Raw genomic sequence first — 110,311 nt, forward strand, 5'->3', positions numbered from 1 at the left:
GAGATGCCCCTCCAATCACGCGTGATGCCTCTCCAGACACACGAGATGCCTCTTTCCGCACAGAGTTATCCACAGGTATAGCGAGTTGTCCACAGATCGCGAAATCGGCCCTTCCCTTCGTCGAGGGAAGGGCCGATCCTCGATTACGTGATCGATTGGGGAGGGCGACATGGGGCGGTTTCGCGGGCCGAGGCTGATCGGATCTTGGGACGCCGGGCGGTGCTCGAAGGGCTGGCGACGGGCATCCTCGCGCAGCCCTGGCGCGGGGTGCTCATCCACGCCGCTGATTCGCTGAACCTGTTGACGCTGGCCCAGGCGGCGTTGATCCACGTCGGCCGGCCTGCGGCCTTGTCTGGCGCGACTTCTCTTGCGCTGCATGGGATTTCGGCTGTCGCGGACACGGTGGTCCACCTGTCCGTACCCCCGTCGAAGCGGGCCCGTTCGAAGCCCGGCCTGGTCGTGCACCGGGCCGAATACGAGCCGTCCGACGTGATCGAACTGGAGGGTCTTCCGGTCTTCTCCCTCGATCTCGCCCTGGCCGACTATCTCTGCGACGGCGACGAGCGGACCGCCTTCGCGGCGGTCGACCAGGCCATGGCGGGGCTTCCACCGGCCCACTGCCGGACCCTGCGGGAGAACGTCCGAGACCGCCTTGTCGACCGCCGGAACCGGCGAGGTATCCACAGGGGGCAGATGCTGCTGGCCTTGGCGACCGGGAAGGCCGAATCGCCCCCGGAGAGCATCCTCAGGCTGCTCGTGGTCGAGGCCGGCTTCCCGGTTCCAGAGGTGCAGTTCGAGATCACCGGCGTCGACGGTCGCCGGCTCTACGTCCTCGACATCGCCTGGCCCGGGCTGCGGATCGCGCTCGAGTACGACGGCTTCGCCGCGCACGAGGAGCGGCACGAGCGTGACGCGGAGCGGGATGCCCGGATGGCGGGGCGAGGGTGGGTCACCATCCGCGCGACGGCGGCCGACCTTCGCGACCCCGGCCGCGTCCTCGCCGAGCTGCGGGATGCCTTCAGGTTACGTTCGAGGCATCTCGCGTGACTGGAAGGGCATCTCGCGTGATCAGAAGGGCATCTCGCGTGATTGGAGGGGCATTAGCCGGTTATGCCGGAGCAGGGGCGGGTTCGGAGGTCGCCGACGTAGTCGGCTGGGGCGCCGGCCGCCTCGGCGGCGTCGGCCAGGACGCCCAGGTAGCGGGCGGACGGGAGGCCGCCTTCGTAGGCGTCCAGGACGTACAGCCAGGCCAGGACCGAGCCGTCCATCGTCTGGACGCGGAGGCGGATCTTCGAGTGGATCCCGAGCTCGCCGCCTTCCCAGCGGTCCAGCCCGGTCTCGTCCAGCGGGGTCACGTCGTAGAGGACGACGAACACCCGTGACCCCGGGTCCTCGACGATCGTGGCCAGGGCACCTTCCCAGCCGAGGTCCTCGCCGCCGAAGGTCAGGCGCCACCCCTCCAGCCAGCCGGTGCCGGCCATCGGAGAGTGCGGCGCGCGCTCCAGCATCTGGGCGGGCTCCATGTTCGATCCGTACGCGGCATACAACGGCACGCCGACAGCGTAGCGACACCTCCCTGACCCGAGTGGACGCACTCGCCGTGTTCGCCCACTTCAGTGTCCGGTCACCTTCGCCGCGTACGGTGAGAGCACCGCACGGACTGCCTTAGGAGGACCCAGGTGACCAGGATCGTGATCATGGGCGGTGGCCCGGCCGGCTACGAAGCCGCGCTGGTCGCAGCCCAGCACGGGGCCGACGTCACGATCGTCGAGCGGGACGGCCTGGGTGGCGCCTGCGTCCTCTACGACTGCGTCCCTTCGAAGACGTTCATCGCGAGCTCCGGCGCCCTGGCGAAGATGCACGACCTCGGCGAGCTCGGCATCAACACCGACATGGCCGACACGAGGATCGATCTCCCGACGGTCCACGGCCGGGTGAAGGGTCTCGCGCTCGCCCAGTCCGCCGACATCCGCGCCCGCGTCCAGCGCGAAGGCGTCCGCGTCATCGCCGGCGAGGCCCGGTTCTGCGACGAAGAGCCCGGCCTGGCGACGCACAAGGTCGCCGTCACGACGAAGGACGGCACCGAGAAACTGCCCGCCGACGTCGTCCTCATCGCCACCGGCGCCACCCCGCGCGTCCTGCCCGGCGCCGTGCCGGACGGCGAGCGCATCCTCGACTGGCGCCAGCTCTACGAGCTCCAGGAGCTGCCGGAGCACCTCGCCGTGATCGGCTCGGGCGTCACCGGCGCCGAGTTCGCCTCCGCCTACACCGAGATGGGCGTCAAGGTCACCGTCGTCTCCAGCCGCGACCGCGTCCTCCCGCACGAAGACGCCGACGCCGCCGCGGTGCTCGAGGAGGTCTTCTCGCAGCGCGGCACGACCGTCGCGAAGCAGGCGCGCGCCGACCGCGTCGAGCGCACCGAAAAGGGTGTCGAGATCCACCTCGCCGACGGCCGCGTGATCGAAGCCAGCCACGCGCTGATGACCGTCGGTTCGGTCCCCAACACCAAGGACATCGGCCTCGACAAGGTCGGCATCTCGCCCGGCCCCGGCGGGTTCATCACCGTCGACCGCGTTTCGCGCACCTCCGTTCCCGGGATCTACGCCGCCGGCGACTGCACCGGCGTGCTCATGCTCGCCTCGGTGGCGAGCATGCAGGGCCGCATCGCGATGTGGCACGCGCTGGGCGAAGGCGTCGCGCCGATCAAGCTCAAGACCGTCGCCGCCAACGTGTTCACCCACCCGGAGATCGCCACCGTCGGCATCAGCCAGCAGGCGATCGACTCCGGCGAGGTGCCCGCGCGCACCATCATGCTGCCCCTGGCCACCAACGCGCGCGCGAAGATGGAGGGCCTCCGCCGAGGCTTCGTGAAGCTGTTCTGCCGCCCCGCCACCGGCGTGGTCGTCGGTGGTGTCGTCGTGGCGCCGCAGGCGAGCGAGCTCATCCTTCCCATCGCGCTCGCCGTCCAGAACCAGCTCACAGTGGACCACCTGGCACTGACATTTTCGGTGTACCCGTCGCTCTCGGGCTCGATCACCGAGGCCGGCCGCCAGCTCATGCGCCACGACGATCTCGACTGATCCGGCACGCAACCCGGGCGCACCCATCGCGTCTTGTCGGTTGTAAGACTGAAGGACGCGAAGGGTGCGAACGTGCGCAAGACGGTGGTTTTCGTTGCGGCAGCGGTGATCGGGGCGACGACGCTGACGGGGTCGGCGATGGCGCAGAGCACCGGCGCGGCGCCGAGCACGAGCCCGGCGCCGAAGACCGCCGCGGGCATGGTGCAGCTCAACGTGAACACCGCGATCAACCAGTCGCTGGTGGACAAGTACGTCCGCGACGCGCCGAACGTCGCGCTGGCGAAGTGCGAAGGCCCTTCTCCGGCGTTCTCCTCGCCGGCGCTGACCTTCACCAACTACACCCCCGGCCCGTTCATGGGCGCCGACGCGAACATCAGCGCCGACGCCGAGCTCAAGCCCGGCACCCCGGCGGGGACGTACCCGCTGACCGTGACCTGCGGCGGCCAGACCTACACCACGCAGTTCACGGTGCCGGCCTCGCAGGTCGCGAAGGTGCCGTCCGGCGCCGCGAAGGCGGGCGACGGCAGCATGGCCGGCTGATTTCCCGAAACCGCCCACGACCACCCCGGAGCCGCGCTCCGGGGTGGTTTTTTCTGGGCCCGAGGCAACCTCTCCGCAGGTAGAGCGTCTTTCGAAACAGAACTTCCGGGGGAGGGAAAAGGGATGGAAACGAAAAAGGTACTGGCTGTCGCCGCCGTTTCCGGTGGATTGCTGCTCGCGGCCCCGGCGACTTTCGCCGCGACGCCGGCCGAACACGCGGGGAACCCGAAGGCCTACTTCCGCGTCATGCCGACCGCGGCCCGCGCGGGCGCGAAGGTGGAGATCCGGCTCGGGTGCGAAGCCGCGAGCACCCGCGACCTCGCGTCCCCGGTCCTGCAGATCGGTGCGCTCCGGCGCGTCGGCCCGCAGAACGATCCGGCCAAGGCGCCCGCCGCGGCCGCGTCGGCGACCGTCCAGCCCGCGAAGCCCGGCGTGTACCAGGTGTCGTTCTCCTGCGGAGGCGCCCAGCTGACCACGAAGTTCACCGTCCTGGGTGACCGCCGTCAGGTGGCGAAGGTACCGTCGGGAGCGCCGCAGACCGGGGGCGGACCGGCCGATCACGGACCGCTCGCCGCCGCGGGCGCCATGGGCGTGCTGGCCGTCGGCGGTGGCGGGCTCGTGCTGGCCCGGCGGTTCTGGCGGCGCTGACCGCGGGCCCGGCTCGACCGCGCGGGGCCACCCGGACGTGTGACCGGCGAGCGAAGGGGGGAGAGAGCATGAGCACGAAGACCACGGGCCACCGGCGGGGCTTCCTGATCGCCCTCGTCGTGGTCTTGGCGGCCACGGTGGCCGTGCTGGCGGTGACGCTCGGCGGTGGCCCCGGTCCGGACACCGCGCAGCCGCCGCCCGCCCAGCCGGTCGCGGTCGTCCCGGCGCCCCAGGTGCGCAGCGAGGACGCCGCCGCGACGCTGCCCCGGTCCGAGCCCGTCTCGCTCGACATCCCGAAGATCGGGGCGCACTCGTCGCTGGTCCCGCTCGGCCTCAACCCCGACAACACCGTCGAGGTGCCGCCGGTGACCACGCCGCTGCAGGCCGGCTGGTACACCTACGCGCCGACGCCGGGCGAGACCGGCCCGGCCGTCGTCCTCGGGCACGTCGACGGCAACCACCAGAAGGGCATCTTCTTCCGGCTCAAGGAGCTGGCTCCCGGCGACCGGGTCTCGATCGCCCGCAAGGACGGCACCACGGTGGTGTTCGAGGTGACGAAGGTGCACCAGGTACCGAAGAAGGACTTCGAGGGCGAAGGCGTCTACGACGACACGGCCGGTCCCGAGCTGCGGCTGATCACCTGCGGGGGCGTCTTCGACCGGAACGCGCACAACTACGTCGACAACATCGTCGTCTACGCCCGCCTGGTCCAGGCCTGATTTTCGGTTTTTGTCGGTGCCCGGTGCCAGACTGTCCCGGTCGTCACCAGCGGCGGCACAGACGAGGGTTGGGAGTCGGCATGGTGTTCCGGGACGAAAGATGGCCCGACGGTACGCCCGGCTGGGTGGACCTGATGGTGCCCGATCAGGCGAAGGCGATCGCCTTCTACAGCAGCCTGTTCGGCTGGGACGTGCATCGGGGTGGTGAGGAGACCGGTTTCTACGGCATGGCGGAGCTGCGGGGACGCCCGGTCGCCGGCATCGGCCAGACCCCGCCGGGCCAGGACATCCCCGCGGCCTGGACGACCTACCTCGCGGTGTCCGATGTGGACCGGACGGCCGCGGCCATCACCGAGGCGGGCGGGCAGATCGTCGTGCCAGTGATGGAGGTGACGAAGGAGGGCCGGATGGCCGTCGCGGCCGATCCGGCGGGCGCGGTCTTCGGCCTCTGGGAGGCCGGAAACCACATCGGCACGCAGGTCACGTCGGCCCCGGGCACCCTGGCCTGGAACGACTGCATGAGCCGGGACTACCCGGCGGCGAAGCCGTTCTACGAAGAGATCTTCGGCTTCGGCTTCCAGGACATCTCGGGCGACGACTTCACGTACGCGGTGGTGCTCATCGACGGGCGCCCGGTCGGCGGCCTCGGCGCGATGCCCGCCTCGGTGCCCCCGGAGGTGCCGTCGTACTGGGCGGCGTACTTCTGGGTGGCGGACGCCGACGCGAGCGCGGCCAAGGTGGCCGAGCTCGGCGGCACGGTCGACGGTAAACCGTGGGACTCGCCGTACGGGCGGCAGGTGCGGGTCACCGACGACCAGGGCGTGCCGTTCATCGTGATCGCCCCGAACGAGCAGTCCGGCGAGCCGGAAGGCTGGGAGGTGTGAAGGGGCGGGCCGGGAGCGCCGTGAGGCGGCACCCCCGGCCCTCGCCGGTCAGTCCTCTTCGGAGACCCAGTCGAAGGTCTTGGTGACGGCCTTCTTCCAGTTGCGGTACTCGCGCTCGCGGCGGGCGTCGTCCATGCCCGGGTCCCACTGCTTGTCCTGGGCCCAGTTGGTGCGGATGTCGTCTTCGGACTTCCAGAACCCGACGGCGAGGCCGGCGGCGTACGCGGCACCCAGCGCGGTGGTCTCGTTGACCACCGGGCGGATCACCGGCACGCCGAGGATGTCGGCCTGGAACTGCATGAGCAGCTCGTTGACGACCATGCCGCCGTCGACCTTGAGCGACTTCAGCGGGACTCCGGAGTCGGCGTTCATCGCGTCGATGACCTCGCGCGACTGGAAGGCGGTCGCCTCCAGCACCGCGCGGGCGAGGTGTCCCTTGTTGACGAACCGGGTGAGCCCGACGATCGCGCCGCGAGCGTCGGATCGCCAGTAAGGAGCGAACAGACCCGAGAACGCCGGGACGAAGTACGCGCCGCCGTTGTCCTCGACGCTGCGCGCGTGCTCCTCGATCTCGGCCGCGGTCGCGATCATGCCGAGGTTGTCGCGCAGCCACTGCACCAGCGAGCCGGTGACGGCGATGGAGCCTTCCAGCGCGTAGATCGTGTCGTTCGAGCCGATCTTGTAGCAGACCGTGGTGAGCAGCCCGTTCTCCGACATCACCTTCTCGGTGCCGGTGTTGAGCAGCATGAAGTTGCCGGTGCCGTAGGTGTTCTTGGCCTCGCCGGGCGAGAGGCAGGCCTGGCCGAACGTCGCGGCCTGCTGGTCGCCCAGGATGCCCGCGATCGGGACGCCGGCCAGCGCGCCCTTCTCGCGGACCTTGCCGTACTCCTCGGACGAGGAGCGGATCTCCGGCAGCATCGAAAGGGGGATGCCCATCTCGCCGGCGATCTCGGCGTCCCACTGCAGTGTGTCGAGGTCCATCAGCATGGTGCGGGAGGCGTTGGTCGGGTCGGTGACGTGCACGCCGCCGTCGGTCCCGCCGGTCATGTTCCACAGCACCCAGGTGTCCATGTTGCCGAAGATCAGGTCACCGGCCTCGGCCTTCTCGCGCGCGCCCTCGACGTTGTCCAGGATCCACTTGACCTTGGGGCCGGAGAAGTAGGTCGCGAGCGGGAGGCCGACCTTGTCGCGGTAGCGCTCCTGGCCGCCGCCGAGGTTGCCGAGCTCGGTGACGATCTTGTCGGTGCGGGTGTCCTGCCAGACGATCGCGTTGTACACCGGCCGGCCGGTGGTCTTGTCCCAGACGAGCGCGGTTTCGCGCTGGTTGGTGATGCCGACGGCGGCGATGTCCTTGGCGGTGAGGTCGGCCTTGGCCAGCGCGCCCGCGGCGACGCGGCGGGTGTTCTCCCAGATCTCTTCCGCGTTGTGCTCGACCCAGCCGGCGCGGGGGAAGATCTGCTCGTGCTCGCGCTGGTCGACCGAGACGACCCGGCCCTCGTGGTTGAAGATCATGCACCGGGTGGAGGTGGTGCCCTGGTCGATCGCGGCTACGTACGAAGTCATTTGTGCTCCCGGAAATCGGCGTCGGAGGAGGCGATCAGGTCAGGTTGTGGACGACGAGGTAGAGCAGGGCGGCGAGGGCGCCGCCGACCAGGGGGCCGACGACGGGGATCCACGAGTAGCCCCAGTTGGCGTTCGCCTTGTTCCGGATCGGCATCAGGAACGCGTATGCGATCCGGGGGCCGAGGTCACGCGCCGGGTTGATGGCGTACCCCGTCGGGCCACCGAGGGAGGTACCGATGACGAGGACGACGAACGAGACACCCGCGTAGCCCAGCGCGGAGTTGCCGAAGTTCGGCGTCCCGCTGTCGCCGGCGGCGTAGGTCGGGCTGAGCAGGATCCACGCGACCAGCACGAAGGTGCCGATGACCTCGGTGACGAGGTTCCACACGGTGTTCGGGATCTGCGGGCCGGTGGAGAAGATGCCGAGGGTGTTCTCCGGCTCGGGGTGGTCGTCGAACTGCAGCTTGTAGGTGGCCCAGCAGAGCATGGCGCCGATGATGGCGCCGGCGAACTGGCCGATGAAGTAGAAGGGGACGTCGGCCCACGGGGTCTTGTCGGCGATGGCGAGGCCCAGCGTCACCGCCGGGTTGAGGTGCGCGCCACTGGGCGCGGCGATGCTGGCGCCCGTGAAGACGGCGAAGGCCCAGCCGAAGTTGATGAACAGCATGCCGCCGTTGTTGCCGTTGGTCTTACGGAGGACGTGGTTCGCGACCACACCGTTGCCGAGCAGGATCAGGGCCGCTGTTCCCAGCAGCTCCCAGACGATTATCGCTCCAGCACTCACCGCTGCACCTCCACACTGGACACTCTGCGCAGGGTCGATCACGGCGTGCCACGGCACCGTTGCCGACCCACGTCCGCGCGACGCTACCGGGGCGTAGAAGCTTCTTCCAAGCACCGGGCAGCAGAATTCTTTCAAGATCGCGGTCAAGATCGCGGAGGGTTACGCCACAAGTGTCATCCGTGGACGGGCGGATGATCACCGGGTCGTGCGATGCTGGAAGCCTCGCCGGCACGAGGAGGAATGTCACGTGGCGCAGCACGCAGCGGAGACGAACCCGGCTCGACTGGGCCCGGTCAAGCGGGAAGCGACTTGGCAGCGGCTCGGCAAGGAGACGTTCGACGTCGTCGTGATCGGCGGCGGCGTGGTCGGGGCGGGCACGGCGCTGGACGCCGCGACGCGCGGCCTGCGGGTCGCCCTCGTCGAGGCCCGCGACCTCGCGTCCGGGACGTCGAGCCGGTCGAGCAAGCTCTTCCACGGCGGCCTGCGGTACCTCGAGCAGCTCGAATTCGGGCTGGTCCGGGAGGCGCTGCGCGAGCGCGAGCTGATGCTGACGACCATCGCGCCCCACCTGGTGAAGCCGGTCAGCTTCCTGTACCCGCTGACGCACCGCGTCTGGGAGCGGCCGTACACCGCGGCGGGCCTGCTGATGTACGACACGATGGGCGGCGCCCGCAGCGTCCCGGGCCAGAAGCACCTGACCCGCGCGGGCGCGCTGCGGATGGTGCCGGCGCTCAAGCGGTCGGCCCTGATCGGCGGGATCCGCTACTACGACGCGCAGTCCGACGACGCCCGCCACACGATGACCGTGGCGCGGACGGCGGCGCACTACGGCGCGGTCGTGCGGACGTCGACCCAGGTCGTCGGCTTCCTGCGCGAAGCCGACCGCGTGTCGGGCGTGCGCGTGCGCGACGTCGAGGACGGCCGCGAGACGGAGATTTCGGCGGCCGCGGTGATCAACTGCACCGGCGTCTGGACCGACGAGCTGCAGCGCCTGTCGGGCGGCCGCGGCCGGTTCCGGGTGCGCGCGAGCAAGGGCGTGCACATCGTCGTCCCGCGCGACCGGATCGTCTCGGAGTCGGGGATGATCCTGCGCACCGAGAAGTCGGTGCTGTTCGTCATCCCGTGGCGCAACCACTGGATCGTCGGGACGACGGACACCGACTGGGAGCTCGACCTGGCCCACCCGGCGGCGACGAAGCACGACATCGACTACATCCTCGAGCACGTCAACACGGTCCTGGCGACACCGCTGACCCACGACGACATCGAAGGCGTGTACGCGGGCCTTCGCCCGCTGCTGGCGGGGGAGAGCGAAGAGACCTCGAAGCTTTCGCGTGAGCACGCGGTGGCGAGGGTGGCCCCGGGCCTGGTGGCGATCGCGGGCGGCAAGTACACGACGTACCGCGTGATGGCGGCGGACGCGGTCGACGCGGCGGCGGTGGACCTGCCGGGCCGGTCCCAGCCCTCGATCACGGACAAGGTCCCCCTCATCGGTGCGGACGGCTACCACGCGCTGGTCAACCAGGCCGATCACCTGGCGGCGGAGCACGGCCTGCACCCCTACCGGGTGAGGCACCTCCTGGACCGCTACGGCTCGCTGGTCCACGAGGTCCTGGCCTCGGCGGAGGGCCGCCCGGAGCTGCTGAAGCCGATCGAGCACGCCCCGGACTACCTGGGCGTCGAAGTGGTGTACGCGGCTTCGCACGAGGGGGCGTTGCACCTGGAGGACGTCCTGGCCCGCCGGACGCGCATCTCGATCGAGTACGCGCACCGGGGAGTGGACTGCGCCGAGCAGGTGGCCGCCCTGGTGGGTGAGGTCCTGGGCTGGTCGCCCGAAACGGTGAAGCACGAAATCGAGGTCTACCGGGCCCGGGTGGAGGCGGAGCGCAAGTCCCAGTCCCAGCCGAGCGACGAAGCGGCGGACGCGTTGCGGTCAGCGGCCCCGGAGGCCCGGGCGGGCATCGTGGAGCCGGTGAGCTGAGGTCCGGCGCGGGGTCGCCCTCCGGGCGACCGGGGTGATCCCGCGAGAGAACCCCGTCATCGCGCGATCTTCGCCGACGCCGTCGCGGTCAAGCTCAGCAGTTCGCGCAGCACCTCCGCGGCGATGTCGGCGAGTGACCGCTGCTCGTCCTCGCGGATCCACTGCGTGAACGCGATCGCGAACACGGTGGCGCCCGACTCGGCGGCCAGGGTCGCGGCCACCTCGTCGACGCCTCGGCGGCGCAGGGCGCCGGCGACCGTGGTGGCGATGCTGGCGAGCTTGTGCCGCTCGCGTTCCTGCAGCGCCGGGTTCTGGTCGATGATCGATTGCCGGAGCCGGGAGTGGGCGCGACGCTCGGCCGGGAAGAAGGACGTCGCGGACCGCAGCGCGGAGGCGACGACCTCGATCGGGGACGCCTCCGGTGGCGCCGCGTCGACACCGGCGAGGAACGCTTCCGCCAGCAGCTGCTGCCCGTGGAAGAGCACCTCGCGCTTGTCGCTGAAGTGGCGGAAGAAGGTGCGCTCGGTCAAGCCGACGGACTCGGCGATCTCCGTGGCGGTCGTCTGCTCGAACCCGCGCGTGGCGAACAACTCGAGAGCGGCTTTCTGAAGCCGCTCGGCAGCTCCCGGTTCCCAGCGCACCATGCGGTCGAGTGTAGTGATGACAGCGGCTGACTTGAAGGGTACGGTGATGTCTGTGGCTGACGTCAGTCGCAGACATCACTCGCTTCGCCCCTCGCGGAGCCGTCGGAGGAGAGCACTCATGCACGTTTTCGTCACCGGAGCATCCGGCTGGATCGGCTCGGCCGTCGTCACCGACCTGCTCGGCGCCGGCCACGAAGTCACCGGGCTGGCCAGGTCCGACGCGTCCGCCGCCGCGGTGGCGGCGAAGGGCGCCCACGTTCGCCGCGGTGACCTGGACGACCTGGACGGCCTCCGCGCCGGCGCCAAGGACGCCGACGCCGTCATCCACCTCGCGAACAAGCACGACTTCCTCAACCCGGCCGTCTCGAACGCGGCCGAGCGCGCCGCCGTCCAGACCATCGGCGACACGCTCGCGGGCACCGGCCGCCCGTTCCTGCTCGCCTCCGGCATCGCCGTCCTCACCCAGGGCCGGCCCGCCACCGAGGACGACGCCTCCCCGTTCCACGGCGCCGACTCGCCGCGAGGCGGGAGCGAGAACCTTGCGCTCGAGTTCGTCGACCACGGGGTGCGCAGCGTGAGCCTGCGCTTCGCGCCGAGCGTCCACGGCACCGGCGACCACGGGTTCATCGCCATCCTCGCCGCGATCGCCCGCGAGAAGGGTGTCTCCGGCTACCCCGGCGACGGCACCCACCGCTGGGCCGCCGTGCACCGCACCGACGCCGCCCGGATGGTCACCCTCGGCCTCGAGAACGCACCGGCCGGCACCCGCCTGCACGCCGTCGCCGAAGAAGGCGTGCCGACCCGCGAAATCGCCGAGGCGATCGGCCGCGCGTTCGACCTGCCCGTCGCCTCGATCCCCGACGGCGACGTCCCGGCCCACTTCGGCTGGATCGGCGCCTTCTTCGCCATGGACCTGGCCGCGACCAGCACGGCCACGCAGAAGCTGCTCGGCTGGACGCCCAGCGGGCCGGCTCTCGTCGACGACCTGGCCGCGGGGGCGTACTCGGTATAGGCGCCGGTCAGGACGTCCGGTGCCAGCGGATCAGGCGCTCGCCCGTCGGCGCTCGCTCCGCCTCCGGGCCGACCAGCGTGAACCCGCAGCGTTCCGCCACGATCGCCGAGGGCGCGTTGCTCTCCTCGTACCGGTAACTCACCTCGGTCAGCCCCAACCCGCCGAAGCCGAACCGCAGCGCCGCGTTCAACGCCGTCGTCGCGATTCCCTTGCCCCGCTCCGCCGGGTGGACCCAGACCGTCGCCTCCGCGTAGGAGGCGTCCAGGTTCAGCTCGCGCAACCCCACTTCGCCCAGGAGCCGGCCCGAGGTCGGCTCCGCGATCGCCCAGGAACAGCGCTCGTCGCCGGCCCACTGGGCCGCGCGCAGGGCCACGTACTCCGTGGCCTCGTCCAGCGTGCGCAGCCGGTAGTTCAGCACGTACTTGCGGTGCGTCGGATCGGCGAACGCCTCCATCAACGACGGGCGGTCGTCGATGTGGCGATCGGCGCGCAGCTGACGCAGGTAGTACGTGCCCGCGTTGATCTCCACCGGTTCCACTCCACCCAGCCTAGCCAGGCCGGGAGCACACCGCCCCCGGCCTGGCGATCAAGGCGGGGTCACGGGGTGAAGCGCCAGATCACCGGCACTCCGCCCTCGTCGAGCGGGCCGTTCGACGCCCACCCCGCGAACACTCCGTCGTCGGTGACGTGGCCTGCTGCGTAGCCCGTGTACGTGCCCGGCTGCTTCAGCTCGCCGGCCGGGGTCGTTCCGCGCCACGCCGTCGGCTTGCCGCGGAACGAACCCGGGATCGGGGCTTCGCCGACCGTCAGGCCGCGCGCGTTCAGGTCGCCCGCGTAGTCGCCGCCGGTCAGCGCGACCGGTGTCTCCGGCGTCGTCCAGCGGATCGCCTGCGACGCGTTGCCGTTCGACGCGAACCCGACCACGACGCCGTTGCGGATCGCCGATCCGTGCGGGTTCGAGAAGCCGGCGATGTCGGCCAGCGGCCTGCTCACCCCGTCCTTCAAGACGATGTCACGGTCGAACCCGCTGAACAGGATCGCGCCGTCGTCGTCGATGTCGGTCACGGAGTCCGCGCCTGCCGGGTAGGCCAGGACCGTGGGGGCAGCCGCCCCAGCGGGCCAGACGGCCGGCACGTACGTCGCCGGGGTACCGGTGGGCAGGGTGCCCAGTGCGTCGCCGTGCCGGTTGACCGCGCAGATCCCGAAGTCGCCATAGCCCGGCGGGGGCGCCCACAGGTGGAAGCCGGTGGCGTCGAGGGTGAAGGTCCGGTTGACGTCGGTGTCGTAGTCGAGCGCCTCGCCGTAGATCCGCCCCGCTCTGTCCTCCCCGACGACCCTCGCCCACTCGAAGCCCGCCGGCGTCCCGCGCAGCACCGGCTTGCCGCCGCGCCAGCTCACCACCTGCAGCTTGTCGCCTACGATGAACGACCCCGCGTACTCGCCGCGGCCGTCCGAAGCGTTCAGAAATCCGCGCCCCGCCGGGTCGGCTCCAGCGGGCAACGGCAGCAGCGTCGCCTGCCAGCCCAGTCGGCCCGTCGCGGCCTGCGCCGGGCCCGCCGCCAAAGCCGCGACGGCGATCGCCACGGTGGCGAGCACCCCCGATCGCGCCCACATCTTGTTCATGGATCCTCCCTTGTCCCCCGACCTGCGTGATCACCACGTCGGAACGCGGGAGCAGGTTGCCCGGCAAAGGGAGCAATCAGGAACGGCGGCGGCGCGCCCCGGCGATCATCGCGACGACCAGCGGCAGCGCCACCGAAATGATCAGCAGCCGCCCGCGGGAAAGGATCAGCACCGCGATCGCCAGGACGATCGCGATCGGCACCGCGCCCGCCGTCAGGAACCGCGCCAGGGCGCTGTCCTCCGACGACGCGACCGGAACTCCGGGCGCGGAAACCCCGTTCAGCAACGCGCTCGGGCGCGGCGACGGGAGGTCGTCGAAGAGCGGCACGAGCTCGCTGACCCGCCTTGCCGCCGTGACCTTCGCGGACCTGGTCCCGTACTCGTCGATGTCGAGCCGGCCGGTGCGGACGTGTTCTTCGAGGACGTCCAGGGCGTCCTGGCGTTCCTCGTCGCTCAACCGCATGTCGCCCACGGCGGGATCAGCGGCCCATCTCGCGCCGGCGATCACGGTAGGAGTCGCGCAGTTCGCGGCGGCGCTCCCGGTCGCGCAGGTGCCGGTCCCGGCGGTCGTGGTGGTCGTGCCCGTGGCCCCACATCGCCCGCCCGAAGACGCTCAGCCCGATCGGGATGAGGATGAGCGTGCCGTGCACGACGCCGGTGGCGATCAGCGCGATCGTCGCGATCCAGACCAGCGGGAGGAACGCGGCGACGAACCGCTGCCCGCCGTTCCAGCCGTCGGGCGAACGCGGTGGCGCCGGCACGGGTTCCTTGGGCGGTTCGGGTGCGGCGACGGCCGGTGGGGCGTCGTCGTAGCGCGGATGCGGTGCGGGCAGGTCGGTGAAGATCTCGACGAGTTCGCCGCGCGTCTTGGCCGCGGTGATCCGGGCCGAGCGTTCGCCGTACTCGTCGATGTCGATCCGGCCCGCGCTCATGTGCTCCCCGAGCGCGGACAGCGCGGACTCACGGTTCTGGTCGCTGATCCGCAGCTGCGGAGACGGGACTTCGGTCACGTAGTCGATGGTAGGCCGCCCCGGGGGCGGCCCACCACGACATCTGTAACGAACCGCGCTACTTGAGCTCGAGAAGCTGCGTGCCCTGCGTCACGGCGGCGCCGACCTCGACCGAAAGCCCGGTGACGGTGCCCGCTTTGTGTGCGGTGACCGGGTTCTCCATCTTCATCGCCTCGAGGACGACGATCAGCTCACCGGCTTCGACCGTCTGGCCCTCTTCGACGGCCACCTTCACGATCGTGCCCTGCATCGGTGCGGTGACGGCGTCGCCGCTCACCGCGGCCTTGCCGCCGCCGGCACGCTTGCGCGGCTTCGCCTTGACACCGGTGCCGCCCCCGCCGCCGCCTTCGAGCGCGAACCCGCCCGGCAGCGACACTTCGAGCCGCCGCCCGCCGACCTCGACCACGACGTTCTGCCGCGGCTCCTCTTCGGCGGCTTCGACGTCCGGCGCCACGAACGGCTCGATCTGGTTGTCGAACTCCGTCTCGATCCAGCGCGTGTGCACGCTGAAGCCGTTCTCGTCGCCGATGAACGCCGGGTCGTTCACGATCACGCGGTCGAAGGGCAGGACCGTCGCCATGCCTTCGACGACCATCTCGTCGAGCGCGCGGCGGCTGCGCTCCAGGGCGTTGTTCCGGTCCGAGCCGGTGACGATCAGCTTGGCCAGCATCGAGTCGAACTGCCCGCCGACGACGCTGCCGGCTTCGACGCCGGAGTCGACGCGCACGCCCGGGCCGCTCGGCGCGACGAACTTCGTCACCGTGCCCGGCGCGGGCAGGAAGCCGCGGCCGGCGTCCTCGCCGTTGATGCGGAACTCGATCGAGTGGCCGCGCGGCTCGGGGTCCTCGGTGATCCGCAGCTTCTCGCCGCGCGCGATCCGGAACATCTCGCGCACCAGGTCGAGCCCGGTCGTCTCCTCCGACACCGGGTGCTCGACCTGCAGCCGGGTGTTGACCTCGAGGAAGGAGATCGTGCCGTCGACGGCGACGAGGTACTCGACCGTGCCGGCGCCGTAGTACCCGGCTTCCTTGCAGATCGCCTTCGCGGATTCGTGGATGCGCTTGCGCTGCTCGTCGCTCAGGTACGGCGCGGGCGCCTCCTCGACGAGCTTCTGGTGCCGGCGCTGCAGCGAGCAGTCGCGGGTGCCGACGACGATCGCGTTGCCGTGCATGTCGGCCAGCACCTGCGCCTCGACGTGCCGCGGCTTGTCCAGGTACCGCTCGACGAAGCACTCGCCGCGGCCGAACGCGGCGACCGCCTCACGCGTGGCCGACTCGAACAGCTCGGGGATCTCTTCGCGGGTGCGCGCGACCTTCAGGCCGCGGCCGCCACCGCCGAACGCGGCCTTGATGGCCACCGGCAGGCCGTGTTCGTCGGCGAACGCGACGATCTCGGCGGCGTCCTTGGCCGGCTCCTTCGTGCCCGGCACCAGCGGCGCGCCCGCGCGCGTGGCGATGTGGCGGGCGGTGACCTTGTCGCCGAGGTCGCGGATGGCCTGCGGGCTCGGCCCGATCCAGGTCAGCCCGGCGTCGAGGACGGCCTGGGCGAAGTCCGCGTTTTCGGAGAGGAAGCCGTAACCCGGGTGCACCGAATCGGCGCCCGAACGCTTGGCGGCGTCCAGGAGCTTGTCGAAGTTGAGGTAGCTCTCGGCCGCCGTGGTGCCGCCGAGCGCGAAGGCTTCGTCGGCCAGCCGGACGTGTGGCGCGTCGCGGTCCGGATCGGCGTACACCGCGACACTGGCCAGGCCAGCGTCCTTCGCGGCTCTGATGACGCGTACCGCGATTTCGCCACGGTTGGCGACCAGGATCTTGGTCACCGGACCACCCGTGGATTCGCCGACCTGCTCGGCCACCCCGCACCTCCTGCGTCCGACAGCTGCATTGCTGACCGCCCACGCGGCATCAGGGAAGTCTACGGATATGCGGTCGGGAGTCTCTTGAGTGAGAGGTGAACCACGCTCAGACGTGGTGGCGGAGCTCCTGCGGCAGCGGCGAGTCGAGCACGATCACGTCGTACGGGTTCGCGGCGTGCACCTTCGCCAGGTGCTCGGTGTTCACCAGCGCCCACGGCTGGTGCTCGCCGCAGCAGTCGATCAGCCGGTCCAGCGCGGTGAAGGCGACCAGCGCGGTGCGGCCGTCCGGCGTGCGGCGCAGCTCGATCGACGCGCCTTCGGTCTCGGCGCTGGCCGGGCCGGTCGGGAGGTACAAGGCGGGAGGCAGGTTCGGGTTCGTCACCCGGACAACATAGACGGACACGTTCCGCTACTCGTGACCCCGTCGGGTTGAACCCACCACATCGCGCCGGGGCGCTTCCGACGCACAGTCGCGAAGCGGCTTACGCTCTGTCTTATGCGGACTACGGCAGCGCGGACGCCCCGGTCGGCGCTGCTCACCGCGGTGCTGGCCGCGGTGGTCACGGTCGGCGCGATCGGCGCCGTGTTCCTGCTGCGGCCGCGGCCCGAGGCGGCCCCCGGACTGGCCGAACCCGCCGCCGCACCGGTGAAGCCCCTGGTGACCTGCGGCGGCGGTCCGTGCCGCCAGCTCGCGGCGGTGACGGTCGGGGGCACCCCGGTGGTGCTGCTGACCGACACCACGGGCGGTTCGGCCCGCCTGCGCGTCGGACCCGAGCCGGGCACGGTGTTCGAGCTGTCGATCGCGCAGCTGGGCGTGCGGCTGGACCAGAACTCGCTGCGCTGCATCGACGGCCCGGCCCCGGCGTGCCTGGTCCGCGGCGACGTCGGCGACGACGGGACGGCCGCGTACGGCGAGCTGCTCGTCGGCAGCGGGGGAGTGTGGCGCGACCCGGGCAAGCCGTTCTACGCGGACGCCGGGACGCTGTCGCTCTACGACGTCACGGCCGACGCCAGCCCGGACGTGATCGTGGTCCGCCACGACTGCCCGGACTCCGCGGCCGGCACCCCGAAGTGCACGGCGGCGCCGGTGCTGGGCGAGGTGTACGACCTGGCGGGCCGGTCGGTGGGCTGCACGCGGCGGGTGACGTCGCCGTCGGACCTGCGCGGCTGGCCGGATATCCGCCTGACCCACGCCGACCTCCGCACCTGCCCGTCCTGAACGCCGTGGAGGCCGCCTCGAACACTCGAGACGGCCTTCGCGGACTCCTGCGTCAGGCGGGGGCGGGTTCCGTGTGGCGGGCCGTCGAGCCGTCGTCGGTGTGCAGCGGGTTGTCCGTCGGGGCGTTGAGGACCTCGTCGTCGAGGAGGCCTTCGCTGCGCGCCACGATCGTCGGGACGACGATCTGGCCGGCCACGTTCGTCGCCGTGCGCATCATGTCCATGATCGGGTTGACGGAGTAGATCAGCGCCAGGCCCAGCGCCACCTGCTTGGCGTCCAAGCCGATGAAGGACGTCGTCAGGGTGAAGGCCGTCAGCCAGCCCGTGGTCCCGGCGGTCGCCAGTGCGCCGACCACGGCGACCACGACGATGCCCACGTACTGCCAGAAGTTCAGCGACACCCCGGCCAGGTTGGCGACGAAGATCGCCGCGATCGCCGGGAACACGGCCGCGCAGCCGTCCATCTTGGTCGCGCTGCCCAGCGGGGTCGCGAAGGCCGCGTACGCCGGCTGGACGCCGAGGTTCACCGCGGACTGGCGGGTCAGCGGCAGCGTCGCGGCCGAAGACTGCGAGGCGAACGCGAACTGGATCGCCGTGCCCGCCTTCGCGAAGAACTTCAGCGGGCTGACCTTCGCCACGAACTGCAGCAGGATCGGGTAGACGACGAACAGCACGAGCAGGCAGCCGACGTACACCGCGAGCGTGGTGGAGAACAGCGGCCGGAACAGCGCGTCGCCGTAGTTCGACACCGCCGCGCCGATCAGGCCGATGATGCCGATCGGGGCGAGCCGGACGATCCAGCCCAGGTAGCGCTGGATGATCTCGAACACGCTCGTCGTGAAGTCCACGAACGGCTTCGCCTTCTCACCCAGGCTGTAGGCCGCGGCACCGATGATCAACGCCAGGAACAGCACCTGCAGCGTCTCGCCGTCGGAGAACGCTTTCACGAAGTTCTCCGGCAGCAGCCCGTTGACGAAGGCGTCCCACGAGCCCCAGTGGTCGACGCTCTTGGCCGCCTTGTCGGCGTTCTTGGCGGTCGCTTCGACGCCGCCGAGCCCGCCGGCGCCCGGGTTGAAGATCCGGCCGACCGCGATGCCGATCAGCGACGCGATGAACGACGTGATGGCGAACCACAGCACGGTCTTGCCGCCGAGGCGCGCGGCGGTGCGGCCGCCGCCGAGGCCCCGGAGGCTGTTGATGCCGACCACGATCGCCGTGAAGACCAGCGGGATCACCGCGATCTGCAGCAGCGTCGTGAAGATGGTGCCGATCTGGTCGAGGAGATCGGTCAGCCAGCCGGCCTCGGTCTGCCGCGCGACGACGCCGAGGAGGGCGCCGACGACGAGCGAGCCGAGAACCGCGGCCGCGAACACCCGCGGCTTGGTGTATGTCCGTACGAAAGACACGGGGCGACTCCGGTGCTCGAAAGTTTCCTGTCTTGCCTCGTGAAGAGAACGTTAGGCAAGAGAGGACTCTTCCGGATCACCCGTTGGTGTGGCGCCCTTCTCAGGATGCGGGAGGCCGCCAGAGATCCACGACACTGACGCCGACCTCGGCCAGCAGCCGGCGCGTCAGCGGCAGGCTGATGCCGATGACGCTCGTGTGGCCGCCGTCGAGCCCTTCGACGAACCAGCCGCCCAGGCCGTCGATCGTGAAGCCGCCGGCGACGTTGAGCGGCTCGCCGCTGGCGACGTAGGCGTCGATCTCGTGCTCGCTCGGCGTGCTGAACCGGACGGTGGTCGATTCCCAGCCCGCGGTCTCCTTCGCGCGCCTCCCGCCGTCGAGCCGGACGACCGCATGACCGGTGAGGAGTTCGCCGGATGTTCCCGCCATCGCGGCCCAGCGGCTGCGGGCAACGTCCGGTGAGCCCGGCTTGCCGACCATCTGCCCGTGGATCGAAAGCATCGAATCGCAGGCGACGACGACGGCGTCCGGATGGGCCGCGGCGACCTGGTCGATGACCGCTTCGGCCTTGGCCGCGGCGAGGGCCATGACCAGCTCGGAAGGGGACGGATCGGGCAGGGAAGCGGCGACCGCGTCCTCGTCGACGCCGGAGACGAACACGGCGGGATCGAGGCCCGCGGAACGCAGGAGGGCGAGCCGGGCGGGGGACTGGGAGGCGAGGACGAACTGCACGACTGAAACTTACTTGACCAGGCGGCCGTGACCGAATTGTGACCGGCGTCACTCTCGGGGAGAGCTATTTTGTTGTGGCTCGCAACTTATAGATCGACGGATCGTCACGGAGAGACCACATGCCGCTCCTCCGCACCAGAAGATCGCTGCGAACCACTGTTCTCGCCGGTCTGCTCCTCGCGGGCACGGCTCTCGTCCCGATGGCGTCCGCCTCCGCGACGCCGCTCTACAAGAACCCGCGTGCCTCGGTGGCCGACCGCGTCACGGACCTGATGGCCCGGATGACGCTCGACGACAAGGTCGGGCAGATGACCGAGGGCGAGCGCGGCGCCGCGACCCCCGCCCAGTCCGCCGCCGCCCGGCTCGGCTCCATCCTCTCCGGCGGCGGTTCGACGCCGGCCCCGAACACCCCGCAAGCGTGGGCGGACATGATCGACGCCTACCAGAAGGCGGCGACGTCGACCGGCCTCGGCATCCCGATCATCTACGGCTCTGACACCGTGCACGGCCACAACAACGTCTACGGCGCCACGGTTTTCCCGCACAACATCGGCCTGGGGGCCGCGAACGACCCGCAGCTGGTCGAGAACATCGGCGCGATCACCGCGGACGAAGCCGCCGCCACCGGCGTCAAGTGGGGCTTCGCGCCCTGCCTGTGCGTCGCCCGCGACGACCGCTGGGGCCGCACCTACGAGTCCTTCGGCGAGGTCCCCGACAACGCCGTCGCGAACTCCGTCATCGTCGAAGGCCTGCAGGGCCGCTCGCTCGGCGACCCGGCGTCGATCCTGGCCACGGCCAAGCACTTCATCGGCGACGGCGGCACCACCGGCGGCGTCGACCAGGGCAACACCCAGATCAGCCTCGACGAGCTGCGGAAGATCCACTTGCCGCCGTTCCAGGCCGCGGTGAACCACGGCGTCGGCTCGGTGATGATCAGCTTCAACAGCTGGAACGGCGTGAAGGACCACGGCAACAAGTTCCTGATCACCGACCTGCTCAAGGGCGAGCTGGGCTTCTCCGGGTACGTGATCTCCGACTGGAACGGCATCGACCAGATCGACGGCCAGACCGGCTTCACCGCGGCCGAGGTCAAGCAGGCCGTCAACGCCGGGATCGACATGGTCATGGTCCCCAACGACTACCTGAAGTTCGTCAGCACGCTCAAGGCCGAAGTCCTCAACGGACACATCCCGATGGCCCGCATCGACGACGCCAACCGGCGGATCCTCACGAAGAAGTTCGAACTGGGCCTGTTCGAGCACCCCTACACCGACCGCTCGCTGCAGAAGGACTTCGGCAGCGCGGCACACCACGCCGTGGCGCGGCAGGCGGTGCGCGAGTCGCAGGTGCTGCTGAAGAACGACGGCGTGCTGCCACTGGCGAAGCAGAACAACAAGATCTTCGTGGCCGGGAAGAACGCCGACGACATGGGCAACCAGGCGGGCGGCTGGACGCTGACCTGGCAGGGCCAGAGCGGCGCGCGGGTCATCCCGGGCACGACGATCCTCGACGGCATCAAGGCCGGTGCCGGGAAGGGCACGGGGGTGACCTATGACCGTGCGGGTAACGGAATCGACGCCGGCTACCAGGTCGCCGTCGCCGTGGTGGGCGAAACGCCGTACGCCGAAGGGCAGGGAGACCGGCCGGGCGGACTCGCCCTCGACGCCGAAGACCTCGCCCTCATCGGCAAGCTGAAGGCCTCGGGCGTGCCCCTGGTCGTGGTGACCGTCTCGGGGCGGCCGCTGGACATCGCGGCGCAGCTGCCGTCGGTCAAGGGACTGGTGGCGGCCTGGCTGCCGGGCTCGGAAGGCGCCGGCGTCGCGGACGTGCTCTACGGCGACTACAACCCGACCGGCAAGCTGAGCTTCACCTGGCCGACGAGCTCTTCCCAGGAACCGATCAACGCCGGTGACGGCAAGCAGGGCCTGTTCCCGTACGGGTACGGCCTGTCCTACCGCCGCCACCGCTAGACCACCGCTCCCGCGGTCCGTGCAGGCCCCCGATCCGGTCCCGACACCCGGATTCGGGGGCCTGCCCGGTTCAGGCCGTGGCCGCTTCGGGCACCGGCGCCGGGGATTCCCAGCGCGGCTTGACCCGCTGCATCACCGCCGCCGAGATCACGCCGAGCAGGAGCACGCCCATCGGCAGCAGCATCGTCACCCGGGCGGCGTCGGTCAGTCCACTGTGGACTGCCTCGGTCGCCAGCTTCCCCGCCTGCGCGGCGATCTCGGCGGGCAGGCCCGGCATCGGGGCCGGGCCGCCGGCCGAGCCGAACTCCCCGGTGCTCGCCGCCGCGTGCGCGATCCCCTCGGTGAACGGCGCCCGGTACTGCTCCGGCAGCTGCGAAGCCGCCTTCGTGGCCTCGTCCGCGATGGACGCGCTGATCCGCGCCTGCAGCAGCACGCCGATCGCCGCACTGCCGAGCACGCCACCCACCTGGCGCGCGGTGTTGAAGATGCCGGACGCGGTCCCGGCGAGCCGCGGCTCGACCGAGCCCATCGTCAGGTTGCTCATCGGCGAGAAGATGCAGCCGATGCCGAGCCCGCACACCAGCAGCGCCGGGACGAACGTCCACGGGTTGCTGTCCGGCGTCGCCTGCAGCGCGATGATCCCGAGCCCGGCCGCGAGTGCCGCCAGGCCGAACATCACCAGGTACTTGCCGTTGACCTTGTCCGACGCTCGCCCGACGAACGGTGCGATGATCCCGGACAGCAGCGACATCGGCGCGGTGAGCAGCCCGCCCATGGTCGGGCTCAGCCCGAGCACCGACTGGATGTAGATGACCAGCGGCAGGAACATGCCGGTCATCGCGAAGCCGACGGTCGACGCGGTCAGCGTCCCGGCCGAGAAGTTCCGGTTCGAGAACACCTGCAGCGGCAGCAGCGGCTCCCGTTTGTTGAAGCGCTGCCACACCACGAACGCGATCAGCAGCAGCACGCCGGCGGCGATGATCTCGAAGACGGTGATCCCGCCGAAGACCGTGCCCCAGTCGTACTGCTGGCCGTTCTGGACGCCGAACACGATGCAGAGCAGCGCGGCACTCGAGAGCACGATCCCCAGCAGGTCGAACGAGTGCGAGTGCTTCGGCTGCCAGTCCGGCACCAGGAAGAGGGTCAGCACGACGGCGATCACGCCGATCGGCACGTTGACGAAGAAGATCCACTCCCAGCCGAAGTGGTCGACGAGCACGCCGCCGAGCAGCGGGCCCGCGATCGTCGCCAGCCCGGCGACGCCACCCCACATGCCCATCGCCGGGCCGCGCTTGGCCGGCGGGAACAGGTGCGTGATGAACGCCAGCGTCTGCGGCGTCATCAGCGCGGCGCCGAGCCCCTGCACGGCCCGCGCGGCGATGAGCATCTCGACGTTGCCGGACAGGCCGCACCACAGCGAGGCGCCGGTGAACACGAGCAGGCCGGCGAGGAACACGCGCTTCGGGCCGAAGCGGTCACCGAGCCGGCTGGTGAAGAGCATCGGCACGGCGTAGGTGAGCAGGTAGACGCTGATCACCCAGACGATCGAGTTCAGCCCGGCGCCCAGCTCGCGCAGCATGGTCGGGATCGCGATCGACACGATCGTCGTGTCGAGCAGGATCATGAAGAAGCCGAGGCACAGCGCGCCCAGCGCAGCCCACGGATTAGCTTGTCTTGCGTTCATCGTCGTCTTCCTTGGTGATGAGCGTGAGCTTGGGTTGTCCCTCGTCCTGGAACGGGATCCGCCCGGACCGCAGGTCGTCGTGGAGCCGCTCGGTCCACCCGAGCTCGAACTTCCGGTGGTCGCACTGGTAGCGCCAGTCCAGCCAGTAGACCGGCGGCGTCCCGTCTTCGGCCAGCCGCTGCAGCACCGCCTCGTCGGCGGCCACCGCGGCGCGCAACCGCGTGATCCGGTGTTCGAGCTCGATCAACGAGCTTTCCTTCCCCAGTTCGTCGATCACGGCGAGCCCGGACAGGAAGGCGGGGAACTCCTCGGCGAGGTCACCGAGCAGTTCGCGGCCGCGCTGGTTGAACTCGTCCAGTCCGGTCTGCGTCATGCCGTAGACGGTCCGTTCGGGCCGCCGGCCGTCCCGCTGCGTGTCGACGATCTCGATGAAACCGCTGCGGTGCAGGCGTTCCACGGTGTGGTAGAGCGAGCCGGCCTTCACGTTGACCCGCGTGCTGACGTACCGCTCGCGCATCACCTGCGTCATCTCGTACGGGTGCATGGGCTTCTCGTGGAGCAGCTCCAGCACGGCGATGCCGAGTGGCGTCAGCTTGGCCGCGGCCATCAAGTGATCCCTCCAGGTCGGTTATTCCACGTGGACTATACGACGTGGGCTAGGGGGTGGTCCACGGTCATTCCTGTGACGGTCCGTACACAGCGTGAAGGCCCCCATGCTCTCGTCACGGGGGCCTTCACGGCGTCTCTCAGAACGGCCAGTCTGCGCGCTGACCCCGCTCGAGCAGCGGGATCATCCGGAAACCCTGGTCGGTCAGGCCGCCGAAGGTGTGCCGGTGCCCGCCGCCGGACGGCGCGTGCCCGGCCCGGTAGCCGGCGAGGTTCCAGGTGTACAGCGGCACGCGTGCGGGCAGGGCCTGCCCGACGTCGCCGTACGAGGCCTGCTCGTCGGTGAGGATCACGACGCGGTCGTGGTTCGCGAAGTGCTTCTTTACCGCGCCCGCCGTGTCGGTGCCGCCGCCGATGAAGTACCCGCCGGACTTCCAGCGCTCGACGTCGCTCAGCAGCGAGCCGCCCCGGCGGACCTTGAACACCTTGGTGCCCCGGCCCCAGCAGCCGTCCGAGAACGACACGACGTCGGCCTTCGCGCAGCGCCGTCCGAGCGCGAGGCCGAACACCGCGGCCGCGTCCCACCGCATCAGGCTGCCGTCCTTGCCGAAGCGGTCGTTCATCGACGCCGACGTGTCGACGAGGATCAGCGTCCGCCCGGCCAGCGACGGCACGTTGGCCAGCGCGTGCGCGATCGCCTGCTCCAGCGCCCACGCCCACCGCAGCGACGGCGCCGCGCGGTAGGCCGACAGGAACCGCATGGGCAGCTGCCGCGACTTCGCGACCTGCGCCGGATCGGCGAGCCGCTCGGCGACCTGCCGCGCGACGGTGTCCGAGACGCCGGCCTCGTCGAAGTTGCGGAGGTTCCGCAACAGGGCCATGTAACCCATCGACGGGATCAGCGCCTCCCAGACGCGCGCGTCCAGGGGACCCTGCAGCCACCCGGCGACGGACTCCCACGTCATGCCCGCCGCCCGCAGCACGTCCGCGGCGTCCGGCCGGTCGAAGAGCTTCCGGCGGTCGCCGACGTCCCGGCTCATGAGCTCCGCGCGGGCGCGCAGGGTGCTGAGGGCGTCCGGGATCGCGTTGCCGCGGTCGTGCCGCTCGTCGAGGATGTGCTTGAACAGCTCGCCCCCGCCGGCCGGGTGGGTCAGCTCGAGCACGTCGGCGAACCGGAAGGCGTGCGCGGCGGAGTCCCACTTGACGAAGGACCGCTCGTCGTACAGCCGCACCGCCGCATCGGCGATCCCGCGCTTGACGGGCTTCGGCACGGCCCGGCCGTGCACGGAAGTCCAGTAGGCGAGCAGCTCACCGGGCTCGTCGGCCCGCTGCAGCACGTCGGCGACGACCTGACGGCTCAGCCCGTCGAGACCGGCGTCCCGCCGCGCCTTGGCGAACTCGGCGGCACCGACCAGTGACGCCGTCCGCAGGTTCGCGCCGGAGCGCAGCCAGCGCAGGAATCGTACGGTCCACTGTGGATCGTCCAAGGTGGACTTCCGGACGAGCTCGGCGTAGCGCGTGTCGCGCGTGTCCGCGGACTCGTAGAAGGCGTGCTCGCCGACCATGTTGGTGACGGCGAGCAAGAAGAGCTCGGACTTGGTGTCGCGCGCGTAACCGGCGCCACCCTCGTGCGTGACGGTGGACGGCGTGGCCTCGCCGCGGACCGGAGAGGTCGCGGCGGGTGCTCGTGCGGTGTTGAACTTGCTCACTTTCTTCCCCCTCTTGCGGAGGGAGCCACGGCCACAGCGATGCCCGAGATCGAAGTCGGTGAAGGTACACAGCTGCTCTGCCACTGAGCTACCGGACCGTGTGGTCCGGGAGGGATTCGAACCCCCGACCTGCCCACTGAGAGGAAGTAACCCTCGCCTGCGCACCGGGCATCGGTGTGGCCGTGGCTCCCGAGATCGGTGACGCACCGGGAGTGCGGATGAAGTTGGGTGCCCGAGGTCTCGGTCGGCGAAGGTGTGTTGACCGGTCACCGTGAGGTGGCCGGGTTTGGATTCGAACCAATGATCACCGAAGTAACCTTCCCCGTCGCACCGGGCGAAACCAAGGTAGCAAGCGATCGCCGGCGGCTCGACTCATTTTCCGGCCGGGCCGCGCGAGGTCTCACCGCCCCGAAAGACAAGTAGTTCGCATCAAGAACTACCTATGCTATGTTCGTAGTACGAACTAACTGGGAGGAATCATGACGCACTTCGGCATCGGCGTGTCCACCTCGGTCACCGCTGTCCCCGACACCCTGAAGCTGGCCGTCCAGGCCGACCGTGGCGGGCTCGACCTCGTCACCGTGTCCGATCATCCCTATTTCGCCGACCGGCTCGACGCGTACGCCGAACTCGGTGTCCTGCTGGGCAAGACCGAACGGGTCTCCGGCCTGGTCAGCGTCACCAACCTGCCGACGCGGCCCGCGGCGATGCTCGCCCGCACGATCACCTCCCTGTCCGCGCTGACCGGGGGCCGGATCGTGCTCGGCATGGGCGTCGGCGGACTGTGGGACGACATCGCGCGGCTCGGCTTCACCAAGCTGACGCCGGGGCAGGCCGTCCGCGCGTTCGAGGAGGGGATCCGGCTGGTGAAGCTGCTGGGCGGGGGCGGCGAGCCGGTCACCTTCGACGGCGAGTTCTACCAGGTCACCGCCCTGGAGCCGGCCGCGGAAGCGATGCCGCCGGTGTGGACCGGGTCGGTCGGGCCGAAGTCCCTCGCCGTCACCGGGCGGGTGGCCGACGGGTGGATGCCCGGGCGCGCCGCCGACTGGCTCAGCGAGCGCTACCGCACTTCGCGCCCGCTGATCGACGAGGCGGCGGTGGACGCCGGGCGCGACCCCGGTGACATCGCCACCGTCTACAACTTCCCCGGACGCATCACCGCGGAGCCGCTCGCGAAGACCCGCGCCGAGGACGGACGCTGGATCGGCGGCTCGCCCGCGCAGTGGATCGAGGAGCTGACCGGCGCGGTGCTGGAGCACGGCGCGGCCGGATTCGTGCTCTTCGGGGCCGACCGCACCACACCCGACGAGGTCGCCGTCGCGCGGTGGGCCGAGGAGATCGTGCCCGCCGTGCGCGAGGCCGTCGCGAAGTAGGCTGAGCGGATGGGGAAGAGCGGGACGGACATCGGTGTGGTGGCCGGGCTCGTGCGGGCATCGTTCCTGGTGAACGCCGTCTACGCCGAGTCCGCCCGCGAGTACGGGCTCACCGTGCAGCAGGGGCAGCTGCTGTGCGTGCTGATGGGCCGGCCGTACGGGATGGGCGACCTGGGCGCCACGCTCGGCCTCGAAAAATCCAGCCTCACCGGTCTGGTCGACCGGGCGGTCAAGCGCGGGCTCGTCCGCCGCGAACCCGACCCGGACGACCGCCGCGCCGTGCACGTCGTCCTGACCGGGGAAGGCCACGAGCTCGCGGAGGACTTCTACGCGGCGACGTGCCGCCGCGTCGACGAGCTGGCCGCGAGCCTGGGCACCCCGGACCGCGACCGGCTCGCGGGGCTGCTGGGCACGATCGTCCGGGAAAACCAAGCCCCGACGGTGTTCCTCGACGCCCTTCAGCCCTGAGGCAGACCCGAAGCGCGCCAAGCCCCTTCGCCCGGGCGAAGCGGCCGACGCAGCGAAGCGGCGTGATCGCCCCACCACGACGAACGCGGCTTCGGCTTCTCCGGCGCCTTCGCGGCCGACGCCGCGGCGACGACCGCCGTCAGCGCCGCCAGCTCGGCGTCGCTCGGGTTTCCGTGGACCACCCGCAGCAGGGGCTTCTTTTCCTCGCTCACAGCGGGATGTTCCCGTGCTTCTTGGGCGGCAGCGACTCCCGCTTGTTCCGCAGCAGCGACAGTGCCCGCGCGACGTGGCCGCGGGTGTGCGCCGGCACGATCACCGAGTCGACGTACCCCCGCTCCGCCGCCGCGTACGGGTTCAGCAGCGTGTCCTCGTACTCCTGGATCAGCTCCGCGCGGAGCTGATCCACGTCGCGGCCCTCGTTGGCCGCGTTGGCCAGGGTCTTGCGGTGCACGATGTTCGCCGCGCCCTGGGCACCCATCACCGCGACCTGCGCGGTCGGCCAGGCCAGGTTGATGTCCGCGCCGAGGTGCTTCGACCCCATGACGTCGTACGCGCCGCCGTAGGCCTTGCGCGTGATGATCGTGACCAGCGGGACGGTGGCCTCCGCGTAGGCGTAGATCAGCTTCGCGCCGCGGCGGATGATGCCGTTCCACTCCTGCTCGGTGCCCGGGAGGAAGCCCGGGACGTCGACGAAGGTGAGCACCGGGATGTTGAACGCGTCGCAGGTGCGGACGAACCGCGCGGCCTTCTCGGACGCGTCGATGTCGAGGCAGCCGGCGAACTGCGTCGGCTGGTTCGCCACCACGCCGACGCTCTGGCCGTCGACGCGGCCGAAACCGACGATGATGTTCGGTGCGAACAGCTCGTGGACCTCGAGGAAGTCGCCGTCGTCGACGACCCGGGTGATCACCTCGTGCATGTCGTACGGGGTGTTCGGCGAGTCCGGGATGATCGTGTCGAGCTCGCGGTCGGCGTCGGTGACGTCGTCGAAGAACCCGGCCGGGCTGTCCGGCGATTCGAACACCGGCGCGTCCGACAGGTTGTTCTGCGGCAGGTAGGAAAGCAGTTCCTTGACGTAGGCGATGGCGTCCTCGTCGTCGGAACCGAGGTAGTGCGCGACGCCGGACTTCGTGTTGTGGGTGCGGCCGCCGCCGAGCTCCTCGAAGGTGACGTCCTCGCCGGTGACCGTCTTGACGACGTCCGGGCCGGTGATGAACATCTGCGAGGTCTCGTCGACCATCACGACGAAGTCGGTCAGCGCGGGGGAGTAGACGTGCCCGCCCGCGTTCGCGCCCATGATCAGCGAAATCTGCGGGATGACGCCGGAGGCCTGCACGTTGCGGCGGAAGATCTCGCCGTAGAGGCCGAGCGAGACGACGCCCTCCTGGATGCGTGCGCCGCCGCCCTCGTTGATGCCGACGATCGGGCGCCCGGTCTTGATCGCCAGGTCCATCACCTTGACGATCTTCTCGCCGTACACCTCGCCGAGGCTGCCGCCGAAGACGGTGACGTCCTGGCTGAACACGCACACCGGACGGCCGTCGACGGTGCCGTAGCCGGTGACGACGCCGTCGCCGTAGGGCCGGTTCTTCTCCTGGCCGAAGTTGGTCGAGCGGTGCCGGGCCAGCTCGTCGAGCTCGACGAACGAGTTCTCGTCGAGCAGCAGCTCGATCCGCTCGCGCGCGGTCTTCTTGCCCTTGGCGTGCTGCTTCTCCACCGCACGGGCCGAACCGGCGTGCACCGCCTCGTCGTACCGGCGGTAGAGGTCGGCCAGCTTGCCGGCCGTGGTGTGGATGTCCGGTTCATCCTCGGGCGGCGTCCCGAGCGGCTCCGTCGCACTGCTCATGCCACGGGAGCTTAACTACTTGTCGGTCACTTGGCGTGTGGCGTAGGCAACGTCCATGGAGATCCGGACCCTCGCCGCCGCCGACCTGCCCGCCTGCTCCGACCTGGCCGAGTCCCGCTCGTGGCCGCGGGAACCACCGAAGTGGCAGCTGCTGCACGAGGTCGGCCGGGTGTTCGGAGTGGCCGCGCCGGACGGCGACGGCCTGGCGGCGGCCGCCGTCCTGGTGCCGTTCGGCTCGGTGGCGTCGATCTCGATGGTCCTGGTCGCACCTCGCTACGAGCGGCAGGGCCTGGGCCGCGCGATCACCGCGCACGCCGTCGCGGCGGCGGGGGACCGGGTCGTCTGGCTGCACGCGTCGAAGTTCGGGCGGCCGTTGTACGAATCGATGGGGTTCGTCCCCGATGGCGGTTGCCAGGGCCACACCGGGACGTTCGCCGATGACGGCGGCCCGGGAGCTTCGCCCGGCTCGCTGTCCGACGTCTTCGCGCTGGACCTCGCGGCCCAGGGCGTCGACCGGCGGCCGCTGCTGGAACGGCTGGGGGAGCCCTACGTGGTCGACGGCGGCTTCGCGTTCGGGACGGACATCGGCCACGTGACGGTGATCGGCCCGGTCGTCGCGGCGACCGAGGAGCAGGCGCGGCGGCTGATCCGCGGGGTGGCGCGGTCGGTGCCGGGCGAGGTGCGGGTGGATCCGGACCACCGGTTCCCCGGCCTGACGACGTGGATCCGCGAACGGGGGCTGGTCCCGGGCGCCCCGGCACCGCGGCTGGTCCTGGACGGCCGTCCGCTGCCCGGAGATCCGTCGATGCGGTTCGCCCCGTTCACCCGGGCGGTGGGGTGAGGGGTTCGCCGGTGACCGCGTCCAGGTACGTCACGCGCAGGTAGGCGATCTTCGAGCCCGGGATGACCACTCGCCGCCAGTCCTCGCCGATGACCTTCGTTCCCGCGTCGTTCTCGCAGGTCAACGCCGCACCCTCCAGGACCAGCTCACGGTCGGCGAGCGGACCCGACGGTGTGTACGAGCGGACGTACCCGTAGAACGACGTGCCGTTCTCCAGCTGGGCGTGCGCCCACGCGCGGCTGCCGATGGGCCGGTCCGTGCGCAACGCCTGGGCCCACGCCGAGCGCTGCTGGACCGTGGCCGCTTCGCCGCGTCGGCGGGCCAAGAACGCTTCGAACCCCGTCGCGAGCGCGCACGCCACGGCCAGCTCGACGGCGACGCTGACGACGATCAGCGTCAGGTGCTCGCGCGCGTAGGCCTCACCGCGGGTCAGCCAGCCCACCGGGCTGACGAACAACCGGGCGCCGGCCGCCTGCACCGCCGTCATGAGCAGCACGGAGACCAGCGTGAAGACGAGACTGCCGAGGGCGACGCGGGAAGCCTCGCGGAACGCCGTCTCCTGGTGGCGGCCGCGGCGGCGTTCGCGGCGCAGCTCGAACACGATGCCCGGCGCGACGAGCGCCAGGAACCCGGCGAGCGCGCCCAGGGTCTGGGGGATCACGACGGCTCAGCCGGTCGGGCCGCCGCGGCGGGGCGGGGGTCCGTCCTCCGAGTCGAGTTCGCGCATCGGCTGGTGCGGGCCGTGGCCGGGCACCCCGCCCTGGTTGCCCCAATCGGGACGCGACTCCGGCTCCCAGTCCTCGTCCGGCGGCACGAGCGGCGGCGGGAGGAGCTCGTCCTCGCCCGGCTCGCGACGTTCGGTGCTCATCGGATCCCCCCTCGTGATCGGCCGTTCCACCCTACTCAGGACGCCGTCGGCCGGACCAGCCCGGATTCGTACGCCGCGATCACCAGCTGCGCCCGGTCGCGGGCCGCGAGCTTGTGCAGCAGCCGGCCGATGTGCGTCTTCACCGTCGCGATGCCCAGGTGCAGGCGCGCCGCGATCTCGTCGTTCGACAGGCCGCGGGCGATCAGCGACAGCACCTCCTGTTCGCGGGCCGTCACGCCGTCCAGCCGGGTCACCGGGCCCGACGGCAGCCGGGCGAACTCCGCCACCAGGCGCCGCGTCACCGACGGCGCCAGCAGCGCGTTGCCGGACGCCACGACGTCGATCGCCGCCAGGAGGTCCGCCGGGCGGGTGTCCTTCAGGAGGAACCCGCTCGCGCCCGCGCGCAGCGCCGAATAGACGTACTCGTCGAGGTCGAACGTCGTCAGCATCAGTACCCGGACGTCGGATTCCGCGCAGATCCGGCGGGTCGCCTCGATGCCGTCCATCTCCGGCATCCGGACGTCCATGAGCACGACGTCCGGCCGCTCGACGCGGGTCAGGGCCACCGCCTCGGCGCCGTCGGACGCCTCGCCGACGACTTCGAGGCCCGGCGCGCTGTCGACCAGCACCCGGAAGCTTCCGCGCAGCAACGCCTGGTCGTCGGCGATCAGGACGCGGGTCATCGGGCCGTCACCGGTGCTTCGTAGGGCAGCCGCGCGAAGACGCGGAAGCCGGTTTCGCCGGGCGCCGCGGAGAATTCCCCCGCGTAGACCGCGACGCGTTCGCGCATCCCGATCAGCCCGTGGCCGGGGACGGCCTCGCCGCCGCGGCCGTCGTCGAGCACTTCGATCGCCACCTCGCCGTCGCCGCCGGTGACGTGGATCCGGCACGTCGCCGCGCCCGCGTGCTTGACCACATTGGTCAGTGCCTCCTGCACGATCCGGTACACCGACTGGCCGACCCCGCCCGGCAGCTCGGTGAGGCCGTCGACGACCAGGTCGACGGCGGGACCCGCCTGCTGCGCGCGTTCGGCGAGCGCCCGCAGGTCGTCGAGCGACGGCGCGGGCGCCAGCGCCGGGACGCCGGTGCCGTCGCGCAGCACGCCGAGCACGCGCCGCAGCTCGGCCAGGGTCTCGCGGCTGGTCTCTTCGATGACGCGCAGGGCGTCGCGGGCCTGGTCGGGCTGTTCGAGGGCGACGTGGTTGCCGACCGCCGCCTTCACCGCGATCAGGCTCATGCTGTGCGCGACGACGTCGTGCATCTCCCGCGCGATCCGCAGCCGTTCCGCCGAAACCGCTTGCTGGGCATGGGTTTCCCGCTCGATCGCGGCGTGCTCGCGGCGGCCGTGGACGGCGATGCCGAGTGCGAACCCCACGATCAGCGCCGACGCGCCGAAGTTCACCGTCGTCGCCGAGCTCGGGTTCGGCACCGCGATGCCGACCACGCCGACGCCGACCAGCCCGGCCACGAACCCGACCCGGGTCGCCCGGCTGCCGTGGGCCACCACGAAGGTGTACAGCGCACAGCCCGCCGCCACGACGGCGATCGCCAGCACCGGCCCGCCGATCGGCACCGCCGCCGCGGTCATCACCAGCGAAAGGATGTAGGCGGGCCGCGGCCACCAGCGCCGCAGCAGGATCGGCACGACGCTCCCCACGAGGATGGTCCAGCCGAGCCAGGCGGGCAGCCACAGCGGCAGCGTCCACGCGCCGGCGGCGAGGTTGCCGCCGGCCCCCAGGGTCAGCACCAGGACGGCCAGCACGTCCAGAACGACGCGAATGCGCATGAACCGACCGTAATGCGGACCTCCGGCCCGCGCGTCAACCTTGGGTCGGATGCTCCGCGTAATGCTTCTTCACGGCTTCGACGCGCTCGGGCGGCCAGTCCGGCAAGGTGACGCCGTGGGTCGCGGCGAACAGCTTGTCCAGTTGCTCGTGGCGCCGGGCCAGCTGCGCCGGGACGTCGTCGCCGGCCGCTTCGGTGAACTCGACCCGGGTGCCTTCGAGGGGGTCCTGGAGCACGTGCCAGCCGGGTTCGTCCGGCAGCAGGGCCCGGACCTCGTCCACCGGCTTCCAGACGAGGTCGCGGCGGAAGCGGATCGTGCCGTCGCCGAGGACTTCGCCGTCGTCGAGGCCGAATTCCTCCACATAGGACGCCATCCGCCCGTGCCACTCCCGCGGTTGCGCGAAGTCCCGCCCGGCCAGGCGGGCGGCGAGCGCGTCGAGGCAGGTGTCCCAGCCCGCGGCGGTGCGGCCCGCCGCGAGCTTCGCGATCGCCGGGTCGCCGCGGCCGAAGGTGTGGGTGAACTCCAGCAGGCTGCCGTCGCCGTCGGGGGAGATCAGCCAGCGCAGCGTGTCGTCGTTCCAGACGAAGGTGAATTCGCGCGGCGGGTCGGCGGTGACGACCTGCCCGGTCGTCGTGTCGTCCTGGCCGGGGAAGGTGAACCGGATCGCGCCGCCCGCGCGCAGTTCTACGTCGACCTTCGCGGGGAACCAGTGCTCGAGCTCCGCCGGGTCGGTGATGGCGTGCCAGACCTTTTCGGGCGGGTGCTTCAGGCGGCGCTCCAGCCGGAGCGCCGGACGTTCGCCGTCGGTCTGCAGCTTCGCTCGTCCGGACACGCGTCCTCCCGTGGGTTGCCTGTCCCGGTATATAACCACTGAGGAATATTCGGGTCAAGCGCCGCGGACGGCGGCGACGGCGGCGGCGAGTTCCGGGTCGCTCGCGGCCTTGTCGAGCGCGGTCCGCAGCACCGCGCAGTACGTCGGTTCGGTTTCGCTGTAGCGCTTGCGGCCGGTGTCGGTGATCACCGAGTAGACGCCGCGGCGGTCGTCTTCGCACAGGTCGCGGATGGTCAGGCCGGCTTCTTCGAGGCGGGCGCACATCCGGCTGACCGAGCTCTGGTTGAGGCCGATCGCGTCGGCGAGCTCCTGCATTCGTAAGCCACCGCGGGGACCCGCGACCAGTCTGCCGAGGGCGCGGTACTCGGACAGCCCGAGCCCGTGGCGCCGCTGCAGCGCTTTGGCGAGTTCCTGCTCGATCCGGGCGTGCAGCACGAGCACGCGGCCCCAGGCCAGTTCGTCGACGGTCATTTCCGGCCTCCTCTTGACGCCAGGATAGTCCAGGGACAGTATTTATATGTACATGCAAGTACATCGAGAGGGTGGACATGAGCGACCGCAGCTTCCTGTTCCTGGTCGGCGCCGCGCGGGCCGGGGGCAACACCGAAATGCTGGCCAGGCTGGCGGCCAAAGAACTGCCCAAGGACGTCGAGCAGCGGTGGATCCGGCTGCCCGAGGTGCCGCTGCCGCCGTTCGAGGACCGCCGCCACGGCGCCGGTGCGCACCCGGAGCCCGGCGAGAACGAGCAGCTGCTGATGGACGCGACCTTCGCGGCGACCGACATCGTGATCGTGTCGCCGGTGTACTGGTACTCGGTGGCGGCGAGCGTGAAGCTCTACCTCGACTACTGGTCGGGCTGGATGCGGCTGCCGGTGGAGTTCAAGCCGCGGATGCGCGGCAAGGCGCTGTGGGGCGTCAGCGTCTTGAGCGAGACGGCGCGCGAGGCCCAGCCGCTGATCGGCACGCTGGAACTGTGCGCCGAGTACCTGAGCATGAACTGGGGCGGCGTCCTGCTCGGCAACGGCAGCCGCCCCGGCGACGTGCTCCTGGACGCCGACGCGACGGCAGCCGCGCGAACGTTCTTCGCCGGGGCGGACCTGGTCGCCGTCTAGGTCAGGACGTCCTTCGCGATCAGGCGCAGGCCGCACGCCAGGTCGGCGCCCGATGGCGCGTGGTCCGGGTCGATCAGCCACTGGAGCATCACGCCCGACAGCAGGGCCTGGTGCACCGTGCCGGCGGCCCGGGCCTCGGCGCTCCCGTCGTCGAGGCCCTGGAAGAGGTTCGCCAGGCCGTGCCGGGCCAGTTCGACGGCGTTCGCCAGCTGGGCGCGGACCTGCTCGTCGAGGTCCGGCTGGGAACAGGCCTCGAAGCTCACCGCCCACATCCGGCGGTGCTCGCCGAACGACTCGATCACGCGCTGCCAGATCAGCTCGAAGCGCTCGGCCGGTGGCGTGTCCGGCGGCGTCTCCACCTGCAGCGTCTTCGCCAGCGTTTCGCTCCACTCCTCGTTCGCCTCGATCAGCGCGGCGTTGAGCAGCGCCTCGCGCGAACCGAAGTGGTAGCCGATGGCCGCCATGCTCACGTTCGCCGCCGAAGCCAGGTCTCGCACCGTCGTGCGGGCGTAGCCCTTCTCGTACAGGCAGCGCTTGGCGCCCGCCAGCAGTGACTCCTTGTTGCCCATGGACGGAGCCTAGCACGAACGTCTTAGGCGAACGCCTTGCGCGATCGCCCAAATCGGGGTTACCGTGCTTGGCATGCAGAACAGACGAGTCCTCATCTCCGGCGCGAGCGTCGCCGGCCCCGCGCTGGCCTTCTGGCTCCGCCGTCACGGCTTCACGCCGACGGTCGTCGAACGCGCTCCCGAACTGCGCGACGGCGGCTACGCGGTCGACTTCCGCGGCGCGTCGATGCGGGTCCTCGACCGCATGGGCCTGCTGGGCGCGGTCGAAGCGGCGGCGACCCGGATGGGCGAAGTGACCTATGTGGACAGAGCGGACCGGCCGCTGGTGGTCACACCGCCGACCTACCAGAGCGGCGAACTCGAGATCCTGCGTGGCGACCTCGCGCGCATCCTGTACGACGCGACGCGGGACGGCGTCGAGTACGTCTTCGGCGATTCCGTCACCGGCATCGCCGAGCACGGCGACGGCGTCACGGTCACCTTCGCCCACGGCGAACCGCGCGAGTTCGGCCTGGTCATCGGGGCCGACGGGCTGCACTCGAACGTGCGGTCGCTGGCTTTCGGCGAGGAGTCCCGGTTCCGGCGCGACCTCGGCTACTACGTCTCGATCTTCACCGTGCCCAACCACCTCGGCCTCGACCGCGCCGGCCGGTTCTACAACGAGCCGAACCGGACCGTCGGCGTCTACAGCGCGCGGGACAACACCGAGGCCAAGGCGCTGTTCTGGTTCGGCGCCGACCGGCTCGACCACGACCCCCGGGATGCCGCGCAGCAGCGCCGGATCGTCGAGGAGAAGTTCCGCGACGTCGGCTGGGAGACGCCGGCGCTGCTGGCGGCCATGCGGGAAGCGCCGGACTTCTACTTCGACTCGGCGAGCCAGATCAAGCTGGACTCGTACGCACGCGGGCGCGTCGCGCTGGTCGGCGACGCCGCGTACTGCGCCGCACCGCTCTCGGGAATGGGAACGAGCCTGGCGATCGTCGGTGCGTACGTGCTCGCGGGCGAGCTCGCGGCCGCCGGCGGCGACCACGCGACGGCGTTCGGCGCCTACACCCGCGAGATGCGCGGGTTCGTCGACGCCTGCCAGAAACTGGCCGAGGGCAACGGGAAGTGGTTCGTCCCGCCGACGCGGGGGTGGCTGAAGTTCCGCAACCTGAACTACCGGCTGCTGCCGTACCTGCCGTGGCGCAAGCTGATCGAAGAGCTGCCGCTCAAGGCGGGCAACGCGATCACGCTGAAGCCGTATGCGGTGGCGCCGGCGTGACGCCCCGGCGCTCCGCGATGCCGGCCATGTTCTCCTCGCCCCAGTCACCCAGCGGCAGCAACGCCGTGTTCAGCCGCTGACCCAGCCCGGTCAGCGAGTACTCGACCTTCGGCGGGATCTCGTGGAACACCTCGCGGTGCACGATCTCGTCCGCCTCCAGTTCCCGCAGGGCCTGGATCAGCATCTTTTCGCTGATCCCCGCCACCTTGCGCTTCAGCTCGCCGAACCGCAGCGGCTCGGCGTGCAGCGCCCAGAGGATCAGGGCCTTCCACCGGCCGCCGATCACGTCGACGGCCGCGTCCAACCCGCAGCGGTACGTTCGAGGCTGCATCCAGGATCCTTACGTTTTGGTGGGTACCTGACTTATTAGTCGGTACTTGTCCAGTGTAAAGCGCGCCAGCAGCATGGAATCCATGGGAGAAAGCCAGAAACACGTGGGCGTGCTCGGCCTGGGGCGGATGGGCGCCGCCCTCGCCGGGGCGCTCTTGGGGGCGGGACACGACGTCTCGGTGTGGAACCGGTCGCCGCTCAAGGCGGGGCCGCTGCTCGACCGCGGCGCCCGGCTCGCGGCGACACCGGCGGAAGCGGCTTCGGCCGACGTCGTCCTCAGTTGCCTGTCCACCTACGACACCCAGCGGCCCGTGCTCGAAGCCGCTACGCCGAAAGTGCTCGTCAACCTCACGTCCGGGACGCCGGAGCAGGCGCGGGGCGCCGCGAAGTGGGCGGCTTCCGAGGGCATCGACTACGTGGACGGCGTGATCATGGCCGTACCGCAGGGCATCGGCACACCGGCGGCGCAGATCCTCTACGGGGGCTCGGAACCGGCGTTCGCGGCGCAGCGCGACGTGCTGGAAGTGCTGGGCGCACCGGTGTTCCTCGGCGAGGACGCCGGCCTGCCGGCGCTGTACGACCTGGCGCTGCTCGGCATGATGTGGTCGACGATGGCCGGCTACCTGCACGCGCTGGCGCTGGTCGGGACCGAGGGCGTCACGCCTGAGCAGTTCGCGCCGATGGCATCGGCGTGGCAGTCGGCCGTCGGCGGGTTCCTGCCGGGCATCGGCGAGCAGGTCGCGAGCGGCGACTACACCACCGATGTGTCCGCTTTGGACATCAACGCGGCGGGACTCGGCTTGCTGGTCGAGACGAGCCGCGCGCAGGGGATCAGCACAGCGGTGCCCGCGGTGCTGCGGGAGTTGTTCGACCGAGCGGTCGCGGCGGGCCACGGTGCGCACGCGATCGCCAGCGTCATCGAGGAGATCCGGTGAAGTACCAGGAAAAGAAGGCCGTCGTCGCCGGCGGCACGCACGGGATGGGGCTGGCGGTGGTGCGCGCCCTGCTCGACGGCGGCGCGGAGGTGCTGCTCACCGGCCGGGACGTGACCCCGCTGGCGGGAACGCTGCCGGGCAAGGCGCACCTGCTTTCCTCGGACGCGGCGCGCTTGGCCGACGTCGCCGAGCTGGGTGAGGTGGCCGCGCGCACGCTCGGTGAGCTGGACCTGGTGTTCCTCAACGTCGGGTTCTCGACGCTGACGCCGCACGAGGACGCGACGCCCGAGCTCTACGACCGGACGTTCGACGTCAACACCAAGGGCGCGTACTTCACGGCCCGGCGGCTCGCGCCGCTGGTCCGGCCGGGTGGCTCCTTCGTCTTCACGACGTCGGTCGCGGCCGAGGCGGGGATCGCCGGGATGGGCCTGTATTCGGCGGCGAAGGCGGCGGTGCGCTCGTTCGCCCGCACGTACGCGGCCGAGCTGGCGCCGCGCGGGATCCGGGTGAACGTGGTCAGCCCCGGGTACACGGACACGCCGACGATGGGGGTGACCGGTGTGCCGGAGTCCGTCCTGGCGGAGTTCAAGGCGATCGGCGACGAGATCACGCCGTTGAAGCGCCACGCCACCGCGGAGGAGGTCGCGGCGGCGGTGCTGTTCCTGGCGTTCGAAGCGACGTTCACGACGGGCGCCGACCTCCCCGTGGACGGCGGTCTCGGCCAGCGGCTCACCCTGCCCGCGTGAGGTGGGCGCCCAGGCCGGTGACTCCCGGCGCGCGGTCGGGGCGCAGGACGAGTTCGTCGTCGTAGTCGCCGCCGTTCTGCGTGCGGAACGGGATGGGCTCCTCGGTTTCGAGCGTCCGCAGGCGTTCGCGAAGCAGGTCCCGCGCCTCGGCGAACTCGTCGTCCGGCACGCGGTCGGCGCCGTAGACCGCCACCGGCGGTAACACCGGCATCCCCGCGTAGAAGAGGGTCCCGTGGTGCAGCGGGAACAGGATGTCGTCCAGTGCGCCGTTAACCCCGCGCGGCCCCATGGACGGCTCGCGGGCACCCGCGGTGAGCACCACCATCGCGCGCTTGCCCGCGAGCCGGCCCTCGCCGTAGCGCAGGGTCCGGCCGTCCTCGGCGCGGACGCCGTACCCGAAGCCCTTCACGAAGACGCGGTCGAACCAGCCCTTGAGGATCGCCGGCAGGCCGTACCACCACAACGGGAACTGCACGACGACCGCGTCCGCCCAAGCCAATTTTTCCTGCTCGGCCACGATGTCCGCGCTCAGCTCGCCGCGCGCGTGCGCCCGGGCCGACGTCGCCCCGATGACCAGCCGGCCGTCGTCGGCTTCGGCTCCGAAGTCGGCGGCGTCGACCACCGGGTTCCACTTCATGGCGTACAGGTCCGACTCCCGGACGTCGTGGCCGAGCTCCCGGAGCGTCCGGAGCCCGTCGTCACGGAGGGCCCCGCTCAGGGAGCGCGGCTCGGGATGCGCGAAAACCCACAAGACGTTCATGACTTCGATGGTCATCCGGCCGCCCGGTTTGATCGAGTGGCCGGAAAGCCAACATGTGCAAGAATCGAGCCATGGCCGAATTCGTGCACCCGAACCGCCACCACGTCGCCGTCCTCGTTCGCCACGGCATGCTGGTGATGGAGCTGGGCATCGTCCACCGCCTGTTCGGCCAGGCCCGCTCGGCGTCGGGGGAGCCGCTGTACGAGGTCGTGACCTGCACGCTCGAGCCCGGCTTGGTGCGCACCGACTCCGACGTCGCCATCCCGGTCGACCGCGGCCCCGAGGTGCTGGCCGAGGCCGACACGGTGATCGTCCCGGCGTCCCTGGTGGAGTACGAGCCGCTGGCGCGCGTGCTGACCCCGCCGCTCGAGGTCGCCCTCGGCCGCATTCCGCCGGCCGCGCGCATCGCGTCCATCTGCACCGGCGCGTTCGTGCTCGCCGCGGCCGGCCTGCTCGACGGCCGCCGCGCCACCACCCACTGGCGTTCCGCCGAGGAACTGCAGGAGCGGTTCCCCGAGGTCGACGTCGACCCGTGCGTGCTCTACACCGACGACGGCGACGTGCTGACCTCGGCGGGCGTCGCCGCCGGAATAGACCTGGTGCTGCACATGATCCGCCGCGACCACGGCACGGCGGTGGCCAACGAGGTCGCCCGCGGCACGGTCGTGTCCCCGCACCGCGAAGGCGGCCAGGCCCAGTTCGTCCGGCGGCCGGTCCCCGAGCCCCGGACGTCGTCGACGAAGGCGGCACGAGCCTGGGCGCTGGAGAACCTGCACCGGCCGCTGACCCTGCGCGAGCTCGCCGCCCGCGAGGCGATGAGCACGCGCACGTTCACCCGCCGCTTCCGCGAGGAGGTCGGCATCTCGGCCCTGCAGTGGCTGACCCAGCAACGGGTCGAGCGCGCCCGCCAGCTCCTCGAGGAGACGGACCTGCCGGTCGACCGCGTCGCCACGGAAGCCGGCTTCGGCGCGGCGGCCTCGCTGCGCCAGCACTTCCAGGCGGCGCTCGGGGTGTCGCCGAGCGCGTACCGGTCGACCTTCCGCGGAGAACTGGCTGTTCAAGCGGGCTGAAATTTCGCTAGCGTCGGGCCCATGGACGACTTCTACGTCAGCCACAGCCGGTTCAGCGACCCGGGCCCGCACGCGGACTGGCTCGACGCCACCCCGGCCGACCTCGCCGTCCTGCGGGAAGCGGCGTCCCAGCTGGTGTTCCACTACTGGGGTGCGGGCGCGATCACCGAGCACGGGTTTCCGGCCGCCCGCAACGACGAGATCACCCTGCGGTACGCCGCGGCCATGTGGGCGCGCCTGCGCGAGCTCGACCCGGCCCCACCTGGCGAGCCGCGGCCGCCGCTGCACCGGATCGTCGGCTGCTGCCGCGACTTCACGCTGCTGTTCGTCTCGATGGCCCGCCACCACGGCATCCCGGCCCGCGCCCGCGTCGGCTTCGCGAGCTACCTGATGCCCGGCTGGTACCTCGACCACGTCGTCGCCGAGGTCCGCACCGCCGACGGCTGGCACCTGGTCGAGCCCCAGCTCTCACCCGGCTTCCGCGACCCGGTGGACGACGTGGCTTTCGACCTCCTCGACGTGCCCCGCGACCGGTTCCTGACCGGCCCCGACGCGTGGACCGCCGTGCGCGCCGGCGAGCTCGACCCGGACCTGCTGGTCGTTTCGCCGGACCTGGACGTGCCGTTCCTGCGCGGGATCCCGTACGTGTGGCACAACCTCGTGCTGGACCTCGCCGCGCTCAACAAGCACGAGATGCTCCAGTGGGACGTCTGGGGCGCACTCGACGACTCCGCCACGCTCGCCCCGGCCACCGTCGCCCGTGCCGACGAGCTGGCCGAGCTGCTGGCCGACGCGGACGTCGAGCAGCTGCGGGTGGCCTTCGAGGCCGACGACGTCCGGGTGCCGCCGGTGATCCACACGGTCACCCCGCCGGGACAGCTCCCGGTCGAGGTAGTGCTTCGCTGACTTCGGTGGCGGTCCGCACGAACCGCGCGATCCGCGGGTCCCGCGCCCCGGCCGGCCAGGCGAGGGCCAGCGAGTACGGCGTCGCGTCGACAACCGGCCGGTAGACGACGTCGTCCCGCGAGCGCAGCTCGGCGACCGACGCGGGCAGCAACGCGACCGCCTGCCCGAGCGCGACTGCCTCCAGCAGCTGGGCGCTGTCGTGCACGATCGGTCCGGGGGTCACCGGTCCGCCGGTCACGTCCTGCCCGGACCAGTACGCCCGGTCCGCGGCCGAGGAGAGCGGCCAGCACGGCGTCGGCTGCCCGGCGAAGTCGGCGCAGGTCAGCACGGACCGGCCGGCGAGCTCGTGGCCCGGCGGCAGTGCGGCCACCCGCGGTTCGCTGAACAGCACCTCGACGTCCAGGCCGTGGTGGGTGCCGCCGTGGCAGCCGAGCACGGCCACGTCGGTCCGGCCGTCCCGCAGCATCTCCGTCTGTTCGCCGAACCCGCTGACCCGGAGGTCGACCGGATCCGGGTGCGCGTCGGCGATCCGCCGCAGCAGATCGGTCGCGACCCCCGGCTTCGCGGTGACGACCAGCGCCGGCGTCCGCTGCGCTGCCCGCCGCGTGCGCCGGACGGCCGCGGTGACGGCCTCCAGTGCCTTCGCCGACTCGACGAGGAGGACGGCGCCGGCCGGCGTCAGCGAGACGTGCCGGCTGGTGCGTTCGAAGAGCTGCACCCCGAGCCGCCGCTCCAGTAGCCGGATCGCCCGCGACAACGGTGGCTGCGCCATCCCGAGCCGCTCGGCGGCGCGCGAGAAGTTCAGCTCTTCGGCGACCGCGCGGAAATACCGCAGCTCACGGACCTCGACATCGTCCATACCGGGAGAGTATCGCGGCAGAGTCCACAGGTCTTTCCTTTTCTCTTTCGCGCATGGTGGGCTTGGTGTCGATAACTCCACAAAGGACGGACGCCGATGACGGAATCGCACGCGACAAGGAAGCGGTCCTGGGCTTCCTCCGGCCGGCCTGCACCGAGAAGCGCCCGGCCGACGCCTTCGCCGAGTACGTCGGCGATGGCTACGTCCAGCACAACCCCGACGCCCCGGCGAGCGCGGAGTGCAGGAGGTGCCGGAGACGACGGTGAGCGGCAACCCGATGATCTGGGTGGGTGGTCCTGGAAGGGGTGAAGGGGCTGTGCCGCTAGGCGGGCAAGCGCCGGTCCGGTCCGGGCCGGACCCGGCCGCGGTCGAGCGGCGGGTGGGGCTTCCACCTCTCAGGACAGCACGCCTCGGCGATCGCGCCCGGCTTAACTGGGCCGGCGGAAAGGCGCTGCGCAACCCGGGACACCAGCCGGCTGCGCCCAGCCAGCCGGGTGGGAGACGTCCTACCGTCCGGAACACCACCGCTCGGCAGCTGCGCCTACCGGCTGGGCGGCTGGCGGCCTTCTGGGGAAGTCACGCTGCGGCGACTGCGCCTGGCTTGGCTGGGGCGGGAGGCCGTGGCTGGCTTGGTTAGGGCGGGATGCCGTGGGCGGCTTGGTTAGGGCGGAAGGCCGTGGCTGGCTTGGCTGGGGCGGGAGGTCATGCCCCGGCGACCGCGCCCGGCCGGTTGGGCGCGCCCTCCTTCGGGAGTCACACCTCGGCGATAGCGCCCGGCTTCGTCGGCCGGGACGTCACGCCTCGGCGACCGTGCCCGGGTCGTCGTCCGCCGGTTCGGTCTCCCTCGGCGCGATGCCGTGGAGCGCCGCGCTCACCACCGAGTTCACCGGTGGCGGGTCGAGGGGTGCCGTGTGCGGGAAGACCGTCGTGAGCACCGAGGCGTGGCAATAGCCGACCAGCATGGCCGCCGTTGCGTCCACTTCGGACTCCGGCCGCAGGCGGCCCAGTGCGCGTTCCGCTTCGAGGTAGGCCACCAGCCGATCGCGCCAGTGGCCGGACCACTCGCTGATCTCCGCGAACCGCTCCAGCACCCTGGGCTGCGAGACCAGGCCGCTGAACGCCGGCACGAGCGCCTTGTGCAGCGCCAAGCCGAACTCCACGTGGCGGCGGAGGTTCCCGAAGAGGACGCCTTCACCGGGCACCGGCAACTCGCCCAGCTCCGCCTCCGTCGTGCGCACGTGCTCCAGCAGGGCCCGGGCCACCAGTTCCTCCTTGTCGGAGAAGTGGTTGTAGAGCACGCCGTCGGCGACGCCCGCCATGCGCGCGATCTCCCGCACGGTCATGCCGGTCGTGCCGTGCGTGGCGATCATCTTCTGCGCGGTCTCGAGCAGCAGGTCGTGCAGTGACTGCCCGTCCTGCTGGGCGGCGGCTTTCCTCGGTGACATCACCGCCATCGTACGGGCGCCCCCGCTACGGCCTCCTTCCCGTGACCAGCCACGCCGTGCCGCGCAGCCGGACCGCGTCCTGACCCGCGAACGGCTCGAGCGCCTCCGCGAGGGCTTCGGCCGCCTTGGCCGCCGTCGCGCTGTCGAGCCGGTCCAGGTGGTGGCGGACCGGGCCCCAGTCCGCCATGAACCGGGCCGCGTCGGGGACGTCACGGCCCCAGACCTGGCCGGCCTCGACGCGGGTGCACACCACGTCTTCGAAGCCGGCTTCGGTCAGCACCGCCCTGGTCCGGTCCGGGTCCGCGAACGACGTCGGCCCGCTGCCGTCCGGCCCGGTCGGCTGCGGCAGGTAGGCCGCCATCGCGCCGAACACCCGGCCGAGGTCGGTGCCGGCCAGCGCCGTCATGCAGAGGAACGCGAGCCGGCCGCCGGAAGACAGCGCACGCCGGACGTTGCCGAACGCCGCCACCGGATCGGCGAAGAACATCACCCCGAACCGGCTGATCGCCAGGTCGAACCCGTCTTCGGCGAACGGGTGGACCTGGACGTCACCCTGCTCGAACGTCACGTTCGGCACCTCGGCCGCCCGCCTCCGCGCGGTCGCGAGCATCGGCCCGGACAGGTCGACGCCGATCGCGGACCGGGCCCGCGCCGCGGCGAGCCGTGTCAGCTGGCCGTTGCCGCAGCCGATGTCGAGCACGCGGTCGCCGGAATCCACCAGTTCGAGCAGGAAACCGTTGAACCCGCTGTTCACGGCGTCGTAGCGGTCGGCGTGCGTCGCCCAGTGCTCCCCTTCGTAGCCGTTCCACGCCTCGGCCTGTGCGGTGTTGACGATCCCGGTCATCCCCAGTCCCTCCGTTATGAACACACGTTCATGAACATGTGTTCATGCTGCCGTCGCGGCCACCGGCTGTCAAGGCATCGGCCACCCGCCGCCGGATGTCGGCCAGGTGGCAGATCTTCCCGGCGGGCGAACGCGGAAGACTTCTCCTCATCAGGGCAAAACGCCTCTGACCAGCCAAAAGGAGATCGAAATGGCCGACGTCATCGCCAACATGTCCATGTCCCTCGACGGCTTCGTGGCCGACCCGGAAGACCGCATCGATCACCTGTTCGAGTGGTTCGGCAACGGCGACGTCGAGGTCCCCACCGCCGTCGACTGGGCCACCTTCAAGACCTCCGAAGCCAGCGCGAAGATGCTGCGCGCGGCGATGGAGAACGTCGGCGCGCTGATCACCGGCCGCCGCCTGTTCACCCTCACCCAGGGCTGGGGCGGTGCGCACCCGATGGGCGTCCCGGTCTTCGTCGTCACCCACGAGGAGCCCGCGGACTGGCCGCACCCGGACGCGCCGTTCACCTTCGTCACCGACGGCCTCGAAAGCGCCGTCGAGCAGGCCAAGAAGACCGCCGGCGACAAGACCGTCGCGGTCGCCAGCACGACGATCGCCCAGCAGTGCCTCAACCTCGGCCTGCTCGACGGCGTCCAGGTCGACCTGATCCCGGTCCTGCTCGGCTCCGGCGTCCGCTTCTTCGACCACCTCGACGCCACCACGAAGCTGACCGACCCGGAGGTCACCGAGGGCACCGGCGTGACGCACCTGTCCTACCGGATCAAGCGCTGAGGAGCGTGACGTGCAGCGCGGCGAGGCGGGCGGGGTCGGCGATCACCTCATACGCCGCCACCCGCTCGCCGTCGACTGCCACGGCCAAGGCGAGCACCAGCCGGCCGCGGGGCGCGACGACGACGCCGACCGCGCCGTCGACCAGGGCCGTTTCGGCGAACCGGGCCCGGTTCCCGAACACCTGCGTCTCCTCGGCCACCGCGCGGGCCCCCCGCGTCTCGAGGGCCGCGCCCGCCGGCAGCGCGGCCGCGTCGGCGCGGCGCACGACGTCCGGGGCCAGCACGTCGAGCAGGGCGGCGAGGTCGCCGCCGCGGGCGGCGGCCAGGAACGCGTCGACCACCCGGCGGTGCCGGGCCAGGTCGGCCGGGGGCAGCGGGGAGGTGCCCCGGACCCGGTGCCGCGCGCGGCTCGCCAGCTTCTTCGCCGCCACCGGCGTGCGGTCCAGCACCGGGGCGATCCGGTCGAACGGCACGGCGAACAGGTCGTGCAGCACGAACGCGATCCGCTCGGCCGGCCCGAGTGCGGCCAGCACGACGAGCAGCGCGCGGCCCACCGCGTCGGCGAGCGCGGCTTCGTCCGCCGGATCGGCGTCGTCCACCGGCTCCGGGAACACCTCGAACGGCTCCTCGCGGCGGGTTTTCCGCGAACGCAGGACGTCGAGGCAGACGCGGGACACGACCGTGGTCAGCCAGGCCGCCAGGTTGTCGACCGGGTCGGCCCGGTTCAGCCGCAGCCACGCTTCCTGCACGGCGTCGTCCGCTTCGGCCGCCGAGCCGAGCATCCGGTAGGCCAGCCCGCGCAGCCGGCCGCGTTCGGCCTCGAAGTCCGCCGCCAGGTCCTCCATCGGTCACCTTTCGCTCGCGTCCACCGTCGCCTCCTCGACGTATCCCCGCGACCGGAGGTGACCGATGAGCTTGCTGACCCCTGCCGACCTGGACGGCCGGCGCCTGCCGAACCGCGTCGTCGTGGCACCGACGACCCGGGCGCGCGTCCCCGGTGGCGTGCCCGGCGACCTCCAGGCCGCCTACTACGCGCAGCGCGCCGGCGCCGGGCTCATCGTCGCCGAAGGCACTTGGGTGAGCGAACGGGCCATCGGCTTCTCGGACGTCCCGGGGATCTACACCGAAGCACAGGTTGCCGGCTGGCGGCGGGTCACGGACGTCGTGCACGCGCTCGGCGGCCGGATCGTGCTGCAGCTGTGGCACGCCGGAGCCGTTTCGCACCCGGACTTCCTCGGCGGGCTGCCCGCGGGGCCCTCGGCCGTGAACCCCGACGAGCCGGTGTACCCGGCGTCCGGACGGCGCCGCACCGGCACCCCGCGCGAGCTGAGCGTGGCCGAGATCCGGGCCACGGTCGCGGATTACGGCGCGGCGGCCGAGAAGGCGCACCGCGCCGGGTTCGACGGCGTCGAGATCGCCGCCAACGGCGTGTACCTGCTCGCGCAGTTCCTGCACCCGCGGCTCAACCACCGCACCGACGCCTACGGCGGCTCACCGGCCGCGCGCCGCAGGTTGCTCGCCGAGGTCGTCGACGCGGCCGCCGCACACGGCCGGGTCGGTGTCCGGCTTTCGCCGTGGTGGACCGGCGGACTGTTCACTGTGGACGAAGCACTCCGCGCCGAGTACGACGAACTGGTCGCCGGCCTCGCCGCGGACTACCTGCACCTCCGGGGTCCCGACGCCGGGCCGGACTTCGCGGCCTTCGCCCGCTACCGGGAGCTGTTCGGCGGCCCGTTGATCGTCAACAACGGCTTCGACCGCGAGACGGGCGACGCGGTGATCGAGGCCGGCATCGCCGACGCGGTTTCGTACGCCCGGCACTTCATCGCGAACCCGGACCTGGTGACGCGGTTCGCGCTCGGCCTGCCGACCGCGCCGGCCGACCCCGCGACGTACTACGGCGGCGGGGCCGCCGGTTACGTCGAGCAGGCGGCCGCGATGGCGGCACTGTCCCAGTAGAACGGGCGGACTTCGGTGATGCGGCCACCGGCCACGGTGATCGTCTGGAGGATCGGGAACTCGAGCTCGCGACCGGTGGCGCGGGCCCGGGCGCGCACGTTCGTCAGCACGACGAGCGGGGATGTCGTGGCGAGGAACGCCTGGTCCACGAAGTCGAAGGCCTCCCACGTGCGGCTCATCGCCGCGAAGAACCGCCGCAGGCCGTCGTGGCCGCGCCAGGCTCCGCCGTACGGCAGGCCTTCGGCCTGGTGCAGCACGAAGTCCGCGGCGAAGAACCGCCGCAGCGGGGCGAAGTCGCCGGTGGCGAAGTACTCGGCTTCGGCGGCGTACATGCCTTCGAGAACGGAGACGCTCATGATGATCACCATGGCGCACCGGTGAGCGGGCCACCGGCGGAAACCGGACGTCGCGTCAGGCGTCCGGGCACCACACCGCCAGCTCGCTCCCGCCGGGCTCGCGGAAGTGGAAGCGGCGTCCGCCCGGGAAGGCGAACGGTTCCTTCGTCACCACGCCGCCCGCTGCCGCCACCGCCTCGCGGGCCGCCGTCAGGTCGTCCGTGCGGATCGTGAGCAGCGGCGCGCTGGTCTGTTCGTCCGCGGCCGATTGGAACCCCAAGGTGAGGCCGGCGCCCCGGACGTCGGTGTAGTCCGGGCCGTACGGTGTCACCGCCCAGCCGAACGCGCGCTCGAAGAACTTCCCGGACGCCGCGGCGGACGTGGACGGGAACTCGGCGAAGTCGATTTCGTACATGCCCCCGACGCTAGCGGCGACCACCGACAAAACCGCGCGAGCGGGCCATCGACAGCCCGCCGAGGACGAGGGCGACCGCGCCGATCACCAGGTCCACGTAGCCCCCGACGATCCCGTAGCCGGTGCCGGGCCCGCCTTTCGCGGCGGCCACCACCCAGCCGCCGATCACGACGGAAGCCAGGCCACCGGCCAGGGCCACGACGGCTCCGCGGCCGCGGGCCAGTGCCCGCCCGCCCGCGACGACCCCCGCGACCCCGAGCACGACGGCGATCAGGGACCAGAGCCGTCCCGGGGTGAGGTCGTAGGAACCGGCCGCGGCGAGGACGTTCATGAGGTGCTCCTTCGGTTCGGATCGGACGCCGGAAGCATGTCCGCCGGACCCGCCGTCCGTCGTGGTGCGCGAGCAGACACTTCGCGCTGCCGCGGACGCCGCAGGAGCCGGCCGGGCTACCGCAGCTGCGGTAGCCCGGAACTGCTCTTCGTGCGGGACTTCGCCGGGCGGTCACCCGGTTAGGGTTCAGGGGTGAGCCGCGCGCAAGTCCTCGACGGGGTGATCGCCGCCGGCGTCGCGGTGGCCCTGGTGGTCGCCGGGGTGTCCGGCGCGCACCGCATCCCGGAGCTCGACGTCCTGGGGTACGCGGCGCTGGCCGCCGGTGGGCTGGCGCTGGCCGCGCGCCGCCGGGCGCCGATCGCCGTGCTGGCCGCGACCGCGGTCTGCGCGCTCGCGTACCAGCTCGCCGGCTTCGAAGTGCCCGTCGTCGCCTACCTCTTCGCCGTGTACGCCGCCGTCCGCGCGGGACACCGGATCGCCGCGGTGGCCGCTTCGGTGCTGATGCTGGCCGCGATCCCGCTCGCGCTCCTGGCTTCGGGCGTGGCCGACACGGGCGCGGCGTTCACGCAGTCGCGGGACGTCCTCCAGCTGGCGTGGCTGATCGCCGCCGGGGCGGCGGGGGAGGCGTTGCGCCAGGCCGAGCGCCGCGCCGACGAAGCCGAACGCACCCGCGAGGAAACCGCGCGGCGGCGCGCGGACGAGGAACGGCTGCACATCGCGCGGGAGCTGCACGATTCGCTCACCCACCAGATCTCCGTCATCAAGGTGCAGGCCGAAGTCGCCGTCCACCTGGCCCGCAAGCGCGGCGAAGACGTGCCCGACGCGCTGCTGGCGATCCGCGACGCCGGCCGCGAGGCGGCGCGGGAACTGCGGGCGACCCTGGAGGCGTTGCGCGACGACGACAAGGATCCGCCGCGCGGGCTCGACGACGTGCCGGACCTCGTGCGCCGCGCCCGGACCACCGGTCTCGACGCGCGGCTGACGGTCGAGGGCCGGTGCGACGGCGTGCCGGCCGCGGTCGGCCGGACCGCCTACCGGATCGTCCAGGAGTCGCTCACCAACGTCGCCCGGCACGCCGCCGCGGCCACCGCGTCGGTCCGGATCGACCACCGGCCCGGCACGCTGGTCATCCGGGTGGACGACGACGGCCAGGCCACCGTGGACAGTGCCCCGGGCGTCGGCCTGACCGGGATGCGCGAGCGCGTCACGGCGCTGGGCGGCCGGCTCCAGGCCGGGCCTCGCCGTGAAGGCGGCTTCAGCGTCCAGGCCGAACTGCCGGTGGACCCCGCGTGATCCGCGTCCTGCTGGCCGACGACCAGCCGCTCATCCGCAGCGGGTTCCGCGCGCTGCTCGACGTCGAGGCCGACATCGAGGTGGTCGCCGAAGCGGGCGATGGCGGCGAGGCGGTGCGGCTCGCGCTGGCGCACCTGCCGGACATCGCGCTCCTCGACGTCCAGATGCCCGGCGTCGACGGCATCGAGGCGACCCGGCGCATCGCCGCGCACCCGGCGCTGGCCGCGGTGCACGTCGTCATCCTGACCAACTACGGCCTGGACGAGTACGTCTTCGAGGCGCTGCGCGCGGGCGCGGCCGGGTTCCTGGTCAAGGACATCCAGCCGGAGGACTTCCTGCACGCGGTGCGCGTCGCGGCCCGCGGGGACGCCCTGCTGGCGCCGTCGATCACCCGCAAGCTGATCGACCGGTACGTGACCCAGCCGCTCGTCCCCGGCGCGGGGCTGGCGGAGCTGACGAACCGGGAACGCGAAGCCGTTGCGCTCGTCGCGAGGGGGCTGTCGAACGAGGAGATCGCCGGGCGGATGGTGATCAGCCCGCTCACCGCGAAGACGCACGTCAACCGGGCCATGATGAAGCTGCACGCGCGCGACCGGGCGCAGCTGGTGGTGTTCGCCTACGAATCGGGGCTGGTGGTGCCGCGGTGAGTGGAGTCACCGAGGTCATGGCCGAGCTGGCCGCGCTCGCCGACCCCAGGATCCGCGCGGTGAACGAGAACCACGGCGACGACCACGGGGTGAACCTCGGCAAGCTGCGCGCGCTGGCGAAGCAGCTGAAGACGCAGCAGGAGCTCGCCCGCGAGCTCTGGGCCTCGGGCGACTCCGCCGCGCGCCTGCTGGCGATCCTGATCTGCCGCCCGAAGGCGTTCGAGCGCGACGAGCTGGACGCCATGGTGGGCGAGGCGCGCACGCCCAAGGTGCTCGACTGGCTCGTGAACTATGTGGTGAAGAAGAGCCCGCACGCCGAGCAGCTGCGCGTGGCCTGGTCCGCCGACCCGGACCCGGTGGTCGCGAGCGCCGGCTGGGCGCTGACCACCGAACGCGTGGTCAAGCGGCCCGAGGGGCTCGACCTCGCGGGGCTGCTCGACGTCATCGAAGCCGAGCTGAAAACCGCTCCCGACCGCCTGCAGTGGGCGATGAACAGCTGCCTGGCGCAGATCGGGATCGAGCACGCCGGGCTCCGCGCCCGGGCCGTCGCCATCGGGGAGCGCCTGGCGGTGCTGAAGGACTACCCGACGCCGCCGGGCTGCACGTCTCCGTTCGCGCCCGTCTGGATCGCCGAGGTGGTGCGTCGTCAGGCCGGGCGGCCCGCGCCCGCGTAGTCGTCGCCCTTCGAGTGGTACGTGTGGATCTGGATCGCCTGGCCCTCGGTCGGTGCGTTGATCATCAGGCCGTTGCCGAGGTACAGGCCGACGTGGTGGATGCGGGTGGCCGGGCTGCCGTAGAACACCAGGTCGCCCAGGCGGGGCTCCTGGGCGGCCGGCACCGGCGGAAGGGCGCGGAACTGGCTGTCCGCCGTCCGGGGGAGGGCGACGCCCGCGCTGTCGTACGACGCCTTCGTCAGGCCGGAGCAGTCGAAGCCCGCCGCGCCCGCGTCCGGGCCGTTGCCGCCCCAGACGTACGGGAGGCCGAGCTGGCCCAGCGCGAAGCGGGTCGCCCGGACGCGCGGCGAGCTCGCCGACGCCGGGTCGAGGGACAGCGTGGCGTACAGCTGGGCCATGCCGAGCACGCGCTGGCGGAACAGCTCGGTGTCACTGCCCGGGTGGTAGGCCGCGACGGCCTTCCACCAGCCGGGGCCGGCGCCGAGGTCGGTGCCGCCCGCGCACAGCGCCCGGCCGGCCGCCGCCGGTGCGTCGGAGCCGTACTTCCTGGTCTGCGCCGCCGTCAGGCCCAGCAGGTTGCCGCCACCCCGGCCGTGATCGGACGCCGCCGCGCCGACGCCCGCGAGCGTGACCCACGAGAGGTGGCACGACGGGTCTTCGCCGCGCAGCGCCAGCTCGCCGTTCGCGTAGCCGATCAGCGCGTCCGCGGGGATGTCGAGGGGACCGGCCAGCTGCTCGGCCCACTGCTGCAGCGGGCTCTTGCCGCCCTGGCCGGACGCGCCCTGGCCCGGCTCCTGCGCCTTCACCGGCGCGCTGACTTCGAGGACCGACGGGCCCGACGCCGCGTCGCGGACGACCGGCGGGGGAACCGGGGCGGCCGCGGGTTCCGGCGACCGGTCGGCCAGCAGCCAGCCCGCCGTGACGAGCCCGGCGACGAGCGGCAGCGCGACCAGGCCGCGCAGCGCAGCGCCGCGGGCCCACGAAGCCTGCTTGGTCGTCACGGGTTCCAACTTAGAAGAGCGCACCTCTTAGTGAACGAGCGAGTAGCTTGCACGTTAGGGGGACTCTCATATTGTGGGCACATGCCTGAGATCGACGCTGCCCGGCTCGCTGCGGCGCTCCAAGATCGTTACGCGAAGATCGACGTCGTCGAGCGCACCGGCTCCACCAACGCTGACCTGCGAAAAGCCCTCGAAAACGGCGCCGCCGACCGGACCGTTCTGCTCGCCGAAGAGCAGACCGCGGGCGTCGGCCGGCGGGCTCGTTCGTGGAGCTCGCCGAAGGGGGCCGGGCTGTACCTGAGCGTCGCGCTCCGGCCGGGTGTCCCCTTCTCGGTGCTCGGCTCACTGTCCGTCGTCGCCGGGCTCGCCGTTCGCGCGGCCGCTGCGTCCGTCGGGGTGGACGCCGTGCTCAAGTGGCCCAACGACGTCCTGGTCGACGGCGCGAAGTGCGCCGGCATCCTCGCCGAGGCCGTCGCCGGGGCCGACCCGTCGATCGTGCTCGGCATCGGCCTCAACGTCCTGCCCCTCGGCGACGTCCAGCCGGGGCCCGGCGGGCTGCCCGCGACGTCGCTGGCCGAGCGGGGTGCCACGAACACCGACCGCACCGACGTCGCGGTCGCGTTGCTCACCGGGTTCGACGACCTCGAGCGGCGCTGGCGCCTGGCCGGCGGCGACCTCACCGAGGCCGGCCTGCTCGGCGACTACCGCGCCCACTGCGCGACCCTCGGCCAGGACGTCGAGGTGCAGCTGCCGGACGGGTCGGCGCTCGTCGGGCGGGCCGCCGACATCGACGCCGCCGGGCAGCTGCAGGTCGACGTGGCGGGCGGCCAGCGGCACACCGTCTTCGCGGGTGACGTGGTCCACGTGCGTCCGGCCTGATTCTTCGGGGCGTTGCCCCCCACCGCCTCCTCGCTCGCCGGTACGGTGAGACGACACCGCCGCACCGACCTTGGGAGCGTCCGCCGTGGCTTATCCGGACGATTTGCTCAGCGAGCAAGAGCACGTCGTGGTGCACAGTCACCCCCACTTCAAGATGCTGATCTTCCCGACGCTCGCGCTGCTGGTCGCCCTGGGCGCGGGCACCTGGGGCGTGGTCATGACCAAGGACGCCGCGGCGCCGTGGAACTCGATCGGCCTGATCGCCATCGGGGTCGTCGTGCTGGTGCTGGTGGTGTGGCTGTTCCTGGCGCCGTTCGTCCGCTGGCGCACCACCCACTTCATCGTGACGACCGACCGGCTGATCGCCCGCGAGGGCGTCCTCAAGCGCACCGGCATCGACATCCCGATGGGCCGGATCAACAGCGTCCAGTTCGAGCACGGCCTGCTGGACCGGGTCTTCGGCTGCGGCACGCTCATCATCGAGTCGGCCTCCGACGAGCCGCTGCGCTTCGAGGACATCCCGCACGTCGAAAAGGTGCACACGGTCATCTACCGCGAGGTCAACGACAACCCGTACGACGACTACCGGCCGGGTGCCCCGCAGCAGCAGCCCCAGCAGACCACGCCCCTGCCGCCCCAGGGCGGCGGCCGGCCGCCGCGTGGCGAGAGACGCCGCTGATGGGCACGCGCGAGCTGGGCCTGCCCGAGCGGGTCCCCTCGGCGGGGGAGCTGCCGGACTCCGTCACGATCTGGGAGGTCGGCCCGCGCGACGGGCTGCAGAACGAGAAGACGATCGTCCCGGTCGAGGTCAAGCTGGAGTTCCTCGACCGGCTCGCGGGCGCCGGGCTCACCACGCTGGAGGCGACCAGCTTCGTCCACCCGAAGTGGGTGCCGCAGCTCGCCGACGCCGAGCAGCTGCTGGCCCGGCTCGACCGCCGCGCAGGCGTCCGGTACCCGGTGCTGGTCCCGAACGAGAAGGGCCTGAACCGGGCCCTCGAAGCCGGCGTCGAGCACATCGCGATCTTCGCCAGCGCGACGGAGACGTTCGCGCGCAAGAACCTCAACTCCTCGCTCGACGAACAGTTCGCGATGTTCGAGCCGGTCGTCACGCGAGCCCGGGAAGCGGGCTTGGCCGTCCGCGGCTACCTCTCGATGTGTTTCGGCGACCCCTGGGAAGGCGTCGTGCCGGCGAAGCAGGTCGCCGCCGCCGGCCGCCGCCTGCTGGACATGGGGTGCTCGCAGCTTTCACTGGGCGACACCATCGGCGTCGCGACGGCCGGACAGGTCGAAACGCTCATCGGGCTGTTCGACGACGTCGGTACTTTGGCCGTGCACTTCCACGACACCTACGGTCAAGCTCTCGCCAACACGCTCGCGGCGCTCCGATGTGGAGTGTCAACTGTGGACTCTTCGGCGGGCGGGCTCGGCGGCTGCCCGTACGCCGAATCGGCCACCGGGAACCTGGCGACCGAGGACCTGGTGTGGATGCTGGAGGGCCTCGGGGTGGCCACCGGTGTCGACTTGGACGCGCTGGTGGCGGCCAGCGTGTGGATGGCGGGACAGCTCGGCCGCCCGAGCCCGTCCCGCGTGGTCGCCGCATTGGGCTGACCTCGTCGCGCCCCCGGGGAAGGGGTGCGGTATCAAGGGGGACCGGCAGCGCCGCGGCCGCGTCGAACAGCGTGTGCCCCCCGGGCACCGACCGAGCCGGAGGATGGGTGTGACCGAGCCTTCCGAGGCGGGCTCCGAACCGGTCGAGGCCGACCTCGACACCGGGCCGGTGCAGCTGCCCGGGTACGGCCTGGCGGATTCGGGCGCCTTCGAAGAGGCCCCGACCCCGCCCTCGGGCAACCCCGCGGCCTGGCCGCACGCGGTGTCGCCGCTGCTGCCGCCGTTCCCGCTGCCCCCGGCCCCACCGGCCCCACCGACGCCGCCTCCGGCCCCCCTACCGCCGCCGGTGGCCGGGCCACCGCCGGTCGCGGGCCCGCCACCGAACCCGGGGTCACCCGTGCCGCTGCCGCCGCTCGGCTCGCCGCGCACGGAACGGGAAAGCATCGTCGCGCTGTTCCTGGTGCACATGTTCCCGATCGGGCACCTGCCGGTGGCGATGGACAAGCCGGCGCTTCAGCTGCCACTGCCCGAGGACCCCGACGGCTTCGCGCCGAACGACCACCCGGACGCCCGGCTGATCTTCGACGACCAGGCCCTGACCAACGTCACCGCGGGCTTCCGCCGCTCGCCGACCGCGCCGTCGCGGCCGGTGCCGCGGCACCTCACCGACGGGTACGTGCCGTACGCGCGCGCCACCCAAGCTGTCTGGATCCGCCGGTTCGTCGTCGGGCACAGCGAGCTCGGCCCCGAATACGCGTGGCCACCGGGCGAGCAGTTCCCCGAGAGCAGCGTCGACTGGCCCGAGCCGGTGATGGTCCCGGCCGACACGGTCCTCGACCGCTTCGGCCCGGCCTACGGGCGGGTGCTCTTCGCCGACGGGACGCCGTTCGCGGAGCGCTCGCTGCCGCCCGCCTTCCTGGACGCCGAGTACCGCCGGTACGTCGTGGTGCGCAAGGTGCCGATGTGGCGCTCGGAGACCGCGAACTGGTTCGGTCAGGTCGGCGGCGGCACGCGGTACCGTGCCCTGCTGGCGGCCGACGAACTGGTGACCCTCGGCTACCTCGCCGAGGCCAAGGGGGATGAGGACTGATGAACACCCAGTCGATCCAGCGGTGGCTCGGCGTGCTGGGCGTGCCGCCGGAGGTCGTCTCGCTCGGCGCCGAGGTCGACAACGCCTGGTGCCTGATGCAGGGCGAGGACGAGGCGTGGGAAGTGTTCTGGCGCGAGCAGGGCAACCGCTACGACTGGGCGCGCTTCACCAGCGAACAGGTGGCGTGCCACTACCTCTTCGGCCGGCTGGCCTGGGCCCAGGTCGCCCGCGGCGCCGTCGGCCTGCTGCCCGGGTCGTGACGGACGCACGACCCGGGCCACCGCCTCAGCTCACCGCGTAGGTGAAGACGTGCGCCTGCCCCGCGCCGGTCGAGGTGGGCAGGGTGATGCTGCGAACCTGCTTCGCCGGGTCGAGGGCGATCGGGGCCGTCGCGAACAGGTACGACGTGTACGGCCGCTGAAGCCGGAACATGTACCGCGGGAACGCCGAGTTCACGTACGGCACCTTCGCGACGACCGTGTTCCCGAACTGCGGCGTCTCCTCACCGCCCTTCAGCAGCCACTCCGACAACCCGAGTTGTGCCTGCTGGGCCGAGCCGTCGGTGTAGGTGACGGTCACGGTGCCCTGGGCGTCCGCGCCGGTCGCCGCGCCGAGGAACGACAGCTTCGACGCGCCCGCCGGAGCGTCCACCGCAAGCGTTTGCCCCGCCGCGATCACGTTGTCCGGTGACCCGGCCGGGCTCGACGGCCAGCGGAACTGCTGCCCGTTCGCGGTCACCGTCGCGCCCGGCGTGATGCCGTTCGCGGCGAAGCCCTGCGCCGAGTAGGAGAACGCGAACCCGCCCGGGTAGAGGTCGGTCTCGCCGAAGTCGCCGTACTGGACGAACTTGTCGTCGGTGACGCCGACGTTCGTGCTCGCCGCGGGCAGCGTCCCCGGCTTTCCGACGGTCACCGGCAGGACCGCGGGGACCGGTTGCCCGTCGAAGGTCACCGGCACGCTCGTGTACGCGTCGGCCATCCTGGGCGCGGCGGTGACCCGCACCTGCTGCGAGGCGGTGCCGTGCGCGCCCACGGCGAGCGTCCCGCTCGACGGCGTCACGGTGATCCCCGCCGGCGGCTTCGCCTGCCAGGACACCGTGCCCGCGCCGGTGATGCCTTCGGCGATCACCGTGGCGCCGGTGGCTCCGCCGGGCGCGACCGCGACCCGGCCCGGGCCGACCCGGCCGCGCACCGGAACTTCACCGTCGCGGAAGGACGGCGGGACGTCGGAAGCGCCCGACCCCCACGACGTCGGTGACGCGCCGAGCGTGAAGTCCAGCCGCCCGCCGTTCACCGCGAACGACTCCGGCAGCCACGGTTTCGTGCTCGGCCGGCCGTTCACCTTCAGGTTCTTCACGTACTTCACCGAGCTGGACGCGCCGGGCGCGGTGATCGTGATCCGCTGCCCGGTCGCCCGGGTCAGTGTGATCTTCGGGAACATCGGGCTGGCCAGCACCATTTCGGCGCGGCCGGGTGCCTCCGGGTACATCCCGAGCGCGGCGAAGACGTACCACGCCGACGTCGCCCCGAGGTCGTCGTTGCCCGGCAGGCCGTCTTCACCCGGCTTGAACAACAGCTCCGCCGAGCGGCGCACGATGTCCTGGGTCTTCGACGGCGCGCCCGCGTAGGCGTACTCCCACGGCACCTCGAACGACGGTTCGTTCGACATGAACGCGTACGGCGAGCTGGCGTCGCTGTTCAGCTTCGTGAAGAAGAAGTCGAGACGCTTCTTCACGGCGTCGTCGCCGCCCATCGCGTCGAAGAGGCCTCGGACGTTGTAGGGCACCATCCACGTGTACTGCGCCGCGTTCCCTTCCTGGTAGCGCATTTCCTGGTACTGCGCGGGGTCGAAGGGCGAGAGGAACTGGCCGTCGCGCATCCGGGTCTGCAGGTAGCCCGTCGCCGGGTTGTAGACGTTCTCCCAGTACTGGGCGCGGCTCATGAACCGGTGGTAGGTCCGCGGATCGCCGAGCCGCTGGGCGAGCTGCGCGATGCCGAAGTCCGCCGTCGTCTCCTCGAGCATGTCGGAGACGTTGTTCGGGTGGTAGCCCAGCGTCTGGTAGTCCGACAGGCCCGGGCGTTCGAGGGCTCGTTCGCCCGCCTGCTGGACACGGGTGGCGCCGTGCACCATCGACTTCAGGGCGCTTCGGGCGTCGAAGTCCGTGGCGCCGAAGGCGTACGTGCTGGCGATGATCGAGTGGTACGGATCGCCGCCCATCACGCCCATGAAGTCGTTGTTCTGCGACCAGCGGTCCCAGATCCCGCCCGCCTGATCCGCCTGGTTGAGCATCGACTGCGCCATGTCGGCGGCCTCGTGCGGGGCGAGCAGCGACAGCAGCTGGACCTCGTCGCGGTAGGTGTCCCAGCCGGAGAAGTTCGCGTACTGCGCGTGTCCCGGCTTGGCGTGGTGGATCGCCTTGTCGAACCCGGGATAGCGACCGTCCACATCGGAAAAGACGTTGGGCTGCATGAGGGTGTGGTACAGCGCGGTGTAGAACGTCTTCGTGGCCGCGTCCGTGCCGCCTTCGACGGCGATCTGCCGCAGCCGGTCGTTCCACGCCCGGCGTGCGTTGCCCTGCACGGTGCCGAAGGAGTCCTGACGCTGTTCGAGATCGGCGTTGAGCCGCGCCCCGGCCGCGTCCACATAGGACAGGCCGACCCGGACCTGGACCGGTTTCGCCGGGTCGAAGGTCAGGTAGGCGCCGGCGCCGCCCTCGGCGGTGACCACCTGCTTGTCCCACGTCGTCTTGCTCAGGTTGCCGCCGCGGGCGCTGGTGCCGCCGGGCGCCACGGTCGCGTCCTGCCAGGTCCCGGACGTGCGGAACGGCTGGTCGAAGGTGGCCTGGAAGTAGACCTTGTAGGTGTTCGGGCCGCGGCAGAAGTGGCCGCTGGAGACCCAGCCTTCGACGGTGCGCCGGGCCGGGTCGACGGTCACGGCGGCGTCGTCGCTGCCCATCGCGGACTGCGCGACGTCGATCAGCAGCGTGGCGGGGGCGTCCTTCGGGAAGGTGAAGCGGCCCAGGCCGGAGCGCTGGGTCGCGGTCAGCTCGGTGGTGACGCCCGAATCGGTCGTCACCTTGTAGTAGCCGGGTGACGCCGATTCGTTCGCGTGGCTGAAGGTGGGGAAGTACTTCGTGGCGTCGACGGCGGGAGACGTCGTCAGGGCGCCGGCGATCGGCAGGAACGGGACGTCGCCCGCCGCGCCGCCGCAGCCGGCGCCGTTGAAGTGGGTGAGGCTGAAGCCGCGGAGCCGGTTCTCTTCCCAGGCGTAGCCGCCGTCGCGGTCCCGGGCGTAATAGCGGCCCTGGCCGGCGGGTGGCTTGGGCTGCAGGGGCGTGTCGGGGCTCCACTGCACCATGCCGAACGGGACGTCGGCGCCGGGGAACGTGTCGCCGGCGTAGGTGTTGGTCTCGGGCGTGTCGCCGGCCTTCGCGCCGGCGAACGGGTTGACGTAGGCGGCGAAGTCTCGGTTCAGGGGTTCGGCGGCCGCCGGTGCGACCGCCGTGACGAGGGGGACGATCAAAGCCGCGGTGACGACTCTGCGCATGCTCTTCCTCCCGGGGTGAGCGGATCACCCCGGTTGACAACGTTGTCAGAAGACCGGGTGACCCGGCGAGCACCGTGAGTGAACCACTGCTGGTCCAGACCGGTCAAGAAGTGCTCGCCGGGCCGCCGTCAGCGCTCGAGGACCGCCAAGGCCGCGTCGTGGAGGCGGCCGTTCGTCGAGAGCGCGCTGCCGTTGTCGTAGCGCTCGGCGCCGTCCAGATCGCTGAACCGGCCGCCCGCCTCGGTCACGATCACCTGCGCGGCCGCGACGTCCCACGGGTTGACGATGCACTCCGCCGCCACGTCCAGCGCGCCCTCGGCCACCAGCACGTGGTGCCAGAAGTCGCCGAACGCCCGGGTCTCCCAGCACGCGTCCACCAGTTCGAGGTACTTCTCGCGCGAGTGGTACTCGATCCAGGAGTTGAGGTCCGTTGTGGACAGATAAGCGTCCGAAAGGGACGAAACCTTCGAAACCGACAGCCGGCGGGTTCCGGCCGAGTCGCTCGAAAACGCCCCGTCGCCCGAAGCCGCCCACCAGCGGCGGCCCAGCAGGGGCGCGCTGATCAGGCCGACGACCGGGTCGCCGTCCTCCACCAGGGCGATGAGGGTCGCCCAAACGGGTACTCCGCGGAGGAAGTTCTTGGTCCCGTCGATCGGGTCGAGCACCCACGCTCGGCCCGTCGCGGCCGAGCCGCCACGCTCCTCGCCGAGCACCGCGTCGGCCGGGCGTTCGGCCGCCAGCAGCGCGCGGATCGCGTCCTCGACCGCGGTGTCGGCGTCGGTCACCGGGGTGCGGTCGGGCTTGCGCTCCACCGCCAGGTCCAGGGCGCGGAACCGCGCCGTCGTGATCGCGTCGGCGGCGTCGGCCAGCCGGGTGGCGAGAGCCAGATCATCTTCGTAGCCAGGCACGGTCACGATGGTTTCACGCCCGCGAGCCGTAGAGTTGGCCAGGTGAGCATGGTCCTACTTGCCGAAGACGATCCGGCCATCGCCGAACCGCTCTCCCGCGCCCTCGAACGTGAGGGATACGAGATCCACGTCGTCACCGACGGCCCTTCGGTGCTCGACGCCACCGCCGCCCAGCGCGTCGACCTGCTCGTGCTCGACCTCGGCCTGCCCGGGATGGACGGTCTGGAGGTCTGCCGCCGCCTGCGCGCCGCCGGCACCGAGCTGCCCGTCCTGATGCTCACCGCCCGCACCGACGAGGTCGACTTCGTCGTCGGCCTGGACGCGGGCGCCGACGACTACGTCGCCAAGCCGTTCCGCCTCGCCGAGTTGCTCGCCCGGATCCGCGCGCTGCTGCGCCGGCGGGTGCCCGACGTCCTGGAGGCCGGCGGGGTGCGGATGGACCTCGGCGCCCGGCTGGTGACGGTGGACAACCACGAAGTCCAGCTGGCGAACAAGGAGTTCGAGCTGCTGCGCGTGCTGATGAGCCGCGCCGGGCAGGTCGTCAGCCGCGACGAGATCCTCGCCGAGGTCTGGAACGACCTCGAGTCGAAGACGTCCAAGACGCTCGACATGCACATGTCGTGGCTGCGCCGGAAGCTCGCCATCGCCGCCGACGAGGCCGCCGGCCGCACCAGCAAGACCCACGACGGCGAGCGGCGGATCGCGACCGTCCGCGGCGTCGGCTTCCGCTTCAACGCCGAATAAGCCGTGCGCCGCCGCATCCTGCTGGCCATCCTGCTGGCCGTCGCCGTCACCGCGGCGGTCCTCGGCATCCCGCTGGGCATCGTGGCGAGCTGGCAGATCGAGTCGAGCTACCGCGAAACGCTCGCCGAGAACGCCCGTGCGGCGGCGGCGATCCTGGACACCGAAATCGCCAACGGCCAGGAGATCGACCTCGACCAGGTGCGCGCGGCGGTCCCGGCGAACGGGCTGCTGACCGTCCGGGCCAGCGGCCAGACCGAGAAGCGCTACGGCAGCAGTCCCGGCCCCGACACCGTCACCGAGACGGCCGACCTGGCCCGCGACGGCAAGGTGGAGATCGCCGTCCCGGCCGGCCCGATGCACGAGCGGCAGACGACGGTGACGCTGGTCGTCGTGCTGCTGGTGCTGCTGTCGGTGGGCACCGGCGCGGTGGTGGCGATCGCGACGGCCAGGCGGCTCGCGAAGCCGCTGCGGCACGTGGCCGAACGCGCGGCCCGGCTGGGCGGCGGCGACTTCCGGCCCGACCCGAGCCGCTACGGCGTCGGCGAACTCGACATGGTCGCCGAAGCGCTGGACGCGTCCGGCACCGCACTGGCCCAGCTGGTCCAGCGGGAACGCCAGCTCGTCGGGGACGTCTCGCACCAGCTGCGCAGCCGGCTGACGGCGTTGCAGCTGCGGCTGGAACCGCTCACGGTCCACCCGGACGACGAGGTGGCCGACGAGTCGAAGGCGGCCCAGGAACAGGCGGACCGGCTCGCCGAGGCACTGGACGAGCTGCTGGCGGCGGCCCGCGCGGCGCGTGAGGTCGGCGCGGAACCGGTGGACCTGCCGACCCAGCTGCCGGCGATGGCCCAGGAGTGGCGCGAGCTGCTCCGCTCGGAGGGCCGCAACCTGCGGACGCGCGTGGCCGACGGCTTGATGGCGCGGGCCACTCCGGGACGGCTCCGCGAGGTCATCGGCGTGCTGCTGGACAACGCGCTGCGCCACGGCTCGGGCACGGTGACGCTCATCGCCCGCCGCGGCGACGCCGAGGGCACGGTGGTGATCGAGGTGAGCGACACCGGCCCCGGCGTCCCGGACGAGCTCGCTCCGCACATCTTCGAGCGCGGCTTCTCCGGCGGCGGCTCGACGGGCGTGGGACTGGCCTTGGCGCGGGCGCTGGTCGAGGCCGACGGCGGCCGCCTGGAGCTGTCGAACCGCCGTCCGGCGGTGTTCAGCCTGTTCCTCAAGGTGCCGCGGCCGACCGACGTCCCCGAGGTGCGCTGGCCGGCCGAGCGCGTCCCGCGTTAGGAAGCGCTCAGATCAGCCCCTCCCGCAACGCGTAAGCGACCGCGTGCGACCGGTTCCGCAGCTGGAACCGGTTGGTCACGTCGTGGAGGATGCTCTTCACCGTGCGCTGCGAGTAGCACAGCTCGTCGGCGATCTCCTGCGTCGAATGACCCGCCGCGACGAGCTTGAGGACCTCCGTCTCGCGGTCGCTCATGCCGCCCAGGCGCAGGCCGCGCGGCTGGAGCACCTGGCGCTGCAGGCGCGAAACCCGGTTCAGCAACCGGCCGAGCAGCTCGGGCGGCAACGCGCCTTCCCCGGCCGCGGCGGCCTTGATCAGGCGGACCAGGACGTCGGGCCCCGCGTCGGCGCGGCGGGCGACCGCGCAGACCCCGTGCTCGACGGCGTTCAGGATCTCGTTGTCGCCGACTTCGCCCGCGATCAGCACGATGCGGGTGAAGCCCTGGTGGTGCAACGCGGCCAGCAGCCGGGTCATCGGCTCGTCGAGCCGGTCGGCGACCAGCAGGGCGACCAGGGCCGTGCCGTCGTCCACCACCCGGACGTCGGCGCGCGACCGCAGCGCCGTGCAGACGCCGTCGTGCAGGATCGGATCGGTGGCGCGGACCACCACCGGGGTGCGCTCGGTTTCGAACATCGTTCCCCATTTCCCCTCGAACGGTGCAGGCTGCCCAGCCTGCCCGCTCGCGTGTCCCGGGCGCATGGGACCGGCGTCCCGATGTTGCCCGGGCGGACCGTGCGTCAGGACTTCGGTTTGGGGGTCCGGGTGGCGGAGTCCCCGGCCCGGGGCGAAGCCCCGCTTGTCACAGACCGGCCGAGACCCGCGTCCCTGGCCCGGACGATCGCCTCGGCCCGGTCGGCCACGTGCAGCTTGGCGAAGACGTTCGAGATGTGGTTGCGCACGGTTTTCGGGCTCAGGCACAGCGTGCTCGCGATGAGGCTGTTGCTGTGCCCGGCCGCGATCAGCGCGAGCACCTCGCGTTCGCGCCCGGTCAGTTCCGGGAACACCGGTTCGCTGGCCGGTGGCTGGGTGAAGAAGGCGAGCACGCGGTTCGCGATGTCCGGGCCGAAGATCGCTTCCCGCCGGGCGACCGCCTGGACGGCGCGGATGATCTCGTCCGGCTCGGCGTCCTTGAGCAGGTAGCCCCGGGCACCGGCGCGCATCGCCGCGAAGACCGACTCGCTTTCGTCGGCCATCGTCAGCATCAGCACGCCGGTGCCCGGGTTCGCCGCCACGATGTGCCGGGTCGCCTGGATGCCGGACAGGTCGGGCAGGTGCAGGTCCATCACGACGACGTCCGGCCGCAGAGCGGTGGCGGAGGCGATGGCGTCGGCTCCGCCGGCGGCCTCGCCGACGACCTCGATCCCGGGTTCGGCGGCGAGCAGCGTGCTCACGCCGATCCGGAACAGGGGGTGGTCGTCCACGACGAGGACGCGCAGGGCGCGCATCCGCCTCACCTCCCCATCGTCACTCCTGGTGATGGTACGCGGACGCGTTCTCCCGTGCCCAGGCCGCGAAGGTCAGCGGCGGCCGGCCGAGCAGCCGCTCGACGTTGTCGAAGACGACGTGTTCGTGCGGGGCCGACTCGCGCTTGAGGGCGAAGAGGCCGTCGATGGCCTTCACGGGCCAGCCGTACACCCGGATCAGCCGCTCCTTCGCGGCGCTTTCGGTTTCTTCGACGTACTTCAGCGGACGGCCGATCGCCTCGGCCAGGATGGCGACCTGCCGCTCGGTGGTCAGGGCTTCGCCGCCGGTGAGCTCGTAGGTCGCGCCTTCGTGCCCGGACGTCGTCAGCACGAGGGCCGCGACTTCGGCGATGTCCCGGACGTGGATCAGCGCGGACGGCGGATCGGTGTCGGGCACGTACACGGCGTTCTCTTCGCGGATCGAGCCGATCCAGGCGAACCGGTTGTCCATGAAGGCACCGGGACGCAGGATCGTCCACGCCGGACCGGCTTCGCGGACCGCCTGCTCGGCTTCGGCGTGTGTGCGGCTGATCGGGTCGTTCTGTCCGAAGTGGACACCGGTGGTGGACAGCTTGACCAGGTGGGTGACGCCGGCCTGGTCGGCGGCCCGTGCGACCGCCGCTTCCCGGTCGGCGCTGTGCCCCTGGGTCAGCACGAACACGCGGTCCGCACCGGCCAGGAGGGCGGGCAGGTCCGAGGTGCCGAGGTCGCCGCGGACCACTTCGGCACGCGGGTCGATCCGGGCCTTCGCCGGGTCTCGGGTCAGCGCGCGGACGGCGGCGCCGGCGTCGAGCAGGGCGGGGACGAGGTGGCGGCCGACCTTGCCGGTGGCGCCGAGGACGAAGATCATCGAGGTTCTCCTATCGGGAAAGCGTGACGTGGGGGAGCGCGAACGCCGTGACGAGGCCGAGCGCGAGCACGGGCAGCAGCGCGAGGAACACGGTGTGGGTGCCGGCGTGGTAGGCGAAGCCGAGCGCGACCGGCCCGAGGGCCGAGCCGAGCGCGCGGGCGAGGTTGACGCCGGCGGCGACCGCGCCGCGGTCCGCGGCGGGGGCGGTGTTCTGCGTGGCCATGGCGAGCACCTGCAGGTTCAGCCCGGCCGCGAGGCCGAAGACGACCAGGCAGCCGAGCGCGGCCGGCAAACCGTCCAGGGTGAGCAGGCCGAGCACCGCGAGCAGGCCGAGCGCCATGCTCGACCGCGGCGCCCAGCGGTACGCGCCGGTGCGGGCGATGACCTTGCTGGCGACGACGGAGGAGACCGAAACGGCGAGCGTCATCGGCAGCAGCCGCAGCCCACCTTCCGCCGGACCGGCGTCGGCCTGCAGGAAGACCGCGATGTAATTGACCGAGCCGAGGAACGCGAACCCGGCGAGCACGCTGAGCAGCACGGACACGGTGAACGTCCGGTCGCGGAACAGTCGCGGGGGCAGCACCGGCGCTTCGGCCCGCCGTTCGACGACCACGAACACCACGGCCGCGGCCGCGCCGAGCGCGACCGACCACGGCGTGAGCAGGGTGAACCCGGTGATCGCCGTGCCGAGCAGGAGCACGCCGGCGAAGTCGAACGGCGCTTCCCGGCGCCGTCTCGACAGCTCGAGCGGCTTGAGGCAGGCCAGGGCGACGAGCCCGAGCGGCAGGTTGACCAGGAAGATCGACCGCCACCCGGCGACCCCGGTGAGCAGGCCGCCGACGACGGGACCGGCGAGCGAAGCGACGGCGAAGCAGATCGAGAACCAGCCGAAGTACTTCGCGCCTTCGCGAGGCGTGAACATCTCACCGAGCGAAGCGCCGACGGAGACGAAGAGGCCGCCGGAACCGGCACCCTGCAGCACGCGCCCGGCGATCAGGAACGCGGCCGACGGCGCCAGGCCGCAAACGAGCGAGCCGAGCAGGAAGAGGGCGAGCGCGCCCAGGAGCACACGTTTGCGGCCGAAGACGTCACCGAGCTTGCCGTACAGGGGCGCGGTGGCGCTCCCGGCGAGCAGGTAGGCGGTGGTGACCCAGGCGTAGGCGCCGGTCCCGCCGAACTCGGCGGCGATCCGGGGAAGCGCGGTGGCGACGACCTGGGCGTCGAGCATCGCGAGGAAAACGGACAGGAACAGGCCCGTGAGGGCAGGTTTCAGGGCGCGCGAAGGCGCGATCGTGCTCAAGAGGAAGTCCTTGTTTCGTCAGAAGAGACGAGAGATACCGGCGGCGCGCGAGAACACGCCGACCTCGAGTCGGGAAAAGGCTCCATCGTCATCCGCGGGCGGATGCGACCTCTTCGCGCTCGGAAACCACCTCGAATCGTCCCGCTCGCCCGGCCGAACCCGGACGGCGTCCTTGCGAAGGAACACTGACGAGGATGACAGTAGACAACTACATGTCAAAAGACAAGTACTTTTGCGGCCTGGGTCAGGGCAGGGGGGTGATCTGGTCGTTGTCCCGCCGCCGCTCGCCCAGCTCGTCCGGGAACACCCACTTCTTGAAGCCCCAGAAGCGGAAGAACATGGCCAGCAGCATGCCGATGATCGAGCCGCTCGCGAAGTCCGCGATTTCCTGGACCAGGAACGTCACGTGCGGGACTTCGAGGTCGAGCACGTACCGCGAGACGATCAGGGGGACCAGGTTGACGCCCACCGCGACGCCGCTGATGACGAAGAACAGCGCCGCTTCGTGGTGGCGCTCGCGCCCGCCGCGGGTCCGGAAGGACCACTCGCGGTTGAGGATGTAGGACACGATGGTCGCGACGATGATCGCGATCGCCTTCGCCGTCGTCGGTTTCGGCTCCAGCACCGTCAGCTTCAGCGTGTACCAGACGCCGTTGTCGACCAGGAACGTCGTGCCGCCCACGATCGCGAACTTCAGCAGCTCCCGGTGCTTGATCAGCACCGAACGCAGTGGCTCCGGCGTGCGCTTGAGCACGGTTTCCACAACGGTCACACCACGCAGTCTAGGAGCACACCGCGTTGACCTGTGGTTCAGGCGGCCTTGCTGTCGCTAATGTCCGGATCTTCGGCGCTTTCGGCGGGCACCGCGCGCGGCCGGCCGGCGGCGTCGGGGAAGACCCACTTCTTGAAGGCCCACCACCGGAACAGCGTGCCCAGCAGCGTGCCGATGACGATGCCGCTGACGAAGTCGGCCACCTCGACGCCGAACGGGGACAGCCGCGGCACCTGCAGGTCCAGCACGTACCGCGAGAACCACTGCGGCAGCGCGTTCAGGCCCAGTGCGATGCCGCTGAGCAGGAAGAACAGCGCGGCCTCGTGGGCCCGCTCCCGGCCGCCGCGGGTGCGGAACGACCACTCGCGGTTGGCGACGTAGGAGAAGATCGTCGCGACGAGGACGCCGACGATCAGCGCCGTCACCGGGTGGGTCCGCAGCACGGTGAACTTCAAGCCGTAGTCGATGGACATCGTGATCACGAAGCTGATCCCGCCGACGACGGCGAAGCGGAGGAGCTCGCGATGCTTCTTCAGCAGCTCGCGCACCGCGCGGACGCTACCCCGTCAGCCAGCCGAAAACCTTCGCGGGGCTGACCGTCGGCGGCTTGGCCCCCGGTTTCCCGCCGGACCGCGGTGGTGCGCTGGTCGTGGTCGTGGACACCGGCGGCTCGCTTGCCGGCTCGTCGGTGTCCGTCGTCGTCACCGGGGGCTTCGACGTCGGCTTCGACGGCTTGGTCGGCGTCGGCTTGGGCGGAGTCGGCGTGGGGACCGACGGGGTCGTCGGCGTGGGCAGCGGGTCCTTGCCGCACCAGTGGCGCCAGCAGCCGAAGTCCACGGTCACCGGCGGTGCCGCCGCCCGGCCGAGCTGCGCGGTGATCGTCACCCGGCCCTCGTCGGGACGCTCCAGCAGCCGCACCCACAGGTTGACGTGCTGGCCCGGCGCCACCGCGCTCTTCGTCGTGCAGCTCGCGCCTTCGTTCGTCGTCGTGCAGGGGAAGCCGCGCAGGCTCCACCACTGCTTGAGCGGGTGGTCGAAGGTGACCGTGACCGGCTTGGTCGTCTCGCCGGTGTTGCGGACCCGCACGTAGACCAGCGGGTGGTGGTTCCAGGGGAACGCCGACAGCCCGTCGCCCAGCGCTTCCAGGGCCACGGCGTCCGGCGGGAGCTTCACGGTGACCTTGACGCTCACGTCGACGGAGATCTGCACGCCGGCCGTGACCGACGCCTTCACCGTGCCGCCCTCGGCGTCTTCGTCGGCCTGCAAGCGGAAGTTGAGCGTCGCGCTCTGGCCGGGCTGCAGGCCGGCGCCGGTCTTGCAGACGACCGTGCCCTCGCCGCCGGGGCAGTTCACCGAGATCGGGGCGGGGTCCTCCGCGCGGGCCATCGGTGCGCCGCCACCGCCGGTGTCGACCGCGCGCACCCCGCGTGGCAGCTGCAGCGCGACGGCCACCGGCTCGGACAGGCTGCCGCCGTCGTTGCGCACGGTGATCGGCAGGTTCTTCGCGGCACCCGGGCTGAGCTCGAGGCCGTCCGGCGGGGTCGTCGCGGACATCGACGGTGGCGCCGGTGCCGGTGCGGGCGGGGCCGGTGCGGGCGGGGGTGCCGGAGCCGGGGGCGCGACCGGCGGTGGGGCGGGCGCGACGGGCGGAGCCGGGGGCGGCGCGACGGGCTGCGGGCCCGGGGGCGGGGGTACCGGGGGTTCAGGCTGCTGCGGCGCGGGCGGGGCCGGGGGCGGCGGCTGCGGGGCCGGCGGTTCGACCTGCTGGGTCGGCGGCGGCACCTGGGCGGCGACCGGGATCTCCTGCGTCCCGCCGCCCGCGGTCAGCGCGATGACGATGGCCGCGACGATCGCCGTGCCCGAGGCGGCGACGCCGGCGAACTGGCGAGGCCCCGAGGCGGCGGCTCCCGCACCCGCGCCGGCTTTGCCCCCGGCCGCCGCGGCACCGGCGGCGGCCGCCCCCGCGGTGGCCGCGGTGGCCGCGCTCGCCTTCGCGGCGCCGATGGTGGCGAGGTAGCCCAGCGCGGCGCCACCGAGGACGATCGGGGCGATGATCGCGCGCAGCCCGCCGTTGACGTCGGCCAGCTCCGCGGCCAGTGCCCGGCACCGGTCGCACTCGTCGAGGTGGCTCTCGACCTGGGCGCGTTCGCGCTTGGACAGCCCGTCGCGGGTCCACGCGCCGAGCCGCTCGGCGCAGGCGCGGCAGCGTTCCTCGGCGTTCTCCTGGAGGTGGACCTGCAGGTATGCCTGGCGGAGTCCCTCGCGGGCGCGGTAGGCGAGCGCGGAGACGCCGTTCGCGGTCAGGCCGAGCAGCGGAGCGACCTCGGCGGGGCTCTGCTGCTCGATTTCGGTGTGCCAGAGCACCGCCTGCCAGCGTTCCGGCAGCCGTGCGAACGCCTTGGCGGCCATCGTCCGCTCGAGCCCGGCGACCGCGGTGTCGGAGAACGGCACGGTCAGCGCCTCCGCCGCGGCGCCGCCGACCTCGGTCATGTCTTCGTTGAGGTCGACCCGGCGCTCCTTGCGGGTGCGGTCGTACGCCGTGTGACGGAGCGCCGTCAGCAAGTACGCCCGGAAGGCTGTATCCGGGCCCTTGCCGCCACGCAGCGTGTCGAGGACCTTGGCGAACGCCTCGGACACGAGATCGTCGGCTTCGGAGCTGGAGCGGGCCAGCTGGCGGGCCAGATTGCGGGCCGCACCGGTGTGCCGTTCGTAGAGGGTCCCGTACGACGCGATCTTCCCGGAGCGGACTTCCGCAATCAGCTCGGAGTCACTCTTTCCGTTGAGATCGGCGGGAACGGTGGACACGGCACTCCTCGGTCGGCTAGGGCCAGGACCTGCCATTACAGGCCGATCCCGGACGCGAGACCAGTGTGACTGACCCACCTCCGGCGGTCACGTCGTGGTCGGCGTGATGACTCCGACGGCGGAGCAAAATCACCCACCCCCGGCCCGGGCCGGGGAAAAGCTTCACGACAAAAACCGCTGAGTACGCGTCACGGTGCCCACCGGGGTACGTCCTCATCGTGAAGCGACGGACAAGATCGCTGCGAACCGGACGAAAGGGGCGGGTGGCGAGTGGATGTTCCGGCCGCGCGACCCGGCTCCGATGACACGCCGCCGACGCAGGCCGAGCGGGACGCCTCCCTGCGCGCGCTGCGGGCCCGCTGGCGCACGGCCAGCCTCGCCGCGGGCTGGCGGTTCCCCAGCGACTGGGCCCTGCCCGAGGTCGACGCCGTCTGCGCGGCGGTGATGGCGAAGGGCCGCGTCGAAGCCGCCGAAACCGCGCTGGCCGGGCTGGCCAGGGCCCGGGCGGCGGCCGGTGCGGGGCTCGCGGAGACCCTCGCCGACCTCGCCGCGCTGCACGCCGTGCTCGGCCACGGCGGCGACGGGTTCGTCGCGCCGGACGTCGACGCCACGCCGGCGCGGCTGCTGCGGACCACCGCGCTGGCCTGGGCGGACGTCGCCACCGACCAGCTGGTGCACACCGAGGTCACCGACTCGCTGACCGGCCTGCCCACGGCCGCCTACCTGCGCACCCGGCTCGCGGAGGTCTACCGCGCCGCCGCCGCGCGCGAGCGGCCGGCCGCCGAGGACCACGTGCTGCTCGTCGTCTCGCTCGACCTCACCGCCGTCGCCGGGTTCCCGCGGCTGACCGGGATGATCCTGGTGGCGGACGCACTGCGGACGGTGTTCGACAGCGGGCAGAGCGTCGCTTCGCTGGGGCCGTCCGTCGTCGCGGCCTTGGTTCCGAAAGACGAGCGGGTCGCTTCGCACGGCGTCGCGCTGCGAAGGGCGTTGCACGAGCGGCTGGCGGTCGACACCCAGCTGGCTGACGTGGGCAGACCCCGCGTTTCGGCGGTGCGGCTGCCCGCCACGCACGAGCTGGCCTGCGACCTGCTGGCGCACCTGGCGCGTGCGTAGAACACCGGAAAAGTCCGGTTTTGCCCGGACCCTTCCGACCGCGACCCGGCCGGTCATGATTTCCTGATGCGGTGACCCGGACCGTATCCACCGACGTCGACGGCGAAATCGCGGCCAGATCCCAGCACCGGCTGGCCCTGCGGAAGTCACTCGCCCGCCTGTCCGTCCGCCCGCGGTCGATCCTGATCCTGTCGGTGATCCCGCTGGTCGCGATCGGGTACGGCATCTGGGGCTGGCAGCACGACTGGGTGCTCGGCGTCGACAGCGCGGTCTACCGGGCGGGCGCGCTGTCGCTGCTGCACGGCGACTCGCTCTACGACGCCAACACCCTGCCCGACGAGCCGTGGTGGGCGCTGCTGCCGTTCACCTACCCACCGACGGCGGCGCTCATCTTCGTCCCGCTCGCCGCGTTCCCGACGCAGATCTCCTGGGGCCTGATCACCGCCGTCTCCCTGGGGGCGATGGCGCTGTCGATCCGGATCGCGATCGGCGCGCTGCCGCGGCCCGCCACGGACGGCCCGCGCTGGTGGGCCTCGCCCGCCCGCTCGACCATCGTGTTCTTCCTGGTCTTCCTCGCCCTCGAGCCGGTGTGGCGGACGATCTTCCTCGGCCAGATCAACCTGATCCTGATGGCCATGATCCTGCTGGACATGCTGGTCATCGGGTCCAGGGGGAGCCGCTGGGGCGGGGTGCTGGTCGGCGTCGCGGCGGCGATCAAGCTGACGCCCCTGGTGTTCCTCGGGCACCTGTTCATCACCGGGCGGCGCAAGGACGCGATCCGCGGGTTCGCGACGTTCGTGCTGCTCCAGGGCCTGATGTTCCTGATCAACGCGCACGACGCGGCCAAGTACTGGACCGTCACGCTGCCGGACACCGGCCGGATCGGGCCGGTGCACTGGGCGGGCAACCAGTCGCTGAACGCGCTGATGAACCGGGCCACCGACCTCGCCCCGTGGGCGTCGAAGGCGGCGATGGGCATCGGGTTGCTGCTCGCCATCCCGGCGCTGTGGCTGCTGATGCGCTTCCACCGCAAGGGCCAGACGCTGGCCGCGCTGCTCGTCACCGCGTTCTGGACGCTGCTGATGTCGCCGATCTCGTGGACCCACCACTGGGTGTGGGTGATCCCGCTGATCGTGCTGCTGGTCTCGCGGCTGCCGAAGACCACGCCGAAAACGGCGTGGAAGCGCTGGGTCGGGACCGGGCTGGTGGCGTTCGTGTTCGTCAGCTGCGTGCTGCTGATCCTGCCGAACGGCCGCAACGTCGAGCTGCACTGGAAGGTGTGGCAGAACGTCCTCGGGGACGCCTACATCCTGATGCCGGTCGTCCTGGCCTTCGCGCTCATCCTGCGGTGGGGCCTGTTGCGGCGATCGCGGAAGAAGGCCGCCGCGGACGAGCATGTCGACGTCGCGACCGGTGTCTGAGGCGCGCACCGGCCGCTTTCTCGCCGGGGGTCTCGCGCTTCTCGTGCTGGCTCTCGGCGTGGTCGCCTGGCTGGCGGGGTGGCACCTCGGCGCGGACAGCGCCGTGTACCGCGCGGGCGCGTTGACGCTGCTGCACGGCGACCCGCTCTACACGCGGGACGTGCTGACCGCGCTGCCGGACTGGGTGCGCCTGCCGTTCACCTACACCCCGGCCGCCGCGCCCCTGTTCCTGCCGCTCGCGCTCGTGCCGTCCGGCTTGGTCTGGGGCGTGATCGCGTTTTTGTCGGTGGTCGGTCTTATGGTCGTGATCACGGTGGTTTCGTCGTCGCCGGGGGGTGCACCGCTTCTGGGAAGAAGCCGGTGGGCGCTGCCGGCGGGAACGGCCATCGCGCTGGCCTTGGAACCGGTGTGGAAGACGCTGTTCCTGGGCCAGATCAACTTGATACTGATGGCGTTCGTGGTGCTGGACGTCCTGGTGCTCTCCCTACGAGGGGCGCGGTGGGCGGGCGTGCTGATCGGCGTGGCGGCGGCGATCAAGCTCACCCCGCTGATCTTCGTGCCGCACCTGTTCTTCACGGGCCGGTGGAAGGACGGGCTGCGGGCCCTGGGCACATTCGTGGTGCTGGAAGCGGTGATGTTCGCGGTCATCCCGGTCGACGCGATGCGGTTCTGGCGGGATTCGGCGACCGACCCGAGCCGGGTCGGGTCGGTGCACTGGATCTTCAACCAATCGCTCAACGGGCTGGTCAACCGGGCGTCGGTGCTGGCGCCCTGGTCGCTGGCGGTGGCGATCGGGGTGGCGGCGGTGCTGGCCGTGCCGGCGGTGTGGCTGGTGGTGCGGCTGCACCGGCGTGGCGAGGACGCGGCCGCGTTGCTGGTCACGGCGTTCTACGGGCTGTTGCTGTCGCCCGTGTCGTGGTCGCACCACTGGGTCTGGTGCGTGCCGTTGCTCACGCTGCTGCTGGTGAAGGCGCGGTGGTGGGCCGCGGCGGCGGTCGCGGTGCTGTTCGTTTCGCAGATCGTGATGCTCGTGCCCAACGGCGGTGACCGGGAGTTCGGCTGGGGCCTGGGCTGGTCGGTTCTCGGCAACGGCTACGTGCTTGCGGCGGTCGCGGGGATCCTCGGCCTCGCGGCGCGTGAGCTTCGCCTGGTCCGGCGGTCACCGCAGGTGGTCACCGTTTAGTCTGAGCGGGCTATGGACAAACACACCGGTCTGCCCGTCGTGGGCATGGTGGGCGGCGGCCAGCTGGCCCGGATGACCCACCAGGCGGCGATTTCCCTCGGCCAGTCCCTGCGCGTGCTCGCCGCGGGCGAGAACGAAGCCGCGGGGCTCGTCGCCGGCGACGTCACCCTGGGGCACCACACCGACCTCGACGCGCTGCGGAAGTTCGCGGCCTCGGTCGACGTGCTCACCTTCGACCACGAGCACGTGCCGGGTGAGCACCTGCTGACGCTGGCGATGGAGGGCTTCGTCATCCGGCCCGCGCCGGCCGCGCTGGGCTTCGCGCAGAACAAGCTCGTGATGCGCGAGATGATGGCGGGCCTCGGCGTGCCGGGCCCGGCGTTCGCCGAGGTGTCCACTGTGGACGACGTGGTGGCGTTCGGCGGCGAGCACGGCTGGCCGGTGGTGCTCAAGGCGTCGACCGGCGGGTACGACGGCCGCGGCGTCTGGATGCTCGACACCGCCCAGCACGCGCGCGAAACCGTGCCGGAGCTGCTGGCCGCGGGCACGGCCTTGCTGGTGGAGGCGAAGGTGGCGATGCGGCGAGAGCTGTCCGCGCTCGTCGCCCGCTCGCCCTTCGGCCAGGGCGCGGCGTACCCGGTGGTCGAGACGGTGCAGACCGGCGGCATCAACACCGAGGTGCTCGCCCCGGCGCCGGGGCTCGACGACTCGCGGGTGCACGAGGCCCAGGACCTGGCGCTGCGGATCGCGGCGACGCTGGACGTCACCGGGCTGCTCGCGGTCGAGCTGTTCGAGACCGACACCGGGCTGCTGGTGAACGAGCTGGCGATGCGCCCGCACAACTCCGGGCACTGGACCATGGACGGCGCGCGCACGTCGCAGTTCGAGCAGCACCTGCGGGCGGTGCTCGACTACCCGCTGGGCCGGACCGACCTGGTCGCGCCCGCGTGCGTGTCGGCGAACGTGCTGGGCGCGCCGGAGCTGCCGGAGATGGGCCCGGACGAGCGGCTGCACCACCTGTTCGCGCGGTACCCGGAAGCCCGGGTGCACCTGTACGGCAAGCAGGAGCGGCCGGGCCGCAAGCTCGGGCACGTCAACTTCACCGGCGAGCGCATGGACGACCTGCGCAACCGCGCGCTGCTGTCGGCGCACTGGCTGTCCCACGCCGTCTGGCTCGACGGCTACGAAATCCACTAGGAGATCAGGTATGGCGCCGCAGGTGGGCGTGATCATGGGCAGCGACTCGGACTGGCCGACGCTGGAGGCGGCGGGCGCGGCCCTGGACGAGTTCGGCGTCGAGTACGAGGTCGGCGTCTACTCGGCGCACCGCACCCCGCAGCGCATGCTGGACTACGCGTCGTCGGCGGCGTCGCGCGGCCTTCGCGTGATCATCGCGGGGGCGGGCGGCGCGGCCCACCTGCCCGGCATGGTGGCGTCGGCGACGGTGCTGCCGGTGATCGGCGTCCCGGTGCCGCTGAAGTACCTGGACGGCCTGGATTCCCTGCTGTCGATCGTCCAGATGCCGGCGGGTGTCCCGGTGGCCACGGTGTCGGTGGGCGGCGCGCGCAACGCGGGTCTCCTGGCGGTCCGCATCCTGGCGGCGTCCGACGAGAGCCTGCGCGCGAAGATGGCGGCGTTCCAGGCGGACCTGGAAAAGCTGGTCCTGGACAAGGACGCGGCCCTGCGTGAGAAGACGGGCCACTGATCGGTCCGTTCGAGACGTCCAGTCCGGATTCGCCTCCGGCGCCCGGAAGAACCCGCTAAGGTCCTGCCTCGGTTTCCAGAGTCTTCGGGTTCTTCGAGGGGCGAGAAATGGCGGATTCCCGGCCGGACGACGGCGTCGCGGTGCCCTGGCTCGCCGGGGTGGTCCTGGCGGGCATCGGCGCGGGGCTGGCCGTAGTCGCGCTGACGTTCCCCTGGATTTCGGTCCGGACCGCTCCGCGGGCGTCGTCGTTCACGCTGACGGTGACGAGCGTCGAGCGGCAGGGCCCGACGTTCGCGGTGCTCCTGGTGCTCGCCGCGGTGGGCGCGGTGATCGCCTTCGCGGCGGCGCGCAGGCGGGTCGGGATCCGGTGGCTGCTGGTGGTGGTGTGCGCGCCGGTGCCGGCCTTGACGGCGCTGTTCGTCGGATTGCGGGCCAATGCGGCCGACCTGGGCTCGAGGCTGCCGTCCGCAGGGCTGGACCCGGAGGGGGCCCGGCCGGACCTCCTGGTGACACCGGCCCAGGGCCTGGTGTTCTACACGACGGGCCTGTTGTTCCTCGGCTTGGGCGTGGCCATCGCGGGCGTCCGGGCGGCCACGCGCATCCAGCTGGCGGCGGCCCCCGGCCCGGCACCGGCGCGCCGAACCCCAGCCCTGCGCCTGACGGCGCTGGTCCTCGCGGTCCCGCTCGTGGTGCTGTCCCAGGCATTGCCGTGGTTCGAGATCGACACCACGGAGGGCGACCTCCCGGCGGTCGTCACCGGCTGGCCCGCGATTTATCGAGCGGGGCTGATCGCCACGCTGGTGTTGCTGGTGGCAACAGCGCTGACCACGGGCTGGCGCCGAGCCACGCTGCGCACAACGGCCCTGTACGTGTGCGGCGGCTTGTACGGCGTGCTGTTGATCAATGCGTGGTTGCTGTGGGACCCGAGCGGCATCGCGGACCGGATCAGCGCCCAGCGCGACGAGCTGGCGCTGGGCGTGGGCTACTTCGCGGCACTGGCGGCGGTACCGCTGCTGGCGGTGGTGGTGGGATCGCGCGTGACGGAGGAACCGGACACCGAGCCGGCGCCCTTGGAGCCCGGTGAGGAGCTGGCGGCCGAGGGGCAGGCCGGGCTGGATTCGCGGGCGGAGCTGGAGCCGGTGGCGCAGCCGAAGCCGGGCGTGGAGCCGGCGGCCGAGCCGCAGGCTGGGCGGGTGTCGGGCGCGGGACCGGCGGCCGAGCCCCAGGCTGGGCCGGTGCCTAGCGCGGGACCGGCGATCGAGGCGCAGGCTGTGCCGGAGCCGGGCGCGAAGCCGGAAGCGCGGGCCGGGGTGGCGGCTTCGCCAGTGCCGGCGCGAAGCCCGCGGAGCCCGAGCGCAACCCCGAGCCACAGGCCGATTCCCGGGCCGCGGCCGGCGCACGGCCGGCACAGGAAGGCGCCGAGGCGTGAACCGGAAGCGGAAACCGGTCGTCGCCGGGCGGGCGACCTCGCTTCGGCCCGCTCCGCGGCCGAACCGGGGACTCGGCTGGTGGCGGGGGCTCGGCCGGGCGCCGAAATGGCTTCTTGCCACCGTTACTCCGCTCGTGCTGGCCGTTGCCGTGCCCGGGGTTGCTCCGCTGGTGGCCGATCGGGCTCGGGATCTCTTCTCCGATGAGGTCCTTTCCGCTCGCGGGGAGAGCTACCCGGAGCTGGTCGCCGGGCAGTACTGGGCCACCGACGCCGTGCTCGGGCGGACCGCGTCGAGCGGGGTTCTCGATGAGGTGCGGCAGCACACCCATGCCCAGCTGGGGACCTCCGGACAGCAGGTGACCCTGGAAAGCCACCGCTCCGGGCGGATCGACCTCGAGACCATCACCGCCGTCGTCGAGGAGCGGAATAAGCCGCTGGGCGGGACAGCCTTCGTCGCCGATCCTCAAGGCAGCGAGGAGACCGCCCTCGTCGAGTTCCGGCTCGATTCCGGAGCCGGCACCGAAATTCCCGCCCTGGTTCCGGGGGACGGCGCCGGTGCGCGGCCCTACCTCTCCGACGGCAAGATCCGGTTCGTCGAACAGGGCAAGCCGGAGCACCTGGTGATCCGCGCGAAGACCGAACAGTGCTTCTGCCTCTGGCGCGTCCGCATCGAATACTCCTACCGCGGCGGCAAGCACACCCTCGTCGTGCCGCCCGCCGGGCAACCCGCCTTCGCGACCACCGCGTGGGGACCGCACAAAGTCGAGTACAACATACGCATCGAAGGCGCTCAGCGGTACGACTGCGTGGCCCAGCCCGAGACCTGCCGGTTCAAGCCCACCTCCTAGCCGAGCTCACCGATCAGCTGCTGCCGCAGCTCGCGCTTCAGCACCTTCCCCGCCGCGGACACCGGGATCTGCTCGACCACGTGTACCTCCCGCAGCCGCTTGTAGGGCAGCACCTTCTCGTTGACCGCCGCCATCAGGCCGTCGGCGTCCAGCGACCCGCGCGGCACCACGAACGCCACCGGCAGCTCGCCGACCTCGGGGTCGGGGCGGCCGACCACCGCGGCCGCCGCGACGCCCGGCATCGTGATGAGCAGCTCCTCGAGCTCGCGCGGGAAGACGTTGTAACCCTTGTACAGCAGCATGTCCTTCTTGCGGTCCACAATAGACAGATAACCGTCCGGGTCGAGGATGCCGATGTCGCCGGTGTGCAGCCAGCCGTCCACCAAGGCTGCCGCCGTCTCCTCGGGGCGGTTGCGGTAGCCGAGCATGATCTGCGGCCCGCGCAGGCAAACCTCGCCCCGCTCACCCGGCGGCAGCGGGTCCTCGCCGCCCTCGGCCGGGACGATCTTGACCTCCGTGTCGAAGATCGGCAGGCCCACCGAGCCGACCTTGCGCGTGCCCGACCGGTACGTCGGCGAGATCACCGCGCCCATCGTCGCCTCGGTGAGGCCGTAGCCCTCGGTGACCACCACGTCGGGGAAGCGCGTGCGCAGCGCGTTGATCATCGCGTGGTTCATCGGCGCCGCACCCGAACCGATCGAGCGGACCGACGACAGGTCGGCGGTGTGGAACGACGGCGTCGCGAGCAGGGCCGCGAACAGCGCCGGCGCGCCGCCGATGCCGGTGATGCGGAGCCGCTCGGCGTCGGCGACGTACGCCGCCGGGTCGAAGCGCGTGTGCAGGACCATCGACGTCCCGGCGAGCACCGCCGCGTTGAGGCCGCCGATGATGCCCATCGCGTGGAACCACGGCGTCAGGTTGATCGCGACGCCGGTGCCCAGCCGCGACGGCCACTCGTCCTCGCTGCCGATCTGGTCGATCGTGACGTCGCCGCGCTCGTCGAGCGCCGGGACCGAGCCGGTGCCCCAGCAGGCGTGCTGCAGCGTGTTGACCACGACGTTGCGGTGCGACAGCCGCACGCCCTTGGACCGGCCGGTGGTGCCACCCGTGTAGGCGAGGTGGGCGAGGTCCTCGTGGACGTCGAGCTCCACGGACGGGGGAATCTCCGGCTGCGAAGCGTGGAACGCCTCGAATTCGACGGTGTTCTCCGGCAGGTCGGCGACCGGCTGGACGACGACGGTGAACCGCGCCGGGATCCGGTCGGCGACGCTCGCCAGCGCGCCGGCGACCGGGCCGAACGTCACCACCGCGGCGGCCTCGCAGTCGGTGAGCTGGAAGGCGAGGTCGTCCGGTGGGAGCAGCGGGTTCGCCGGGCTGAAGGTGGCCCCGGCCAGCAGCGTGCCGTAGTAGGCGACCGGGAAGGCCAGGCAGTTCGGCAGGTGAAGGGCCACGACGTCGCCGCGGCCGATGCCGCGTTCGCGCAGGGCGTTGGCGAACCGGCAGGCGGCTCGGTGGGTCTCGGCGAAGGTGAGACTGCCGCCGTCGTGGGCGAAGGCGGTCCGGTCGCCCCAGCGCGCGGCACCGGCCGCCAGGATCGATCCGACGGGGACTTCGGGGTAGTCGAGGGTGGTGGGCAGACCGGGCGGCGTCGTCGGCGCGGTGATCGGCATCACCCGACCATACGAATTCTGCGGTCAACGCCACAAGGACGACGCAGGTGAACGAGCGCTAACATCGACGGAACCCCTCCCGACGTTGCAGAGAAGGTGACCGGAAGTGACCGACGGCCTGTACCAGCTTGCCGAGGAGCACGAGGAGCTGCGGGCCGCGGTCCGGGCCCTGGCCGAGAAGGAGATCGCGCCGTACGCGGCGGAGGTCGACGAGAACGAGCGGTACCCGATCGAGGCGTACAACGCGCTGGTCAAGTCGGGGTTCAACGCCGTGCACATCGGTGAGGAGTACGACGGCCAGGGTGCCGACGCCGTCGGCGCCTGCATCGTGATCGAAGAGGTGGCGCGGGTCGACGCGTCCGCGTCGCTGATCCCGGCGGTCAACAAGCTGGGGACGCAGCCGATCATCCTGTCGGCTTCGGAGGAGCTGAAGAAGCTGGTGCTGCCCTCGATCGCGTCGGGGGAGGCGTCGGCTTCGTACGCGCTCTCGGAGCGCGAGGCCGGGTCGGACACGGCGTCGATGCGGGCACGGGCCCGGCTCGACGGCGACCACTGGGTGCTGAACGGGACCAAGTGCTGGATCACCAATGCGGGTGAATCGTCCTGGTACACCGTGATGGCTGTCACCGATCCGGATGCCGAAAAGAAGGCCAACGGGATTTCCGCGTTCGTCGTGCACAAGGACGACCCCGGGTTCTCGGTGGGGCCGAAGGAGAAGAAGCTCGGGATCAAGGGCTCGCCCACCCGGGAGATCTACTTCGAGAACTGCACCATTCCGGAGGACCGGATCATCGGTGAGCCCGGGACCGGCCTCAAGACGGCGCTGCGGACGCTTGACCACACCCGGCCCACCATTGGTGCTCAGGCGCTGGGTATCGCTCAGGGGGCGCTCGATGCCGCTATTGCTTATGTGAAGGACCGCAAGCAGTTCGGCAAGTCGATCGCCGAGTTCCAGGGTGTGCAGTTCATGCTCGCCGAGATGGGAACGAAGATCGAAGCGGCTCGGCATCTGGTCTACGCCTCGGCTGCGGCTTCGGAGCGGGGGGACAAGCGGGCCGGGTTCATGGCTTCCGCTGCCAAGACCTATGCGTCCGATATCGCCATGGAAGTGACCACGGATGCCGTTCAGCTCTTCGGTGGGGCTGGGTATACGCGGGACTTCCCGGTTGAGCGGATGATGCGGGATGCCAAGATCACGCAGATCTACGAGGGGACCAACCAGATTCAGAAGGTGGTCATGGCTCGGGCTTTGCTGAAGGGCTGATTCTCTTCTCGTCCGCCACCCCGAAGCCTGAATTGTGACTACGGCCGGCAGCATCTTGTCAAGGCGGGAAAGCGTGCCTTGACAAGATGCTGCCGGCCGTGTTTGGGCTTCGGATCGGGGTTGCGGGGGTCTGGATGGCGTTTTGTCGCCTTTGTTTATTGCGTTCTGTTCGTGGTTTTGTCTTCCGCGGCCCATGCCGTGAGGATCAGCAAGGCGTCGTGGGACGGGGTGCCCTGCTCTGCCGTCAGGACCATCAAGCGCTGGCCTTCGCCGTCCGGGCTGGCCCACGTGTCGCAGTCCAAGGTCAGCTTGCCCACCAGGGGATGGCTGTAGTGCTTGGTTCCGTACGTTGCCGTGTTGACGTGATGCTCCGCCCACCACCTGCGGAAGTCCGGGTCCTGGACCGATAGGTCGCCTACCAGTCCTGACAGGTCGGGGTCGGCCGCGTCGGCCGCCGCTTCCATGCGGAGGGCCGCTACCGCTTCGCGGGCGTCGTGCTGCCAGTTCTCGTGCAGCTCTCGAATCGCCGGGTTCGTGAACAGCAAGCGCAGGTAGTTGCGCCGGTCCGCGGGGATGCTCTCGAAGTCCGTGAAAAGGGCCGTTGCCGCCGGGTTCCAGGCCAGGATGTCCAGGCGCTTGCCGAGGACCAGCGCCGGGGTGGCGGTGAGCTGGGCGAGCAGCCTGCGCATCGCCGGACGTACGCGCTGCGCGGGACGGCGCCGGCGGGGGAGGGCGTCGGCCCGGCCGGCCAGCTCGTAGAGGTAGCGCTGCTGGTCGTCGTCCAGGCGCAGGGCCCGGGCCAAGGTGATCAGCACCGGCGCGGACGCGGCCCTGCTCCAGGCGGGTGTAGTAGTCCACACTGATCGCCGCGAGCCGGGCGACCTCTTCGCGGCGCAGGCCCGTCACCCTGCGGGCCGTTTCCGGCTCGGGCAAGCCGCAGTCCTGCGGGGTCAGCTGGGACCGGCGGGCCTTGAGGAACGCTCCCAGCGCCCGCGGATCGGAGTCCGGCGTCATGGTCTCCAGTGTCGGTCACGGGCGCCGGTGCGGGACGCGTGAAGGGGGGCAAGTTCTTTCCCGGGCAGAAACCTGTCTCTCCCGCCCGGGCCGAATCCGCCGGAATGTGGTGGGGCACCAGCAGCACCGTCTCGAGGAGAGCCCCATGGTCACCACCACCGTCCGGTTCGACAGCACCGGCATCCCGCTCGCCGCCCACCTCCACACCCCGGACACCCCCGCTTCCGGGCCGCGGCCGGCGCTGGTCGTCGGGCACCCCGGCACCGGCGTCAAGGAGCAGACCGCCGGGACCTACGCCCGGCTGATGGCCGAACGCGGCTTCGTCACCCTCGCCTTCGACGCCGCTTACCAGGGCGAGTCCGGCGGCCTGCCCCGCGGGCTGGAAGACCCCGCCCAGCGCGTGGAGGACTTCAAGGCCGCCGTCTCCTTCCTCACCACCCGCGAGGAGGTCGACGCCGATCGCGTCGGCCTGCTCGGCATCTGTGCCTCCGGCGGCTATTCGCTCGCGGCCACCGGAGGTGACCACCGCGTCAAGGCCGTTGCCACCGTCTCCGGGGTCGATGTGGCCCGGCAGTTCCGCTGTGGCGCCGACGGGACCCAGGACCCGGCCGTCTTCCAGGGGCTGCTCGGGCTCGCCGCCCAGGCCCGGACCGCCGCCGCGCGCGGGGAGGACCCCGGTGTGCTGACCATGTTCCCCGAGACCGCCGCGGAGGCCGGTGCGCTCGGCGGGCAGCACGGCGTCGAGGGCTTCGAGTACTACTGCACCCCGCGGGGCGAGCGCGACCGCTCCGCGAAGTTCCTCGCCTGGCCGAGCGTCGACAAGCTGGCCTCGTTCGACGCCTTCCACGCCGTCCCGCTCATCGCGCCGCGCCCACTGCTCCAGATCGCCGGCACCCGCGCCGTCACCTCCTGGATGGCCGTCGAGGTCCACCAGCGCGCCACCGGTCCCAAGGAGCTCCACTGGGTCGAGGGCGCCAGCCACGTCGACCTCTACGACAAGAAGGAGCACATCGACCCCACCGTCGAGAAGCTCGCCGCCTACTTCGGCGCGGCGCTCTGACGGTCGAAGGAAATTCACTCACCAGGGGGAGGTCCGAACAAGTTACTCGCGCGTTAAACCCTCGGTGACGCGGGTCACCATCGGTTCACAGAGAGGTGAAGCGGATGGGCGCAACGACGCGCAGGTGGCTCACGGCCGCCACGGCCGCGGTGGTGGCACTCGTACTGGGGGCGGGGACCGGCCAAGCGGCGGAACGAGAACCCACCGGGCCCGTCCAGCCCACCATCCTCACCGCCGCGCTGTACTCGCTCGGGGCGCCCACCATCGCCCCTCCCGGGGCCAATGACTGGAACTGCAAGCCCTCCGAACGGCACCCGAACCCCGTCCTGCTCTCCAACGGGACCACCGCCAACGCCTACGAGAACTGGGCCAACCTCTCGAAGAAGCTCGCCGACGCCGGGTACTGCGTCTTCGCCGGGAACTTCGGCGGGGCACCCGGGAGCTTCCTGCAGACCGTCGGGCCGATCGCCGGCACCGCGAAAGCGCTTGCCGCCTTCGGGGACAAGATCCTGGCGCGGACCGGTGCGAGCAAGCTCGACGTCGTCGGGCACTCGCAGGGCGGGATGAACGTCCGGTACTGGATCAAGTACCTCGGGGGCGCGGACAAGATCAGCCGGCTCGTCGGGCTGTCGCCGTCCAACCACGGGACCGATCTCTTCGGGCTGCTGAGCACCCTCGAACTGATCCCCGGTGTCCCGGCCGCGCTCGGGACCGTCTGCCAGGCCTGCAACGAGCAGGCCGTCGGCTCGGACTTCCTCACCGACCTCAACGCCGGCGGGGAAACCGCGCCCGGTATCCAGTACACCGTCATCCAGACCCGCTACGACGACGTCGTGACGCCGTATACCAGAGCCTTCCTCGAGGCCGCTTCCAACGTGAAGAACATCCAGCTCCAGAACGTCTGCGGGCTCGACTTCACCGACCACCTCGGCATCACCTACGACCCCGTCGCCCAGGGACTGGTGCTCAACGCGCTCGATCCGGCGCACGCGAAGACGCCGCCCTGCGTGTTCGTGCCGCCCGTCATCGGCTGAGTTTCGCCACATGAGACATAACCCACCGCCGGGGCGGATTTCCGCTCCGGCGGTGTCACTCTCGAAGCATGTATTGGCCGGTTCCGGCGTCCTGGACGCCCCACGACGAAGCCGAGCTGGTCGCCGGCTGGCGGCTGTGGCTCGAGCTGTCCGATCGCGCCTGGCCGACCGCCGCCTGGGACGGGACCCCGGCCGGCGCCGTCCGCCAGCTGCGTGACCTGCTCGCCGCGTGCGACGAGATCGAGACCGCCTACCGGGCGGCCGCCGATCCGCCGTCGTCCGGGTTCCTCAGCCTGACGCAGGGGCTCGCCGTCACGGCGGGCTCGGCCATCTCGCTGTGGTTCGACGACTTCGATCAGCTCGACGGCGAGCGCGCGACGCTGCTGCACGAAGATCTCGCGCGCTTCGCCGAGCAGGCGGAACAGGTGCTGACGCTGCTCGCGGTCAACGGCGGCTGGGCCGGCCTCGACGAGGTGCGGCGCCGCCCCGCCTAAGGCCCGGTCAGCGTCGGATCGGTGCTGTTCCCTTCGCCGGGCAGGAACCGCAGGCCGCCGAGGACATCGTCCAGCGGGCGGTCCAAGGTCAGCTCCGGGCCCGGTCCGATCGTCCAGCCGAGTTCGACGACGGTGTCGACCTCCTCCCGGTCCTCGACCAGGTGCGTGACGTCCCGGCCCTCGACCGACCACTCGCCGCCGACGGTCAGGTGCAGCCGGGCGACCAGCACACCCGGCGCCGGGAGGTGCCAGCCGAACCGGTGGACGACGAACTTCGTGCTCCAGCTCGCCCAGTACATCCAGCCCGAACCGTCGGCGCGGAAGCCCAGGTCGGTGTACTCGGGTGCGCCCGGGTAGACCTCCTGGTCCGACCAGTACCCGATCAACCGCGTGTCCACCGCGGGATCGTCCCACCGCGGCGGTGATCCGCGCTGCCCGCAGGAGTCCACATGCGACGGCCGGTAGCCGGACGGTCGCGGATCCGGCCCCACTCGTCCCAACGCCGCAACGACGTTGCCCCACTCGGCCCAGCCGATCATGAAGCCGGCTGGGTACTCAGAAGGCATGAACCGGACAGAGGCCACCGCCGAACGCGGCGAGAAGAGCAACACCGCACAACTGCTCGGCCGGGCCGGCATGGCCTGCTACGGCGTCGTACACCTCGTCCTCGCCTACCTCGCCCTGCAAGTCGCCTTCGGCAGCAGTGAGCAGGCCGACCAGAAGGGCGCGCTCGAGCAGATCGGCTCGACGGCGTTCGGGCAGATCCTGCTCTGGGTCGTCGCCATCGGGCTGGTCCTCTTCGGGCTGTGGCAGTTCCTGATGGCCGCCACCGGCTACGAGTGGGTCAGCGGCGGGAAGCGGACGCGCAAGCGGATCGGTGCCGCCGCCCGCGGCGTCGTCGTCCTCGTGCTGGGCTTCACCGCCTTCCGGCTCGCCACCGGCAGCAGCAGCGGGGGGTCGAGCAGCCAGAAGCAGCAGGAGTTCACCGGCAAGCTGCTGTCGCTGCCGGCCGGGCCCGCCCTGGTGGTCCTCGTCGCGGTGGCTGTCCTCGGGGTGGCGATCGCCGCCGGGATCAAGGGCGCGAAGCAGAAGTTCCTCCAAGACCTCAACACGACCGAACTGCCGGCCAAGTCGCGCCGCTGGGTCGGCTGGCTGGGCACCACCGGCTACCTCGCCAAGGGTGTCGTCCTCGCCGTCGTCGCGATCCTGCTGGCCATCGCCGGGTTCAACGCCGACGCGCACAAGGCGGGCGGCCTGGACGCCGCACTCAAGACGCTCGCCGCCCAGCCCTTCGGCACCGTGCTGCTGACCGTGGTGGCCCTGGGGCTCGCCGCGTTCGGGGCCTACTGCTTCCCGGCCGCTTGGGCGCACAAGCGCTGAGGCGGTGCCTGTCGGTTTCCTGTCGATCACCGTCCGGAGCTTCGGATCCAGGTGCTCGGTGCCCTACTTTGGGTCGGGTCAGTTGAATATTCACCTACCCGGGAGCTGAAACCGATGTTCGGACGATTCAAGGACGTGGCCCTGTTGCTGGGGAGGATCGGCGTCGCGGTCGTCTTCCTCGCGCACGGGCTCCAGAAGTGGAACAACGGCATCGACGGCACGGCGAAGTTCTTCGAGATGTCGGGGATCCCGCTGCCCACGGCCGCCGCGGTCTTCGCGATGACCGTCGAGATCCTCGGCTCGGTCGCCTTCATCGTCGGCTTCCTGCTGCCGCTCGTCGGCATCGGCTACGTCGTCATCTCGGTCGGCGCGCTGCTGTCGGTGCACATCGACAACGGCCTGACCGGCCAGGGCGGTTACGAGCTGGTCCTGGTGCTGGCGCTCGCCGGGCTCGCGCTCGGCTTCAACGGTGGCCGGCTCTCGCTCGACCACCTGCTGTGGGGCCGCAAGCGTGCCCGCCGCGACGCCGAGGTCGGCGAACTGCAGAACGCCTGAACCCGGAAAAGCGTGAAGGCCACCTCGCCCGAGGTGGCCTTCACGCTTTTCACGCCGGGAGGTCCGCAGTGGTGCGTTCGGCGTCACGGCGGGAGGCGAGTTTCGCCGGGTCCGCGTTGCTGATGTGGACCAGGTGGGCGCCCGCGGCCAGGGGGACGAGCAGGCCGTCGAGGATGCCCTCCGGGCCGCTCCAGTCCCGGGTCGACAGCACCCGGTCGGCCGCGGTGAGGCCGAGTTTCGCGGCGCGGGCTTTGGCTTCGGCCAGCACCTCGTCCACAGTGGACTCGAAGAGCGCGGACGTGGTGCCCGGGATCGGGAAGAGCGGGCGGTACTGGTCGCCCGCCAGCCGTGACTCGGTCAGGTAGTCGAACGCGCCGCCGCCCGGCGGCTCGGCGAGGCCGCGGCCCATCGGGTCCAGCGTCACGACGGCGGTGGCCGCCGCGCCGGTCGGTTCCGGGTCGTCCGGCCCGACGAACGCCACCCGCGCGCCGGCGCCCTCGGACACGACGCGCGCCCCGCACCACCACGCCCCGAGCAGCACGCCGACGGTCTGCCAGTGCGCCGGGAGCTGCACCGCCACGGCGTCGCCCGGCTCGACGTCGAACTCCTCGGTCAGCCAGTTGGCCGTCTTCGCCGCCCAGTTGGCGGTGGTCGCCACGGACAGCTCGACGCGGCTGCCCAGCTGGTCGTCGTAGTGGGTGATCAACGGTTGGGCGGCCGGCAGCGGGCGCAGCAGCTCGTCGGTCAGGCTCATGGGGACAAGGCTAAAGCGCGGACCGCGCGCGGCGCCGGTTGACACCGGATGATCGACCTCAGTACATTTGCTTTGAAAGCAAAGTTATCTCGGAAGCTGGGGAGCATCATGACCATTCTCGTCACCGGGGCCACCGGACACGTCGGGCGCGCGGTGGTCGACGCGCTCGTCGCCGCAGGTCAGGACGTCCGCGCGTCGAGCCGGGACGCCGCGAAGCTCGACGTGCCGGACGGCGTCGCGAAGGTGAGCGCGGACCTGGAGGACGCCTCGACGCTGGAGCCCGCGCTCGACGGCGTCTCCGCGGCCTTCCTGTACACGCGGCCGCAAGGGATCGAAGGGTTCGTGAAGGCGGCCGAAGCGGCCGGCGTGCGGCACGTCGTGCTGCTGTCGTCGGCCGCGACGCTCGAACCGGACGCCGCGCAGAGCCGGATCGCGGGCCTGCACCGCGCGGTCGAGCAGGCCTTGGCCGCGGGGTCGTTCGCTTCCACGGCGCTGAACCCGGGCTCCTTCGCGACGAACACGCTGGCCTGGCGCGCGGACATCGCGGAAGGCGTGGTCCGCACGGCGTACCCGGACTCGCGGGTCGGGGCGATCCACGAGCGGGACATCGCCGACGTCGCGGCCCGGATCCTGATCGACGGCTCCCACGACGGGAAGTCGCTCGCGCTGACGGGCCCGGAGCCGATCTCGTTCCGCGAGCAGGCCGCGGTGCTCGCGGACGTCCTCGGCCGGCCGTTGCCAGTCGAAGAACTGACCAAGGACCAGACGATCGAGCGCATGCTCGCGCTGGGCTGGCCGGCGGAGGTGCCGGTGTCGGTCCTCGGGGCCTGGGAGCGGACGTTGCGGGAGCCGTCGCTGGTGACGGACGTGGTCCGCGAGGTGACCGGCCACGCGCCGCGGACGTTCCGCCAGTGGGCGGAGGAGCACCGCGCCGACTTCAGTTGACGCAGGGAACTCCGGGCGAGTCCCGGAGCAGCGGCGCCGCGGCGGGGGCGGCGCCGCTGCCCGCGCCGCCGCCGGTCGTGGCGGTGGGGACCACGGCCGAGCCGTCGCCTGAGTTGCCGCCGGGTGCCTGGGCGGCGGCCGGGGCCGGGCGGCCCGCCAGGCCGGCCACGAACTCGCGGACCGCCTTCAGGTCGATCTGGACGATGCTCTGCCCGTCTTGGCTCCGGCCGTTCGCCGTGACCACCGGGATCGTCGCGAACGTCAGCTCACCCGAGGCGATCCCCCTGGCCTGCTGCGCGAACTGCAGCAGGTCGAGGCCCGGGTCCAGGGTCAGCGAGCGGTGCACCGCGTCCATCAGGTCGTTCAGCGTGCCCGGGCTGGTCAGGGTGCCCGCCGAAAGCAGCTGGTGCAGGGCCGACGACAGGAACGCCTGCTGCCGCACGATCCGGTCCAGGTCGCCGCGCGGCAGGTTCTTCCGCTGCCGGACGAACGACAGCGCCTCGCCACCCGAGACCGTCTGCTGGCCGCGGCGGAAGTTCGCGCCCGAATCCTTGTCCTCGGTCGCGTGGTTCAAGCACACCTTGACGCCGCCGAGCGCCTCGGTCAGCAGGTAGAAGCCCAGCAGGTTGATCTCCGCGTAGTGGTCGATCCGCACCTGCGTCAGGTCCTGCACCGCCTGCACCAGTACCCGGCGACCCTCGGTGTCGGAGTCGCGCTCGATCTTCGCCTGGTCGCGCTCGCCCTGCCCGCGCAACGCCTGCGCGAAGTGCGCCTTCGCGATGCCGTACGCCGAGTTGATCTTCGCCTCGCCGCGGCCCGGGATGGCCGTCCACGTGTCGCGCGGGATCGAGACCGCCGACGGCTTGCCGCCGTTCTTCGGCACCCGCAGCAGGATCATCGTGTCCGTGTTCACCGCGCCGTCGTTGGCCTCGGTGCGCAGCTGCCGGAGCACCCGTGCCGGCAGCGCGTTGCCCTGTGCGTCCGTGCGCGCGTCGCTGCCGACGAGCAGGATGTCGTCCGCGCCGTCGTCCGCGGGCGGCGGCGCGGGCTCGCCGGCCCGCGGGGTGAGCGCGTCGGTCGTCGGGACCGTGCGCTGCAGCTGGTCCTTGGTGACGTAGACGTAGCCGCTGGCGCCGAGCGCGAGCAGCGACACCAGGCCGACCGCGACCCGGCGGCTCACCCGGCCCACGCGACGCATCCGCGACGGCGGCGCACCGGGAGCCTGCCGCGGAAACGGCGACGGCTTCTGTGCCGTCCGGGGCTTCGCCCCGAGCCGGGGGCTTCGCCACCCGGACTCCCGCGAACGGTGGTCGTCGCTGTCCGTCACCGGATCGGCCGTCGCCTCCGGTTCTTCCTGCTCGTCTGCCACGCCGGCCTACCTCCCCCGAACACCCTGCGTACCCAGTCTAGTTGACGCAGGGAACGTCGCCCGCCGTGATGGGCGGCGCGGCGGGGGTGGACGCCGCCGGCGCGGTGGCCGTCGGCTTGGCCGCCGTCGACGTCGGTGCGCCACCCGGGCCGGCGGCCGAGTTCCGGAGGTCCTTGCCCAGCAGCACGCGCACGTGCCCGGCCGGGACGTCCCGGTCCGGCTCGGCCTGCGCCGCGGTGCCCAGTGCCTGCTTGACCAGGCCCAGCGCGGTGTCGTCGGCCGGGTTGTACCGGACGACCGTGGTGTTGCGGACGGCCAGCCGCTGGTCGGCGGCGAGCGTGAAGCCCTTGCCCTGCAGCATCCCGTGCGTCTGGCCGGCCAGCGACGGCGCGCCCGAGCCGTCGAACAGCTCGACCGTGACGGCGTTCGCGCCGGGCAGATGCGCCGGCGTCTCGCCCGCCGGAGCGCTGCCGTCCGATGTCAGCCGCGCCACCTCCGCCGCCACCTGGGCCGGGTCGACGCGCAGCACGTCGGCGCCGCCGATGGTCGCGTTGCCCAGGGTGGGGATGGTGTGGAACTCGATGTTGCCGCCGGTCAGGCCGCGCATCTGCGCGGCGAACTCGGTCAGGTCCCAGCCCTGCGACAGCACGACGGACTTCTTCACCGCCGACACCAGGTCGGCGATCTTCACCGGGCTGGTCAGCACGTCGGTCGAGAGCACCTTGCGGGCCAGGCCGGAGAGGAACGCCTGCTGGCGGGCGATCCGGTCGAGGTCGTAGTTGGGCAGGCCGTAGCGCTGGCGGACGAAGGCGAGCGCCTGCACGCCTTCGATCGTCTGGCGGCCGCCCGGCAGGTCGACGCCGGACTTCGTTTCCTTGACCGGCCCCTTGAGGCAGACCTCGACGCCACCGATCGACTTGGTGATCTCGTAGAAGCTCGCCAGGTTGACCTCGGCGTAGCGGTCGATCATGCCCGGCTTGCCGATGAACTTCTCGAGCGTGGCGATGAGGTTCTTCCGCCCGGCGACCTTCGCCTGCTTGTCGGCTTCCTTGAGGTCGGTCATGCCCTGGCGCTGCAACGCCCGGTAAGTGTCCGTGTACGCGTAGACGAACGCGCTGTTGAGCTTGTGCTTGCCGAAGCCGCCGGCCAGTTCCACCCACGAGTCGCGGGGGAACGAGACCGCGATCGCGTGCTTCCCGTTCTGGGGGATGTGCACGAGGATCATGGTGTCGGTGTTCAGTTCGCCGTCGGAGACGCCGGCGTGCAGCATGTCCAGCACCTCGCCCGGCAGCGGGTTACCCTGCGCGTCGGTGCGGCTGTCCTGCCCGACCAGGAGGATGTCGACCGCGCCGTCGAGCGGCTTCGCGTGCGCCTCGGTGTCGGCGAAGACGTTCGTGGTGGTCAGGCCGGTGTTGGGGTCGCCGATGTACTGCCAGCCGTACCAGGTCAGGGCCAGAACGGCCACCGACAGCAGGGAAACCACGGCCTTGCCGCCGCGGCGGGCGACGAGGGCGGCACCACGGCCGGTGTGCTGCCCCCGGCGCGCCGGGATGGTCGGCGCAGCCTGTTCGGTCACGCGCTTCCTCCCCTGTGACCCCGTGCTTCCCCCAGGACACCAGTGTGTCTCCACTCGAGACTCTACTGAGGCTGTTGTAGGACCTCCGTAGGCTGGGGGGCGGATGACCCCGTCCGGGGGTGCGAGGAAAGGCGTGGAGATGCGGGTCCTGGTCACCGGTGGTGCCGGCTTCATCGGGTCGCACTACGTCCGGCAGGTGCTGACCGGCGCCTACCCGGCGTTGCGCGAGGCCGAGGTGGTGGTGCTGGACAAACTCACCTACGCGGGCAACGAGGCCAACCTGGCCCCGGTCGCCGCCGACCCGCGGCTGCGGTTCGTCCGCGGCGACATCTGCGACAACGCGCTCGTCACCGAGGTGATGACGGGCGTGGACCTCGTCGTCCACTTCGCGGCGGAGTCCCATGTGGACCGCTCGATCCTCGGGTCGGCCGACTTCGTGCTCACGAACGTGCTCGGCACGCAGAACCTGCTGCAGGCGGCCGTGGAAGCCGGCGTCGGCAAGTTCGTGCACGTGTCCACCGATGAGGTGTACGGCTCGATCGAGCGCGGTTCGTGGACCGAAGACCACCTGCTGGAGCCGAATTCGCCGTATTCGGCGTCGAAGGCGTCGTCCGACCTGGTGGCGCGGTCGTTCTTCCGCACCCACGGGCTGCCGGTGTGCATCACCCGGTGTTCCAACAACTACGGTCCGTACCAGTTCCCGGAAAAGGTCATCCCGCTGTTCGTCACCAGCCTGCTCGACGGGGGGAAGGTGCCGCTCTACGGCGACGGGCTCAACGTCCGCGACTGGCTGCACGTGGACGACCACTGCCACGGCATCCAGCTGGTCGCCGACGGCGGGCGGCCGGGCGAGATCTACAACATCGGCGGCGGCACCGAGCTGACCAACCGTTCGCTGACCGAGAAGCTGCTGGAGGCGGTCGGCGCGAGCTGGGACAGCGTCGAGCCGGTCGAGGACCGCAAGGGCCACGACCGCCGGTACTCGGTGGACATCACCAAGATCCACGAGGAGCTGGGGTACGCTCCGCGCGTCTCTTTCGAGGACGGCCTGGCCGAGACAGTGGCCTGGTACCGGGACAATCGTGCGTGGTGGGAGCCGCTGGCCGCGCGGGCCGCGCTGAAGAAGTAAAGGAATGTCTGTGCCGCTGACGGTGCTTGTGCCCGGGGGTTCCGGGCAGCTCGGCCGGGATCTCGCCGCGCTGGCGTCCCCTTCGGTGGACGTCGTGGCCCCCGGTTCCGCCGAGCTGGACGTGACGGCGACGGGCCAGGTGCTGGCCGCGGTCGGGGCGTTGGCCGAGCGGGCCCGGGAAGCGGGTTCGGCGCCGGTGGTGATCAACGCGGCGGCGTACACGGCGGTCGACGCGGCGGAGACCGACGAGGAGCGCGCGTTCGCGGTGAACGCGGACGGGCCGCGAGTGCTGGCGGCGGCCTGCGCGTCCCGGCGGGTACCGCTGATCCACGTGTCGACGGACTACGTCTTTTCGGGTGACGCATCCCAGCCGTACGAGCCTTCCGACGAGCTGGGGCCGCGCAGTGCTTACGGCCGCACGAAGGCGGCGGGCGAGGACGCGGTACTCGGGTCCGGGGCGGCGTCGTGGGTGGTGCGCACCGGGTGGCTCTACGGGCATTCCGGCTCGAACTTCGTGAAGACCATGACCCGGCTGGAATCTTCGCGGGAGACGTTGTCCGTTGTGGACGATCAGATCGGCGGTCCTACGTGGACGGCCGAGCTGGCCGCGGGACTTCTCGAGCTGGCTTCGCGGGTGGCCGCCGGTGACGGGCCCGAGGGGCGGATCCTGCACTGCACGAACGCGGGTGAGGTGAGCTGGTGCGGGTTCGCGCGGGCGATCTTCAAGCACCTGGGCGCGGACCCCGCGCGGGTCCGGCCGTGCACGTCGGCGGAGTACCCGCAGGCGGCGGCCCGACCGGCTTACTCGGTGCTGTCCCCGTCCTCCTGGAAGGAAGCCTGGTTGACGCCGCTGCGGTCGTGGGAAGAGGCGCTGGCCGCCTACTTCGCGAGCGCCAAGTAGGCCAGCGTCATCTCGGTCGTTTCGGCGGCCCAGGTGCCCGCCAACGCCTGGGTGAACGCGCCGACGACCGCGCGCAACCCGAGTCGCGGAGTGGTTCGCCGACGCTTGTCCCCAGGCGGTTGAGCAGCTGATCCTTCACAGTGACGAGGAGCTTCTCCGGGGACGCCGGCTGCGCGCCTGCTGAGGCGGACGAAAGCCGCATCGAGGTGCGGAACGCCTACGCCGACTTCCCGATCTTCGGCGCCGAGACCCGGTCGATGAAGAAACGCGTGCTCGGCAAGGCTGGCCGGCATCTACGAGCCGACGCGGGGCCGCAGCCGGAGTGGTTCGCTCGGCGACGTCCTCGCTGCCTACAACGGGTCAGTGCCGGCCTGAAGCCAGCCGGTACGCGCCGACCGTCAGCTCCGCGCACGTGCGCCACGTGAAGTTCGCGGCGTGCGCTCGCCTCGATGCCGACGTCGCCACCGCGTGCGGGTCCGTCACCGCCGTCCTCAACGCCTCCGCCAAGCCGTCCACGTCGCCGTAGGGGACCAGGCTCGCGCACTCGCCCGCGACCTCGCGCAACGCCGGGATGTCCGTGCAGACCACCGGGACGTCCGACGCCATCGCCTCCAGCACCGGCAACCCGAACCCCTCGTCGCGCGACGGCAGCACCAGAGCCGAAGCTCCGGCCACCACCGTGCGCAGGTCCACATCGGACAGATAGCCGGTCTGGCACCTCCGGGCCCCACGCGGGAACGGACCCGGGCCCGCGAACACCAGGTCCGGCAGGTCCGGCGCCGAGTCGTGCGCCCGGGTCAGCCAGTCCAAGCCCTTCCGGGGCCCCGCGGCCCCGGCGAACAGCAGATAACGCGCGGGCAGGCCCAAGCGGGCCCGGCGCTCGTCGTCCGGGGGGCGGGCGGTGAACCACGCCGGGTTCACGCCCAGCGGCGTCACCACGATCTTGTCGCGGGAGACGTCGAGGCGCTCCGCCACCGCGTCCGCCACGGCCGCCGTCGGGGTGCAGATGACGTTCGCGCGGCGGGCGCCGCGGCGGACCAGGGCGGGGAGGTCCTTGTCGCTCGGGGCGAGCTCCTCCGGGTTGTCCAGGAAGGCCAGGTCGTGGATCGTCACCACGCCGGCCGCGCGGAAGCGGCCCGGCAGCACGAAGTTCGTGCCGTGCACCACGTCCGTCGGGCCGGCGAACACCTCGACCGGCGGGAAGTCCGAACGCAGCCACGCCATCCGCAGCAGCCGTGCCGCCACCGGCATCCCGCGGGCGCGGGCGCCGTACGGGAGCACGTGCCGCAGCCGCCGCCAGCCGCGCAGCGTGAACGCCACCGCACGCGTGTCGACCTCCGGGATCGACACCAGCTCTTCGATCAGCGCGGACGTGTACCGGCCGATCCCGGTGCGCGCGCCGAGCAGCGGGGTGCCGTCGAGGAGGACGCTCAGTGACCTAGCCACGGCGGAGCCGTTGCTTCGCGATCTTGATCGCCCGGCCGCCGACGCGCCGCGCCAGCTCGCGCGGCCCGCCCGCGTCGAGGTACTCGCGGATCAGGTCCACGTCCCGCCGCAGCACGGCCCGGCCGCGGACCGGCGGCGTCGTCACCAGGTCCGCCGAGCCGGGCAGCCGGTCGGCCGCCGGCCGCGGGTCGCGGCAGAACTCCACCAGCGGCTTCAGCACCTCGGGCCACGCGAACCGCTGCGCGACGACGGCGAGCCGCTCGACGCAGCCCGCGGCGAACTCCTCGTCGTACAACGCCTTTTCGAGCGCGTCGGCCAAGGCGTCGTCGTCTTCGGCCGGGACGACGACGCCGAGCCGTTCCGCCCGGATCAGGTCGGCGAACGCGTCGCCGTCGGTGGTGACGATCGGCAGCCCCGCCCACAGGTAGTCCAGGACGCGGGTGCGGAACGCGAACGTCGTCTCGACGTGCTCGTAATGCGTGGTGACGCCGCAGTTCGCGTCGAGCAGCCAGTTCTGGCGCTCGTTATAGGGCACCCACTGCTCGTTGAAGTAGACGTGCTTGCCGGTCAGCCCCAGCGAATCCGCGAGCCGGATCGTCCGGGTGCCGATGTCCATCTCGGCGACTTCGGGGTTCGGGTGCTTCATCCCGAGGAACACCAGCCGGACGTCGCCGCGGCGACGCCGCAGCTTCTCGATCGCGCGGACCAGGGTCAGCGGGTCGAACCAGCTGTACACCCCGCCCGCCCACAGCACGACGTGGTCGGTGCCGCCGATGCCCAGCGACGAGCGCAGGCCCGGCCCGGTGCGCACCGGCGGCTCCGGCGACAGGCCGAAGGGGACGACCGCGAGCAGCGACTGCGTCGTCGGGTCGGCGTCGTAGAGACGCGGCGAAAGCCGGCCGGTCGCGGCGAGGTGCCCCAGCCAGAAGTGCCGCTGCCGCTCGGAGGCGCAGAGGAAGAAGTCGCCGCGCTCGATCTGGGCGTCGAGGACGCGGGTGACGCCGGCGAGGTCGGCCGCGCGCTGGTCGTCCGCGACGCCCTTGCCCTGCTCCAGCAGTTCCAGGTGCATCGGGTCGTACAGGTCGGCGACCACGATCTTGCCGCTGTGCTGCTTCTTCAGCGACGGCGCCAGCTCCAGCACGTGACCCTGCAGGACGATGACGTCGGCCCAGGCGATCGGCGCGTCCAGCTCGCGGTGCTTGCCCGCGCTCACCCGGAACGGTGCCGGTGGCGGCGTCGCGAGGGGATTGGTGGTGACGAGGTGGACGTCGTGTTCGGCGGCGAGCGCGAGGGCGATGTTCCAGGCTCGGATCGCCGGGCCCGCCATCCGCTCGGTGAGTGCGTCCCCGGTGATCACCAGGATCTTCCGGCGCTGCCCGAAGGCCTTCTCGATGCCGAACGCCTCGACGAGGATGTCGTGCGCGGCCAGGTAGCGCGGGAGCGGGTACGCGGGCTCCAAAGCCTTGCGCAGCAAGGGAAGCAGGTCGGCGTCGGTGCGGACGCGGGCCGCCTGCTCGACCGCGCGGGACGCGGCCAGCGACGGCAGCTGCTCGACGAACTGGTCGATGGCCAGCAGCCCGGCGAGCGTGGTGCGGGGGATGGCGACGTCGCCGGACTCGATCGGGCCGACGCCGTGTTCGAGGTCGAGCTGGGTCGCGTCCAGCTCGCCGCGGGCGGTGGCCCGGCGCACGGCCAGGGCGAGCGCCGCGGGCAGCGCGCGGGCCAGGGTCTCGTCGGAGAGGTTCTTGTACAGCGCGGCCAGGGCGTTGCGCTCCAGCAGGAACGTCTCGCGGCCGGTCTCGGGCGCGTCGACCGACGCCATCGTGCCGTGGTGGCGGTGGTAGGTGAGCGACGCCGGGACGTACCGGACGCGCCAGCCGCGCAGGTTGAGCCGCCAGCCGAGGTCGACGTCCTCGTAGAACATGAAGAACCGCTCGTCGAAGCCGCCGAGCTCGGCGAACACGCCCGCCCGGACGAACAGCGCGGAGCCGGTGCCGAACAGGACGTCCTTCGCGACCTCGTGCTCGGCGGCCGGGACGTCGGCCAGCGGCGAACCGGCGTGGCGCTTGTAGCCCATGCCGAACCAGGTCAGGCCGCCGTCGACGAAGTCGGTGCCGGTGCCGTCCCAGTCGAGGACCTTGCTGGCCACCGCGGCGACGCGGGGCTGGGCGCGCAGCTCGGCGACGGCGGCGGAGACCCAGCCGGGCGCGGGGCGGGCGTCGTTGTTGAGAAAGCCGAGGACCGTGCCCTTCGCGTGCTTCGCACCGAGGTTGCAGCCACCCGCGAAACCGGTGTTGCGACCGGCCTCGACGACCTGGGCCCGGGGGACGGCCTCGCGGATGCGGGCGGCTTCGGCTTCGTCGGCGGAGTTGTCGACGCAGATCAGCTCGAGCTCGGCGTAGTCGTGCTCGGCGAGCGCGCGCAGGCAGGTGATCGTGTCGTCGGCGCCGTGGTAGTTCACCACGATCACCGAGACGAGCGGTTGCGGATCCCCCTGCGCCAAAGCCAGCTCCTCGTCGTCGATCCTGGCGCAAGCTTAAAGGCCTGCCCATGCCTCCCAGACCGCGCCTCGGCCGAGCGCCGCGCGGCGGGTGATCTTGCGCCGCGCCCGCAACGCCGCAGGTAGCCGCAAGAGCACCTCGGCGAGGACCCGGCAACGCAGGCCGAAGCGGAAGTTCGGCGCCGCCGGCCGCCCGGAACGCAGCGGCAGCACCGCTGTCAACACGGCGAACCGGAGCAGCTGGTTCACCGCGACGGCGCGGGGCGCGCAGCGCAGCAGCATGAGCAGCCGGTTGCGCTCGTTCCAGCGGTGGAACAGCGGCGAGCCCAGCTCGCTGCTGACGCCGTGGGCGTGCCGGACGCGGGCGTCCGGCGCCGCGACGACGTCCCACCCGGCCAGCCGCAGCCGCCACGCCGTGTCGGTGTCCTCGTAATAACAGAAGAATCCGGCCGGGACGCCGTGCACGCTCTTCAGCGCGTCGGTGCGCAGCAGCGCCGCGCCGCCGCAGAAGCCGAACACCTCGCCGGTGGGCTCGGTGACGTCGGCGCCGTGGCCGTCGGCGGTCAACCGGACGCCGGCGGACTGCGTGCTGCCGTCCGGGCGCACGAGCCGGGACGTCGCCGCGGCGGCCAGCGGCGCCTTCTCGAGGGTGTCCTCCAGCGTCGCGAGCCAGTCCGGCGCCGGTTCGGCGTCGTCGTTCAGCCAGGCCATGAGTGGCGTTCCGACCTTCCCGGCGGCGACGGCGAGGGCGCCCGCGTAGCCGGTGTTGCGCGGGAGGCGGAGCACTTCCGGGCGCGACGGATGGGCCGCGAGCAGGGCGGCGGTGCCGTCGGCGGAGGCGTTGTCGACCACGAGCGTCCGATGTGGACGCGTCTGCGCGGAGAGCGCGTCCAGGCAGGCCGTGATGTGCCCGGCACCCCGCCAGGTCACGACTACCACCGTGGTGGCGGGATTCGCGGTCACGTCCCGCACAATAGCCGCGTGCCCGAACTGGTCGTGCTCGCCGAGCAGCTCCTCGCGCCCGTGCCCGGTGGCACCGGGCGCTACACGGCCGAGCTGCTCCCCGCGCTCGCGAAGACCGCGCCGCCGGGCTGGACGGTGTCCAGCGTGGTCGCGCGGCACGCCGATGTCGGCGCGGCCCGCGTGTCCGGCGTCGAGGGCCCCCGCGTGCTGCGGATCCCGCCGCGGGCGCTGGTCGCCGCGTGGCAGGCGGGCCTGCGCTGGTGGCCGGGCGGCGACGCGGTGCACGCGCCGACGCCGTTCGCGCCGCCGCGCGCCCCGGCCGGGAAGACGCTGAGCGTGACCGTGCACGACACCGTGCCGTGGACCCACCCCGAGACGCTCACCGCGCGCGGGGTGAGCTGGCACCGGTCGATGATCGCGCGGGCCGCGCGGCGGGCGTCCGGGCTGGTGGTGCCGACGCGGGCGGTCGCGGACGAGCTCGCGGTGCTCATCGACGTCGACGTCCCGGTGCGCGTGGTGCCGCATGGCGTCCGGGTGCTCTCCGGCTCGGCCGAACTGGACCTCCCGGCGCGGTACGTGCTGGCCGTCGGCACGATCGAGCCGCGCAAGGGCATCGACGTGCTGGTCGACGCGGTCGCGGCGCTGGAGGGCACGGTGCTCGTGCTGGCCGGCCAGCCGGGCTGGGGCGGCATCGACCCGGTGGCGCTGGCGGCCGAGCGCGGCCTGCCCGCCGACCGGCTGCGGATGCTGGGGAAGGTGACCGACGCCGAGCTGGCGACCGTGCTGCGCCGGGCCGACGTGCTGGCCGTGCCGAGCCTCGCCGAGGGGTTCGGGCTGGGGCTGCTGGAGGCGATGGCGGCGGGGGTGCCGGTGGTGCACACCGACGTCCCGGCGCTGGCCGAGGTGGCCGGCGGGGCCGGTGTCATGGTGCCCCGAGGGGACGCCGCGGCGCTGGCTTCCGCGCTGCGCGAAGTGCTCGGTTCGCCGGCGAGGGCGGCGGAGCTGACCCGGGCGGGACGAGAGCGGGCGAAGGCGTTCACCTGGCGTCGCGCGGCCGAAGCCGTCTGGGCGATCCACCGGCGACCCCACGACTGAGCCGCTCACCAGCCCGGTTTGCCAGTTCCCCACCATGGCGTGGAGGCGCCGCCGTACCCTGCAGGGGTGAGCGACGATCCCCGGGTGCTGATCGACGCGACCGCGGTTCCCGCGGACCGCGGCGGTGTCGGGCGGTACGTGGATTCGCTCGTCGCCGCCCTCGACACGGACGGGGCGCGGATCACCGTCGTCTGCCAGCCCCGCGATCTGCAGCTCTACGACCAGCTGGCGCCGCGCTCGCGCGTCGTCCCCGCGTCGCCGGCCACGAGCACCCGCACGGCCCGCCTGACCTGGGAGCAAGCGACCCTGCCGCGGCTGGCGCGCCGGCTCGGCGCGGACGTCGTCCACTCGCCGCACTACACGATGCCGGTGGCGACCTCGGCCGCGTCGGTGGTCACGCTGCACGACGCGACGTTCTTCACCGACGCCGTGCTGCACTCCTCGGTGAAGGCCCGCTTCTTCCGCGCGTGGACGGCGACGGCGCTTCGCCGCGCGACACTGTGCGTAGTGCCTTCGGCGGCGACGGCCTCGGAGCTGGCCAGGGTCGGTCCGGTCCGGCACGCTTTGCTGGAGGTGATTCACCACGGCGTCGACAGCGAGCGCTTCCACCCGCCGTCCCCGGCGGAGGTCGCGGCGGCGCGCGCGGCCGTCGGCCTGGGGAAGACGCCGTACGTGGCGTTCCTGGGCGCGCTGGAGCCGCGGAAGAACGTGCCCGCGTTGATCCGCGGGTTCGCGCGCGCGGTCGCCGGCCGCCCGGACGCACCGGCGCTGGTGCTGGCCGGCCAGCCGGGCTGGGACACCCAGGTGGAGCGGGCGCTGGACGCGGTCCCGCACCGGCTGCGCGTGATCCGGGCGGGCTACCTGCCGTTCGGCACGCTGGCGGGTTTCCTCGGCGGCGCGGAGCTGGTGGCGTACCCGTCGCTGGGCGAGGGGTTCGGCCTGCCGGTCCTGGAGGCGATGGCGTGCGGCGCGTGCGTCCTGACCACGCGCCGGTTGTCCCTGCCGGAGGTGGGCGGCGACGCGGTGGCCTACTGCGGGGTGGGCGCCGGCGACGTCGCGGCCGCTCTCGGTGAGCTGCTCGCGGACCCGGGGCGGCGGGCCGAGCTGGCGACGGCCGCGCAGCAGCGCGCGAAGGAGTTCTCGTGGGCCACGACTGCGGAACGCCATCGGGAGGCGTACGCGAAAGCCTGGTCCCGGCACCTCCGCACCCGCTGAACCGTGCTCGAGAAGCCGACACGCGTGATTGAGGGGTCGACTCGCGTGATCGAAGGGGCGACACGGCGACAACCGGCTCGCTCGGTGTGTCGACCTCGCAATCACGCGTGCCGGCTTTCCGATCACGCGTGCCGGCGCTTCCGTCACGGCCCCCGGGGTGGCGGGGTTGCCCTGCGTGACGAGTGGACAATGGCCGGGTGACTGAGCAATCCCGCTATGGCGACGATGTCGGCGTCGTGACCGTGACCTACTTCTCCGAGGACACCATCGAGCGGTTCCTCGACACCCTCGAGAAGGCCACCGAGCGCGAGGTCAAGGTGGTCGTCGCGGACAACGCGTCCGTCGAGGGTGCCCTCGAGCGGGTCACCGCCGACCGGGCGAACGTGCAGCTGCTCACCATCGGGGAAAACGTCGGCTACGGGACCGCCGCGAACCGGGGCGTCGCCGAGCTCGACGACTCCTACGGCTGGGTCGTCGTCGTCAACCCGGACCTCGAATGGGAGCCCGGGTCGCTCGACGCGCTCCTCGAGGTCGCCGGGCGGTGGCCACGCGGGGGTGCCTTCGGGCCGCTGATCCACGACGTCGGCGGCACGGTCTACCCCTCGGCCCGGCTCCTGCCGTCCTTCGGGCGCGGGATCGGGCACGCCGTCTTCGCGAAGGTCTGGCCCGGCAACCCCTGGACCAAGCAGTACCGGCAGGAGAGCGGCACGCCGGTCGAGCGCACCTCGGGCTGGCTGTCCGGCTCGTGCCAGCTGATCCGCCGGGAGGCGTTCGACTCCGTCGGCGGCTTCGACACGCGCTACTTCATGTACTTCGAGGACGTCGACCTCGGCGACCGGCTGGCCAAGGCGGGCTGGCTGAACGTCTACGCGCCGACCTCGCGGGTGACGCACGAAGGCGGCCACTCGACGTCACAGGCGTCGAAGAAGATGCTCGCGGCGCACCACGCCAGCGCCTACCGCTACCTCGCCGACCGCCACCAGGGGCTCGCCTGGAAGCCGGTGCTGGCCGCCGTGAAGCTCGGCCTGGCGCTGCGGCTGAAGCTGGAAACCCGCTAGATCCCGTCGAGCCGGCGCGAAAGGTCGGACTTGCCGATGTTCTGCGTCACCGTCGGCACCAGGCCGGTGTCCTCCGGGCCGGGCTCCTTCAGCGGGCTCGTGACCTGCTCGGCCTGGGGCCGGCGGGACAGGGGCATCGGAGTGGGCAGCGGCGTCGTCGGCGACGGCGTGCTCAGCGGCGTCGTCTGCTGCGGGCGGCGGCCACCCTGGACCTCCATCCGCCGCGTCGGCGCCGAGCCGGCCAGCGGGTGGTCGTTCTCCTCGATCAGCGACGCCGGCAGCTGCGTGGTCGTGTCGGGGTCGCGGCTGCGGTCGAGCCCGTCGATCTGCGCTCGCGGGATCTGCTGGGTGTTCGACGAGTCCATCGGTGACGTCGCGCTGTCGGGTGTCACGACGAACACACCGCGCGCCTGGGCTCGTGCGAGCAGGGCGTCCGCCCGATCGCGGGGGTCCATCCCCTCGGCCTCCCGACTGACCCGGGGCCCTCTGGGGAAAGGCCCGCCTGTTTCCTGTCTAGGGTAGGCCCTCCGGGCGACCTCCGTCAGGGTTTCCCGCGGCTTGTCGCTCAGCGGTGCGTGATAAAAGAGGAGATTTCCGTGACGTCCGAGGTCCGAACCGACGCTGTCGACGCCGTCGTGCTGGTCGGGGGCAAGGGCACGCGCCTCCGGCCGTTGACGCTGTCGGCGCCGAAGCCGATGCTCCCCACCGCCGGGACCCCCTACCTGAGCCACCTGTTCTCCCGCATCCGCGAGGCCGGCATCCGGCACGTCGTGCTGGGCACGAGCTACCGGGCGGAGGTCTTCGAGGAGTACTTCGGCGACGGCAAAGCCATCGGCCTCGACCTGGAGTACGTCGTCGAGGAGGAGCCGCTCGACACCGCGGGCGCGATCCGGAACGTCTACGACCGGCTGCGGGCCGACCACGTGATCGTCTTCAACGGCGACATCATCTCCGGCTCGGACCTCGGCGAGCAGCTGCGCGTCCACCGCGAATCCGAGGCCGACGTCACCCTGCACCTGCAGCGCGTGCCGGACCCCAGCCGGTTCGGGTCGGTGCCGACCGACGAGACCGGGCGCGTCCAGGCGTTCCTCGAGAAGACGCCGGACCCGCCGACCGACCAGATCAACGCCGGCTGCTACGTCTTCCGCCGTCCGGTGATCGAGGCCATCCCGACCGGGCGGCGGGTGTCGGTCGAGCGCGAGACGTTCCCGCAGCTGCTGGCGCAGGGCGCGCACATCCAGGGCTTCGTCGACGAGTCGTACTGGCTGGACGTCGGCACGCCGGAAGCGTTCGTGCGCGGCTCGGCCGACCTGGTGCGCGGCCTGGCGCCGACGTCGGCGCTGCCCGGCCGCCCCGGCGACTTCCTGGTCCTGGACGGCGCGTCGGTGGCCGAGGACGCCCAGCTGTCCGGCGGGTCGACGATCGGCGTCGCCGCGGTCGTGGGCCCGGGCGCGAAGATCGACGGCTCGGTCCTGTTCGACGGCGCGGCGGTCTCCGAGGGCGCGATCGTCGAGCGTTCGGTGCTCGGGCACGGCGCCCGCGTCGGCGCCGGCGCGGTGCTGCGCGGCGTGGTGCTGGGCGACGGCGTGTCCGTCGGGGCCGGCTGTGAGCTCTTGGACGGTGCCCGCGTCTGGCCGGACGTCGTCCTGCCTGACGGATCCGTCCGCTTTTCGAGCGACGCGTAGCCCGGTGTTCTGGCGTCCCGCGTTCGAGGTCGACCTGGGCCGGGTCCTGGGTCCGCTGAAGCGCGGCCGCGGGTCGCTCAACATCCTCACCGACGAGCGCGGCATCACCTGGCTCGCGTCGAACACCCCGGACGGCCCCGGAACGCTGGCGCTGCGCCGCTGCCCGGACGGCCGCATCGAGGCCGCGGCCTGGGGCGAGGCGAAGGACCGGCTCCTGAGCGGGGTGCCGGCGTTGCTGGGGGCCGACGACGACGATGCGGGGTTCGTCGCGCACCACGACGTCGTCGCACGGGCCCGGCGGGCGAACCCCGGCCTGCGGCTCGGGTCGACCGGGGTGGTGTGGGACTGGCTGGTGCTCGCCGTGCTGGAGCAGAAGGTGGCGGGTAAGGAGGCGATCCGGTCGTGGGCCGAGCTGTGCCGCCGCTTCGGCACGCGCCCACCCGGCCCGGCGCCCGAGCGGCTGCGCGTGCCCCCGACACCGGCGGCGCTGAGGGCGCTGCCGGACTGGCACTGGCACCGCGCGGGGGTCGACATCAAGCGCCGGACGGCGTTGCTGAACGCGGCGCGCGTGGCGGGTCATCTGGAGCGGGCGGTGGAGCTGCGCGGGCTCGAGGGGCGCCACTGGTTGCGCCAGGTCCCGGGCATCGGAGTCTGGACGGCGGCGGAGATCGCCCAGCGCGCCTGGGGCGACCCGGACGCGGTGAGCTTCGGCGACTACAACATCCCCTCGATGGTGGGAAACGCGGTTCTGGGCACGAAGCTCGACGACGCGGGGATGGCGGAGGTGCTGGCCCCGTATGCACCGCAGCGGCAGCGAGCGGTCCGGTACTTGGAGGCGGCCGGCCACACGCGGCCACGGTTCGGGCCGAGGATCGAGCTGCGCGACTACCGCGCGATGTGACCCCGAAGCCGCGGCGGCGAGCGGTGGTCGCGGGCGGGAGTCGGTGGTGTGGCCGCGGGTCGCTGCGGCGCGAGGCGGGGGTGCTGTGTGGCGGCGGGTTGCCGCGGCCTGGCTGGGAGGCGGCGCGCGAGGCAGTGTGCGGAGGTTGCTGCGGCGCAGGGCGGGGGCGGAGCGGGGCGGCCAGGGGTGCCGCGGCGCGGGCGTGGGGCGGCGGTGGGCTGCTGCGGCGCGGTGTGCGGCCGCGGGCCCGTTGCGCCCGGGAATGGGGGCGGCGCGCGAGGCAGTGTGCGGCGGCCTGCTGCGGCGCGGGGCGTGGGGCGGTGTGCGGCCGAGGGTTGCTGCAAGGCGGGCCGCGGGACGGTGTGCGGCCCCGGAATGGCTGAAGGCCGCCATCGCGGCATCGCTGCCCTGATGGCGGCCCTCGAAGGCTGCGCGCTACTGCTGCGGGGGATAACCGCCCGGCGGCGGCGGGTACGGCGGCTGCTGCCCCGGGAATCCAGGCGGCTGCTGGCCGGGATAACCCTGCTGCGGCCCGGGATACCCCGGGTAGCCCGGCGGCTGCTGTCCCGGAAAGCCTTGCTGCGGCGGATATCCCGGCTGCTGGTACCCCGGGTACGGCGGCTGCTTCGGCTTGCTCGCATTGACGATGAGCAGCACCACCCCGGCGATGCCGGCGATCACCACCAGGATGATCAGCAGCATCAGCACGCTCACCATCAGCTCTTCCCCTCGTCGAGTGCCGCGCGGACGATCGACAGCGCCTCGGCGTCGTCGAGGCCGAGCCTACGGGTGGTCTTCGCGTACTCCGCCGCCGCCTGCTGGGCTCGGCGGCGGCTCTGGTCGCCCGCCGCCGCTACGAAGCTGCCTGCGCGGCCGCGGGTTTCGATCAGGCCCGCTTCCTCCAGCTCGCGGTACGCCCTCGCCACCGTGTTCGGGGCGATGCCCAGGTCGGCCGCCAGCCGGCGGACCGTGGGCAGCTTCGTGCCGACGGCCAGGCTCCGGTCGTTGATCCGCGTCGCGAGCCCGGAGCGGACCTGCTCGAACGGCGGGACCGGCGAACTGCTGTCGAAGGGGACGATCACCAGCTCTGCGGACCCGCTCCCGGCCCCGGCAACTGCTGCTGCGGCGGGAACGACGGCCCCTGCGGTGCGAACTGCTGCGGCGCCGGCGGATAGCCCGGCTGCTGCGGGAACCCCTGCTGCGGCGAAGGCGGCGGGTGTCCCGGCGCGAAGCCCGGCTGCGCAAATCCCTGCGACGGAGGCTGCGCGAAACCTTGCGAACCCGGCTGCGCAAACCCCTGCGACGGCGGCGGAGAACCCGGTGGCGGAGAACCCGGTGGCGGAGGGAATCCCGGCTGCGCAAACCCCTGCTGCGGCGGGAAGCCCGGGTTCGGCGGGAACTGCCCGCCGTTCTTCATCGCCTCTTCGCGGCGCATCTTCGACACCCGGACGATCACCGCGATGATGAACACGATGACGCCCAGGACGATCAGCCCGAGCACGATGTACCCGAACACGCCGGTGTCACCGCCACCGCCGGAGTGGTAGTGCACCCGCTCCGGGAACTGTGTAGCCATGTGGTCCCTCCCTCTCCGCGAACCAGGCTATCGCCCGGCACCGACAGGAACGGCCGCTTTCACCAGATCGGCGAGATCTTCCGACCCCGCGGGCAGCGCGTCCGCCGGCCACCAGCGCAGGTCGTCGGACTCGTCGCTGCGCACCGGCGAGGCCCCCGGCGGGGCGTGCACCGCGAACCGGACGTCGAAGTGCCGGGTCGGCACGCCCAGCGAGCACGTGATCGGGTGGACGTCCAGGTGCACCGGCTCGGCGGAGATCCGCAGCCCGGACATCCCCGACTCCTCGGTGGCCTCCCGCAGCGCCGCCCCGGCCAGTGACGTGTCCGACGGCTCGCAGTGGCCGCCGAGCTGCAGCCACCGGCCGACCCGTGGGTGCAGCGTCAGCAGCACCTGCGTGCCGGTGTGGTCCAGCACCACCGCCGACGCCGTCAGGTGCCCGGCCTCGCAGGAGCGCTGACACGAATCCTCACGAGCGGCCAGGAAGCCGAGGAACGCCTGGCGCAGCGACTCCTGGGAAGCGGCAGCAGGCCGCCACGACGAAAGCGTCGTGACGGCGTCCGCGTGCAGGCTCACAGTTCCAGCAGCCCTTCGCCCGCCGAGGCCGACCCGCGCGGGTCCGGCTCGGTGAGCGGCACGCCGATCGCGACCGAACCGAGCGGCTGCCAGCGCTCGTCCAGGCCGAGAACTTCGCGGACGACGTCGGCGGCGAAGATCGTCGACCCGATCCAGCACGAACCCAGGCCCTCGGCCGCCAGCGCGACCAGCAGGCCCTGGACCGCGGCGCCGCCGGCGACGGTGAACATCGTCTTCTCGCAGTCGTTGCGGCGGTCGTCGCGGTAGGTGTGCGCGCCGTCCGGGACCAGGAACGGGATGACGACTTCCGGGGCCCGGTACAGGATGTCGCCCCGGCTGAGCCGCTTCGCGATCTGCTCCGGCGTGAAGTCGTCCCCGGACAGGTCGGCCTGCCACGACTCGCGCATCGCGTCGAGCAGCTTCTTCCGGACGCCGGAGTCGCGCAGCCAGACGAACCGCACCGGGTGCGTGTGGTGCGGCGCGGGCGCGGTCAGCGCGGAACCGACGGCCCGCCGGATCGAGGCAGGGGAGACCGGCTCGTCCGCGAAGTGCCGCACCGAGCGCCGGGCCGGGACGGCCTCGCGCCGGCCCTGCGCGACGGCCTCGTTGACGCCCAGCCGGAAGAGGTCCTCCTCCAGCGGCCGGATCAGGTTCCGCGCGGTCGAACCGTCGTCTTCCAAGGAGAGCCCGCGCACGACCGCCACCGGCGTCCCGCCCAGCTTGCCCTTGACCAGGTCGGCGGCCGCGGCGAGCTCGTCGGCGACGGCGACCTCGGTGACGGCCAGCTCGTTGCCCTGCCCGTCGACCTGTCCCTGGTAGGCGTGCAGCACGCGCAGCCCGGACGAGCCGATGGCGGCGTCGGTCTGCCCGACCCGCCAGGCCCGGCCCATCGTGTCGGTGACGACGACGGCGACCTCGACGCCGAGCCGCTCCCGCAGCCCGTTGCGCAGCGCCAGCGCCGAAGCGTCCGGGTCGGCGGGCAGCAGCGCGACCTCGTCACCGGCCACATTGGACGCGTCGATCCCGGACGCGGCCTGCACGATCCCCAGGTGGTTCTGGGTGATCACCGTGCGCGCGATCCGCGCGACGATCCGCACGGCCTCCTGCTCGACGAGCTTCCGGCGTTCGGCGTCGCGGGCTTCCGGGTCCGACGGCACGCGCACGAGCCTGCCCTCGGCCTTGGAGACGATCTTGCTGGTCACGACCAGGACGTCGCCGGAGCGCAGCCAGGGCGCGGCGGCCACGATCGCGCCGGTCAGGTCGTCGCCCGGGCGGAACTCCGGCAGCCCGGTGACGGGCAGGATCTCCAGCTTGGGGGCGGCGTGGTCAGCGGTGTCAGGCAACGGGGGCTCCAGCCAGGTCGAGGGCGGCGCGGGCCATCGCCGCGGTCGCGTCCACATCGGACATCAGCAGCGGGACGTCGCGGACGGTCACGCCCGGCACGTCCGCCGTCTCGCCTTCGGCGATCAGCCAGCCGTCGAGCACGCCGCCGTCCTTGCGCGAGCCGTAGTGCCGGCCCACCGCCTCGGCCGACGTCTCGACGCCGATCGCGGTCAGGCACGCGTCGGCCATCCCGCGCAGCGCCTTGCCGCCGATGATCGGCGACACCCCGACCACACCGGCTGACGTCTTGCGCAGCGCGTCCCGGACGCCGGGCACGCCCAGCACGGTGCCCACCGAGACGACCGGGTTGGACGGCGCGAACAGCACCGCGTCCGCGCCGGAGATGGCCTCCAGCACGCCCGGCGCGGCCTTGGCCTCGTCGGCGCCCACCGCGACGATCGAGTGCGCCTTCGGCTCGGCGCGGTAGCGCACCCACCACTCCTGGAAGTGGACGGCCTTCTGCTGCCCGTCCTGCTCCGGGTCGTCGATCACGACGTGCGTCTCGACCCGGTCGTCCGACATCGGCAGCAGCCGGACGCCGGGCTGCCAGCGGTCGCACAGGGCCTCGGTGACCGCCGAGAGCGGGTAGCCCGCGCGCAGCATCCGCGACCGGATCAGGTGGGTGGCGATGTCCTTGTCGCCGAGGCCGAACCACGTCGGCTCGGCGCCGTAGGCGGCCAGCTCCTCCTTGACGACCCAGGTCTCGCCCGAGTGCCCCCAGCCGCGTTCCTTGTCGATCCCGCCGCCCAGGGTGTACATGCAGGTGTCCAGGTCCGGACAGATCCGCAGCCCGTGCATCCAGACGTCGTCGCCGGTGTTGACCAGCGCCGTCACCTCGTGCTCCGACTCGGAGGCACCCTCGGGTGCCATGCCCAAAGCCGCCTTGACACCCAGCAGGAAGCGGGCCCCGCCCACTCCGCCGACCACTACCACGATCTTCACGACGTCGAATCCTCGCACGAGCCGGGTGCGGGCACCCAGTACCGGTATCTGTGGTGCGGGGCGTAGCCGAGCCCCGCGTAGAGCGCGAGCGCGCCCGAATTCCCCTCCGCGACCTGCAACACCGCGCGGTCCGCTCCGTGTTCCGCACCCCAGGTCTGCGCGGCGCCCATCAGCGCCGACGCCAGCCCGCGGCGGCGGAAGGCGGGGTGCACCGCCAGCCGCCCGACGTGCAGCCAGTCGTCGACCAGGGCGGCGCGGACGGCGCCGGCGACGCTGCCCTCGACGACCGCGACGCCGTAACCGACCTTCCCGCCGGTGAGGACCTGCCGCGCGGCGGGGGTGTCTTCGCCCGGGCGCAGGGTGAGCTCCCACCAGCCGGGCCCGGGCTCGTCGCCCACCGTGACGCCGGGGACGGCGGTGACATCCGGGCCTTCGGCCCGAGCCGGGGGCTTCGCCACCCGGAACCCCCGAAAACGTGTGACATCCGGGCCTTCGGCCCGAGCCGGAGGCTTCGCCACCCGGAACCCCCGAGAACGTGTGACATCCGGGCCTTCGGCCCGAGCCGGGGGCTCCGCCGCCCGGAACCCCCGAAAACGTGCGGCGGGGACCAGCGGCGCGGTGAGCACCTCGACCTCGTGGCCGGCACCGTGGCCGGTGGCCGGCACCCACCCGGCCGCGGTGATCGCGCGTTCGTTCGGGCTGTCCCGGACCACCTGCACCATCGGGGGGATCCCCCGATCGTGGGCGAAATCACACACCGCGCGCAGCGCCTCGGCGAGCGGGCGGCCGGCGTCGCCGATGGCGAGTGCGCTGTTGGCGCGCCCGGTGAAGCCATCCGCCCAGCGCAGGCGCCACTCACCCAGGGGCTCCTCCGCCAGAGGTGGCCATGCTTTGCTGCAGGTGAGTTCGAGCTTCTCGCGGGCGTTCACCGCTAGATTGTGACGGAGACGGTGAACGTCGCGGGAGCGGATTTCCGCAGGAGGTGTGGCGTGGGTATCCAGCGCAAGGACGAGCGGCACAACGAGAAGGTCGTCGACGAGATCGCCGAAGGGTTCAACCGAGCCGTGGGGGAGAAGAAGCCCGGGAGTGACACGCCCGAAAGCGGCGCAAGCGAAGCGCCCAAGCCGCGCTTCGTCATCACCGGTGACGCCCGGGCCACCCCGCCCCCGCGCCGCCGGCAGAGGTGAGCCCCATACCCGGGGTATGGATAAGGCTTGCCTCACCAACCGAACGGGTGCCGACGCCGCGTAATGTCGGCACCGACTGGCTGTTTGCTGAGAAAAGCAGGAGTGCGCAGTGACCTACGTGATCGCCGAGCCCTGCGTCGACGTGCTCGACAAGGCGTGTATCGACGAGTGCCCCGTGGACTGCATCTACGAGGGCGAGCGGATGCTGTACATCCACCCGGACGAGTGCGTCGACTGCGGCGCCTGCGAGCCGGTCTGCCCGGTCGAGGCGATCTACTACGAGGACGACGTCCCGGACACCTGGTCGGACTACACCAAGGCGAACGTCGACTTCTTCGACGAGCTGGGCTCGCCCGGCGGTGCGTCCAAGGTGGGCAAGACCGCGCACGACCCGGCCTTCATCAAGGCGCTGCCCCCGCAGGGCGAATGAACCGGATCGCGCTGCCCGACTTCCCCTGGGATTCGCTCGCCGAGGTCAAGGCCACGGCCCAGGCGCATCCCGGTGGGGTCGTCGACCTCTCCATCGGCACGCCGGTCGACCCGGTCCCGGCCGGCATCCGCGAGGCCCTCGCGTCGGTCTCGGAGATCCCCGGGTACCCGACCACCCACGGCATCCCGGCGCTGCGGGAAGCCGCGCGCGGGGCGCTTGCGCGGCGGCACGGCGTCGACGGCATCGAGCCGGACGCCGTGCTGCCGACGATCGGGTCCAAGGAGGCCGTGGCCTGGCTGCCGCGGCTGCTCGGCTTCGGCCCCGGCGACGTCGTCGTCATCCCGGAGCTGGCCTACCCGACGTACGAGGTCGGGGTGCTGCTGGCCGGTGCGTCGATCCTGCGGTCCGACGGCCTGACCGCGCTCGGCCCGCAGAAGCCGGCGATGATCTGGCTGAACTCGCCGTCCAACCCGACCGGCCAGGTGCTGCCCGTCGAGCACCTGCGCAAGGTCGTCGAGTGGGCGCGCGAGCGTGACGTCGTCGTGGTCTCCGACGAGTGCTACCTGGCGCTCGGCTGGGAGTCCGACCCGCTGTCGGTGCTGCACCCGGACGTCTGCGACGGCCGGACCGACGGGCTGATCGCGGTGCACTCGCTGTCGAAGTCGGCGAACCTGGCCAGCTACCGCGCCGGGTTCCTGACCGGTGACCCGCGCCTGATCGCGCAGCTGCTCGAGGTCCGCAAGCACGCGGGCATGATCGTGCCGCGCCCGGTCCAGGAGGCGATGGTCGCCGCCCTGACCGACGACGAGGCCCTGCGCACGCAGCGCGAGCGCTACGCCCGCCGCCGCCTCGTCCTGCGGAAGGCGTTGCTGGACAACGGCTTCCGCATCGACCACTCCGAAGCGGGGCTCTACCTCTGGGCGACCAGGGACGAGGACGCCGCGGCGACGGTCCGGTGGCTGGCCGACCGCGGGATCCTGGTCGCGCCGGGGACGTTCTACGGCCCGAAGGGTGGCAAGCACGTCCGCGTCGCGCTGACCGCGACGGACGAGCGCGTCGACGCCGCTGTGGAGCGCCTGACTCAGTAGTCGCGGCCGGTGAGGCCCCGGTAGATGAACCGCGTGAGCAGCTCGATCGCTTCTTCGTCGGTCGGTGGTGTCCAGTCCGGCGGTGAGCCGTGCAGCCACGTCGCCGCGAAGGAGTCGACGAGGTTGTACATCAGCATCCCGCAGCGGTCCGGCGTCGTGGGCAGCTTCAGCCCGGCGCGGGTGACGTGCGCGAGGTGGTCGTCGAGGTCGGCGGCCTGGGACG

Annotated in this window: 117 protein-coding genes and 2 pseudogenes (2 of these 119 running past the window's edge); 57 read left to right on the forward strand and 62 right to left on the reverse strand. The window is 71.8% G+C overall.

What is annotated here, in order from left to right; genetic code table 11:
* Together AB0F52_RS19865 and AB0F52_RS19870 are read left to right on the forward strand one after the other, a co-directional pair.
* Positions 1-2, forward strand: partial view of an amidohydrolase gene (locus AB0F52_RS19865; RefSeq protein WP_360172634.1) — a 2-nt sliver only. The gene continues 1,300 nt to the left of window position 1, outside the view; a 2-nt sliver of its 1,302-nt coding sequence is all that appears in the window; the start codon falls outside the window, past its left edge; its stop codon straddles the left edge of the window (only 2 of its three bases are visible, at positions 1-2).
* Positions 3-204: 202 nt separating this feature from the next.
* Positions 205-1,047 (forward strand): DUF559 domain-containing protein, encoded by an 843-nt coding sequence (locus AB0F52_RS19870; protein WP_360173216.1) that lies wholly within the window; start codon positions 205-207, stop codon positions 1,045-1,047.
* 53 nt (positions 1,048-1,100) lie between these two features.
* Here the strand turns inward: AB0F52_RS19870 and AB0F52_RS19875 are convergent, their stop codons facing one another.
* On the reverse strand, positions 1,101-1,553 hold the full coding sequence (locus tag AB0F52_RS19875) for a gamma-glutamylcyclotransferase (RefSeq protein ID WP_199199331.1): 453 nt from the start codon (positions 1,551-1,553) through the stop codon (positions 1,101-1,103).
* Positions 1,554-1,679: 126 nt separating this feature from the next.
* On the opposite strand from AB0F52_RS19875, the gene AB0F52_RS19880 reads away from it, so the two are divergent.
* From AB0F52_RS19880 to AB0F52_RS19900, 5 genes are all read left to right on the forward strand, one after another.
* Positions 1,680-3,080, forward strand: a complete 1,401-nt coding sequence (locus tag AB0F52_RS19880; protein ID WP_103341005.1) for an NAD(P)H-quinone dehydrogenase — start codon at positions 1,680-1,682, stop codon at positions 3,078-3,080.
* Positions 3,081-3,152: 72 nt separating this feature from the next.
* Positions 3,153-3,620 carry a hypothetical protein gene (locus AB0F52_RS19885; RefSeq protein WP_360172639.1) on the forward strand — a complete coding sequence of 156 codons (468 nt, stop codon included), beginning with the start codon at positions 3,153-3,155 and terminating at the stop codon, positions 3,618-3,620.
* A 123-nt stretch (positions 3,621-3,743) separates the two neighbouring features.
* On the forward strand, positions 3,744-4,268 hold the full coding sequence (locus tag AB0F52_RS19890) for a hypothetical protein (RefSeq protein ID WP_360172642.1): 525 nt from the start codon (positions 3,744-3,746) through the stop codon (positions 4,266-4,268).
* Between the two features lie 68 nt (positions 4,269-4,336).
* Positions 4,337-4,987 (forward strand): class F sortase, encoded by a 651-nt coding sequence (locus tag AB0F52_RS19895; protein ID WP_360172645.1) that lies wholly within the window; start codon positions 4,337-4,339, stop codon positions 4,985-4,987.
* An 80-nt stretch (positions 4,988-5,067) separates the two neighbouring features.
* Positions 5,068-5,871 carry a VOC family protein gene (locus AB0F52_RS19900; RefSeq protein WP_360172648.1) on the forward strand — a complete coding sequence of 268 codons (804 nt, stop codon included), beginning with the start codon at positions 5,068-5,070 and terminating at the stop codon, positions 5,869-5,871.
* 48 nt (positions 5,872-5,919) lie between these two features.
* On the opposite strand, the gene glpK is transcribed toward AB0F52_RS19900, so the two are convergent.
* Together glpK and AB0F52_RS19910 are read right to left on the reverse strand one after the other, a co-directional pair.
* Complete coding sequence (glpK, locus tag AB0F52_RS19905) at positions 5,920-7,434, reverse strand: glycerol kinase GlpK (RefSeq protein WP_360172651.1); 1,515 nt, start codon at positions 7,432-7,434, stop codon at positions 5,920-5,922.
* Positions 7,435-7,468: 34 nt separating this feature from the next.
* Complete coding sequence (locus AB0F52_RS19910; protein ID WP_360172654.1) at positions 7,469-8,218, reverse strand: MIP/aquaporin family protein; 750 nt, start codon at positions 8,216-8,218, stop codon at positions 7,469-7,471.
* Positions 8,219-8,465: 247 nt separating this feature from the next.
* Between AB0F52_RS19910 and AB0F52_RS19915 the strand changes: the two genes are divergently transcribed.
* On the forward strand, positions 8,466-10,199 hold the full coding sequence (locus AB0F52_RS19915) for a glycerol-3-phosphate dehydrogenase/oxidase (RefSeq protein ID WP_360172657.1): 1,734 nt from the start codon (positions 8,466-8,468) through the stop codon (positions 10,197-10,199).
* A 56-nt stretch (positions 10,200-10,255) separates the two neighbouring features.
* On the opposite strand, the gene AB0F52_RS19920 is transcribed toward AB0F52_RS19915, so the two are convergent.
* Positions 10,256-10,843 (reverse strand): TetR family transcriptional regulator, encoded by a 588-nt coding sequence (locus AB0F52_RS19920; RefSeq protein ID WP_360172660.1) that lies wholly within the window; start codon positions 10,841-10,843, stop codon positions 10,256-10,258.
* 118 nt (positions 10,844-10,961) lie between these two features.
* Between AB0F52_RS19920 and AB0F52_RS19925 the strand changes: the two genes are divergently transcribed.
* Positions 10,962-11,855 (forward strand): SDR family oxidoreductase, encoded by an 894-nt coding sequence (locus AB0F52_RS19925; RefSeq protein ID WP_360172663.1) that lies wholly within the window; start codon positions 10,962-10,964, stop codon positions 11,853-11,855.
* Positions 11,856-11,862: 7 nt separating this feature from the next.
* On the opposite strand, the gene AB0F52_RS19930 is transcribed toward AB0F52_RS19925, so the two are convergent.
* The 6 genes from AB0F52_RS19930 to AB0F52_RS19955 form a co-directional block, all read right to left on the reverse strand.
* Positions 11,863-12,393 (reverse strand): GNAT family N-acetyltransferase, encoded by a 531-nt coding sequence (locus tag AB0F52_RS19930; RefSeq protein ID WP_360172666.1) that lies wholly within the window; start codon positions 12,391-12,393, stop codon positions 11,863-11,865.
* A gap of 59 nt (positions 12,394-12,452) precedes the next feature.
* On the reverse strand, positions 12,453-13,478 hold the full coding sequence (locus tag AB0F52_RS19935; RefSeq protein WP_360172669.1) for a hypothetical protein: 1,026 nt from the start codon (positions 13,476-13,478) through the stop codon (positions 12,453-12,455).
* A 76-nt stretch (positions 13,479-13,554) separates the two neighbouring features.
* Positions 13,555-13,950: a DUF1707 domain-containing protein gene (locus AB0F52_RS19940; protein WP_103341015.1), complete on the reverse strand. Its 396-nt coding sequence runs from the start codon at positions 13,948-13,950 to the stop codon at positions 13,555-13,557.
* 7 nt (positions 13,951-13,957) lie between these two features.
* The gene (locus AB0F52_RS19945) at positions 13,958-14,488 is read right to left on the reverse strand and encodes a DUF1707 domain-containing protein (RefSeq protein ID WP_360172673.1); all 531 of its coding nucleotides are present in this window, start codon (positions 14,486-14,488) and stop codon (positions 13,958-13,960) included.
* Between the two features lie 58 nt (positions 14,489-14,546).
* Entirely contained in the window at positions 14,547-16,340 is a 1,794-nt protein-coding gene (locus AB0F52_RS19950; protein WP_360172676.1) for an acetyl/propionyl/methylcrotonyl-CoA carboxylase subunit alpha, read from the reverse strand.
* 106 nt (positions 16,341-16,446) lie between these two features.
* Complete coding sequence (locus tag AB0F52_RS19955; RefSeq protein ID WP_199191507.1) at positions 16,447-16,722, reverse strand: SAV_915 family protein; 276 nt, start codon at positions 16,720-16,722, stop codon at positions 16,447-16,449.
* Between the two features lie 114 nt (positions 16,723-16,836).
* Here AB0F52_RS19955 and AB0F52_RS19960 point away from each other — a divergent pair, with 114 nt between their 5' ends.
* Positions 16,837-17,559: a hypothetical protein gene (locus AB0F52_RS19960; RefSeq protein ID WP_360172680.1), complete on the forward strand. Its 723-nt coding sequence runs from the start codon at positions 16,837-16,839 to the stop codon at positions 17,557-17,559.
* Positions 17,560-17,611: 52 nt separating this feature from the next.
* Here the strand turns inward: AB0F52_RS19960 and AB0F52_RS19965 are convergent, their stop codons facing one another.
* Complete coding sequence (locus tag AB0F52_RS19965; protein WP_360172683.1) at positions 17,612-18,964, reverse strand: dicarboxylate/amino acid:cation symporter; 1,353 nt, start codon at positions 18,962-18,964, stop codon at positions 17,612-17,614.
* 100 nt (positions 18,965-19,064) lie between these two features.
* Positions 19,065-19,694, reverse strand: coding sequence for a nucleoside triphosphate pyrophosphatase (locus AB0F52_RS19970; protein WP_360172686.1), 630 nt, complete (start codon positions 19,692-19,694; stop codon positions 19,065-19,067).
* A gap of 119 nt (positions 19,695-19,813) precedes the next feature.
* Here AB0F52_RS19970 and AB0F52_RS19975 point away from each other — a divergent pair, with 119 nt between their 5' ends.
* Positions 19,814-21,664: a glycoside hydrolase family 3 N-terminal domain-containing protein gene (locus AB0F52_RS19975; protein WP_360172689.1), complete on the forward strand. Its 1,851-nt coding sequence runs from the start codon at positions 19,814-19,816 to the stop codon at positions 21,662-21,664.
* A 70-nt stretch (positions 21,665-21,734) separates the two neighbouring features.
* On the opposite strand, the gene AB0F52_RS19980 is transcribed toward AB0F52_RS19975, so the two are convergent.
* The 3 genes from AB0F52_RS19980 to AB0F52_RS19990 all read right to left on the reverse strand — a co-directional run bounded on the left by AB0F52_RS19980 (position 21,735) and on the right by AB0F52_RS19990 (position 25,663).
* Complete coding sequence (locus AB0F52_RS19980) at positions 21,735-23,348, reverse strand: DHA2 family efflux MFS transporter permease subunit (protein ID WP_360172692.1); 1,614 nt, start codon at positions 23,346-23,348, stop codon at positions 21,735-21,737.
* A complete protein-coding gene (locus AB0F52_RS19985) occupies positions 23,329-23,955 on the reverse strand; it encodes a PadR family transcriptional regulator (protein ID WP_360172695.1) in 627 nt (208 codons plus the stop codon). The genes AB0F52_RS19980 and AB0F52_RS19985 overlap by 20 nt, the downstream gene beginning before the upstream one ends.
* Positions 23,956-24,094: 139 nt before the next feature.
* Positions 24,095-25,663: a TROVE domain-containing protein gene (locus tag AB0F52_RS19990; protein ID WP_360172698.1), complete on the reverse strand. Its 1,569-nt coding sequence runs from the start codon at positions 25,661-25,663 to the stop codon at positions 24,095-24,097.
* Positions 25,664-26,142: 479 nt separating this feature from the next.
* On the opposite strand from AB0F52_RS19990, the gene AB0F52_RS19995 reads away from it, so the two are divergent.
* Both AB0F52_RS19995 and AB0F52_RS20000 read left to right on the forward strand, forming a co-directional pair.
* Entirely contained in the window at positions 26,143-27,036 is an 894-nt protein-coding gene (locus AB0F52_RS19995) for an LLM class flavin-dependent oxidoreductase (protein WP_360172701.1), read from the forward strand.
* Between the two features lie 9 nt (positions 27,037-27,045).
* On the forward strand, positions 27,046-27,504 hold the full coding sequence (locus AB0F52_RS20000) for a MarR family transcriptional regulator (protein ID WP_360172704.1): 459 nt from the start codon (positions 27,046-27,048) through the stop codon (positions 27,502-27,504).
* On the opposite strand, the gene AB0F52_RS20005 is transcribed toward AB0F52_RS20000, so the two are convergent.
* Both AB0F52_RS20005 and AB0F52_RS20010 read right to left on the reverse strand, forming a co-directional pair.
* Positions 27,495-27,716, reverse strand: a complete 222-nt coding sequence (locus AB0F52_RS20005) for an acyl-CoA carboxylase subunit epsilon (protein WP_360172707.1) — start codon at positions 27,714-27,716, stop codon at positions 27,495-27,497. The two genes, AB0F52_RS20000 and AB0F52_RS20005, sit on opposite strands and share 10 nt — an antisense overlap.
* Positions 27,713-29,350, reverse strand: coding sequence for an acyl-CoA carboxylase subunit beta (locus AB0F52_RS20010; RefSeq protein ID WP_360172710.1), 1,638 nt, complete (start codon positions 29,348-29,350; stop codon positions 27,713-27,715). The genes AB0F52_RS20005 and AB0F52_RS20010 overlap by 4 nt, the downstream gene beginning before the upstream one ends.
* 55 nt (positions 29,351-29,405) lie before the next feature.
* Here AB0F52_RS20010 and AB0F52_RS20015 point away from each other — a divergent pair, with 55 nt between their 5' ends.
* Entirely contained in the window at positions 29,406-30,191 is a 786-nt protein-coding gene (locus AB0F52_RS20015; RefSeq protein ID WP_360172713.1) for a GNAT family N-acetyltransferase, read from the forward strand.
* On the opposite strand, the gene AB0F52_RS20020 is transcribed toward AB0F52_RS20015, so the two are convergent.
* The 6 genes from AB0F52_RS20020 to AB0F52_RS20045 are packed head-to-tail and all read right to left on the reverse strand — an operon-like array spanning position 30,172 to position 34,148.
* Entirely contained in the window at positions 30,172-30,852 is a 681-nt protein-coding gene (locus AB0F52_RS20020) for a DUF6338 family protein (RefSeq protein WP_360172716.1), read from the reverse strand. The two genes, AB0F52_RS20015 and AB0F52_RS20020, sit on opposite strands and share 20 nt — an antisense overlap.
* A 6-nt stretch (positions 30,853-30,858) precedes the next feature.
* The gene (locus AB0F52_RS20025; protein ID WP_360172719.1) at positions 30,859-31,059 is read right to left on the reverse strand and encodes a hypothetical protein; all 201 of its coding nucleotides are present in this window, start codon (positions 31,057-31,059) and stop codon (positions 30,859-30,861) included.
* A gap of 35 nt (positions 31,060-31,094) precedes the next feature.
* The gene (locus AB0F52_RS20030) at positions 31,095-31,742 is read right to left on the reverse strand and encodes a response regulator transcription factor (protein WP_360172722.1); all 648 of its coding nucleotides are present in this window, start codon (positions 31,740-31,742) and stop codon (positions 31,095-31,097) included.
* Positions 31,739-32,845 (reverse strand): histidine kinase, encoded by a 1,107-nt coding sequence (locus AB0F52_RS20035; RefSeq protein WP_360172725.1) that lies wholly within the window; start codon positions 32,843-32,845, stop codon positions 31,739-31,741. The genes AB0F52_RS20030 and AB0F52_RS20035 overlap by 4 nt, the downstream gene beginning before the upstream one ends.
* A 34-nt stretch (positions 32,846-32,879) precedes the next feature.
* Positions 32,880-33,677, reverse strand: coding sequence for an SRPBCC family protein (locus tag AB0F52_RS20040; RefSeq protein WP_360172728.1), 798 nt, complete (start codon positions 33,675-33,677; stop codon positions 32,880-32,882).
* 54 nt (positions 33,678-33,731) lie between these two features.
* Positions 33,732-34,148: a MarR family transcriptional regulator gene (locus tag AB0F52_RS20045; protein ID WP_360172731.1), complete on the reverse strand. Its 417-nt coding sequence runs from the start codon at positions 34,146-34,148 to the stop codon at positions 33,732-33,734.
* Between the two features lie 77 nt (positions 34,149-34,225).
* Between AB0F52_RS20045 and AB0F52_RS20050 the strand changes: the two genes are divergently transcribed.
* Positions 34,226-34,789 carry an NAD(P)H-dependent oxidoreductase gene (locus AB0F52_RS20050; RefSeq protein ID WP_360172734.1) on the forward strand — a complete coding sequence of 188 codons (564 nt, stop codon included), beginning with the start codon at positions 34,226-34,228 and terminating at the stop codon, positions 34,787-34,789.
* Here the strand turns inward: AB0F52_RS20050 and AB0F52_RS20055 are convergent.
* Positions 34,786-35,358, reverse strand: coding sequence for a TetR/AcrR family transcriptional regulator (locus AB0F52_RS20055; protein ID WP_360172737.1), 573 nt, complete (start codon positions 35,356-35,358; stop codon positions 34,786-34,788). The genes AB0F52_RS20050 and AB0F52_RS20055 overlap by 4 nt on opposite strands.
* Before the next feature lie 73 nt (positions 35,359-35,431).
* Between AB0F52_RS20055 and AB0F52_RS20060 the strand changes: the two genes are divergently transcribed.
* Positions 35,432-36,622, forward strand: coding sequence for an FAD-dependent monooxygenase (locus AB0F52_RS20060; protein ID WP_360172739.1), 1,191 nt, complete (start codon positions 35,432-35,434; stop codon positions 36,620-36,622).
* Here the strand turns inward: AB0F52_RS20060 and AB0F52_RS20065 are convergent.
* Entirely contained in the window at positions 36,588-36,953 is a 366-nt protein-coding gene (locus AB0F52_RS20065; protein WP_360172742.1) for a helix-turn-helix domain-containing protein, read from the reverse strand. The two genes, AB0F52_RS20060 and AB0F52_RS20065, sit on opposite strands and share 35 nt — an antisense overlap.
* An 82-nt stretch (positions 36,954-37,035) precedes the next feature.
* On the opposite strand from AB0F52_RS20065, the gene AB0F52_RS20070 reads away from it, so the two are divergent.
* Positions 37,036-37,887 carry an NAD(P)-binding domain-containing protein gene (locus tag AB0F52_RS20070; RefSeq protein WP_360172745.1) on the forward strand — a complete coding sequence of 284 codons (852 nt, stop codon included), beginning with the start codon at positions 37,036-37,038 and terminating at the stop codon, positions 37,885-37,887.
* Positions 37,884-38,633: an SDR family oxidoreductase gene (locus AB0F52_RS20075; RefSeq protein ID WP_360172748.1), complete on the forward strand. Its 750-nt coding sequence runs from the start codon at positions 37,884-37,886 to the stop codon at positions 38,631-38,633. The genes AB0F52_RS20070 and AB0F52_RS20075 overlap by 4 nt, the downstream gene beginning before the upstream one ends.
* On the opposite strand, the gene AB0F52_RS20080 is transcribed toward AB0F52_RS20075, so the two are convergent.
* Entirely contained in the window at positions 38,617-39,393 is a 777-nt protein-coding gene (locus AB0F52_RS20080; protein ID WP_360172751.1) for an NAD(P)H-dependent oxidoreductase, read from the reverse strand. The genes AB0F52_RS20075 and AB0F52_RS20080 overlap by 17 nt on opposite strands.
* A gap of 71 nt (positions 39,394-39,464) precedes the next feature.
* Here AB0F52_RS20080 and AB0F52_RS20085 point away from each other — a divergent pair, with 71 nt between their 5' ends.
* Together AB0F52_RS20085 and AB0F52_RS20090 are read left to right on the forward strand one after the other, a co-directional pair.
* The gene (locus AB0F52_RS20085; RefSeq protein WP_360172754.1) at positions 39,465-40,463 is read left to right on the forward strand and encodes a helix-turn-helix domain-containing protein; all 999 of its coding nucleotides are present in this window, start codon (positions 39,465-39,467) and stop codon (positions 40,461-40,463) included.
* A 21-nt stretch (positions 40,464-40,484) separates the two neighbouring features.
* On the forward strand, positions 40,485-41,369 hold the full coding sequence (locus AB0F52_RS20090; RefSeq protein ID WP_360172757.1) for a transglutaminase-like domain-containing protein: 885 nt from the start codon (positions 40,485-40,487) through the stop codon (positions 41,367-41,369).
* Here the strand turns inward: AB0F52_RS20090 and AB0F52_RS20095 are convergent.
* The 3 genes from AB0F52_RS20095 to AB0F52_RS20105 all read right to left on the reverse strand — a co-directional run bounded on the left by AB0F52_RS20095 (position 41,326) and on the right by AB0F52_RS20105 (position 44,517).
* The gene (locus AB0F52_RS20095; RefSeq protein WP_360172760.1) at positions 41,326-42,228 is read right to left on the reverse strand and encodes a LysR family transcriptional regulator; all 903 of its coding nucleotides are present in this window, start codon (positions 42,226-42,228) and stop codon (positions 41,326-41,328) included. The genes AB0F52_RS20090 and AB0F52_RS20095 overlap by 44 nt on opposite strands.
* A gap of 794 nt (positions 42,229-43,022) precedes the next feature.
* On the reverse strand, positions 43,023-43,682 hold the full coding sequence (locus AB0F52_RS20100) for a TetR/AcrR family transcriptional regulator (protein ID WP_360172763.1): 660 nt from the start codon (positions 43,680-43,682) through the stop codon (positions 43,023-43,025).
* 16 nt (positions 43,683-43,698) lie between these two features.
* Complete coding sequence (locus AB0F52_RS20105) at positions 43,699-44,517, reverse strand: methyltransferase domain-containing protein (RefSeq protein WP_360172766.1); 819 nt, start codon at positions 44,515-44,517, stop codon at positions 43,699-43,701.
* A gap of 190 nt (positions 44,518-44,707) precedes the next feature.
* Here AB0F52_RS20105 and AB0F52_RS20110 point away from each other — a divergent pair, with 190 nt between their 5' ends.
* A complete protein-coding gene (locus AB0F52_RS20110; protein WP_360172769.1) occupies positions 44,708-45,295 on the forward strand; it encodes a dihydrofolate reductase family protein in 588 nt (195 codons plus the stop codon).
* Here AB0F52_RS20110 and AB0F52_RS20115 read toward each other — a convergent pair.
* On the reverse strand, positions 45,285-46,139 hold the full coding sequence (locus tag AB0F52_RS20115; protein WP_360172772.1) for a sigma-70 family RNA polymerase sigma factor: 855 nt from the start codon (positions 46,137-46,139) through the stop codon (positions 45,285-45,287). The genes AB0F52_RS20110 and AB0F52_RS20115 overlap by 11 nt on opposite strands.
* Positions 46,140-46,203: 64 nt before the next feature.
* Between AB0F52_RS20115 and AB0F52_RS20120 the strand changes: the two genes are divergently transcribed.
* Positions 46,204-47,253: an alkene reductase gene (locus tag AB0F52_RS20120; protein WP_360172775.1), complete on the forward strand. Its 1,050-nt coding sequence runs from the start codon at positions 46,204-46,206 to the stop codon at positions 47,251-47,253.
* On the opposite strand, the gene AB0F52_RS20125 is transcribed toward AB0F52_RS20120, so the two are convergent.
* Genes AB0F52_RS20125 through AB0F52_RS20135 form a run of 3 tightly spaced genes read right to left on the reverse strand, consistent with a single transcriptional unit; the run spans position 47,211 to position 48,334 of the window.
* The gene (locus AB0F52_RS20125) at positions 47,211-47,609 is read right to left on the reverse strand and encodes a nuclear transport factor 2 family protein (protein ID WP_360172778.1); all 399 of its coding nucleotides are present in this window, start codon (positions 47,607-47,609) and stop codon (positions 47,211-47,213) included. The genes AB0F52_RS20120 and AB0F52_RS20125 overlap by 43 nt on opposite strands.
* Positions 47,610-47,664: 55 nt before the next feature.
* Positions 47,665-48,003: a VOC family protein gene (locus AB0F52_RS20130; protein ID WP_360172781.1), complete on the reverse strand. Its 339-nt coding sequence runs from the start codon at positions 48,001-48,003 to the stop codon at positions 47,665-47,667.
* Between the two features lie 10 nt (positions 48,004-48,013).
* Positions 48,014-48,334 carry a DUF6223 family protein gene (locus AB0F52_RS20135; RefSeq protein WP_360172784.1) on the reverse strand — a complete coding sequence of 107 codons (321 nt, stop codon included), beginning with the start codon at positions 48,332-48,334 and terminating at the stop codon, positions 48,014-48,016.
* Positions 48,335-48,526: 192 nt separating this feature from the next.
* On the opposite strand from AB0F52_RS20135, the gene AB0F52_RS20140 reads away from it, so the two are divergent.
* Genes AB0F52_RS20140 through AB0F52_RS20150 form a run of 3 tightly spaced genes read left to right on the forward strand, consistent with a single transcriptional unit; the run spans position 48,527 to position 50,948 of the window.
* Positions 48,527-49,627, forward strand: a complete 1,101-nt coding sequence (locus tag AB0F52_RS20140; RefSeq protein WP_360172787.1) for a histidine kinase — start codon at positions 48,527-48,529, stop codon at positions 49,625-49,627.
* A complete protein-coding gene (locus AB0F52_RS20145) occupies positions 49,624-50,274 on the forward strand; it encodes a response regulator transcription factor (RefSeq protein ID WP_360172790.1) in 651 nt (216 codons plus the stop codon). Before AB0F52_RS20140 ends, AB0F52_RS20145 begins: the two co-directional genes overlap by 4 nt.
* Positions 50,271-50,948 carry a DNA alkylation repair protein gene (locus AB0F52_RS20150; protein WP_360172793.1) on the forward strand — a complete coding sequence of 226 codons (678 nt, stop codon included), beginning with the start codon at positions 50,271-50,273 and terminating at the stop codon, positions 50,946-50,948. Before AB0F52_RS20145 ends, AB0F52_RS20150 begins: the two co-directional genes overlap by 4 nt.
* Here the strand turns inward: AB0F52_RS20150 and AB0F52_RS20155 are convergent.
* Entirely contained in the window at positions 50,921-51,949 is a 1,029-nt protein-coding gene (locus AB0F52_RS20155) for a C40 family peptidase (protein WP_360172796.1), read from the reverse strand. The genes AB0F52_RS20150 and AB0F52_RS20155 overlap by 28 nt on opposite strands.
* A gap of 81 nt (positions 51,950-52,030) precedes the next feature.
* Between AB0F52_RS20155 and AB0F52_RS20160 the strand changes: the two genes are divergently transcribed.
* From AB0F52_RS20160 to AB0F52_RS20180, 5 genes are all read left to right on the forward strand, one after another.
* Positions 52,031-52,828 (forward strand): biotin--[acetyl-CoA-carboxylase] ligase, encoded by a 798-nt coding sequence (locus tag AB0F52_RS20160; RefSeq protein ID WP_360172799.1) that lies wholly within the window; start codon positions 52,031-52,033, stop codon positions 52,826-52,828.
* 85 nt (positions 52,829-52,913) lie between these two features.
* Positions 52,914-53,507 (forward strand): PH domain-containing protein, encoded by a 594-nt coding sequence (locus tag AB0F52_RS20165; RefSeq protein WP_360172802.1) that lies wholly within the window; start codon positions 52,914-52,916, stop codon positions 53,505-53,507.
* Positions 53,507-54,436 carry a hydroxymethylglutaryl-CoA lyase gene (locus tag AB0F52_RS20170; protein WP_360172805.1) on the forward strand — a complete coding sequence of 310 codons (930 nt, stop codon included), beginning with the start codon at positions 53,507-53,509 and terminating at the stop codon, positions 54,434-54,436. The genes AB0F52_RS20165 and AB0F52_RS20170 overlap by 1 nt, the downstream gene beginning before the upstream one ends.
* A 103-nt stretch (positions 54,437-54,539) precedes the next feature.
* Positions 54,540-55,526, forward strand: a complete 987-nt coding sequence (locus AB0F52_RS20175; RefSeq protein ID WP_360172808.1) for a TNT domain-containing protein — start codon at positions 54,540-54,542, stop codon at positions 55,524-55,526.
* Complete coding sequence (locus AB0F52_RS20180) at positions 55,526-55,786, forward strand: hypothetical protein (protein ID WP_003105220.1); 261 nt, start codon at positions 55,526-55,528, stop codon at positions 55,784-55,786. The genes AB0F52_RS20175 and AB0F52_RS20180 overlap by 1 nt, the downstream gene beginning before the upstream one ends.
* A gap of 25 nt (positions 55,787-55,811) precedes the next feature.
* Here the strand turns inward: AB0F52_RS20180 and AB0F52_RS20185 are convergent, their stop codons facing one another.
* Together AB0F52_RS20185 and hisN are read right to left on the reverse strand one after the other, a co-directional pair.
* A complete protein-coding gene (locus AB0F52_RS20185; RefSeq protein WP_360172813.1) occupies positions 55,812-59,072 on the reverse strand; it encodes a GH92 family glycosyl hydrolase in 3,261 nt (1,086 codons plus the stop codon).
* Between the two features lie 128 nt (positions 59,073-59,200).
* Positions 59,201-59,986, reverse strand: coding sequence for a histidinol-phosphatase (hisN, locus tag AB0F52_RS20190; protein WP_360172816.1), 786 nt, complete (start codon positions 59,984-59,986; stop codon positions 59,201-59,203).
* A 42-nt stretch (positions 59,987-60,028) separates the two neighbouring features.
* Here hisN and AB0F52_RS20195 point away from each other — a divergent pair, with 42 nt between their 5' ends.
* Both AB0F52_RS20195 and AB0F52_RS20200 read left to right on the forward strand, forming a co-directional pair.
* Positions 60,029-60,724, forward strand: coding sequence for a response regulator transcription factor (locus AB0F52_RS20195; RefSeq protein WP_103341097.1), 696 nt, complete (start codon positions 60,029-60,031; stop codon positions 60,722-60,724).
* 3 nt (positions 60,725-60,727) lie between these two features.
* A complete protein-coding gene (locus AB0F52_RS20200; protein ID WP_360172819.1) occupies positions 60,728-62,011 on the forward strand; it encodes an ATP-binding protein in 1,284 nt (427 codons plus the stop codon).
* A 7-nt stretch (positions 62,012-62,018) separates the two neighbouring features.
* Here AB0F52_RS20200 and AB0F52_RS20205 read toward each other — a convergent pair whose 3' ends face one another.
* The 7 genes from AB0F52_RS20205 to AB0F52_RS20235 form a co-directional block, all read right to left on the reverse strand.
* Positions 62,019-62,642 carry a response regulator transcription factor gene (locus tag AB0F52_RS20205; RefSeq protein WP_360172822.1) on the reverse strand — a complete coding sequence of 208 codons (624 nt, stop codon included), beginning with the start codon at positions 62,640-62,642 and terminating at the stop codon, positions 62,019-62,021.
* 104 nt (positions 62,643-62,746) lie between these two features.
* The gene (locus AB0F52_RS20210) at positions 62,747-63,454 is read right to left on the reverse strand and encodes a response regulator transcription factor (protein ID WP_360172825.1); all 708 of its coding nucleotides are present in this window, start codon (positions 63,452-63,454) and stop codon (positions 62,747-62,749) included.
* A 19-nt stretch (positions 63,455-63,473) separates the two neighbouring features.
* A complete protein-coding gene (locus AB0F52_RS20215; RefSeq protein WP_360172828.1) occupies positions 63,474-64,322 on the reverse strand; it encodes an NAD(P)H-binding protein in 849 nt (282 codons plus the stop codon).
* Between the two features lie 10 nt (positions 64,323-64,332).
* Complete coding sequence (locus tag AB0F52_RS20220; protein WP_360172831.1) at positions 64,333-65,622, reverse strand: MFS transporter; 1,290 nt, start codon at positions 65,620-65,622, stop codon at positions 64,333-64,335.
* 244 nt (positions 65,623-65,866) lie between these two features.
* Positions 65,867-66,394 carry a GtrA family protein gene (locus AB0F52_RS20225; RefSeq protein WP_360172834.1) on the reverse strand — a complete coding sequence of 176 codons (528 nt, stop codon included), beginning with the start codon at positions 66,392-66,394 and terminating at the stop codon, positions 65,867-65,869.
* Positions 66,395-66,432: 38 nt separating this feature from the next.
* Positions 66,433-66,942 (reverse strand): GtrA family protein, encoded by a 510-nt coding sequence (locus tag AB0F52_RS20230; protein ID WP_360172837.1) that lies wholly within the window; start codon positions 66,940-66,942, stop codon positions 66,433-66,435.
* A gap of 10 nt (positions 66,943-66,952) precedes the next feature.
* The gene (locus AB0F52_RS20235; protein WP_360172840.1) at positions 66,953-69,199 is read right to left on the reverse strand and encodes a sigma-70 family RNA polymerase sigma factor; all 2,247 of its coding nucleotides are present in this window, start codon (positions 69,197-69,199) and stop codon (positions 66,953-66,955) included.
* A gap of 270 nt (positions 69,200-69,469) precedes the next feature.
* Here AB0F52_RS20235 and AB0F52_RS20240 point away from each other — a divergent pair, with 270 nt between their 5' ends.
* From AB0F52_RS20240 to AB0F52_RS20270, 7 genes are all read left to right on the forward strand, one after another.
* A complete protein-coding gene (locus AB0F52_RS20240; protein ID WP_360172843.1) occupies positions 69,470-70,315 on the forward strand; it encodes a GGDEF domain-containing protein in 846 nt (281 codons plus the stop codon).
* Positions 70,316-70,386: 71 nt separating this feature from the next.
* On the forward strand, positions 70,387-71,736 hold the full coding sequence (locus AB0F52_RS20245; protein WP_360172846.1) for a glycosyltransferase 87 family protein: 1,350 nt from the start codon (positions 70,387-70,389) through the stop codon (positions 71,734-71,736).
* Entirely contained in the window at positions 71,711-72,919 is a 1,209-nt protein-coding gene (locus tag AB0F52_RS20250; RefSeq protein WP_360172849.1) for a glycosyltransferase 87 family protein, read from the forward strand. Before AB0F52_RS20245 ends, AB0F52_RS20250 begins: the two co-directional genes overlap by 26 nt.
* A gap of 12 nt (positions 72,920-72,931) precedes the next feature.
* The gene (locus AB0F52_RS20255; protein WP_360172852.1) at positions 72,932-74,116 is read left to right on the forward strand and encodes a 5-(carboxyamino)imidazole ribonucleotide synthase; all 1,185 of its coding nucleotides are present in this window, start codon (positions 72,932-72,934) and stop codon (positions 74,114-74,116) included.
* Positions 74,117-74,126: 10 nt separating this feature from the next.
* A complete protein-coding gene (gene purE, locus AB0F52_RS20260; protein WP_360172855.1) occupies positions 74,127-74,624 on the forward strand; it encodes a 5-(carboxyamino)imidazole ribonucleotide mutase in 498 nt (165 codons plus the stop codon).
* A gap of 107 nt (positions 74,625-74,731) precedes the next feature.
* Positions 74,732-76,258 carry a hypothetical protein gene (locus AB0F52_RS20265; RefSeq protein ID WP_360172858.1) on the forward strand — a complete coding sequence of 509 codons (1,527 nt, stop codon included), beginning with the start codon at positions 74,732-74,734 and terminating at the stop codon, positions 76,256-76,258.
* Positions 76,224-76,901 (forward strand): hypothetical protein, encoded by a 678-nt coding sequence (locus AB0F52_RS20270; protein WP_360172861.1) that lies wholly within the window; start codon positions 76,224-76,226, stop codon positions 76,899-76,901. Before AB0F52_RS20265 ends, AB0F52_RS20270 begins: the two co-directional genes overlap by 35 nt.
* Here AB0F52_RS20270 and AB0F52_RS20275 read toward each other — a convergent pair.
* Positions 76,898-78,571: an AMP-binding protein gene (locus tag AB0F52_RS20275; RefSeq protein WP_360172869.1), complete on the reverse strand. Its 1,674-nt coding sequence runs from the start codon at positions 78,569-78,571 to the stop codon at positions 76,898-76,900. The two genes, AB0F52_RS20270 and AB0F52_RS20275, sit on opposite strands and share 4 nt — an antisense overlap.
* A 106-nt stretch (positions 78,572-78,677) precedes the next feature.
* On the opposite strand from AB0F52_RS20275, the gene AB0F52_RS20280 reads away from it, so the two are divergent.
* Positions 78,678-79,835, forward strand: a complete 1,158-nt coding sequence (locus tag AB0F52_RS20280; protein WP_360172872.1) for an acyl-CoA dehydrogenase family protein — start codon at positions 78,678-78,680, stop codon at positions 79,833-79,835.
* Between the two features lie 155 nt (positions 79,836-79,990).
* On the opposite strand, the gene AB0F52_RS20285 is transcribed toward AB0F52_RS20280, so the two are convergent.
* Positions 79,991-80,650 carry a transcriptional regulator gene (locus AB0F52_RS20285; protein ID WP_360172875.1) on the reverse strand — a complete coding sequence of 220 codons (660 nt, stop codon included), beginning with the start codon at positions 80,648-80,650 and terminating at the stop codon, positions 79,991-79,993.
* Between the two features lie 61 nt (positions 80,651-80,711).
* Positions 80,712-80,849: pseudogene (locus tag AB0F52_RS20290) on the reverse strand (transcriptional regulator); the annotation flags it as partial.
* 145 nt (positions 80,850-80,994) lie between these two features.
* On the opposite strand from AB0F52_RS20290, the gene AB0F52_RS20295 reads away from it, so the two are divergent.
* The 3 genes from AB0F52_RS20295 to AB0F52_RS20305 all read left to right on the forward strand — a co-directional run bounded on the left by AB0F52_RS20295 (position 80,995) and on the right by AB0F52_RS20305 (position 83,437).
* Entirely contained in the window at positions 80,995-81,909 is a 915-nt protein-coding gene (locus AB0F52_RS20295; protein WP_360172878.1) for an alpha/beta hydrolase, read from the forward strand.
* A gap of 104 nt (positions 81,910-82,013) precedes the next feature.
* Positions 82,014-82,943 (forward strand): alpha/beta fold hydrolase, encoded by a 930-nt coding sequence (locus AB0F52_RS20300; RefSeq protein WP_360172881.1) that lies wholly within the window; start codon positions 82,014-82,016, stop codon positions 82,941-82,943.
* A gap of 68 nt (positions 82,944-83,011) precedes the next feature.
* The gene (locus AB0F52_RS20305; RefSeq protein WP_360172884.1) at positions 83,012-83,437 is read left to right on the forward strand and encodes a hypothetical protein; all 426 of its coding nucleotides are present in this window, start codon (positions 83,012-83,014) and stop codon (positions 83,435-83,437) included.
* On the opposite strand, the gene AB0F52_RS20310 is transcribed toward AB0F52_RS20305, so the two are convergent.
* Positions 83,434-83,835, reverse strand: coding sequence for a hypothetical protein (locus AB0F52_RS20310; RefSeq protein WP_360172887.1), 402 nt, complete (start codon positions 83,833-83,835; stop codon positions 83,434-83,436). The two genes, AB0F52_RS20305 and AB0F52_RS20310, sit on opposite strands and share 4 nt — an antisense overlap.
* A gap of 166 nt (positions 83,836-84,001) precedes the next feature.
* Here AB0F52_RS20310 and AB0F52_RS20315 point away from each other — a divergent pair, with 166 nt between their 5' ends.
* Together AB0F52_RS20315 and AB0F52_RS20320 are read left to right on the forward strand one after the other, a co-directional pair.
* Positions 84,002-84,817 (forward strand): DUF1206 domain-containing protein, encoded by an 816-nt coding sequence (locus tag AB0F52_RS20315; RefSeq protein ID WP_360172890.1) that lies wholly within the window; start codon positions 84,002-84,004, stop codon positions 84,815-84,817.
* A 114-nt stretch (positions 84,818-84,931) separates the two neighbouring features.
* Positions 84,932-85,372 carry a DoxX family protein gene (locus AB0F52_RS20320; protein ID WP_360172893.1) on the forward strand — a complete coding sequence of 147 codons (441 nt, stop codon included), beginning with the start codon at positions 84,932-84,934 and terminating at the stop codon, positions 85,370-85,372.
* 49 nt (positions 85,373-85,421) lie between these two features.
* Here the strand turns inward: AB0F52_RS20320 and AB0F52_RS20325 are convergent, their stop codons facing one another.
* The gene (locus AB0F52_RS20325) at positions 85,422-86,126 is read right to left on the reverse strand and encodes a TIGR03089 family protein (RefSeq protein WP_360172896.1); all 705 of its coding nucleotides are present in this window, start codon (positions 86,124-86,126) and stop codon (positions 85,422-85,424) included.
* A 108-nt stretch (positions 86,127-86,234) separates the two neighbouring features.
* On the opposite strand from AB0F52_RS20325, the gene AB0F52_RS20330 reads away from it, so the two are divergent.
* Entirely contained in the window at positions 86,235-87,071 is an 837-nt protein-coding gene (locus tag AB0F52_RS20330) for an NAD(P)H-binding protein (protein WP_360172899.1), read from the forward strand.
* Here AB0F52_RS20330 and AB0F52_RS20335 read toward each other — a convergent pair.
* Both AB0F52_RS20335 and AB0F52_RS20340 read right to left on the reverse strand, forming a co-directional pair.
* Entirely contained in the window at positions 87,064-88,440 is a 1,377-nt protein-coding gene (locus AB0F52_RS20335) for an LCP family protein (RefSeq protein WP_360172902.1), read from the reverse strand. The two genes, AB0F52_RS20330 and AB0F52_RS20335, sit on opposite strands and share 8 nt — an antisense overlap.
* A gap of 37 nt (positions 88,441-88,477) precedes the next feature.
* Positions 88,478-90,016 carry an LCP family protein gene (locus AB0F52_RS20340; RefSeq protein ID WP_360172905.1) on the reverse strand — a complete coding sequence of 513 codons (1,539 nt, stop codon included), beginning with the start codon at positions 90,014-90,016 and terminating at the stop codon, positions 88,478-88,480.
* A 139-nt stretch (positions 90,017-90,155) separates the two neighbouring features.
* Between AB0F52_RS20340 and rfbB the strand changes: the two genes are divergently transcribed.
* The 3 genes and pseudogenes from rfbB to AB0F52_RS20355 form a co-directional block, all read left to right on the forward strand.
* Positions 90,156-91,145 (forward strand): dTDP-glucose 4,6-dehydratase, encoded by a 990-nt coding sequence (gene rfbB / locus AB0F52_RS20345; RefSeq protein WP_360173220.1) that lies wholly within the window; start codon positions 90,156-90,158, stop codon positions 91,143-91,145.
* Between the two features lie 4 nt (positions 91,146-91,149).
* On the forward strand, positions 91,150-92,046 hold the full coding sequence (gene rfbD / locus AB0F52_RS20350; protein ID WP_360172907.1) for a dTDP-4-dehydrorhamnose reductase: 897 nt from the start codon (positions 91,150-91,152) through the stop codon (positions 92,044-92,046).
* A 200-nt stretch (positions 92,047-92,246) separates the two neighbouring features.
* Positions 92,247-92,333 (forward strand): annotated as a pseudogene (locus tag AB0F52_RS20355) (ABC transporter ATP-binding protein); the annotation flags it as partial.
* A gap of 73 nt (positions 92,334-92,406) precedes the next feature.
* Here the strand turns inward: AB0F52_RS20355 and AB0F52_RS20360 are convergent.
* From AB0F52_RS20360 to AB0F52_RS20370, 3 genes are read right to left on the reverse strand one after another with little or no spacing between them, the layout of a single operon-like run.
* Positions 92,407-93,492: a glycosyltransferase family 1 protein gene (locus AB0F52_RS20360; RefSeq protein WP_360172910.1), complete on the reverse strand. Its 1,086-nt coding sequence runs from the start codon at positions 93,490-93,492 to the stop codon at positions 92,407-92,409.
* Positions 93,485-95,995, reverse strand: a complete 2,511-nt coding sequence (locus tag AB0F52_RS20365) for a glycosyltransferase (protein WP_360172913.1) — start codon at positions 95,993-95,995, stop codon at positions 93,485-93,487. Before AB0F52_RS20365 ends, AB0F52_RS20360 begins: the two co-directional genes overlap by 8 nt.
* Before the next feature lie 33 nt (positions 95,996-96,028).
* Positions 96,029-96,964 (reverse strand): glycosyltransferase family 2 protein, encoded by a 936-nt coding sequence (locus AB0F52_RS20370; protein ID WP_360172916.1) that lies wholly within the window; start codon positions 96,962-96,964, stop codon positions 96,029-96,031.
* 9 nt (positions 96,965-96,973) lie between these two features.
* Between AB0F52_RS20370 and AB0F52_RS20375 the strand changes: the two genes are divergently transcribed.
* The 3 genes from AB0F52_RS20375 (at position 96,974) to AB0F52_RS20385 (ending at position 100,323) form a co-directional block, all read left to right on the forward strand.
* Positions 96,974-98,050 (forward strand): glycosyltransferase family 1 protein, encoded by a 1,077-nt coding sequence (locus tag AB0F52_RS20375; protein WP_360172919.1) that lies wholly within the window; start codon positions 96,974-96,976, stop codon positions 98,048-98,050.
* Between the two features lie 84 nt (positions 98,051-98,134).
* Positions 98,135-99,265, forward strand: a complete 1,131-nt coding sequence (locus tag AB0F52_RS20380) for a glycosyltransferase family 1 protein (protein WP_360173223.1) — start codon at positions 98,135-98,137, stop codon at positions 99,263-99,265.
* Between the two features lie 197 nt (positions 99,266-99,462).
* Entirely contained in the window at positions 99,463-100,323 is an 861-nt protein-coding gene (locus AB0F52_RS20385) for a glycosyltransferase family 2 protein (protein ID WP_360172922.1), read from the forward strand.
* Here AB0F52_RS20385 and AB0F52_RS20390 read toward each other — a convergent pair.
* Positions 100,320-100,778 carry a hypothetical protein gene (locus AB0F52_RS20390; protein WP_360172925.1) on the reverse strand — a complete coding sequence of 153 codons (459 nt, stop codon included), beginning with the start codon at positions 100,776-100,778 and terminating at the stop codon, positions 100,320-100,322. The genes AB0F52_RS20385 and AB0F52_RS20390 overlap by 4 nt on opposite strands.
* Positions 100,779-100,919: 141 nt before the next feature.
* Here AB0F52_RS20390 and AB0F52_RS20395 point away from each other — a divergent pair, with 141 nt between their 5' ends.
* Together AB0F52_RS20395 and AB0F52_RS20400 are read left to right on the forward strand one after the other, a co-directional pair.
* Positions 100,920-102,008, forward strand: coding sequence for an NDP-sugar synthase (locus AB0F52_RS20395; RefSeq protein WP_360172928.1), 1,089 nt, complete (start codon positions 100,920-100,922; stop codon positions 102,006-102,008).
* A 4-nt stretch (positions 102,009-102,012) separates the two neighbouring features.
* Complete coding sequence (locus tag AB0F52_RS20400; RefSeq protein WP_360172931.1) at positions 102,013-102,909, forward strand: DNA-3-methyladenine glycosylase 2 family protein; 897 nt, start codon at positions 102,013-102,015, stop codon at positions 102,907-102,909.
* Between the two features lie 435 nt (positions 102,910-103,344).
* On the opposite strand, the gene AB0F52_RS20405 is transcribed toward AB0F52_RS20400, so the two are convergent.
* Genes AB0F52_RS20405 through AB0F52_RS20435 form a run of 7 tightly spaced genes read right to left on the reverse strand, consistent with a single transcriptional unit; the run spans position 103,345 to position 108,312 of the window.
* On the reverse strand, positions 103,345-103,626 hold the full coding sequence (locus tag AB0F52_RS20405; RefSeq protein WP_360172934.1) for a hypothetical protein: 282 nt from the start codon (positions 103,624-103,626) through the stop codon (positions 103,345-103,347).
* Positions 103,626-103,991, reverse strand: a complete 366-nt coding sequence (locus tag AB0F52_RS20410; protein WP_360172937.1) for a GntR family transcriptional regulator — start codon at positions 103,989-103,991, stop codon at positions 103,626-103,628. Before AB0F52_RS20410 ends, AB0F52_RS20405 begins: the two co-directional genes overlap by 1 nt.
* On the reverse strand, positions 103,988-104,485 hold the full coding sequence (locus AB0F52_RS20415; protein ID WP_360172940.1) for a hypothetical protein: 498 nt from the start codon (positions 104,483-104,485) through the stop codon (positions 103,988-103,990). Before AB0F52_RS20415 ends, AB0F52_RS20410 begins: the two co-directional genes overlap by 4 nt.
* Before the next feature lie 27 nt (positions 104,486-104,512).
* Positions 104,513-105,058, reverse strand: coding sequence for an NUDIX hydrolase (locus tag AB0F52_RS20420; RefSeq protein ID WP_360172943.1), 546 nt, complete (start codon positions 105,056-105,058; stop codon positions 104,513-104,515).
* Positions 105,055-106,401, reverse strand: a complete 1,347-nt coding sequence (locus tag AB0F52_RS20425; protein ID WP_360172946.1) for a coenzyme F420-0:L-glutamate ligase — start codon at positions 106,399-106,401, stop codon at positions 105,055-105,057. Before AB0F52_RS20425 ends, AB0F52_RS20420 begins: the two co-directional genes overlap by 4 nt.
* Positions 106,394-107,383: a 2-phospho-L-lactate transferase gene (cofD, locus tag AB0F52_RS20430; RefSeq protein WP_360172949.1), complete on the reverse strand. Its 990-nt coding sequence runs from the start codon at positions 107,381-107,383 to the stop codon at positions 106,394-106,396. The genes AB0F52_RS20425 and cofD overlap by 8 nt, the downstream gene beginning before the upstream one ends.
* Positions 107,380-108,312, reverse strand: a complete 933-nt coding sequence (locus AB0F52_RS20435; protein WP_360172952.1) for a GNAT family N-acetyltransferase — start codon at positions 108,310-108,312, stop codon at positions 107,380-107,382. The genes cofD and AB0F52_RS20435 overlap by 4 nt, the downstream gene beginning before the upstream one ends.
* A 60-nt stretch (positions 108,313-108,372) precedes the next feature.
* On the opposite strand from AB0F52_RS20435, the gene AB0F52_RS20440 reads away from it, so the two are divergent.
* The 3 genes from AB0F52_RS20440 to dapC all read left to right on the forward strand — a co-directional run bounded on the left by AB0F52_RS20440 (position 108,373) and on the right by dapC (position 110,088).
* Positions 108,373-108,570 (forward strand): hypothetical protein, encoded by a 198-nt coding sequence (locus tag AB0F52_RS20440; RefSeq protein WP_360172955.1) that lies wholly within the window; start codon positions 108,373-108,375, stop codon positions 108,568-108,570.
* Positions 108,571-108,679: 109 nt separating this feature from the next.
* The gene (gene fdxA, locus AB0F52_RS20445; protein WP_103344199.1) at positions 108,680-109,000 is read left to right on the forward strand and encodes a ferredoxin; all 321 of its coding nucleotides are present in this window, start codon (positions 108,680-108,682) and stop codon (positions 108,998-109,000) included.
* A complete protein-coding gene (gene dapC / locus AB0F52_RS20450; RefSeq protein WP_360172958.1) occupies positions 108,997-110,088 on the forward strand; it encodes a succinyldiaminopimelate transaminase in 1,092 nt (363 codons plus the stop codon). Before fdxA ends, dapC begins: the two co-directional genes overlap by 4 nt.
* Here dapC and AB0F52_RS20455 read toward each other — a convergent pair.
* Positions 110,082-110,311: the 3' portion of a TetR/AcrR family transcriptional regulator gene (locus AB0F52_RS20455; RefSeq protein ID WP_360172961.1), read on the reverse strand. It continues 388 nt past the right edge of the window; 230 of the gene's 618 nt are visible here — the last part of the coding sequence; its start codon lies beyond the right edge, outside the window — the gene reads right to left on this strand; its stop codon occupies positions 110,082-110,084. The genes dapC and AB0F52_RS20455 overlap by 7 nt on opposite strands.

This window comes from Amycolatopsis sp. NPDC024027 (genome assembly GCF_040638975.1).
Classification (GTDB): Bacteria; Actinomycetota; Actinomycetes; order Mycobacteriales; family Pseudonocardiaceae; genus Amycolatopsis.

Excerpts from the sequence above, each read along its gene's own strand:
- AB0F52_RS19890 (WP_360172642.1), top strand. The coding sequence starts at position 3,744 with ATGGAAACGAAAAAGGTACTGGCTGTCGCCGCCGTTTCCGGTGGATTG.
- AB0F52_RS19895 (WP_360172645.1), top strand. The coding sequence starts at position 4,337 with ATGAGCACGAAGACCACGGGCCACCGGCGGGGCTTCCTGATCGCCCTC.
- AB0F52_RS19900 (WP_360172648.1), top strand. The coding sequence starts at position 5,068 with ATGGTGTTCCGGGACGAAAGATGGCCCGACGGTACGCCCGGCTGGGTG.
- glpK (WP_360172651.1), bottom strand. The coding sequence starts at position 7,434 with ATGACTTCGTACGTAGCCGCGATCGACCAGGGCACCACCTCCACCCGG.
- AB0F52_RS19920 (WP_360172660.1), bottom strand. The coding sequence starts at position 10,843 with ATGGTGCGCTGGGAACCGGGAGCTGCCGAGCGGCTTCAGAAAGCCGCT.
- AB0F52_RS19925 (WP_360172663.1), top strand. The coding sequence starts at position 10,962 with ATGCACGTTTTCGTCACCGGAGCATCCGGCTGGATCGGCTCGGCCGTC.
- AB0F52_RS19935 (WP_360172669.1), bottom strand. The coding sequence starts at position 13,478 with ATGAACAAGATGTGGGCGCGATCGGGGGTGCTCGCCACCGTGGCGATC.
- AB0F52_RS19960 (WP_360172680.1), top strand. The coding sequence starts at position 16,837 with ATGCGGACTACGGCAGCGCGGACGCCCCGGTCGGCGCTGCTCACCGCG.
- AB0F52_RS19975 (WP_360172689.1), top strand. The coding sequence starts at position 19,814 with ATGCCGCTCCTCCGCACCAGAAGATCGCTGCGAACCACTGTTCTCGCC.
- AB0F52_RS19980 (WP_360172692.1), bottom strand. The coding sequence starts at position 23,348 with ATGAACGCAAGACAAGCTAATCCGTGGGCTGCGCTGGGCGCGCTGTGC.
- AB0F52_RS19985 (WP_360172695.1), bottom strand. The coding sequence starts at position 23,955 with ATGGCCGCGGCCAAGCTGACGCCACTCGGCATCGCCGTGCTGGAGCTG.
- AB0F52_RS19995 (WP_360172701.1), top strand. The coding sequence starts at position 26,143 with ATGACGCACTTCGGCATCGGCGTGTCCACCTCGGTCACCGCTGTCCCC.
- AB0F52_RS20000 (WP_360172704.1), top strand. The coding sequence starts at position 27,046 with ATGGGGAAGAGCGGGACGGACATCGGTGTGGTGGCCGGGCTCGTGCGG.
- AB0F52_RS20010 (WP_360172710.1), bottom strand. The coding sequence starts at position 29,350 with ATGAGCAGTGCGACGGAGCCGCTCGGGACGCCGCCCGAGGATGAACCG.
- AB0F52_RS20015 (WP_360172713.1), top strand. The coding sequence starts at position 29,406 with ATGGAGATCCGGACCCTCGCCGCCGCCGACCTGCCCGCCTGCTCCGAC.
- AB0F52_RS20025 (WP_360172719.1), bottom strand. The coding sequence starts at position 31,059 with ATGAGCACCGAACGTCGCGAGCCGGGCGAGGACGAGCTCCTCCCGCCG.
- AB0F52_RS20030 (WP_360172722.1), bottom strand. The coding sequence starts at position 31,742 with ATGACCCGCGTCCTGATCGCCGACGACCAGGCGTTGCTGCGCGGAAGC.
- AB0F52_RS20035 (WP_360172725.1), bottom strand. The coding sequence starts at position 32,845 with ATGCGCATTCGCGTCGTTCTGGACGTGCTGGCCGTCCTGGTGCTGACC.
- AB0F52_RS20045 (WP_360172731.1), bottom strand. The coding sequence starts at position 34,148 with ATGACCGTCGACGAACTGGCCTGGGGCCGCGTGCTCGTGCTGCACGCC.
- AB0F52_RS20050 (WP_360172734.1), top strand. The coding sequence starts at position 34,226 with ATGAGCGACCGCAGCTTCCTGTTCCTGGTCGGCGCCGCGCGGGCCGGG.
- AB0F52_RS20055 (WP_360172737.1), bottom strand. The coding sequence starts at position 35,358 with ATGGGCAACAAGGAGTCACTGCTGGCGGGCGCCAAGCGCTGCCTGTAC.
- AB0F52_RS20060 (WP_360172739.1), top strand. The coding sequence starts at position 35,432 with ATGCAGAACAGACGAGTCCTCATCTCCGGCGCGAGCGTCGCCGGCCCC.
- AB0F52_RS20065 (WP_360172742.1), bottom strand. The coding sequence starts at position 36,953 with ATGCAGCCTCGAACGTACCGCTGCGGGTTGGACGCGGCCGTCGACGTG.
- AB0F52_RS20070 (WP_360172745.1), top strand. The coding sequence starts at position 37,036 with ATGGGAGAAAGCCAGAAACACGTGGGCGTGCTCGGCCTGGGGCGGATG.
- AB0F52_RS20080 (WP_360172751.1), bottom strand. The coding sequence starts at position 39,393 with ATGAACGTCTTGTGGGTTTTCGCGCATCCCGAGCCGCGCTCCCTGAGC.
- AB0F52_RS20085 (WP_360172754.1), top strand. The coding sequence starts at position 39,465 with ATGGCCGAATTCGTGCACCCGAACCGCCACCACGTCGCCGTCCTCGTT.
- AB0F52_RS20090 (WP_360172757.1), top strand. The coding sequence starts at position 40,485 with ATGGACGACTTCTACGTCAGCCACAGCCGGTTCAGCGACCCGGGCCCG.
- AB0F52_RS20095 (WP_360172760.1), bottom strand. The coding sequence starts at position 42,228 with ATGGACGATGTCGAGGTCCGTGAGCTGCGGTATTTCCGCGCGGTCGCC.
- AB0F52_RS20100 (WP_360172763.1), bottom strand. The coding sequence starts at position 43,682 with ATGGCGGTGATGTCACCGAGGAAAGCCGCCGCCCAGCAGGACGGGCAG.
- AB0F52_RS20105 (WP_360172766.1), bottom strand. The coding sequence starts at position 44,517 with ATGACCGGGATCGTCAACACCGCACAGGCCGAGGCGTGGAACGGCTAC.
- AB0F52_RS20110 (WP_360172769.1), top strand. The coding sequence starts at position 44,708 with ATGGCCGACGTCATCGCCAACATGTCCATGTCCCTCGACGGCTTCGTG.
- AB0F52_RS20115 (WP_360172772.1), bottom strand. The coding sequence starts at position 46,139 with ATGGAGGACCTGGCGGCGGACTTCGAGGCCGAACGCGGCCGGCTGCGC.
- AB0F52_RS20120 (WP_360172775.1), top strand. The coding sequence starts at position 46,204 with ATGAGCTTGCTGACCCCTGCCGACCTGGACGGCCGGCGCCTGCCGAAC.
- AB0F52_RS20125 (WP_360172778.1), bottom strand. The coding sequence starts at position 47,609 with ATGAGCGTCTCCGTTCTCGAAGGCATGTACGCCGCCGAAGCCGAGTAC.
- AB0F52_RS20130 (WP_360172781.1), bottom strand. The coding sequence starts at position 48,003 with ATGTACGAAATCGACTTCGCCGAGTTCCCGTCCACGTCCGCCGCGGCG.
- AB0F52_RS20135 (WP_360172784.1), bottom strand. The coding sequence starts at position 48,334 with ATGAACGTCCTCGCCGCGGCCGGTTCCTACGACCTCACCCCGGGACGG.
- AB0F52_RS20160 (WP_360172799.1), top strand. The coding sequence starts at position 52,031 with ATGCCTGAGATCGACGCTGCCCGGCTCGCTGCGGCGCTCCAAGATCGT.
- AB0F52_RS20170 (WP_360172805.1), top strand. The coding sequence starts at position 53,507 with ATGGGCACGCGCGAGCTGGGCCTGCCCGAGCGGGTCCCCTCGGCGGGG.
- AB0F52_RS20175 (WP_360172808.1), top strand. The coding sequence starts at position 54,540 with ATGGGTGTGACCGAGCCTTCCGAGGCGGGCTCCGAACCGGTCGAGGCC.
- AB0F52_RS20180 (WP_003105220.1), top strand. The coding sequence starts at position 55,526 with ATGAACACCCAGTCGATCCAGCGGTGGCTCGGCGTGCTGGGCGTGCCG.
- AB0F52_RS20185 (WP_360172813.1), bottom strand. The coding sequence starts at position 59,072 with ATGCGCAGAGTCGTCACCGCGGCTTTGATCGTCCCCCTCGTCACGGCG.
- AB0F52_RS20195 (WP_103341097.1), top strand. The coding sequence starts at position 60,029 with ATGGTCCTACTTGCCGAAGACGATCCGGCCATCGCCGAACCGCTCTCC.
- AB0F52_RS20205 (WP_360172822.1), bottom strand. The coding sequence starts at position 62,642 with ATGTTCGAAACCGAGCGCACCCCGGTGGTGGTCCGCGCCACCGATCCG.
- AB0F52_RS20210 (WP_360172825.1), bottom strand. The coding sequence starts at position 63,454 with ATGCGCGCCCTGCGCGTCCTCGTCGTGGACGACCACCCCCTGTTCCGG.
- AB0F52_RS20215 (WP_360172828.1), bottom strand. The coding sequence starts at position 64,322 with ATGATCTTCGTCCTCGGCGCCACCGGCAAGGTCGGCCGCCACCTCGTC.
- AB0F52_RS20250 (WP_360172849.1), top strand. The coding sequence starts at position 71,711 with ATGTCGACGTCGCGACCGGTGTCTGAGGCGCGCACCGGCCGCTTTCTC.
- AB0F52_RS20255 (WP_360172852.1), top strand. The coding sequence starts at position 72,932 with ATGGACAAACACACCGGTCTGCCCGTCGTGGGCATGGTGGGCGGCGGC.
- purE (WP_360172855.1), top strand. The coding sequence starts at position 74,127 with ATGGCGCCGCAGGTGGGCGTGATCATGGGCAGCGACTCGGACTGGCCG.
- AB0F52_RS20265 (WP_360172858.1), top strand. The coding sequence starts at position 74,732 with ATGGCGGATTCCCGGCCGGACGACGGCGTCGCGGTGCCCTGGCTCGCC.
- AB0F52_RS20275 (WP_360172869.1), bottom strand. The coding sequence starts at position 78,571 with ATGCCGATCACCGCGCCGACGACGCCGCCCGGTCTGCCCACCACCCTC.
- AB0F52_RS20295 (WP_360172878.1), top strand. The coding sequence starts at position 80,995 with ATGGTCACCACCACCGTCCGGTTCGACAGCACCGGCATCCCGCTCGCC.
- AB0F52_RS20300 (WP_360172881.1), top strand. The coding sequence starts at position 82,014 with ATGGGCGCAACGACGCGCAGGTGGCTCACGGCCGCCACGGCCGCGGTG.
- AB0F52_RS20305 (WP_360172884.1), top strand. The coding sequence starts at position 83,012 with ATGTATTGGCCGGTTCCGGCGTCCTGGACGCCCCACGACGAAGCCGAG.
- AB0F52_RS20315 (WP_360172890.1), top strand. The coding sequence starts at position 84,002 with ATGAACCGGACAGAGGCCACCGCCGAACGCGGCGAGAAGAGCAACACC.
- AB0F52_RS20320 (WP_360172893.1), top strand. The coding sequence starts at position 84,932 with ATGTTCGGACGATTCAAGGACGTGGCCCTGTTGCTGGGGAGGATCGGC.
- AB0F52_RS20325 (WP_360172896.1), bottom strand. The coding sequence starts at position 86,126 with ATGAGCCTGACCGACGAGCTGCTGCGCCCGCTGCCGGCCGCCCAACCG.
- AB0F52_RS20330 (WP_360172899.1), top strand. The coding sequence starts at position 86,235 with ATGACCATTCTCGTCACCGGGGCCACCGGACACGTCGGGCGCGCGGTG.
- rfbB (WP_360173220.1), top strand. The coding sequence starts at position 90,156 with ATGCGGGTCCTGGTCACCGGTGGTGCCGGCTTCATCGGGTCGCACTAC.
- rfbD (WP_360172907.1), top strand. The coding sequence starts at position 91,150 with ATGTCTGTGCCGCTGACGGTGCTTGTGCCCGGGGGTTCCGGGCAGCTC.
- AB0F52_RS20390 (WP_360172925.1), bottom strand. The coding sequence starts at position 100,778 with ATGGACCCCCGCGATCGGGCGGACGCCCTGCTCGCACGAGCCCAGGCG.
- AB0F52_RS20405 (WP_360172934.1), bottom strand. The coding sequence starts at position 103,626 with ATGGTGAGCGTGCTGATGCTGCTGATCATCCTGGTGGTGATCGCCGGC.
- AB0F52_RS20415 (WP_360172940.1), bottom strand. The coding sequence starts at position 104,485 with ATGGCTACACAGTTCCCGGAGCGGGTGCACTACCACTCCGGCGGTGGC.
- dapC (WP_360172958.1), top strand. The coding sequence starts at position 108,997 with ATGAACCGGATCGCGCTGCCCGACTTCCCCTGGGATTCGCTCGCCGAG.